Here is a 114,551-nt window from a genome sequence, read left to right on the forward strand (position 1 = left end):
GTATAGATGCCCCCATACAGACAGATGACAAACCTGTGTCAGGGCTAAACCGGTTGGGGGCTAGCAGGTTCGCCGCAATTTAACCCATTGATTATACTATTTGGCGCAGCATGCAGCTGCCCTTACCATGAAACAACGGATCATTTCGTCAACGAACCCATTTTTTACTTCGCCGTCAGCACTTCTGCCCGCTGTTTGGCGGTTTTGCGCGCATAGCGCTGGGCCAGCACGGCGCACACCATCAACTGTACCTGATGGAAAATCATCAGCGGCAACACCATTGCACCCACCGCCGCCGCCGGGAACAGCACGTTAGCCATCGGGATACCGTTCGCCAGGCTCTTTTTCGAACCGCAGAACACTATGGTTATCTCGTCGGCGGTATTGAATCCCAGCCAACGCGCGGCATAGGTGTTGATAACCAGCACCACCGTCAGCAGCACCAAAGACATCACCAGGATGGTCAGCAACGACCAGCCGTCAATCTTGTGCCAAATGCCCTCTACCACCGCGGCGCTAAAGGCGGTATACACCACCAGCAGAATCGATGACCGGTCAGTGAGATTAATCAGCTTGCGGTGGCGATCGACCCATTTGCCGATCAGCGGCCGTGCCAGATGGCCGACCACAAAGGGCACCATCAGTTTCAAAATGATCGAACCGATGGCGTGCAATACGTCAGTATCACCGCCCTGGGTGTGCATCAGTGCGCCCACCAGCAATGGCGAGAGGAAAACGCCGAGGATACTGGATGCCGAAGCGCTGCAGACCGCCGCCGCCACGTTACCGCCCGCCGCCGAGGTGAAAGCAATAGCCGATTGCACCGTAGCCGGCAGCGCACACAGGTAAAGGAAGCCCATATAGACCGTCGGGGTCATCAGCCCCGGCACCATCAAATTCATCGCCAACCCCAGCAGTGGGAACAGCGCAAAGGTGCTGAGGAACACCACCAGATGCAGCTTCCAGTGGCCCATACCGGCGATAATCGCCTCACGCGACAGCTTGGCGCCATGCATAAAAAACAGCAGCGCGATGGCGGCGGTGGTCAGGCGATCAAAGAAGGTTTTCCATATCCCTTCGCAGGGGAAAACCGAGGCGACGATCACCACCAGAATCAAAACCAGCAAAAATTTATCAATGCGCAAACGTTGCAACCAGGACATGGAACCGGACCTTTCGAGGAGTAAGGCGGGTTCGGTCAGCCGAACCCGAATAAGAAAGCGCGGCGGTTAAGCTACCGGCAGCGCTCTTTGCTGTTTTGCCGATTCCAGGCCCAGCTCGATCAATTCCATTACCTGGATGGCATCCGCGGCCGGTACCGGGTTTTCCCCTACACCGTTTATCGCATCACGCACGGCCGCGTAATAGGCTGGATAGTTGCCCGGAATGCTCAGCAGCGGTTTTTCCGCCAGCACGCCATCGCGTGACAACGTCACCACGCCGTCACGCATGTCATAACCCCAGTCTGCCTGCGGCAGGCGCTCACCGGCTTTCAACCGGTCTTCCTGCGGATCCAGGCCAAACTTGATAAAGCTGCCCTGGGTGCCATGCACGATATAACGGGCGGATTCCGCCGCCGCCAGCATCGTAGCGTGCAGGACCACCCGACGTTTGCCGTAATTGAGCACCGCGTGGAAATAGTCCACCGACTGCGCGCCTGGACGCAGTTCGGCCAAATCAACAAACAGCGTTTCCGGCTTGCCGAACAGTTGCAGCGCCTGATCGATCAGATGCGGCCCCAAATCGTACCAAATGCCGCTACCTGCGCCGCCCAACTCACGCCAGCGCTGACGCACTTCTGGCCGGAAGCGATCGAAATGAGATTCGAAATAAACCACCTCGCCGAGCGCGCCTTCTTTCAGCAGCGTCTTAAGCGTCAGAAAATCACTGTCCCAGCGACGGTTGTGGAATACCGACAACAGCTTGCCGCTCTGCTCCGCCTGCTGTTTTAGCTCCTGAGCCTGTGACAACGTCACGGTAAACGGTTTGTCTACCACCACGTGCTTGCCGGCGGCCATGGCCTGCTGCGCCAGCGGGAAGTGGGTATCATTGGGGGTAGGAATGACGATCAGATCGATAGAAGGGTCGTTAAACAGCGCCTGCGGATCGCTGACTACCGTCATCGACGGCCAGTCCGCATGCACTTTACCGGCATCGCTGCTGGACACGGCAGCCAGCTCTACGCCGGGCGTGCCGACGATCAGGGGCGCATGAAAGGTTTTGCTGGCATAGCCGTAACCGACCAGCCCAACCCGAATTTTTTCTGCCATGGTGTTTCCTCTTACTGGCTCGCAATAGACCCATCAGATTTGACACCATGATGCAGGCAGGAACAAGAAGTAAATTTAATGTTAATTCGTGCCCATAGCGAAAGGCTGTTCACGCTGATTTCTGGCCGGATAGTTTATCTCCAGGCTGCGGCGGCGGAAATCGCTCGGGCTAACGCCCACCCGCTTGCGGAATACCCGGGAAAAGTACAGCTGATCGTCATAGCCCACCACCCGACCTATAGTGGCGATCGACTCCTGGGTAGTCTGCAACAGCAGTTTGGCGCGGATCACCCGCTGATCTTCGCGCCAGCGCAGAATATTGATGCCCACCTGCTCGCGGAACAGATGCGCCAACCGCGATGGCGACAGGCAGACATGCCGCGCCACCTCGTCAATCCGCAGCTCGCCAGCCAGGTTGCCGGTGATAAACTGGCAGGCTTCGATCACCCGCGGATCCATAATTTTCTGCGGGCTGAGCGGGTCTTCTTCCATCGCGCGCAACAGCAGGCGCTCCAGCAGGTTCATCCCCAGCTCTTCGGCAAAGCGGCGACCGGAACGCTGAGTCTGTTCGATATTGGCGAATAGCCGATCGAACTCCAACAGCAGGTTATTGTTCGGCAAGGTCAGCCGCCCCACCTCATGGGTTTTGCTGTGCCATTCCAGCCAGTCGGCCCAGTAGGCGCGCGGCCGGAAATACACCCAGCGGTGATACCAGCAGTCGCTGTCCGGCGAACGGCCATAGTAATGCGCCGCCTTGGGCGGGAACAGCAGCAGATCGCCAGGATTACAGTAAAGGGTATCTTCGCCGTCAAACACCTTGCCCTGGCCCTTGATGGTCAGGTTGAGGATATAGCCCTTCATGCCACCGGGGCGGTCGATAAAGAAATCCAGCGGGCCGTCCGCCATAATTGGCGTTAGCCCCGCCACCAGATAGGCGTTAAAGGTGTAACCCGGTAACAGCGGGTTGGGCTGCGGTTCCTGCGCCATGCGATGATACATCTGTCCTCCCGGAACGGCTTTGGTAACAATACTCTAGCTTAGCGGCCCGGCGGATAACTGCCCGGGCCGATAACAGAACTGTGAACAGGGTTGGCAATTTAAACGCTGCGCTTGGCCTGCTGTTTGTAACGGTCGAAAATCACCGCTGCCAGCAGGATCACGCCGCGCACCACATACTGCGAGAACGGCGAGATATTCAGCAGGTTCATGGCATTCTCCACCGTGCCCAGGATCAGAATACCGGCGATAACGTAGGAAATTTTACCGATGCCGCCTTTCAGTGACACGCCACCCAGCACGCAGGCGGAGATCACGATCAGCTCATAGCCAATTGAGGTCATGGGCTGGCCACTGGTCATGCGCGACGCCAGAATGATGCCGGCGGCGGCGGACACCAGTCCGGACAGCATGAAGATCACGATTTTGGTGCGTACGACCGGCACCCCGGCCAGCCGTGCGGCCTCTTCGTTACCACCAATCGCCAGCGTATTGCGGCCAAAGGTGGTCTTGTTGAGCAGGAAGCCAAACAGGATCAGACAGGCGACGGTGATCCAGATCGGTGCCGGCAGGCCCAGCCAGTTGGCGTAACCCAGGGCGAAGAAGCGTTCGTCCTCAATGCCCACCGCTTTACCGTCGGAGATAATGTAGGCCAGCCCGCGGAAAATCTGCATGGTAGCCAGGGTGGTGATCAGCGCGTTGATTTTCAGCCGGGCGATAACGAAACCGTTAATCAGCCCGGAAACCATGCCCAATAACAGACCGGCGGCCACGCCAATCCACAGGCTTTCGGTCATGTTGATCACCACCGCGGTGGTGACCCCGGCGCAGGCAATCACCGAAGCGACCGACAGGTCAAAGTCACCGGAGGCCAGACAGAACAGCATGCCGCAGGCCACCATGCCGGACATCGAAATCGCCAGCCCCAGCCCTTTCATATTGATAAAGGAACCAAAGTTGGGCACAAACAGCGCACAGGCTAAAAATAACACCGCAAACACCACCAGCATGCCGTAGCTGTCCCAAATCCGCGCCAGCCCCAGGCCGTTGCGTTTTTTCACCGAATGGGTCGTTATGGTCGACATCTCTTTCTCCTTCACAATCAGGCCACCGCCGCAGCGGCATCAGGGGCTATATCGGGGGTGCGCAGCATCGCCAGGCTGAGGGCTTTTTCCTCACTGGCCTCGTCATGCAGTAATTCGCCGGACAGCGCGCCTTCACGCATCACCAGGATACGGTCAGCCAGCCCCAGCACCTCTGGCAGGTCACTGGAGGCAAACAGCACCGCAATGCCGCGCTGCGCCAGTTGGTAAATGACGTGGTAGATTTCATGCTTGGCACCGACGTCGATGCCGCGTGTGGGTTCATCGAGCAAAATCACTTTCATCTCCTCCGACAGCCAGCGGCCCAGGATGGCCTTTTGCTGATTGCCGCCGGACAAATTCATAATCAACTGCTCAGGGCCAGGCGTTTTGATATTCAATGCACGAATATGATGATCGGCATTGCTGGCCTCCCACCCTGTGTTGATCAGGCAACCGGCGCGAAGACTGTTGCGTCGTGCGCTGATGTTGATGTTGTCACGCACCGAGTGCACCGGGATGATGCCGTCCGCCTTGCGATCCTCCGGGCACAGCATGATCCCGGCGCGGATCGCGTCAATCGGTGAACGAATGGCGATCGCCTGTCCATCCAGCATCAATTGGCCGGCACTGACCTGCGTGGCACCAAAAATCCCCTTCATCAGTTCACTGCGCCCGGCACCCACCAGGCCGAACAGCCCGACGATTTCCCCGGCCCGCACGTTCAGGTCGATCGCCGTTTTGACGCCCGGCGCTTTCAGCCCCTTGAGCGCCAGCCGCACCGGCCCCAGCTCGCGTGGCTGGTAGCCATAGACGTCGCCCAAATCGCGCCCGACCATCGCCTGCACCAACTGCGCGTTATCCACCTGCTGCATATCGTCAAAGGTGCGCACGTAGCGTCCATCCTTAAACACGGTAATGGCGTCGCTGAGGGCAAAAATTTCTTCCATACGGTGCGAGACGTACAGGATCACCCGCCCTTCGGCACGTAATTCCCGGATCACCCGGAACAGTTGCTCAATTTCTCTGGCCGACAGCGAACTGGTGGGTTCGTCAAAGGCGATCACCTTGGCGTTGCGCGCCAGCGCCTTGGCGATTTCCACCATTTGCCACTGGCCGATCGACAGATATTTCAGCGGCGTATCCGGATCAATATCCAAACCAAGGTGTTCCAGCTGCAAGCGGGATTCGTAGCGCAGCAGTTTTCTGTCCACCAGCCCACGCTTGGTCGGCAACTGGCCGAGATAAATGTTCTCCGCCACCGTCATTTCCGGCACCAGATGCAATTCCTGATAGATAATCGCCACCCCGGCATTTAACGCATCGGTGGTGTTGGCGAACTGCACCGACCGCCCCTGTAACTGAATTTCCCCCTGGCATGGCGCGTAATTGCCACTGAGAATTTTCAGCAGCGTGGATTTCCCGGCGCCGTTTTCCCCCATCAACGCGTGGATCTGTCCGGCCTGACAGCTAAAGCTGATGTCATCCAGCGCCTTCACGCCCGGGAAGGTTTTACCTATGCCTTTAAACGTCAAATACGGCAATGCGGCGGTCATGGTGTGCTCCTCCTGCAGTGAAAAATGCCGCCCGACAGAGTGCCGTGGGCGGCTCGCTTATTACATCAGGCCTTTTTTCTGCAGTTCGGTTTTAAAGTTGTCGCGGGTGATCAGCACCACGTCGGTCACTTCGGTGAACTTTTGCGGCTCGACGCCCTTTTCGACCCAGTCATGCAGCATCTGGATACTCTTGTAACCATGGATATCCGGGCTTGGCAGCAGCGAACCGTAGAAACCGGTGGCCTGTGCCTTGGACAGTTCGCTGACCGCATCCACCCCGTTGATGCCGATGCCGATCACGTTCGGCGCTTTGAAGCCCTGGCCTTCGGTGGCACGTACGCCGCCGAGGACGGTGTTGTCGTTCATGCCGACAATCAGCCAGTTTTTCACTTCAGGATGCTGCACCAACATTGAGTTGGCGGCGTCAAACGCCCCTGGGATATCGTTGGATTTGGTCGGCACGCGATAAATTTGTTTCTCCGGGAAGCCGGCCGCCTTCAGTGCGGCGATCGAGCCACCGGTGCGACGACGTGCGGTGTCCAGCTCATCGGCGGTGATCGCCATTACCGCGGTGTCCGCTAATTTCCAGCCGCGCTTATTCTGCTCTTTCCACAATTCCTGCCCCTGACGCTCACCAATTTTGGTGGCGGCCATCATCACTAACGGCACGCTGTCCATAGGTTTGCCCTTGGCGGTGACAAACTGGTCATCCACCGCAATCACTTTCAGATTGTAACTGCGTGCCTTGGCGACAATCGCCGAGCCGAGTTTCGGATCTGGCGTACAGATAACAAAGCCCTTGGCCCCGCTGGCCGCCAGGCTGTCAATGGCATTGAGGGTTTTCTCCCCGTCCGGCACGGCGATTTTTATCACTTCAAAACCGAGGTCTTTACCGGCCTTGTCGGCAAACTTCCATTCGGTCTGGAACCAGGGTTCCTCCGGCTGCTTGACCAAAAAACCCAGCTTCATGGTCTCGGCGATAGCTGAATGTGACATAACGGCCGCCAGACTCAGTGTCACCAGCGCCTTAGTGAATTTATGCATGATGCTCTCCGCTATTTTGTTCTCTGTGGCGACGAAAGCCGCTCGCCGTGAAAACGTTATCATTAGGGTATCTGCTGTCGGCACATCGCTTATCTCGCGACATTCACCCACAACAGGAGTAAGACGGCTTAAGTTTTAGCGGGTATTTGTTACTGAAATGTAGAGCGCTATCACATCCGTGGAATACAGCAGATATGTGCATATATTTAGCGAATTTCGCCAAGCAATAACTTATGACAGCCGTCACAAAACCACTGCGGGAAGCAGAAAAGTGCATACTTCCAGCTAACGGCTCCTCACCTGCCCAGCGCTTCGGCTCCTATGGTTGTCACAGCGTATTAACACATCAGGAGTCAACATCATGACGGCAGGTGCTATTGCCCTGGGATTGGACTTCGGCAGCGACTCGGTGCGGGTGCTGGCGGTCGACTGCCATAACGGCGCGGAACTGGATACCGAAGTGGTTTATTACCCCCGCTGGCAGCGCGGCGAATTCTGCAACGCGGCGGAGAACCGTTTTCGCCACCATCCGCTCGACTATATAGAAGCCATGGAACAGGCGATTGTCACTCTGGTGCAGCGTCTGTCCCCGCAACAGCGGCTGCAGGTGATTGGCATTGGCGTTGACTCCACCGGTTCCACACCGGCACCGATCGACAGTCAGGGGCAGGTGCTGGCACTGCGTCCGGAGTTTGCCGATAACCCCAACGCCATGTTTGTTTTGTGGAAAGATCACACCGCCATTGAAGAGGCTGACGCCATCAACCGGCTGTGCCGCAGCGGCGAGTTTCCCGATTATTCCCGCTATATCGGCGGCGTTTATTCCTCTGAGTGGTTCTGGGCCAAGATCCTGCATGTCACGCGCCAGGACGCAGAGGTACGCCAGGCCGCCGCCTCCTGGGTTGAACTGTGCGACTGGGTTCCGGCGCTGTTGTCCGCTACCACCGCGCCACATCAGTTAAAACGCGGGCGCTGTAGCGTCGGCCACAAAACGCTGTGGCACCCGGACTGGGGTGGCCTGCCGCCGAAGGCGTTCTTTGCCGCACTCGATCCTCTGCTGGTTGAACACCTGCCCTGGCCGCTGTTTGAAGATTGCCATACCGCCGACCTGCCGGTAGGCACCCTGAGCGCCGAATGGGCGGCACGCCTCGGGCTCCCCACCACGGTGGTGCTTTCCGGTGGGGCCTTCGACTGCCATATGGGGGCCGTCGGTGCCGGTGCCCAGCCTTATACCCTGGTGAAGGTGATCGGCACCTCCACCTGCGACATTCTGATTGCCGATCGTCAGCGAGTCGACGGCCGCGCCATCGAGGGAATTTGCGGTCAGGTCGACGGCAGCGTAGTGCCGGGAATGATTGGCATGGAAGCCGGGCAGTCAGCCTTTGGCGATATGTACGCCTGGTTCAGCCGCCTGCTGAGCTGGCCGCTGCATGCAGCGGCAAAAAACCAGCCTGAACTGCAGCCGCAGCTACAAAAGATTGAAGCCGGTCTGCTGGCGGCACTGACCAATGCCTGGGTGGAAAAACCGTCACTGGATCATTTGCCGGTGGTGCTGGACTGGTTTAACGGTCGCCGGACCCCCTACGCCAACCAGCGGCTGAAAGGCGTGATCGCCGATCTGAACCTCGGCACCGATGCTCCGACGCTGTTCGGCGGTTTTATCGCCGCCACCGCCTTTGGCGCTCGCGCCATTATGGAATGTTTTGAACAGCAGGATATTCCGGTCGATAACGTGCTGGCCCTGGGCGGCATTGCGCGTAAATCGCCGGCGATTATGCAGGCCTGCGCCGACGTAATGAATCGACCGCTGCAAATTGTTGCCTCCGATCAGTGCTGCGCGCTGGGTGCTGCCATCTTCGCCGCCGTGGCCGCCGGCCGTTTCACCAGCGTGCCCGAAGCCCAGCGCCAGATGGCCTGCGGCATCGAACTTACCCTACAGCCCGATCCGCAGCGCGTCGCTCGCTACCAACAACTTTATCAACGCTATCAACAATGGTGCCAGGCCGCCGAGCCGCGCTACGCCCCGACCTCCGGTTCAGCAAATTAAGCCTATACCCAATACAGAGGAGTCTTTTTTAATGAATGCATTCAAGCAGCGCGAAGTCTGGTTCGCCATCGGCAGCCAACATCTGTACGGCCCGCAAACCCTGCAACAGGTCAAGGCACACGCCGAACAGGTGGTGGAAAGTCTCAACCGCGAAGCCGGCCTACCGGTAAAACTGGTGCTGAAACCGCTGGTCACCACGCCGGATGAAATCACCGCCCTGTGTCGTGACGCCAACTATCAACCCCAGTGTATTGGCATCCTGGCCTGGCTACACACCTTCTCACCGGCCAAAATGTGGATCGCAGGGCTGTCGGTGCTGCATAAGCCGCTGTTGCAGTTCCATACCCAGTTCAACGCCCAGGTGCCCTGGGACAGTATGGATATGGACTTTATGAACCTCAACCAAACCGCCCACGGCGGCCGTGAATTCGGCTTTATCGGTGCCCGTATGCGCCAGCAGCACAGCGTGATTGCCGGTCACTGGCAGGATCCCGAAGCACACCGGCGCATTGGCCAGTGGATGCGGGTCGCCAGCGCCAAACAGGCCGGCCAGCAGCTGAAAGTGGCGCGTTTTGGCGACAACATGCGTGAGGTGGCGGTGACCGATGGCGACAAGGTCGGCGCACAGATCCAGTTTGGTTACTCGGTCAATGCCTATGGCATTGGCGATTTGGTCAGCGTCATTAACGACGTCAGCCGTGGCGATGTAGATGCGCTGATTGAAGAGTATGAGGCCAGCTATGTGCTGAGCGATGCGGCCAAACTCAACGGCGCAAAACGCGAGAACCTGACCGACGCGGCGCGCATCGAGCTGGGCATGAAGCGTTTCCTCGAACAGGGCAACTTCCAGGCTTTCACTACCAACTTTGAAGACTTGCACGGCATGAAACAGCTGCCGGGGCTGGCGGTACAGCGCCTGATGCAACAAGGCTACGGCTTTGGCGGCGAAGGCGACTGGAAAACCGCCGCGCTGCTGCGCATCCTGAAAGTGATGGCCGATGGGTTGCACGGCGGCACCTCGTTTATGGAGGATTACACCTATCACTTCCAGCCGGGGAACGATTTGGTGGTCGGCTCGCACATGCTGGAGGTCTGCCCGTCTATCGCCAAAGAACCCAAACCGCTGTTGGATATCCAGCCGCTCGGTATCGGCGGCAAGGCAGATCCGGCGCGGCTGATTTTTTCGACTCCGGCCGGCCCAGCGGTCAACGCCAGCCTGATCGACATGGGCGATCGCTTCCGCCTGCTGGTCAATCAGGTGGACACCGTGGAACAACCGCACCCGCTGCCCAAGCTGCCGGTGGCGCGCGCCATCTGGCGGGCCCAACCCACGCTGGCGACCGCCGCCGAAGCCTGGATCCTGGCGGGGGGCGCCCACCACACGGTGTTCTCCCAGGCGCTGGACGCCGATATGCTGCGGCTGTATGCCGAAATGCATAACATCGAGTTCTTGCTGATTGACCAGGACACCACCCTACCGGCGTTCAAAAACGAGCTGCGCTGGAACGAAGCCTACTATCAACTTAACCGCCGTTAATCGTCCGGCTACCGGTGGCAAAATCGCCTGCCGGTAGCCAAACGTGCTGCCACGCCGCCTTGCTCCCGACCATCCGCTTGATATTGATGACGAAGCCCGCATTACCCGCTAAGCTATGCGGCTGTCACATTGGATCATGTCTTACCCAGGAAGCCGTTTATGTCTCAAGCTGATTACACCCGTATCGGCGGTTGGTTGCTGGCCCCGATGGCCTATCTGATTGTCACCCTGCTTAGCGCCAGTCTGATGCTGCTCCTGTATGGCATGGCGATTTTCGTGCCGGAATCGCGCGAATATCTGCTCACCAACGCCCAAGCGTTTAGCATGCAGTGGTATTTCTCCGTGCTGACCACCCTATTGATGTGGTGCTTTACCCTGTGGCTGCTGTGGCTGTTCTGCCACCGTTCGCAGCGGTTCCCCAAATTGTTCCTGCTGTGGCTGCTGATTACCGTATTGCTGGCGGTGAAAGCCTTTGCCTTTGCACCGGTGCCGGATGAATTGGCAGTACGCAGTCTGGGCTGGCCACTGTTGATGGCCGCGTTGCTGGTGCCCTACATGAAGCGTTCCAAGCGAGTCAAAGGTACATTTACCGAGAACTAAATCACGTTGTACATAAATATGGCCCGTCGCCTTTCAAACCGCAGCGTTGTTACCTGCACTCGCTCACCCCAGTTACTTACTTAAGTAAGCGCCTGGGGATGAGCGAGCTGGGCGCCTAGCTGCGATTTGAAATTCATAGGGCTTGATTGTGTAAATATTCAACAAAAATGGGCAAAAAGTGGCAAAAAGGGCAATAACCCTGCTATCCCTATGTTGTGGTCAGGCCGCCAATTCCCGATAATAGGCGGCTTTTATTTTTTTAGGCATCGCAATGACCGAATACCTGCTCCTGTTTGTCGGCACCGTACTGGTGAATAACTTCGTCCTGGTGAAGTTTCTTGGCCTGTGCCCGTTCCTCGGCGTTTCCAAAAAGCTGGAAAGTGCCATTGGTATGGGAATGGCCACCACTTTTGTTATGACGATGGCCTCGGTCAGCGCCTGGGTGATCAATACCTTTATTCTGGTTCCGTTGGATCTGGTGTATCTGCGCACGCTGTCGTTTATTCTGGTGATCGCCGTGGTGGTGCAATTTACCGAGATGGTGGTACGCAAAACCAGCCCGGCGCTGTATCGCCTGCTGGGCATTTTCCTGCCGCTGATCACCACCAACTGCGCGGTTCTCGGTGTCGCACTGCTGAATGTCAACCTCGGCTACAATTTCCTGCAGTCTGCGGTGTACGGCTTCAGCGCCGCCGCGGGCTTCTCCCTGGTGATGGTGCTGTTTGCCGCCATTCGTGAACGTCTGGCGGTTGCCGATGTGCCTGCGCCCTTCCGGGGCTCTTCCATCGCGTTGATCACCGCCGGGTTGATGTCGCTGGCCTTTATGGGCTTTACCGGGCTGGTGAAATTCTAATGACCGCGTTATGGATTGCGATTGCTGCGTTAAGCGCCCTTGGCCTGCTGTTCGGTCTGGTGCTGGGCTATGCCGCGCGCCGTTTTGAGGTGGAAGAAGATCCGGTCGCCGAACAGGTCGATGAGATTTTGCCACAAAGCCAGTGTGGCCAATGCGGTTACCCCGGCTGTCGTCCTTATGCCGAAGCCGTCGCCAACGGTGAGATGATTAACAAATGCGCGCCGGGTGGCGAGCAGGTGATGCTGAAGTTGGCTGAATTGCTCAACGTCGAACCGCAGCCGCTCGGCAGCGAAGCCGCCGCCGAACCTGTGCGCCAGGTGGCCTACATTGACGAAGCCAACTGCATCGGCTGCACCAAGTGCATTCAGGCCTGCCCGGTGGACGCCATCGTCGGCGCTACCCGCGCCATGCATACCGTCATTACCGATCTTTGTACCGGCTGCGACCTGTGCGTTGCGCCGTGCCCTACCGACTGTATTGAAATGAGACCGGTCGCCACCACTACCGCCAACTGGAAGTGGGACATGAAGACGATACCGGTGCAAGTGATCCACGTGGAGCAACATGCTTAATCTGTTCGCCGCCTTCAAAAAAGACCGGATTTGGGATTTCGATGGCGGGATCCATCCACCGGAAATGAAGACCCAGTCCAGCGGTGTACCGCTGCGTACCGCCCCGCTGCCGGATAAGTTTATTATCCCGTTGCAACAACATCTGGGGCCGGAAGGTGAACTGTGCGTCAAGGTCGGCGACACCGTGCTGAAAGGCCAGCCGCTGACCGTCGGCCGGGGCCGTACCGTACCGGTGCACGCGCCGACCTCCGGCACCGTCAGCGCCATCACACCTCATATCACCGCTCACCCTTCAGGGCTGGCAGAACTGTGCGTGATTATTCAGCCTGACGGCGAAGACCGCTGGGGCGAGCGTGCGCCGGTAGCCGGCTACCGTCAACTGACCGCCAGCGAGTTGATCCAACGTATTCATCAGGCCGGCATCGCCGGGCTGGGCGGCGCCGGTTTCCCGACCGCCAGCAAGCTGCAGGGCGGGATGAACGGGGTAGAAACCCTGATCCTCAACGCCGCAGAGTGCGAACCTTATATCACTGCCGACGACCGCTTGATGCAGGAACATGCCGACCAGGTGATTGAAGGCACGCAGATCCTGCGCCACCTGCTGCAACCCAAGGTCACGCTGATTGGCATCGAGGACAATAAGCCCGAAGCGATTGCCGCGTTGAAACTGGCGCTGCGCGGTCAGCCAGGTATTGCCCTGCGGGTGATCCCAACCAAATACCCTTCTGGCGGCGCCAAACAGCTCACCAAGATCCTGATTGGCAAGGAGGTGCCGCACGGCAAGCACTCTTCCGCGATTGGCGTGCTGATGCAGAACGTCGGTACTGCCTTTGCCATTAAACGTGCGATTGTCGACGGCGAGCCGCTGATCGAACGCGTGGTGACCCTGACCGGTGAGGCCCTCAGCCAACCGGGCAACCTGTGGGCGCGCATAGGCACACCGGTACAGCACCTGTTGAAATTTGCCGGTTTCCAGCCTCAGGCTCAGCAAATGGTCGTGATGGGCGGCCCGCTGATGGGCTTTACCCTGCCCGCGCTCCACGTCCCCATCGTCAAGATCAGCAACTGTATTCTGGCACCCTCGGTCAATGAAATGGCACCGCAGGAACCGGAGCAATCCTGTATTCGCTGCGGCCTGTGCGTTGACGCCTGCCCGGCGGGCCTGTTACCGCAGCAGCTTTACTGGTTCAGCCGCGGCGAAGAACACGAAAAAGCCCGCAATCATAATCTGTTCGACTGCATTGAATGCGGTGCCTGCGCCTTTGTCTGCCCGAGCAATATCCCGCTGGTGCAGTACTACCGCCAGGAAAAGGCCGAGATCAAAGCTATCGATCAGGAAGCGGCACGCACGGCTGAAGCCAAGGCGCGTTACGAAGCCAAATTGGCGCGTCTGGAACGTGAAAAACTGGCGCGCGAAGCACGCCATAAGAAAGCGGCAGTCAAACTGACCGATGGCGACCAGGATGCGGTTCAGGCGGCCCTGGCGCGAGTTCGCAGTAAAAATGCTGCTCCGGCGACAGGCACCATCAGCGGTGACGCACCGGACAACAGTGAAATGATCGCTGCCCGCGAGGCTCGTAAAGCGCAGGCTCGTGAACGCCGCGCCCACCAGGAAACAGCTATAGCACCGGTAGCAGCATCGGCTAGCGAAGATGAAGATCCGCGCAAGGCGGCGGTTGCCGCTGCACTGGCACGAGTCAAAGCCAAGAAAGCGGCGCAGCAGACCGCAGCGGTGGAAACGCCGACCGAACAGCCAGCCGTAGTGACGGAAGAAGACCCGCGCAAGGCCGCGGTTGCCGCCGCACTGGCACGAGTCAAAGCCAAGAAAGCGGCGCAGCAGACCGCAGCGGTGGAAACGCCGACCGAACAGCCAGCCGCAGTGACGGAAGAAGACCCGCGCAAGGCCGCGGTTGCCGCCGCCATTGCCCGCGCCAAAGCCAAGAAAGCGGCACAGCAGGCCGCAGCGGTGGAAACGCCGGTCGAGCCGACAGTGACGGTGACGGAAGAAGATCCACGCAAGGCCGCGGTTGCCGCCGCCATTGCCCGCGCCAAAGCCAAAAAAGCCGCACAGCTGGCGCCGGTGGAGACAAATAAAGAGTAACGGATAAAAGCGCCTTGCAGAACGCAAGGCGCTTTTTAATCGATAGAAATCAGATAGGTATAATCAACGTCAATCTGACGCATCTTCGAGTCCTGAGTCCTTTCCTTGGTTTGAATAATTTCCATCTCCACGCTGCCCTTCACCTCGTGGCGCAACCCTGGCATCACGTGGGTAATCAGATAAGCGAAGAATTTTGTACACTCCATGGCGCTTCCCTGATGGTTGATAGAGATATATTCGCGCCCGGCAATAGGAATATTGTCTATCTGGTAGCCTGACAGAATATCCTTTTTGTTTTCAGGCTCCACCGCCATGATATGAGTAGCCGAACACTCGCTCTCCCCCCGATTACGAACGGAATGGATGCTGTACACCCGATGACAGTCCACACTCAGGCCACGGAAGAAGTCGGTAAAAATTTCATCCTTCATCGCCATACAGGACGAATGTTCGATGCCGTTTTCTCCAGCGAAATCCAGCTGGCGCGAGTACCCCACAAGCTGCATATCCGGCAATGTCAGGCGCTTCACTTCTGGATAAAAGTCGGCCGCAAAGTTGGCATCAAAACTGAAACGTGGCATCAGGTTCTTCACATCCCAGCGTTCCATCGTTCGGTAACGATTGGGCGTGGTTTCGAAGCGCTGTTTGAACATGCGGGTAAAGGTTTGCTGCGAATCGAAGCCCAGCTCGTCTGATATATCGATAATAGAGCGATGGGTAATACGTAAGGCCACTGCGGCACGCGTCAGAATGCGTGAGCGGATATAGGTGGCAAGCTGAATACCGGTGATGCGTTTGAACTTGCGTTGCAGGTGCCATTTGGAGTAGCCGGAAATGCGCGCGACTTCGTCCAGGTTTGGCCGTTTCTCCAGATGTATCTCAACCCACTCAATTAGCTCTTCAATAAAAAATACATCTTCATTTGTCATTAATTTACATTCACTAACTTAATAATACTCGGGATAATAACCCACATAGATTATGTAAAAGTTGTTATTTTGTGCGAAAAAACGAACCAAAAACACCATGCCAATCCAGAGGTTATCGCCTGTCGCCGGCCATTAATGCCGGCAATTTCGTTCTTGCACCACCAATCTAGCCCGATTATATAACCAACAAAAATCCGATCGCGCCATAGGTCGGATAAAATCAGGAGTACATCCAGTGCTAAAAGGCTAATAGCCCTACAATTAACACGTATTACCCTCTGGGTGATTCAGGTAGAATGCAGCGCTATAATTTTTCCTGCGTCTCCGCTGAGAGGCGCGTTGAACCTGCCGATATCCGGCAAAGATAGGTGTAGTTCTCTATGAAGTTCAGGCCGGTACAACCCTCAGCCACCAAAGGCTTGCACATTGCCAGCTCCCCCTTCACCCATAACCAGCAAAGCACCAGCCGTATCATGCTGTGGGTGATGTTGGCCTGCATTCCCGGTATCGCTGCGCAGGTATGGTTTTTTGGCTATGGCACGCTGGTTCAAACCGTACTGGCGATGATCGTCGCCCTGCTGGCGGAAGGGGTCATCCTTTCCCTGCGCAAATTGCCGGTGCGCACCCGGCTGGCCGATAACTCGGCCCTGCTGACGGCCCTGTTGCTGGGCATCAGTCTACCGCCATTGGCCCCCTGGTGGATGATTGTCATCGGCACCTTCTTCGCCATCGTGATTGCCAAACAGCTGTATGGCGGCCTCGGGCAGAACCCGTTCAATCCGGCCATGGTCGGTTATGTGGTGTTGCTGATCGCCTTCCCGGTTCAGATGACCAGTTGGTTACCGCCGGATGAACTGCGGGCTACCGCGCTGTCGTTCCAGGATACCCTGTTGGCTATTTTCAGCGGCCACACGACGCAGGGCGCCACCATTCATGAACTGCAAATGGGTATTGACGGCATCAGCCAGGCCACTCCTCTGGACGGTTTCAAAACCGGCCTGCGCAGCGGTCATAGCGTTGAGCAGGTGCTGCAACAGCCGCTGTTCGGTGGCGCACTGGCCGGTATCGGCTGGCAATGGGTTAATCTCGGTTTTCTGGCCGGTGGCCTGTTTATGCTGGGGCGTCGCCTGATCCACTGGCAGATCCCCTTCAGCATGCTGGCGGCCATCGCCCTGTGTTCCGGTTTGGCCTGGTGGCTTGATCCGGCGCAGCAAGCCTCGCCGCTGATCCACCTATTCTCCGGTGCCAGCATGCTGGGCGCGTTCTTTATTGCTACCGATCCGGTCAGTGCTTCTACCACGCCGAAAGGCCGCCTGATTTACGGCGCATTGGTGGGCGTACTGGTGTGGCTCATTCGCGTTTACGGCGGTTATCCGGACGGCGTCGCCTTTGCGGTGTTGCTGGCCAACATTACCGTCCCGCTGATCGACCACTACACGCAGCCTCGCGTGTACGGCCATCGCTAAGGAGCCATGATGCTAAATTCAATGAGAAAGCATGGCACCACGCTGGCGGTGTTTGCCGCAGTGACCACCGGCCTGACTGCGGTGGTTCATACCCTGACGCAGAGCACCATCGCCCATCAGGCAGCACTGCAGCAAAAGGCGCTGCTTGATCAGGTAGTGCCGCCAGAACATTACGACAACAATATGCAGACCGAGTGTTTCCTGGTCAGCAACCCGGCGTTGGGCAACGATGCACCCCATCGCCTGTATCTGGCGCGTAAAAATGGCCAACCCACCGCCGCAGCATTGGAAACCACCGCGCCGGACGGCTATTCCGGCGCCATTCAACTGCTGGTCGGTGCCGATTTCAACGGTACCGTGCTGGGCACCCGGGTGGTGGCGCACCATGAAACCCCTGGCCTCGGCGATAAAATCGAACTGCGAATTTCAAACTGGATTTCGTTTTTCAGCGGCAAAAAAATCGACGGTCCTGACGATAAACGTTGGGCGGTGAAGAAAGACGGCGGTATGTTCGATCAGTTCACCGGCGCCACCATCACACCGCGTGCGGTGGTCAATGCCGTTCGACGCACGGCGTTGTATATGGAAACGCTGCCGCCTAAACTTGATAGCTTACCTGCCTGTGGAGCCAGCGAATGAGTGAAGCCAAAGATCTGATTGTCCAGGGGCTGTGGAAGAACAACTCCGCACTGGTGCAATTGCTGGGGATGTGCCCGTTGCTGGCCGTGACCTCTACCGTCACCAACGCCCTCGGGCTGGGGCTGGCGACCACGCTGGTGCTGATACTGACCAACACCTCGATATCCGCAGTGCGCCGCTGGGTGCCGAATGAAGTCCGTATCCCGATTTACGTCATGATCATCGCGGCGGCGGTGAGCATTGTACAAATGCTGATCAACGCCTATGCCTTCGGCCTCTACCAGTCGTTGGGGATCTTTATCCCGCTGATCGTCACCAACTGTATCGTGGTCGGCCGCGCCGAAGCGGTAGCCTCTAAAAAACCGGTCGGTCTGTCCGCACTGGACGGGCTGGCGATTGGCCTGGGGGCTACCGGCGTGATGGTGACGCTGGGTGCGATGCGTGAGCTGCTGGGTAACGGTACCTTGTTCGACGGTGCCGATATGCTGCTGGGCAGTTGGGCCAAGGTACTGCGGATTGAGGTGGTTCACTTCGACAGCCCGTTCCTGCTGGCGATGCTGCCACCGGGTGCCTTTATTGGTCTGGGCCTGCTGTTGGCGGTAAAATACCTGATTGATGAAAGAATGAAGGCGCGCACGGCCAGGGCATTATTGACCGAACCGGCGCAGGGACAAGGACAGGCAGAAAAAGCGTAATGAATAAGCAGAAACGGCTGGAAATTCTTACCCGACTACGCGACAACGATCCACACCCGACCACCGAACTGGTGTACACCACGCCGTTTGAGCTGCTGATTGCCGTGCTGCTGTCCGCTCAGGCGACCGACGTCAGCGTTAACAAGGCCACCGCCAAGCTTTATCCGGTTGCCAATACGCCGGCCGCCATGCTGGCTCTGGGCGTCGACGGCGTTAAAGGCTATATCAAGACCATCGGCCTGTTTAACAGCAAGGCCGAAAACGTGATCAAAACCTGCCGCATGCTGCTGGAGTTGCACGCGGGTGAGGTGCCGGAAGACCGTGCGGCGCTGGAGGCCCTGCCCGGCGTCGGCCGCAAAACTGCCAACGTGGTGCTCAATACCGCCTTTGGCTGGCCGACCATTGCGGTCGATACCCATATCTTCCGCGTCTGTAACCGTACTAATTTCGCACCGGGCAAAAATGTCGATCTGGTTGAGGAGAAGCTGCTAAAGGTGGTGCCGGCCGAATTCAAGGTTGATTGCCACCACTGGTTGATCCTGCACGGGCGCTATACCTGCATCGCACGCAAACCCCGCTGCGGCTCCTGCATGATTGAAGACCTGTGCGAGTTTAAAGAGAAAGTTTATCCCGACGCCTGATGATTGGGGCGTAACCTGACGCCCCTCCCTCAGCCCCGCCACTGACCTATTTTTTATCGGAAATGTGATATCAAGCAGCAGTAACCTTGGTGTTTCCGCGGATTTTAGTGAAAAACTCACTTCCCGCTTATTTTCAAGCGGAAAATTAGTCAAAAATTGCGGCAAGTCTCACGTTTTCACGATCACATTGTCGTCACAACCGCCAGTGCCGTTTTCTGAAATTTCTAAAATCTTACAAAACTCACCATATGCACAACATTCCAATGGATTATTCACCCCACCCATTGATATGAACCATCAAAAGCCAATGCAGCAGAATATATCACTGTTTAAATTCCGTATAGCTTTTAATCAAAACAAAAACTCGGCAAAATAAAAAAAGTCGAAAGTTAATGCTGCATAACATTTGTAACATGGTCGTTTCACTTCACGAGCGTTATATGTAACAGGATATGACAAACACCTTGCCTCGTTGACAAAGATAGTGAACATTAACCGCCGTCATCCCATCCTATAACAACGCAGAAGGATGCAGTCCTGCATCACCTTTTGCAATTTCCCGTCTTTCTGAGTCGGGGCAGTGAAAAATCAGAGGTACCAGTGTCAACTGCAAACAACAACAGCGAACATCCTGAAAGCGTGAGTCTCAACGCTTTCAAACAGCCTAAAGCGTTTTACCTGATCTTCTCCATTGAACTCTGGGAACGTTTTGGTTATTACGGCCTGCAAGGCATCATGGCGGTGTATCTGGTCAAGATGCTGGGGCTGAGTGAAGCCGACTCGATTACCCTGTTCTCCTCCTTCAGTGCGCTGGTCTATGGCTTCGTTGCCATCGGCGGCTGGCTTGGGGACAAAGTGCTGGGCTCCAAGCGCGTGATCGTGCTGGGTGCGCTGGTGCTGGCCGTCGGCTATGCCATGGTGGCCTACTCCGGCCATGATATTTTCTGGGTGTACCTGGGTATGGCGACCATCGCCGTAGGTAGCGGCCTGTTCAAAGCCAACCCATCCTCCCTGCTGTCAACCTGCTACGAGAAAGACGATCCGCGTTTGGACGGTGCATTCACCATGTACTATATGTCCGTCAATATCGGTTCTTTCCTGTCCATGCTGGCCACCCCGTGGCTGGCAGTGAAATATGGCTGGAGCGTCGCGTTCTCACTGAGCGTGGTGGGTATGCTGATCACCCTGGTTAACTTTATGGTGTGTCACAAGTGGGTGAAGAATCAGGGTTCCAAACCTGACTTCAAACCACTGCACATGCAGAAACTGCTGATGGTGCTGGTTGGCGTGGTGGCACTGGTCGCCATTTCAAGCTGGCTGCTGCACAACCAGGTGGTTGCTCGCTGGGCGCTGGCGCTGATCTCCATCGGTATCGTGATCGTATTCGCTAAAGAAGCCTTTGCCCTGCACGGTGCCGCACGCCGCAAGATGATCGTTGCCTTCCTGCTGATGCTGGAAGCGGTGGTGTTCTTCGTGCTGTACGCTCAGATGCCTACCTCGTTGAACTTCTTCGCTATCCATAACGTTGAGCACAATATCCTCGGCCTGGCGTTTGAACCTGAGCAGTACCAGGCGTTGAACCCATTCTGGATCATGCTGGCCAGTCCGATTCTGGCGGCACTGTATAACAAGATGGGCGACCGTCTGCCGATGCCGCACAAGTTCGCCTTCGGTATGATCCTGTGTTCCGGTGCCTTCCTGGTGTTGCCGTGGGGTGCCAGCTTCGCCAATGAACAGGGTATCGTTTCGGTTAACTGGCTGATCCTGAGCTATGCGCTGCAGAGTATCGGCGAACTGATGATCTCCGGCCTGGGCCTGGCCATGGTTGCGCAACTGGTACCACAACGCCTGATGGGCTTTATCATGGGCTCCTGGTTCCTGACCACCGCCGCTGCTGCGCTGATTGCCGGTAAGGTCGCAGGCCTGACTGCCGTGCCTGCCAACATCAACGATGCGCACGCTTCTCTGGCTATCTACAGCCACGTGTTTATGCAAATCGGTATCGCCACCGCCGTCATCGCCATTCTGATGATGCTGACCGCGCCGAAGCTGTATCGCATGACGCTGGATACCGCAGAAGATACCGAGAAGAAAGCTCAGGCGGCCGCTATCACCAACTGATTGCTGACAAGGGTTTCAGACTGGTAAAAAAAGCCGGGGCATTAATTTGCCCCGGCTTTTTTATGTCATCGGGCTGTAGATTTAGCGCTCAGATTAACCCACATAAACTCACTGACCAGTGCGCCGTGGAATGCGGCCTGTTTCTTGTCCGCCGCGGCACTGTGCCCGCCTTCGGTATTCTCATAGAAGTAGGCCTGCGGATAACCCATCTGCTGCATGCGTGCCGCCATTTTACGGGCGTGCGACGGGTTGACCCGATCGTCACTGGTGGCGGTGTAAAACAGCACCGGCGGGTAGGACACACCGGCTTTGATATTGTGATACGGCGAGAAGGTTTTGATGTAGGCCCATTCTTCCGCCTTGCTCGGGTCGCCATATTCGGCAATCCAGGAGGCACCAGCGGAAAGCTGGGTATAGCGCTGCATATCCAGCAACGGCACTTCACAGACGATGCAGCCGAACAGCTGCGGATACAGCGTCAGCATGTTGCCCACCAGCAACCCGCCGTTACTGCCACCCCGCGCTCCCAGATGTTGTGACGATGTCACTTTCCGTGCGATCAAATCTTCAGCTACTGCGGCAAAGTCCTCGTAGGCGCGATGCCGGTTTTGCTTTAACGCCGCCTGGTGCCAGGCCGGGCCATACTCGCCGCCGCCACGAATATTCGCCACCACATACACCCCACCGCGTTCCAGCCAGGCCGGTGCTTTAGCCCCCATGTACCCCGGCAATAGCGACACTTCGAACCCGCCATAGCCATACAGCAAGGTTGGGTTACTGCCGTCCAGCTTGATGCCTTTGGCTGAAATTTGGAAATACGGCACGCGCGTGCCGTCTTTAGACAAGGTGAAATGCTGGCTGACCTGATAGCCGCTGGCGTCAAAGTCCTGTGGCCCCTGCTTGAGCAATTCTGCCTCACCGCCGTCGAGATTGCCCAGATACAGTGAAGTCGGTTGCAGGAATCCGCTGATGGTCAGGAAATAGTCGTTGCTTTCGTCATCGACGCCACCGGCGGAAATAGTGCTGATTGCCCCCGGTTTGCCCAGCGGCTTGCGCTGCCAGGTTTTGCCCTGCGGTGTCAGGACTTCCAGCCGGTTGACCACGTTGTCCATGATGCTGAGGATTAGGTGGTCGCGAGTACCACTGTAACCGCTCAGCGCCACCTGCGCGGTCGGGGCAAATAACACCGTCAGCTCACGCTTACCCGCCAGATAATCGTCGAAATGGGCCGCCAACAGCGAACCCGAAGGATAACGCGATCCGCCCACTTCCCAGTCGCTGCTCGGTTTAATCAATATCCACTCGCGGTGCGTACTGAACTCGGCGTCGGCGGGAATGTCGATTTTGATCTGTTGGTCTTGCTCATTGAGCAGATAGGTTTCACGGCGGTAGAAGTCCAGACTGCGGCCCACGTAGTTCCGTTCAAACCCCGGCGTCTGGTCGTGATAAGCAAACACCGTCATATCCTGCGGTTGGGCTTCATACAAGGTCTGGGCGGCGCTCAGTGGCGTCCCCCGCCGCCAGCGTTTGGCAATGCGCGCATAGCCGGACTGAGTCATCGAGCCTGCACCGAAATCAGTGGCGATAAACAGTGTGTCTTTATCAATCCACGAGGCCTGGCTTTTCGCTACCGGCAGCACAAAGCCATCTTTGACAAACTGCTTGCTGACCAGATCAAACTCACGGATTTCGGTGGCATCACCGCCGTCCGGCGACAGTTCCAGCAGGCAATAACGGTATTCCGGTGCCAGCGACTGCGAGCCGTGGAATACCCAGTCTTGGCCCTCCGCCTTGCCCAGAGCGTCAATATCCAGCACCGTTTCCCAAACCGGCTTGGCTTTACGGTATTCCTGCAGGGTAGTGCGTCGCCATAAGCCACGCGGATTGGTTTGATCCTGCCAGAAGTTGTAATAGTAATCGCCGCGCTTGGCGACCCACGGAATTTGGCTCTCTTTATTCAGAATATCCAGCACCTGTTTTTCCACCCGTTGGAAGCCTTCGCCCTGGGCGAAACGCGCGGTGGTACGCTGGTTTTCCTGTTTGATCCACGCCTGTACGGCCTTGCCCTGCAGCTGTTCCAGCCATAAAAATTCATCGGCGGTGCCGGCGCCATTTTCTGCCGCCATCGCCAGGCGGATACTGCTCGGTAATGAAGTCATCGCGAATACGGCTCCTGCAGTTTGTGCGCCGAGTTTAAGAAACTGGCGGCGGTTACTGTGGGTGATAGGCAAAATCAAGCTCCTTTTGACAGTTAATACGAATCATTTTCAATAAAGTAGGCGTTTGGCAAGGCCGAGTCAAAGCCTGCCCCCTGCCATTGAGTCAAAACTTAGGGTAGTGGATCAAATCGTGAATGCGCACAGTCTGTTGACTGTTATTACGGTAGGCATGGGGCCTGTCGGCCTGAAAGCGCATCGCCTCACCGCTGGCCAGATGGTGCCACTGGCCGTCAACCGCCAGTTCCAGTTCACCGCTGATGACAATCACGTGCTCAATTACTCCGGCCTCATGGGCCGAAGACTCGCTGAGCGCGCCTGGCGCCAGATCGATAACGAACATGTCAAAACCCAGTTGACGATCAAACGGAAACAGCGGCACCACCCGCATATCGGCGTTGTATTGATTAAACACCGGAGCATCGCCGTAGCGATGTAACGTGGCTTGCTGTTGCAGCGGCGAGATCTCCAGAAAGGCGGAAAAAGCCACGTTAAAACCGGTAGCGATTTTCCACAAGGTAGCCACCGTCGGGCTGGATTCTCCCCGTTCGATCTGCCCCAGCATCGCCTTGCTGACACCGGTATTTTCAGCCGCCTGCGCCAGACTCCAACCGCGCTGCATACGCAGCGAACGAAGCGTTTGTGCCAGATGACCAGACAGTTCCTGCATGTTTTTCTCCCCTGAGATTGCGGCTGATTATAGCCACTTGTGCGCTATAACGCACGGTGCTATGCTCGCCGCTTATCGTGCGTTATAACGCACAATCGTTGCCGGAGTGTGCCATGCGCCCAGCCATCTCTCTGCGTCATCTGTCTCTGCCTGCCGTAATGGCCGGGTTTGTTGCGGTATTGGTCGGGTACACCAGTTCGGCTGCCATTATCTTCCAGGCGGCTGCAGCTGCCGGAGCTACCCCCTTGCAGATTGGCGGCTGGCTGAGCATGTTGGGGCTGGGGATGGGCATTACCTCGCTTGGGCTTTCGCTGTATTACCGCACGCCGATTCTGACCGCCTGGTCGACCCCCGGCGCAGCGCTGCTGGTCACCAGCCTGCCCGGTACGCCGATTAACGAAGCGATTGGCGTATTTATCTTTGCCTCGGGGCTGATCCTGCTGTGCGGTGTCACCGGGCTGTTCGCCCGGCTGATGGATTATATTCCGCAGGCTATTTCGGCGGCGATGTTGGCGGGGATCTTGCTGCGCTTTGGCCTGGATGCGTTTGCCTCACTACAGGTCAATTTCGCACTCAGCGCCGCAATGGGACTGGTGTATCTGGTGACGCGGCGTTATCTGGCGCGTTATGCCATTGTGCTGACGCTGCTGACCGGGCTGGCGATTGCGGCGCTGCAGGGCAACATTCATCTTTGGCAACAGCCGCTGGCGTTCGCCATGCCGGAATTTATTACGCCGCATTTTAGCTGGTCGACACTGCTGGGGATTGGCGTGCCGTTCTTCGTGGTCACCATGGCGTCACAAAACGCCCCCGGTATTGCCACGCTAAAGGCCTCCGGCTACAGCGTGCCAACTTCGCCGCTGATTAGCTGGACGGCACTGACCGCACTGCTGCTGGCTCCCTTCGGTGGATTCTCGGTGTGTATTGCCGCCATTACTGCCGCCATTTGTATGGGGCCGGACGTACACCCCAATCCACAGCGCCGCTATATGGCCGCCGTCGCCGCCGGGGTGTTTTATCTGCTGGCCGGCCTGTTTGGCGGCGTTATCAGTATGTTGTTCAGCGCCTTGCCCGTGGCCCTGATCCATACCATTGCCGGGCTGGCCCTGCTGGGCACTATCGCCGGCAGTTTGCAACGCGCACTGCAGGATGAAAAGCAACGCGATGCCGCACTGATCGCCTTTTTGATCACCGCGTCCGGCGTGACGCTGCTCGGCGTTGGCTCTGCATTTTGGGGGATTATTGGCGGCGCAATTGCCCATATCATCCTGTCGCTACCGCAACGGCCAGCTAAGTCAACAGATTGAGTTTAGCCGTCAACTTACGCACGGTTTTCTTCTCACCGGCCAACGCGATGCCCAATAGACGCCATTCGGAACTTGGTCGGTTGGCGACGCTGGCGCGGAATTGGGCATAATTGGTGGTTTGCTGGCCATCAACCGGGAACAGGATCCGATCCACTTCCGCTGCACGCGGCTGTTGCAACAGAGCGCCTAGTTGCTCCTCACTGGCAGCCAGCACGCTGATGCCAATGGGGATTAACCCCGGCCAACATTGCCCCAGACTATCGGCCAATACCTCGCCCACCAGCATCGGATGGCGTTGTCCCAGCGTTAGCGCCAGTACCGCGGCCGCATTGGCAATATTACCCAGCGGTAAATCCTGATTAATCACAATCACACAGCGCTCGGCGCTAATCATTCCTGGGGAGAACTCTTCCATCATTGGGCTTCCTGTCGATAAGTATGTCTGCAGGATACCCAGCCGCGACGGCTTAATCTGGAAGGTTTGTGCACAGTTTACGGTAATGCGCCGGGGTCAGGCGATAGGCACGCTGGAACCAGCGGCCCAGATGACTTTGATCGGCAAACCCCAGCTGTGCTGCCACGTCAATGGGCTTTGCCCCTGTGGCTAACAGCCGTCGCGCCTGCGCCAAACGAAGTTGAACCAAATACGCATGGGGTGGCAAACCATAAGTTTGGCGGAACAAGCGGGTCAAACGGAACCGATCCAGCCCGGTTAACGCCGTTAACGTTTCCATACGAATATCCTGATGGCTATTGGCATGCAAATAATCACGGATACGCCGCGCCTGATAGCCGGAGGTTTCATTCGGCAACGATCGCCGCCAATGCACGTGCCGGGTCAGGCCACACAACAGGTTATCCAACGCAAATTGACGTTGTAATTCTCCTTCGGCCTGTTGCTGTAACTGCGAGAAAGCCCGCATCGTCACCTGCGCCAGTAGTCGATCATTAGACAGCGTGGCAGCAAAACTGAGGCAAAAGCTGTCAGGAACCTCGGCAAATAACTGGCGTAGCTGTAGATCCAGCCATTGCGGATTGAGGTACAGCATCTGGTAGGTGAAACCGTCTTCTGCCGGCGCATCACCGTCATGCAACTCCCCAGGCTCCAGCAAAAACACCTGTCCCGGCGTACTGCGATGGCGTTGACTTCGGCAATGGAACTGCTGCACGCCCTGCTCGGTGACACCCACCAGGTAATCATCATGCCAGTGGGGATCATAGGCATGCGCATGCCCGCCAAAATGGGCGCGAATCAACTCTATGCCGGTCGGCCGGTCTTTCTTTAATTCGATCCAGCTGCTCATCTCCGCCCTATTTTCGTTAAGCCCCCCTTTCATATAGCAGATGTCTCCCCAGGCGTCTGGAACAAATGTGCGCGTCGGATAGGCCAGCGCCATTTTCCCCTTTGGCGATCTTCTGCTTAACTGAGTGAGGGGCGAACGTTGCCTTCCAGGGATCGTTAAGGGAGTTTCTATGCCATCTTCTGCGCAGATTGACCTGATTCAACAGATAGACGCCGCGTACCGCCACTGGACAGGTGACGGATTGCCCGGCCCACAGGCCGCAGTCGGCGAACGATTGTCCTGGCTGCATCAACAAGCGCCCTACAGCCTGCTGGCCCACACCGGCGGCGGCGATCCGGTGTTTATTTATGCCAACCAATGCGCACAGCAGTGCTTTGGTTATTCATTCGATGAGTTTATCGCGCTGCCTTCCCGCTTAAGTGCATCCCCTGCGGATCGCGCAGAGCGCCAGCAATTGCTGGATAAGGTCACTGAGCAAGGTATTGCACAGGGATATCGTGGCCTGCGTGTCGACAAATTCGGCGACACCTTCACCATTTATGACTGCGAGGTGTGGCAGATCCCAGACGGAGGCCAGGCCGCACTGTTCTGGCCACAGCCCAAACGCCGACCAGGTTGGTATGGCCATCAGGAACAGGTGAACAATGCAAGACGATAACCGCTGGGCCCGTGTTGACGCTTATATCGTCGACAAACTGGTCATTCAAGATGAAGCATTATTACAGACGCTGAACGCCAACTCTGCGGCAGGCTTGCCTGAACACGACGTGGCACCGAATCAGGGAAAACTGCTGCACCTGTTTGCCCGTATGGTAAATGCCAAGCGCATTCTGGAGATCGGGACGTTAGGCGGTTACAGCACCATTTGGCTGGCCCGTGCGTTACCATCTGAAGGTTCGTTGGTCACTCTGGAAGCCGATGAACGCCACGCTGACATAGCCCGGCAAAATATTGCTCGTGCCGGACTGAGTGAGCAGGTTGAGTTGCGGGTTGGCCCAGCCCTCACCAGCCTGCCACAATTACCGCAAGATGCGCCTTTCGATCTGATATTCATTGATGCCGACAAGCCTAATAATCCGGCGTATCTGCGCTGGGCTCTGGCGTTGTCACGCACCGGTACAGTGATCATCGGCGACAACGTGGTGCGCGATGGTGCGGTCACCGATACCGCCAGCACTGACGATCGGGTTCAGGGCGTACGACGTTTTTTTGACATGATGGCGAATGAACCGCGTCTCAGCGCTACTGCCTTACAAACCGTAGGCAGCAAAGGTTGGGATGGTTTTTCCATCGCCATCGTTAACGATTAAGTGACAATGTCACGAGGATGGACATGAATAACCCTGCCACGCTGTTAGCCCAGCGCCTGATCCGTAATTTCGAACAGGTTGAAAAAATACACGACTCCCGTCCACCGCTGTATGACAGCCTTGGTGCCCGTTTGGGTACCGGCACCGCCGCCGGCAAGCTGGGTGCGTCTATCGATATAGTGGCGCCGGGCATGCGTTCCTGCCCTTATCACTTCCACTATGCGCAGGAAGAAATGTTTATCGTGCTGGAGGGGACCGGTACCTTACGGGTTGCCGGAGAACAACTGCCGATCAAAAGCGGCGACGTAATTTTTATCCCGCCGGGGCCGGAATACCCGCATCAGATCATCAATACGTCAGAAGCGCCGTTGAAATACCTTTCCATCAGTACCCGCGAACAGCCCGAACTGGTGGAATATCCAGACTCCGGCAAGTTTCAGGCGACAGCGCTGCATGAGGGTAAAGCGGTGCATTATGTGCAACGCCCTTCAGCTTCGCTCGATTATTGGCAGGATGAACCCTGAATCCCCTTCCGGTAGCGAAAGCCCCAACGCACGGGCGGCCTGCTCCGCGACGCGAAAATCGATATCCGCCGCCTCGCCGTCTTCCATAAACCAGGCCGCGGACAATCCGGCCCAGGCGAGGATCCACCGCAGCAGCCGCTGGCGATCCAGTCCGGCCAACCGGCAGACCTGTTCGACCCGGCAAAGGAAAATATCAGGATCGGTGGCGATACCGTAGTTGGGGTTGCAGAAGATATTGGCGTAATCGAAAGCACGCTCGCCATACAGACGTTTGGGATCGATCGCCAACCAGCCACGCTCAGCGAAGTCCAACACGTTGTCATGGTGAATATCGCCGTGCAGCACCCTCTGTTCGCGTGGGCTGGTCAGTAGCTCAGCCGCGACGGTGGCACTGAGTCGCAACATACCGCCATGCGCCTGTGCCGCCGGCCACAGTGAGTTGAACCACTGATCCAGGGGAATAAGTTCCGGCAAAGGCTCGGCGCGCGGCGCATGCAGACGGGCAACTACCTGACACAAAATCGCCGTAGCCTGTCGATCTTCGCCATCGCGTACCATCTGCGCCAGCGAAAGGTGGCCTTGGGCACGCTCCAACAAAATGCCGTCTTGGTGCCAGGCCAGCACTCGCGCCGCGCCCTCACCCTGCCACCAGCACATCAATAACCCACCGAACTTTTCTTCCTGTTCGCGGGCAATTTTCAACATGGCGGCGGCCCCCTGATAGCGTACCGGCATCAGAAGACTGCTGTGAGTTTCAAATGCCTGACCGTCGGGCTGCAACTGCCAGCGTTGCATATAGGGAATTAAAGCCTGATTCATTACCCTGAAGCATCCTTCACAGTTAGAAATGAATGTTAGTGATATTATTAGAAAACAATAAATCTCAGCGTACTTCCGATGTTCATCGCTCCATCCTAGCCAAGTTTGTTTACTTTTTTAATTAATCTTTCGGGGTTTTTACCATGACATCATTAAAACGCATTAATTATCCACAGTTGCCCACACCGGGTGGGCCCTATGTCCATGCCGTGTGTCATGGTGATACGCTGTACATTTCCGGCCTGACGGCATTTGCCACCGAGGCGCAAGGGCAAACCACGCAACAACAGACGCAGGCCATTCTTGACCAGTTGGCGACCATCACCGCCGACGAGGGAACAAATTTAAAGGCGCTGATTAAAATCACGGTATTTTTAACCGATATCGGCGATCTAGCGGCCATACGGCCGGTATTGTTTGATTATTTTGATGGGGCGCTGCCGGCCTGTTCCCTGGTTGCGGTCAGCGCACTGTTCTCGCCGCTGGTCAGCGTGGAGATCGAGGCTGTAGTGGCGTTATAAGATTGACGGCTAAATGCTCCCTATAAAAACCGACATGGCGCACGTTTGTCTTTACCACCATCGGGAAACTTCTGCTAATTTACCCCTAAGAAATTTATTACCGACGAGACGTTATGCAGCAAAAGCCGGTTATGCACGAAGCCAGACAGTTAAAGCGCCTCAACGCCGCCACGCGACGACAATCCCATATGTACAAATGGATTGCCTTTATCGCGGCGACGGACGCAGTGCTGGTGTATTTTTATGACCGGGATATGCGCAACATCACCTTTTCAGGCGCCGTCGCGCTGGTATGTGGCTATTTGTGGATCCGCGATCGCAACAAGGCTCGCGGTTACCGACGGGAATACGATCGCAAATTTGGCAAACACAGCGGCCTTTAGCCCTGCATGGCCTCCAGCACTTTTGCACTGTCAACGATTTGCACAAACTTGATGATTTTCCCGGCGCGCAGCTGATAAATATGCGCAAAGGATGCGGTAAATGATTTGCCGGTCGCGCCATAGGTACCATGGTAGAAGCCCTGGGCAATCACGTTTTCACCGGCATCATAAAAGTGGTCGACATCGGCGCGATAGCCCTGCCATTCCGTTCCCAGACGTTGATGAACATTGTTAAATATCGCCTGCGGACCAATATAGGTTCCGGCATAGGGAAAGCCTGCGGCTTCGGTCCACTCTGCGTCGGGCGCTAGTGCCGCCAACAGGTTACGGCCATTCTCTTCGGCACTGCCGCCTTCATAGGTAGCGCGTACAATTTCAAGATTCGTTGGCATGGGGTTTCTCCGGTAGCATGAACGGGATATTCCAGCCATACCCCGCAGACACAGGCTTACACCAAGCGGGGATGACCGGAATGCGACCATTGTAAGTTGCTTATTCCGGCACAAAAACCGTGATTATGGCAATAGTCTGTTGCAGTACAGTAAACAATTTTTTTACCGATCTGTCATAACGGCCTCATCGACGGCTGTTATGGTTTTAGGTTTCCCACCTATAAGGAGCATAGCGTGCATTTTTCAACCCTGGCGCAGGAATTGCTGCAGCCGTTTTCACCGCATCAGGAATTGGCCCAGGCACTGTTGCCACTGACTCTCGACTCCGATGATGGCTCACATGACGTGGCGCATTTACACCGGGTGTGGAAAAATACTCACACTATCAGCCAGCAAGAAGGCGGTAACCGCCGCGTGCTCTGTGCGGCCGTGCTGTTACATGATTGTGTGGCGGTGGAAAAGAACTCGCCACAGCGCCATCTGGCTTCGCGCATGGCGGCGGAAAAAGCCACTCTGATGTTGACGCAACTGGGCTGGGAGCCACAGGAAATCGCCAAAACCGCCCATGCTATCGAGGCCCACAGTTTCTCCGCCGCCATTACCCCGGAAACGCTGGAAGCCAAAATACTTCAGGACGCCGACCGCCTGGACGCCATCGGGATGATTGGCGTGGCGCGCTGTTTCTATATTGGCGGGCGCATGCGCAGCGCGCTGTACGATGCCGCCGACCCATTGGCGCAGCAACGACAATATGACGACAAGCGTTTTTGTCTGGATCACTTCGAAACCAAACTGTTCAAACTGCAGGAAGGCTTTCAAACCGCTACCGGCAAGAAAATGGCGCTGGAACGCACCGAGCGCATGCGGCGTTTTCTCAGCGAGCTGCAGGAAGAAATGTGACAGGCTGGCTCACCCTACCCGGTATTTAGGTTACGGCAGCGGCATCTTCGGCCAGCGAATTGCGGTACACTGGCAAACATCTTCATTGACCAGGCTATAACGATGAAAAAACTGACGCTGAAAGACATGACGGAAAGCGAGCAACGTGAAGTAAAAACCGAGCTGGACAAGGCACGCAAAAACCTCGGCAGAGCCTTGACCAACGCCGAAAATAACAAGATCAAGGACGAAGTAGTGGCGCGGATCACCGCCGCCCGTGCGAAAATTGAAAAAGCCACCCGGGCCGAGCGTAAAGCCAACCGCATTCAACCCACTGGCGAAACCTTCAACTGGACCGCCTCGATCAACAGCACCCGCCGTCCGCGTTAACCCCAGAAAACCCTGCCAAGGCGGGGTTTTTAATTCCCCCATTTTATTAGCCAAACTCATCCGTGCTGCTTAATCATGATTAACCCTGTTATCAAGCGGTTGTAAATTGACAGCCTCATGCAGAATATTCATTATCAGCGCATCGTCTCCTCGCTTGTTTTCTTATCTGGCTTCTTATTGCTCGCACTGAAGGAACTTACTATGGCCTCATTTTCCGGTATTTGGGTGGCGCTGGTTACCCCATTTAATCATCATGCTGTCGACCTGCCGGCCACCCAAAGGCTGGCTCAGCATCTTATTGCCTCCGGCGTCGATGGGTTGGTGGTCTGCGGCACTACCGGTGAGGCAGCCGCGTTAAGCCAGGACGAACAGTTGGCGGTGCTCGACGCGGTGCTGGCCGTCACCCCGGCTCATCAGGTGGTCATGGGCCTGTCCGGCAATAACATGGTCGACACCTTGCAAATGCAGCAAGCCATACAGCTGCGTGATATTGCCGGCGTATTGATCCCGGCCCCCTATTATATTCGCCCGTCACAATGTGGCCTGGTGGACTACTTTACCCAGCTTGCCGATGCCTCGAGCGTGCCGGTGATCCTGTATAACATTCCGCAACGCACCGGTATCACTATCGAACTGGCTACCCTGCGTCAGATCGCGCGTCATCCGCGGATAAAAGCAATAAAGGAGTGCAGCGGTAATCCTGACACCATGATGGCACTGATTAATGACGGTGAAATCGACGTGCTGACCGGTGAGGATAACCTGATCCTGACTACGCTGTGCCTGGGTGGCACCGGTGCAATCTCGGCTTCTGCACACATTCATCCACAGCGCTTTGTACAACTGGTGCAACAGGTCGCAGAAGGCGATTTGATTGCCGCCCGCGCCAACTTCTATGCCCTGCTGCCGATGATCCACCAGATGTTCAGCTTCCCTAACCCGGCGCCGGTAAAAGCCGCACTCGCGCAGCAAGGGCTGATCCGCAACGAACTACGCTCACCAATGCAAGCCGTGCCGCAAGCGTTGCAGCAGCAAATTGCCGACACCCTGGCGCAGTTGCAACCGCAAGCCGCACTGATAAGTTAAATTTGTCGATTAAGGCGCTGTAATTTTGACGTTATAGGACTAGGATCAGAGGTTAAGCATGCCTGTCACTTATCACTATCAAGGAGCTTTCGATGAAACTGTTCTATAAAGCCGGCGCCTGTTCTCTGTCCCCCCATATTGTATTGCGCGAAGCAGGCCTGGACTTCACCGCAGAAAAGGTCGATCTGGCGCTGAAAAAGACCGAAAGCGGTGCGGACTATCTGACCATCAATCCGAAAGGACAGGTCCCGGCGCTGCTGCTGGATGATGGCAGTCTGCTGACCGAAGGCGTGGCAATTGTGCAATATCTGGCGGATCGCGTGCCGGATCGCGGTCTGATCCCCGCTGCGGGTACGCTGTCGCGTTATCATGCAATTGAATGGCTGAACTATATTGCCACTGAGTTGCACAAGGGATTCAGTCCGCTGTTTAACTCGAAAACGCCTGAAGAATATAAAACCATCGCGCGGGAAAAACTGGACAAGCAGTTCGACTATCTGGATTCGGTGCTGGCGAAGCAGCATTTCCTGTTGGGCAACAAGTTCAGCGTGGCGGATGCCTATTTGTTCACCATTCTGCGCTGGGCCATCGCCCTGCAGTTTGATATCAAAAAGCGCAGTCAGCTTTCGGCCTATTTTGATCGCGTGGCCGCACGACCTGCGGTGGACGCGACGTTGAATGCGGAAGGCTTGAAATAATACCTGCGCCCCGGCGGTGAGAATAGCCGGGGCGCTCTGTCGTCAGCGTTACAGTTTTACCGCTTTAAACTCGCAGCCCGGCTGCACAATACGCTCCTGAGCCGCCACCACCTGCAACTCATATTCACCCATTGCCTGGGTCGTCAGCATCACTTCATACACCGCCGCCGTGACGTGCTCGAGTGCTTTGTCCAACGCTACCCCTTTGAGCAAATTAACCAGCAACAGACCACTGGTCAGGTCGCCTACGCCCACCGGTTGACGCTCGCCGAAGTCCACCAGCGGACGGCTGATGTGCCAGGCTTGGCTAGCCGTGACCAGCAGCATTTCGAAACAGTCGATATTATAACCGGCACGGCTCAGATGCTTGACCAGCACCAGCTTCGGCCCTTTGGCAATCAGCTCGCGTGCGGCGCTTACCGCCTGCTCTACGTTGGTCAGGGTACGCCGACTCAGTAATTCCAGTTCCAGCAGGTTGGGCGCAATCATGTCGCTGCACGGCAACGCCTGCTGACAATGAAATTCCGCCACGCCCGGTGCCACAATGCAGCCCTTTTCCGGATGCCCCATTACCGGATCGCAGAAGTACCAGGCGTTGGGATTGGCCTGCTTAACCTGACGCACAATCTCCAGTATATGGCTGCCCTGCTCCGGCGAACCGATATAACCACTCAGCACCGCATCGCAGTGCTTGAGTTGATCTATATCCGCAATGCCCTGGGCAATTTCCGTCAGATGGCTGGCCGGCATCACGCAACCGGTCCACTTGCCGTACTGAGTATGATTGGAAAATTGCACGGTGTTCAGCGACCAGACGTTAACGCCCATGCGGCGCATCGGAAACTCTGCCGCGCTGTTGCCCGCATGACCAAAAACCACATGAGATTGAATAGATAGAATGTTTTTCATCAAAAACCTGCTCTGAGGCCCTAAAAATAAAGGGGCCGCTGAGGGCCCCTTTGCTGCAACTTTGTTTACTGCCAATCGACCAGGCAGTAATGCTTTTTGCCACGACGCAGCAACGTGTAGCGACCAAACAGGCGATCGGCATCGCTGAAACTGTATTCGGCGTTGGACTGTTTTTCACCGTTGATGGTCACCGCATTGGAACCGATCATGGTGCGCGCCTGGCCGCGTGAAGGCACCAGTTCGGCGTTAACCAACGCCTGTTGCAGATCGGCATCACCATCGAGCTTGATGGTCGGCATGCCGTCCTGCGCCAATTGAGCGAAGTCTGCCTCGGTCATTTCGTGCAGCGCGCCGGAGAACAGGCTCTGGGTGATACGCTTGGCGGCAGCCAAACCTTCCGCGCCATGCACCATACCGGTCACCTCTTCCGCCAGCACATACTGGGCACGAGGAGCCTTGCCGCTGTTCTTGTCTTCTTCTTCCAGCGCATTGATCTCGGCCAGATCCATAAAGGTGAAGAACTTCAGGAAGCGGTACACGTCGGCATCGGCGGTATTGATCCAGAACTGGTAGAACTTGTACGGGCTGGTTTTTTCTGGTGCCAGCCAGACTGCACCGCCTTCGGTCTTGCCAAATTTGGTGCCATCAGCCTTGGTGATCAATGGCACTGTCAGGCCGAATACCTGTTGCTGGTGCATGCGGCGGGTCAGATCGATACCAGAGGTGATATTGCCCCACTGGTCGGAACCCCCAATCTGCAGTTCAACCTGATGACGGTTGTACAGCTCGGAGAAGTCGAAGCCCTGCAACAGGTTGTAGGAGAACTCGGTGAAAGAAATACCGGAGTCGTCACGGTTCAGACGCTGCTTCACCGCTTCCTTGTTGATCATCTGGTTGACGGAGAAATGCTTGCCGATGTCACGCAGGAAGGTCAGCACGTTCATGCCGCCAAACCAGTCATAGTTGTTAGCGGCAATCGCGCTATTGCTGCCGCAGTTGAAATCGAGGAACGGAGAAACCTGTTTGCGGATTTTATCCACCCACTCGTTCACCGTTTCGGTGGTATTCAGCTTGCGCTCAGCCGCTTTGAAGCTCGGGTCACCGATAAGCCCGGTGGCACCGCCTACCAAGGCTACCGGCTTGTGGCCTGCGAGCTGGAAGCGCTTCAGGCACAACAGAGGAACCAGATGGCCCAAATGCAAGCTGTCAGCGGTCGGATCGAAACCGCAATACAGTGCAATTGGCCCTTGCGCCAGTCGCTCTGCTAACGCTTCTTCATCCGTAACCTGGGCAACGAGGCCCCGCTCTTGCAGTTGTTTAATCAAGTTGCTGCTTGCCATCAATGACTCCATGTATAAACGAATGCACCTTTGTCGGTACACGACCTTTCGCCCACTGGCGAAATATTAAATTCAGAATGACGACTATACCCAAAATAATTGGGGTTGCATCAAGGCGGCCAGGCCGTAAATCCCCAGGAGCTTAGTCAACTAAGTGACTGGGGGTGCGCGGACGCCGCCAACACAGATGCAGCTTCAAGTATGAAGGGGATATAGAATAAAGCGCCAGCGGCATCAGTACCAGCGCTTAAGGGGGATTTTCACCGATCAGGGTGCCAGTCGGTCAATTTTCCAGTCATTCCCGTCCCGTTGATACAGGAAACGGTCATGCAGACGGTTGGCCCCGCCCTGCCAGAACTCGACGGAGTCGAAATTAACCCGGAATCCTCCCCAGAAACTCGGCAATGGCACCTCGCCCTGTTGGAATTTTTGCTTCAGCTCGAGGAATTTGCTCTCCAGCACGCCGCGCGCAGAAATACGCGATGACTGCTGCGATACCCAGGCACCGATCTGGCTGTCTTTCGGCCGGCTGGCGAAGTACTTCATGACGTCGAACGTGGACAGGCGCTCCGCCTTGCCGAGAAAAATCACCTGACGGTCGAGCATGTGCCACGGAAACAGTAGACTGATGTGCGGGTTATTCGCCAGCTGTTGCGCCTTGCGGCTGCCCAGATTGGTGTAGAACACCAGTCCTTGATCATCAAAATGTTTGAGCAACACAATGCGCTGGTAGGGCTGGCCGTTTTCGTCCACCGTGGCCACACACATGGCGGTCGGATCCGCCAGGCGGGCGTCACAGGCCTGTTTCAGCCAATGTTCGAACAGTTCCAGCGGATTGGCCGTCAGATCGTTACGGCGCAGACCACCACGGGTATATTCGCGGCGCAGGTCCGCAACATCAAATTCATTATTTTCAATCATTCGGTTATCAACCAACTGAAAAATCGTGATTCTATTCTGCGCCAGCGGCGCCAGGATCTCAATCGCTCTGACGCCGCAACTGTCGGATCAATTCGTCAGCGTACAGTCGCTCATAATCACTTTGCCATTACGCTCAAGGTAGGCGTTTTGGCCCTTCGACCAAAAGGTGTACTTATCATCGCTGTATTTTGCACCGGACATGGCCAGTACCTGTTTCAGCTTCAGTTGCTCACCGTCCATCAGCAGGCTGACGGTGCTTTCCTTACCGTCCAGTGACACCGTCAACGGCGTGGTGCCGCACTGGTAATGCAAGGTTTGGCTGTTTTGCGGCAGAACATAACTGCAGCCGGCCAGCACCAATGTGCCGACGGCAATAATGATTTTTTTCATGCTGTTGCTCCTTAGGGAAATCTATCGATTTCTATCCTAACAGAGCTAACGGCTCCCCAAAGGCAAAACCGGATAAATCCCACCCAGCAGGGTTTCACAGCTGGCACCGGTCACCGAAGGCAGATTGCCGGGCTGCCCGGACAAGGTGCGAAACGCCAGCCAGGCAAAGGCCAGCGCCTCCATATCGTCGCCGCTAATGCCGAAATCGTCCGTCAGACAAACCTCGGTTCCTGGCAACAACGCAGACATCCGTGCCATCAGCAACATATTCCGCGCCCCACCGCCGCAGACCAGCAGACGTTCACAGCCACCCGCCAACTGAACCTGTTCGCAAATGGTGACCGCCGTCAGTTCCGTCAACGTGGTTTGCACATCAACCGGGCTGACTGCCGCCAGACCCGCGAGCTGACGCTCCAGCCAGGCCGCGTTAAAATATTCACGCCCGGTGCTTTTCGGTGCAGGTAGCGAGAAATAAGGATCGGCCAGCATCTGTTGCAACAGCGGCAAGCAAACGCGCCCCGCCATCGCCCAGCTACCATCCTTATCGTAAGGCTGTGATTGATGACGCCATATCCAGGCATCCATCAGCATATTGCCCGGCCCGGTATCAAAGCCACGCACCGCCGCCCCCGGCAACAGCATCGACAGATTGGCTATGCCGCCGATATTCAGCACCATACGGCGCTCTACCGGGTGCGACAGCAGTGCCTGATGGAAGGCAGGTACCAACGGAGCTCCCTGACCGCCGTAGGCCATATCACGTCGGCGAAAATCGCCAACGGTGGTGATATTGGTCAGTGCGGCAATGCGATTATTGTCGCCCAACTGCATAGAAAAACGCGCATCCCCCTCGGGTTCATGCCAAACCGTCTGACCATGGCAACCGATGGCGGTGATGTCGTGCGCCGCCACGCCGGTTTGCTTCAGCAAGCCAAGTACCGCCTCGCCAAACAACGTACCAAGCTGTGCATCCAACCGCCCGACCGCAGAAAGCGTGGTCTGCTGGCCCTGGCACATACCGAGAATATCCTGCTTCAGTTGGAGCGGCATCGGATGGCTGTAACTGGCCTGTTGCGCCACCATACGTCCGTCAATCGCAGCAAGCACCACATCGACCCCATCCAGACTGGTGCCAGACATAACACCTATATAGCGGCCTGACTTCATAGCTACATCCTTTACCCTATACGGGGAAGCAAAATTTTGACCTGACAAATAAACCAGAATTGCCACATTAACGCCATGAAATATGTTGTATTTTTTCACCTCTGTGACCAATGTGCCTGTTTTTAGTCAACACCGAATATTGATAAGTACGGCTAAACAGCGCTTCAACACGCAATGGAATTTCTTCCCGTGCTGTTATAAAGCTAAACCACCGTTTATTATTGGTTGAACAGGGCAAAGTTAAGCTGCGTGCAGTAACGAGTCATGGTGATATACGTGCGTTTAAGCCATACTTTGTCTATCATTTTTACTGAATCTGGCCTGGCAAGGTTCCCCAGGTTATGGACTACTACCAACAGGAGTTTTATATGATCAAGCGTCTTCTCGTCGTTGCCATCGCCGCAGTTACGCTGGCAGGGTGCGCCAATGATTCCATGTCCGGCGATGTTTATTCCGCCTCGCAGGCCAAACAGGTGCAAACCGTGACTTACGGCACGCTGGTTTCTGTGCGCCCGGTCAAGATCCAGGGTAGTGAAACATCGAACACCATTGGCGCCATCGGCGGTGCCGTGCTGGGTGGTTTCCTCGGTAACACCGTCGGCGGCGGCACAGGCCGTAGCCTGGCGACTGCAGCCGGCGCTGTAGCAGGTGGCGTAGCCGGTAACAGCATCGGTGAAGCTGCCGGCCGTACTTCAGGCTATGAGCTGGAAATCAAGACCGACCAGAAAGAGAACATCGTGGTGGTTCAGAAGGCGGGCAATACCAAGTTCAGCCCGGGGCAACGCGTTCGTATGGCTCGCACTGGCGACACCATCACCGTATCCCCACTGTAAGCTGAACTTAGCAGGTAAAACCGGAGGCTTTAGGCCTCCGGTTTCATTTCCGATGCTGTGAAATCTAATCGTATAAAAAAGAAGTTCTTATTGTTTATTTTGCAGTTCAGTAATGTTTTGTTCCAACTTGCCAATCAGACCTACCAACAATTGCACTTCGTCAGTGGTAATCCCACTTAAAATTTCACCCCGCGTCGAACTGATCACACTGTCCACCTCCCGGATAATGGGATCGGCAGCTTCAGTCAGCTTGATACGCTTCGCACGCCGGTCGTTGGCGCAGGTGTGGCGAGTAATCAGCCCCTTTTCTTCTAACTGGTCCAGAGTGCGAACCAATGACGGTTGCTCAATACCGATCGCCTTGGCCAGCTGGATCTGCGACTGCTCCGGCGGTAAGCGATTGATACTGTGCAGGGTTACCCAATGTGTTTGCGTCAGCGCCAGCGGCTTGAGCCGATGATCGATCAGCGCGCGCCAAACACGAACTAATCGTGCTAAATCGGAACCTAATGTTGACTCCACTTACCCCTCCTTATAATTAGCATGCTAACATACCCTCCCAGAGCTTAGACTATTTTGAGTAACTAACATTAAAAACACAAATGTATATAATGTATATTGTGGAAATAGCCACCATTTGGCCAGTTATTGTTTATTCTCTATGCAAAGACTCAACATATTCACTCATCGGGATTGTTAATGTGAATACTTCATGGCTTCATGCCTCGTCCCCGCTACCCGATTTGGTGCTGGGCGCCTCGCTTTATTTTCCGCCGATATTTAAGGCTGTGTTGCTTGGCCTGGTTTTATGGCTACTGGTACACCACCTGCTGCGAGACTGGATTTATTCCGGCGAAATTTGGCATCCCATGCTGATGGATTTGTCTATTTTCGTCATTGCAGTCAGCGGCTCCCTGTGGATTTTAGCGAGTTGGTAACCGATGACACATAAAACATTAAAATATTTTTCTACGGTAATCGTCTGCGCCATTGCCATCTGCGCCGGTTGGTGGTTGTGGAATTATTATATGCAATCCCCGTGGACCCGTGATGGAAAGGTACGCGCCGAACTCGTCAATATCACACCAGAAGTTTCTGGAAGATTAGAGAAAATAACCGTTCATGACAATCAGTTCATACCTGCGGGAAGTCTGATTTTTGCGATCGACCCCGTGCCATACCAGATTGCGCTCGACAATGCTGAGGCCGCGCTGGCAAAAGCGCAGTCCGATATGGCCAAGACCGACCATGAAGCGGCTCGCCGTCGCAGCCTGCCAAAAAATGTTATTTCTGCAGAAGACATGGATGAGTCAAATTTAGCGGCCCAGGCAATGAAAGCTGCTTATAAAGCCGCTCAAGCCAATCTGGAACAGGCCAAGTGGAATTTAAGTAAAACTAAAATTTATGCCCCTACCGATGGCTATATCACCAATTTACAAGCCCGGGTTGGAAACTATGCCAGCGTCGGTACGCCACTGGTCGCACTGGTTGACGTACACTCTTTTTATGTCCTCGGCTATTTTGAAGAAACCAAGCTAAGGCATATAAAAGAAGGCAATAAAGCGGATATCGTTTTATATAATGGCAACACTCAGCTCCGGGGCGAAGTAGAAAGCATTGGCCGTGCCATTTACGATCAGAGCGTTGAAAGCAGCAGTGATTTATTAATGGACGTGAAGCCCAACGTGCCTTGGGTACGGCTGGCACAGCGCGTACCGGTGCGGATAAAACTGCTGAATGTGCCCGCTGATTTACCCTTGGTGGCCGGCACCACCTGCACCATTTCCATTCATCAGTAAGGCTAACCAGTGAACCTGCCTTTTTTGGAATGGAGCCGTACGCCCTGGGGGAAAGCCAGCGGTGGGCAATGGCGTTATGCGCTGCGTAATTCGCTGGCGATGTGCCTTTCGTTATGGGTAGCGTTCGTCCTCAATCTTGACGAGCCTTACTGGGCGCTCACCTCTGCGGCGGTGGTTAGTTTCCCCACCGTCGGTGGCGTGATCAGTAAAAGCATCGGGCGCGTTTTCGGTAGCCTGGTCGGTGCTGCCGCGTCAATGGCCATTGCCGGTCATTGCCTCAACGATCCCTGGCTGTTCACGCTGTTCATTGCCGCCTGGATCGGCCTGTGCACTTACATTTCCAATCATTATCAAAACAACGTCTCGTACGCCTTTGCGTTGGCGGGCTATACCGCTGCCATCATCGCCTTTAGTACGGTCAACGTCACCGACACCCAGCAAATTTTTGATATCGCCCAGGCGCGCGTGTGCGAGGTGATTACCGGTATTCTGTGCGGCGGGCTGATGATGATGATCCTGCCCAGCACTTCGGACGGTGAAGCGCTGTTGACCTCCCTGCGGCGCATGCACCTGCGGTTGCTGGAGCACGCCGCGATGCTGTGGCAACCAGAGATTACCGTACAGATGCGCACGTCACATGAAGGGGTCATCGGCCAGATCCTGACCATGAACCTGTTGCGTATTCAAGCCTTCTGGAGCCACTACCGGCTGCGTCGGCAGAATAACCTGCTCAACTATATGCTGCATCAGCAACTGCGCATTACCAGCGTAATCTCCAGCCTGCGCCGCATGCTGCTGAACTGGCCGGAACGTCCGGCCAACCTGGCGACCGTTTTGGATCAACTGCTGAACGAACTGCGCAATCCCGATACCGATAAATACCGGCTGGCCCGCATCCTGCAGCAGATCGCCCCACAGGATCCTGCCGATTACCGCCACCGCGCCTTTTGGCTACGCCTACGCCATTTCTGTTGGTTGTACCTTAACTGCAGCCGCTGGTTGCAACGGCTGGAGAACGCCACCCCGATCAGCGAAATACAACCGCCGCGGGTGACGTCTCTGGCACGTCATACCGACAGTTACGAGGCCGCCTATAACGGCCTGCGCACTTTTCTGTGCATTATCCTCGGCTGTGCTTACTGGATTAACACCCAGTGGGATGCCGGCAGTTCGGCCCTGACGCTGGTTGCCATCAGCTGTGTGCTCTATTCCTCCACCGCGTCCCCTATCAACAGCATCACCACCCTGCTGAAGGCAGTGACACTGCTTTCGATCGTCTGTTTCTTGGTGAAGTTTGGGCTGATGATTCAGATAGATGATTTGTGGTTGTTTTGTGCCTTCCTGTTCCCAGTGCTGGTCACCATGCAGATGCTCAAGCTGCAGAATCCCTCCTATGCTGCACTCTGGGGGCAACTGATCGTGTTTATGGGCTCGTTTTTGTCCGTCACCAACCCGCCGAGCTACGATTATCAGTCGTTTATCAATGACAGTATCGGCAAAATTGTCGGCGTGCTGTTGGCCGGTCTGGCGTTCCAGATCTTGCGGCCGAGCTCAGACAAGCGCAAAAGCCGGCGCATTATCCGCGCTCTGCGGCGAGACTTTATCGATCAATTGAGTAAAAAACCGCAGCAAAGTGAGAGCCAGTTTGAATCGCTGATTTATCATCGCATCAGCCAATTGAATCAAAGCCAGGATCAAGAGGCACGCAGTTGGTTATTACGCTGGGGAGTCGTGCTACTCAACTGTAGCCATATCGTCTGGCAACTGCGTGACTGGCAGACCCGCTCCGACCCGCTCTCGGCGGTGCGTGACGTCTGTATTCACTGTTTGCGGGGCATTATGACGGAAAAAGGCGTACAGCACAGTTCGCTGGACGCCAGCTTGCAAGAGCTGCAACGCATGAGTAATGCACTGGCGCACCACCCAGAACAGGCAGCGCGCGATCTTGCCGGTTTAATTTGGCGGCTGTATTGTTCGTTGCAACAATTACAACAGGCTATCACCCCGCCTGACAGTGCAGCGGCAACCGCAGGCTAAGCGTCTTTATCACTTAATGACGCCACAGGCGAAACGCTCTCCACCCCCCCCCAGAGGTTTCGGATGATCGGAGTGGTTATCGCCACCAGCATGTACCATCAGCGCCCTGCCGGTTATTTCACTGATTTTTTTCAGCCTTGGAGCCAATACTGGATCGCTGGCCATGCCATCGCCCGTAACGTAAATCGCCGGCAGGTCACCCAAATGGCCATCGGCATAGGGACCAAGGTGTTTACCGGTTTTTTGCGGATCAAAATGCCCACCCGCCGCCAGTGCAGCAACCGCTTTGCCCTCTTTCATCCCCGGCTCGCAACTGCCGTTCTCATGAACGTGAAAACCGTGCACGCCAGCCGGTAACGCTTTGAGTTGTGGGGTAAACAACAGGCCATAAGGCGTTTCGCTGATCGTCACTTTACCTATTTCCTGACCAATTCCCTGTCCGGTCACCAGATTCATGTCAACATCCACCGTCGCAGCCTGAGCGGCTCCGCAAGCCATCAGACCGAAGGCCGCATACCAATAATGTTTCATCAATCAATCTCCTTGGAATACCTGTGAATGTTCAAGTATAGGGGAATCTGTGACGCAACCGTCCATAATGCGCACAATTTTGCCGATCAAATTCGCATTCTGAATAATTCATACTAATAATAATTCTACCAACATCGGTCCTCTGACCAGTAGTCGTTCGGTATATCCTCTCTACCAGCACAAGCTGCAATAGCTATTCAAAGATCACCCCGGCACTGCAGCTAATTCATAAGGAACTGATATGGGAATCTTTAATTATCAAGAGCTCGACGAGGTTAAATCCAAGGTGTTATTCACTGACGCCCTGGCGATTTCTACCTACGCCTATCACAATATCGACAATGGCTTTGATGAGGGCTACCACAATACCGGTTTTGGATTGGGTTTACCCTTAACCCTGGTGACGGCGTTAATTGGCAGCACACAATCACAGGGTGGGTTACCCGGTATTCCCTGGAACCCCGACTCTGAAAAAGCGGCGCTGGAAGCGGTAAATAACGCCGGGTGGTCAGTGATCGGTGCCGACCAATTGGGTTATAGCGGCAAAACCGATGCGCGTGGTACCTATTACGGTGAAACACCGGGTTACACCACCGCACAGGCCGAAGTCTTGGGGAAATATGACAGCGAAGGTAATCTCACCTCCATTGGTATTGCTTTTCGTGGCACCAGCGGCCCGCGAGAATCCCTAATTACCGATAGCATTGGAGATTTGATTAATGACTTGCTGGCGGGTTTTGGCCCTGCCGGTTATGCCGACAATTACAGCCTGAAGGCCTTCGGAACCCTGTTGGGGGATGTCGCCAAATTCGCCCAGGCACACGGCCTGAGCGGTGATGATGTGACCATCAGCGGCCACAGTCTGGGTGGGCTGGCGGTAAATAGCATGGCGGCACTCAGCGACGATAATTGGGGTGGCTTCTACGCGCCATCGAACTATGTGGCGTTCGCCTCGCCAACGCAATATGAGACTGGCGGCAAGGTGATTAATATCGGTTATGAAAATGACCCGGTTTTCCGCGCACTGGACGGCACCAACCTGACATTATCCTCATTGGGCGTCCATGACAGTCCACAGGACTCCGCCACCAATAATATCGTTAATTTCAACGATCATTATGCTTCTGACGCCTGGAATATTCTGCCCTTCTCAATCCTGAATATTCCAACCTGGCTATCCCATCTGCCATTCTTTTATCAGGACGGCTTGATGAGGGTACTAAATTCAGAGTTTTATTCACTGACCGGCAAAGACTCGACGGTGATTGTTTCCAACCTCTCGGATATCACCCGTGGTACTACCTGGGTTGAGGATCTCAATCGCAACGCTGAAAAACACAGCGGCCCGACCTTTATTGTTGGCAGTGACAGCAATGATTTAATCAAGGGCGGCGCAGGGAACGATTATCTTGAGGGCCGCGCCGGTAATGACACTTTCCGCGACAACGGTGGTTTTAATATTATTTCCGGCGGCGAAGGCAATAACACTCTGGATCTGCAGCATGCATTGAAAAATAGCGAGGTCGCCTACGACGGCAATACGCTCTACCTGCGTGATGCCAAAGGCGGCATCACCCTGGCCGAGGATATTGGCACGCTGCGCACTAAAGAAACTTCTTGGGTCATATTCAACAAAGAGCTGGATCATCAGGTTACCCGCGCCGGATTAAAATCGAGCGAAGGGCTAAAAGCCTATGCTTCGTCGCTCAACGGCGGTGCCGGCGATGACAGCTTACAGGCGCGCGCCAATGATAAATGGCTGTTCGGTAACGATGGCAACGACACCCTGCTCGGCCATGCCGGCGGCAATTTAACCTTCGTCGGCGGCACCGGTAACGACGTCATACACAGTCAGGGCGGCAGCAACACCTTCCTGTTCAGTGGTGACTTTGGTCAGGACCAGATTTACGGCTATCAGACGCAGGACAAACTGGTCTTTATGGGGACCGATGGCAGCAGCGCGGGCGGTAACTTCCGCGATTTTGTTTCTGAAGTGAACGACAATCTGGTGTTTAACTTTGGCGGCAATACGGTCACGCTGGTCGGACTGGGGCTTAACAGCCTATCGGACGGCCAGGTGGTACTGGCCTGATGCCCTGAAGAATCAAAAAGTAAAACCGGGCAACCACGGTTGCCCGGCTTCTTATGACGATGGTGATTTAAGGTACGTCGTAACCCAGGGCCGCCTTGCGAATACGGAACCACTGCTGACGACTCAACGTCAACTGCTGTGCCTGCAGCGCCGAACGCACGCGCTCAATCTTGCCGGAGCCAATAATTGGCAAAGGTGACGATGGCAACCGCATCACCCAGGCATAGACCACCTGTTCGATAGTCTCGGCGCCAATCTCCTGTGCCACCGCCTGCAGCTCATCACGCAGCGGCTGGAATTCGGCATCGCTGAACAGACGGCCGCCGCCCAAACAAGACCAGGCCATCGGCTTGATGCGCAATTGCTGGCACTGATCCAGGGTGCCATCCAGAATAGCCGGCTGATGGATCGGTGAAATTTCCAGTTGATTGGTCACCAGTGAGAACGGCAGACGCGACTGCAGCAGTGTGAACTGCGTCGTGGTGAAGTTGGATACGCCGAAATGGCGTACCTTGCCACTTTTATGCAGCGCCACAAAGGCTTCGGCCACCTCATCGGCATCCATTAACGGATCCGGACGGTGGATCAGCAGCAGGTCAAGATAATCGGTATGCAAATGCGCCAGCGAACGTTCCGCACTGTAAACGATATGCTCACGGTCAGTAATGTAGTGGCCAATCGGGTTACCCGGCTTGGCGGTGGTGGCGATGCCGCATTTGGACACCAGTTCCATCGACTGGCGCAGTGAAGGCTTCAGGCGCATCGCTTCACCAAAGGCTTGTTCGCAGGCATAGCCGCCGTAAATGTCCGCATGGTCAGCGGTAGTGACACCCAGCTCAATATGCTGCTCAATAAACGCCAGCAACTGCTGCGGTGACATGCCCCACTCCATCAAACGCCAGTATCCGCAAATCATGCGGGAAAATTCAGGCCCCTGCGGCGCGAGTTGTACACGGTTTACCATTGTTGAAACCTCATGACATTGTTTAATGCCAGCATACACAAGCGGATAACTCGGTGGGAAGCGGAAAGCCGCGCTTACGTGCGGCAGATCAGAAATGACTTAGAACAGCGAAGGTTGTTCCGGCAAAGGCTCATCCGGTTGTTTACTGGCTCGCTGCAGGCGCAGCAAGCGTTGGTGGCACAGACGCAGCACGTCGCGTTTTTGTGCATCGCTCATTTGCATCCAGCCAAAGCGTTCCTCGCGGCTACGCAGGCAACCACGGCAAAAGCCGCGATCGTCGGCCTGACAAATGCCGCGACACGGGCTGGGGATATCAAAAAACTCGAGCTGCTGCGCCACACGTCCTCCTGCGTTCTCTTGCTAATTGAAGACGCCATCGGCGCCGCTGGCAAGTGACTTTTCGGCATGTCGGTGAAAATAGTCACGTAAATAACGCAGTGCCTGACGATTTTTCTCCGGCATTGCCCGTTCTAGCGTCAGCGCGTGCAGCCGCAGCGGGGCCGGTCGCCATTCAGGCATCAGTTGGATCAGTTCACCGCGTTGCAATTCATCTTCTATTTCATACAGCGGTTGAATCGAGATCCCCAGGCCGCTGCGGGTGAAGGCACGCATCACGTTCATGCTGTCGCTGACGATCTGCCCTTCCGCCAGACGCAATTTTAGCTGTTGCCCACCCTGATGATGCAAATCCAGATGAGCGCCGCTGAAAGCGCCGGAGATCCAGCGATGCTGCACCAGGTCCTGCGGCATCTCGGGTACCCCGTGCTGGCTAAGGTAGCGCGGAGCGGCACACAGCACCATCGGCCATTCCGCCAGCGGGTGGGCAATCATATTGGCATCCGCCAGTTGACGATTGACCCGCAGTGCAATGTCGATCCGTTGTTCGATCATGTCGACGATTCGATCGTCCGCCAACACCCGCAATGTCAGTTTGGGATGCGCCTGTAGCAGCGGTGCCAACGCCTCTGCGAGCGGACGGCCACCGATGCCAATGGTAGTAGCGATACGCAGCTCCCCCACCAGAGTGTCACGCAACTCGGCCAGCCGTTGTTCAGCCTGCTGCGCCTGAAACAGCATTGCCTCGCAGCCGGGGTGAAATGCTGCCCCTGCTTCGGTAAGCGCCAGCCGTCGTGTAGAACGATGTAACAACGGCACACCGAGCGCTTTTTCCAACGAACGCATATGCTGGCTGACCGCCGATGGCGTCATGCCCAGCCGCCGGGCCGCACCGGCAAAGGATCCTTCCGCCACCACGGTAGCGAAAACCGCCATTCGATTCAGTTTATCCACGATTATGAAGTTTTACTTACTCAAGAAAGCATGAATATGGCACTAATCAACCCTATTGTTAAGTACTACATTGTAGATACGCGCTCAGGTGAGTCTGAGCTGATAAACGACAGGAGCAAACAGATGAAAGTAGCCATTATTGGAGCAACGGGTTTTGTTGGCCGCCGCGTGGTGGATGAAGCACTGACTCGCGGTTTGCAGGTCACGGCGATTGCACGTCAGCAAAAAGACTTGCCCGACAACGCAAACCTGACCATCGCATTGGGCGACGTCGCCGACACCGAATGGCTGGCGAAACAGCTAGCCGGCCAGGACGCGGTAATCAGCGCCTTTAACCCTGGTTGGGCGGAAGAAAATCTGTACGAGAAAACCACCAGGGGCTCACAACAGATCCTGGACGCGGTGAAAAAATCCGGCGTCAAACGCCTGTTGGTGGTTGGCGGTGCCGGCAGCCTGGAAGTGGCTCCGGGCGTTGAACTGGTCGATACCCCGCAGTTCCCGGAAAACATCCGCCCGGGTGCTCAGGCCGTGCGTGATTTACGCAACAAACTGCGCAATGACTCCCAACTCGACTGGACCTATTTGTCTCCAGCGGCACTGCTGGAACCCGGCAAGCGTACCGGTCAGTTCCGCCTGGGGACCACCAAACTGCTGATGAACGGCCAGGCACCGGCGGGTATCTCGGTGGAAGACCTGGCGGTAGCGATTATCGATGAGATCGAAAAACCGCAGTTTATCAAAGCGCAATTTACCGCCGCCTATTAATCATTCTTGCCTTCATCCCCCTCGCCAGACCGCCCGGTCTGGCGTCTCTCAAGCTAAACCAAAAGTAAACGCCCACGTAACCATGACAAATCTCTAAGGTTTTCTTAAGTTTCATCCTGTAAATTTCAGCGCATTACTCAATATCAGGATTCAGATTTGGCAATGTCGTTACGTCAACGCTTACAGTGCAACAGCCTGGGTTTTATCCTCACCAGCGCCTTATTCTTCACTCTGTTCCAGAATGCGTTATTCCTTCATAAGGCCTGGTCGTATATCACCTTCGATAACGTCCATAGCGTGATTTTCGCCGCTACTATGCCAGTGGTGATTTTCTGTGCGCTGAATATTATCTTCAGCGTGCTGACCGTGCCGTTTTTACGTAAGCCACTGATGATTTTCTTCCTGCTCGGCAGCGCGGCCGCCAACTACTTTATGTTCAGTTACGGCGTGGTGATCGACGGCAATATGATGCAGAACGCCTTCGAAACCAATCCCCAGGAAGCAACGGCGTTGCTGACGCCACGCATGGGCCTGTGGCTGTTGCTGCTGGGTATTCTACCGGCGGTATTGGTTTGCTTTATCGAAATCCGTAAAACTCGCCCGTGGTGGTACATGGTCGGGCTGCGTGCCGCTAACGTGATGCTCTCGGTAGTGGTGATCCTGATTATCGCCGCCCTGTTTTATAAAGATTACGCCTCGCTGATCCGTAATAACAAAAGCGTGGTGAAAATGCTGACGCCGTCGAACTTCGTTTCCGGCACCATCAAATTTACCCAGCAACGTTACTTCACCCGCAATTTGCCGCTGGTGAAAATCGGTGAAGATGCACGTAAAGGGCCAGCGATCACTGCACAGCAAAAGAAAACTCTGGTGATCCTGGTGGTCGGGGAAACGGCGCGTGCCGAGAACTTCTCATTAGGCGGCTACGGGCGTGAAACCAACCCACGTCTGAAGCAGGACAACGTGGTGTATTTTAAAAACGCCAGTTCCTGCGGTACCGAAACGGCGATCTCCGTGCCTTGCATGTTCTCCAACATGCCACGCAAGGATTATGACGCCACCCAGGCTACCCATCAGGAAGGCATGCTTGACGTACTGGCGCATGCCGGTGTCAATGTGTTGTGGCGTGAAAACGACGGCGGGTGCAAAGGCGCTTGCGATCGCGTGCCGCATATTGACATGACCAAGTTGAAACTGCCGCAGGATTGCGACGGTGACGTCTGTATGGATAACGTGCTGCTGTATAAACTGAACGACTACATCAACAGCCTGAAAGACGACGGCGTGATAGTGTTGCACCAGATGGGCAGCCACGGGCCGGCCTATTACCGCCGCAGCACGCCAGAGTTCCAGACGTTCTCGCCCACCTGCAACAGCAATCAAATCCAGGATTGCAGCCACGAGCAGTTGGTGAATACCTATGACAACTCACTGCTGTATACCGACGCCATGCTGGACGACACCATCAAACTGTTGCAACAGCACAGCGACAAGTTCAACACCGCGCTGGTATATCTCTCTGACCACGGTGAATCACTGGGCGAAAACGGCATGTATCTGCACGGTACACCTTATGTGTTTGCCCCAAGCCAGCAGACCCATGTCCCCTTCCTGATGTGGGTGTCTGCGGACTATGAGCGCAATTTCAAGGTTGATCGTCAGTGCCTGAGTACCATGGCAGAAAAGGATGATATCTCGCAAGATAACCTGTTCCACACCATGCTCGGCATGCTGAACGTGCAAACCCGTGAATATCAACCGCAGCTCGATATTCTGCAGCGCTGCCGGGGAGCCGCCTAAGGGCTTAACTTCCGCGCTTTATTCAGGCAAAGTATCACTCATCGTAACCGGCATTTTTATGCCGGTTTTTTTATTGTTATTGACCTAGACCAATCGGTCTATTATGCTGACCCCCATTATGACTAAACATGCGCACTGCCCTACAGATACCCGTGAACATTTGCTCGCTACCGGCGAGACCCTCAGCCTGCGCCTCGGTTTTACCGGCATGGGACTGAGCGAGCTGCTGAGCACGGCGGGCGTGCCAAAAGGCTCGTTCTACCACTACTTCCGATCGAAGGAAGTGTTTGGCGAAGCGATGCTGCAGCGTTATTTCGAACACTATGATGCGGCAATGCAGCAGCTGTTTGCCGACGATAAAGGCGATGCACGCCACCAATTGTTAAGCTATTACGCTCAGGCGATCAGCTACCACTGCCGCAGCGAATGCCATAACGCCTGCCTGGCGGTGAAATTGTCTGCCGAGGTGAGCGACCTGTCAGAGCCTATGCGTCATGCGCTGGAAACCGGCAGTGCCCGGGTGATTGGTCACCTGCAGGATGCGATTGAACGCGGGATCCGCGAAGGTTCATTGTCGCTGGCCATGAGCCCGGCGGCCACGGCGGAAACGCTGTATTCCCTGTGGCTTGGCGCTTCTTTGCGCGCCAAAATCCGCCACTCGGTCGCCCCGCTGACCAGCGCACTGGAAAGTATTGAACTGTTGTTGCGTCCGGCGCAGCGCTAAAAAAATGCCCTGATTTATCATGAATTACCGCCTTAGGCGGTTTTACATTCGTTACTAGTCGACCGGTCTATTAATATAGGATGCACTATGAAGATTGAAAAGTTGTTCTCCCCGCTGAAGGTTGGCGCTGTAACCCTGCCGAACCGCGTGTTTATGGCCCCGCTGACGCGCCTGCGCAGCATTGAGCCTGGTGATATCCCGACGCCGCTGATGGGGGAATATTATGCCCAACGCGCCAGCGCGGGTCTGATTGTCACCGAAGCCACCCAGATTTCTTTCCAGGCGAAAGGCTATGCCGGCGCGCCGGGGCTGCATACCCCAGAGCAGATCGCCGCGTGGAAAAAGATCACCCAGGCGGTGCATGACAAAAACGGCCATATCGCCGTTCAGCTGTGGCACGTGGGCCGTATTTCCCATAACAGCCTGCAGCCAGGCCAACAGGCTCCGGTCGCCCCTTCTGCGATCAATGCCGACACCCGCACTACCGTGCGTGACGAAACCGGTGCCTGGGTGCGAGTACCTACCTCTACCCCACGCGCCCTGGAAACTGAAGAGATCCCGGGCATCATTAACGATTTCCGCCAGGCGACTGCCAATGCACGTGAGGCCGGTTTCGACTTTATCGAACTGCATGCGGCGCACGGCTATCTGCTGCACCAGTTTATGGCTCCGGCATCTAACCAGCGTACCGATCAGTATGGCGGCAGCATCGAAAACCGCACGCGCCTGACACTGGAAGTGGTTGACGCCAGCATCGCTGAATGGGGTTCAGAGCACATTGGTATCCGTATTTCACCGTTGGGTCCGTTCAACGGCCTGGACAACGGTGAAGATCAGGAAGATGCAGCCCTGTATCTGGTGGAAGAGCTGAACAAGCGTAACATCGCTTATCTGCACATTTCCGAGCCTGACTGGGCGGGTGGCAAGCCTTATTCCGACGCCTTCCGTGACTCGGTACGCGCCCACTTTAAAGGGGTGATTGTCGGGGCCGGCGCCTATACCGCCGAGAAAGCAGAAGAGCTGATCAATAAAGGCTTTATCGATGCCGTGGCCTTTGGCCGTAGCTATATCGCCAACCCGGACCTGGTTGAGCGCTTCAAACTGAGCGCGGAACTGAACGAACCTAAACCGGAAACTTTCTACGGTGGTGGTGCTGAAGGCTACACCGACTACCCGACACTGTAAGTAAAACAGAAAAGCCCGCCGGCATTGACCTACCGGCGGGCTTTTTGCCCTTTAAGGGGAAATCTGTCAGTTAACTCGCAGCCAACCTCGCCCAACGTTCCATTTCATTGGTTCCAAGATCCTTCATTATTGTAAGAAACCAAACGGTAAACTTTTCAGGATTGCGCGTTGTTTCATCCGTTAATTGCTGAATATCAGTCCACGACCAGCTATGGGCCTCTTCAGGTGCCCCCTGCGGCTTGCCGTCAAATAAACCGACGTAGATATGATCGAATTCGTGCTCAATTAAATCGCCGGGTACCGCAGCCTGATAGGTAAAGCTGGAAACTTGTTGTAGCTCAGTGCTGAACCCCATCTCTTCCTGCAGGCGGCGCTGAGCCGCGGCCAGCGTTGGCTCACCCCAGCGCGGGTGGCCACAGCAACTGTTGGTCCATAGCCCGGCCGAGTGATACTTACTGAATGCCCGCTGTTGCAACAGCAGGCGGCCCTGGCTATCAAAGATAAAAATTGAAAATGCCCGGTGCAGTAACCCCTGTTGGTGTACCCGCGTTTTGCTTTGGGAGCCAATCGGATTATCATCAGCATCAACCAGAATTAGCATTTCATCCATTAAGTGGCTCCCTCGGCAAACGCGATGTTGCTGTTATGAAAATATAAACCGTCATTATTAATCCGATCCAAATTTATAAATTAGCCCCGTCCAATCCGGGCCCTACACCATTATCGTGACGCGCTGTTCCTTGCAGCGGTTATAGTACCTATTTCCATGTTATGCACGGCGACAAAGTGTGCGGTTGTGTTACCCTGCCTAACTACCGAGTGACAACGTCACTGATGTCGTAGTGCTCCCTGCCATGGCATACATTGAAATCCCTTATGCGGCAACGCTATACTGGATTCGCTTCAATCCATCCGCCATTGGCAACGGCACATCCAATCAGAGGAATTATGCGCTTACTCCATACCATGATCCGCGTCGGTGACCTGCAACGCGCCATCGACTTCTATACCAAGGTATTAGGCATGCGCTTGCTGCGTACCAGCGAGAACCCGGAATACAAGTACTCACTGGCGTTTGTAGGCTATACCGATGAAAGCGAAGGTGCGGTGATTGAACTGACCTATAACTGGGGCACCGACAGCTACGAAATGGGCACCGCATTCGGCCACCTGGCACTGGGTGTGGACGATGTCGCCGCAACCTGTGACAGCATTCGTAATGCCGGCGGCAAAGTCACCCGCGAAGCCGGCCCGGTCAAGGGCGGCACCACGGTTATTGCCTTTGTTGAGGATCCGGACGGTTATAAAATCGAACTGATCGAGAACAAACATGCCGGCCATGGCCTCGGCCACTGAGGTCAACCAGGGGCGCTTTCTGCGCCCTTATTTTTTTCCGCGTGATAACCGCCTGCAACCGGGCGCAAAATTTGCCATAATGCGCGCTGCATTCGATGAAGATAAGAAACTGATGGCCGAAAAAAGTGATCTTAACGCCCTGAGTGGCCGTTTTCGTGGGTTTTACCCCGTAGTGATAGATATAGAAACTGCCGGATTTAATGCCAAAACTGACGCGCTGCTGGAGATTGCCGCCGTTACGTTAAAAATGGATGAAGACGGCTGGTTGCAGCAGGACGAAACCCTGCACTTTCACGTGGAGCCTTTTGAAGGCGCCAACCTGCAACCCGAAGCGCTGGCTTTTAACGGCATAGATCCGAGTAATCCCCTGCGCGGTGCGGTCAGTGAATACGATGCACTGCACGCTATTTTTAAAGCGGTGCGCAAGGGCATTAAGGATCGCGGTTGTAACCGGGCGATAATTGTGGCGCATAACGCCAATTTTGATCACAGCTTCCTGATGGCGGCCGCCGAGCGCGCCAGCCTGAAACGCAATCCTTTCCATCCTTTCGCCACCTTTGACACCGCGGCGTTAAGCGGACTGGTGTTGGGACAAACGGTACTGGCCAAAGCCTGCATTGCCGCCGATATTCCCTTCGATAGTGCCCAGGCCCATTCAGCGCTGTATGACACCGAGCAAACCGCTCAGCTGTTCTGCGAGCTGGTTAACCGCTGGAAACGCCTTGGCGGTTGGCCGCTGGCGGTCACGAATACCGACTAAGACAAAAAATCGGGCGGCCCAGTATTAGCTGGCACCGCCCGATGACTTACAACAATAAAACCGAGCCGATTATGGCTGCTGGTCTTCCTGCTGTTTGTACTTCTCTGCCGTTTCTTTGATCAGCTGCTGCAATTCGCCGCGCTGATACATTTCCATGATGATATCACAGCCGCCGACCAGCTCACCGTCAACCCACAGCTGTGGGAAGGTCGGCCAGTTGGCGTATTTCGGCAACTCGGAACGGATGTCCGGGTTCTGCAGAATATCAACGTAAGCAAAGCGTTCGCCACAGGCAGACAGTGCCTGCACGGCTTGCGCCGAGAAACCGCAGTTTGGCAATTTCGGTGAACCTTTCATGTACAGCAGAATTGGGTTCTCAGTGATCTGGTGCTGAATTTTTTCAATCGTCGTCGTCATTATATTGCTTCCTCAAGCCAAATTTCATGGCTACAACATGCATCACACTGGCTATTGTAGCGGCTGGAACAGTTGCAAGAAAACGCCATCTTTTGCAAGGGCATTCCCCCGTTGTCAGTCGCGTCTCACCGGCAGGGCCTTTCCGGTCAAAACATATGCGCAGAATAACATTTTTAATCCGGCCATTTCACTAATATATTTCTTGTCAAAAAACGCCACTTAATAAGTTTCCTGGCGGTCTCTGTTGGTTTTTTATACATCAACAGTTTGATTTTTCGGCAAAAAAAATGCTATTAACGTTTTCTCACAATATGGATTATCATTTATGAGTTCTTCGCTGTTTTATATGGCGAAATTCGGGAATACTGTCACTCATTCGATATCTGTTCCGGGGCCAAGGTTGGTAACGTCGACATGCGTTTAATTCTTACGCTTTTTGTGCTGTTGTTTACACAGCTATTCTTTAATCTGGCGCACGCAGCGCCACAGGCACGTGTTGCCGCTGAGCAGCGCAAGAGCCACGTAAACGAAGCCCGGCCGGATGACCGCAAGAAAAAGAAAGCGGTTAAGGCCAGCAGCAAAAAAGTGAAAGTCACCACTCCGCAGAAAACAGCCAAGGTCTCCAAAGCCAAAACAGAAAAAACCGCTAAAAAGATCGTCAGCGCAAAATCGAAAAACAAAACGCATAAAATAGCCAAAATTAAAGTGACCCCGCCGAAGAAGGGCTATAAAAAAGGCTATGGGCGCCATCGCGAAAGCGGTATGGCAACCGCCAAATTGGTGGGTGATGAAAAGCCACTGAAGCTCAGCCCGGCGCACAAAAAACGCTACCAGCATGCCAAGCAAACCGCGATGGCCAAGCTGATGGACCAAATGGGCAAACCTTATCGCTGGGGTGGCACCTCGCCAAGAACCGGCTTTGACTGCAGCGGTCTTATTTATTACGCCTATAAAGACATCGTTAAAATTAAAATGCCGCGTACTGCCAACGAGATGTACCACCTGCGTGACGCAGCGCCGATCAAGAAAAGTGAACTGGAAAGCGGCGACCTGGTGTTCTTCCGCATTAACAACCGCGGCGTGGCAGACCATGTGGGGGTTTATTTGGGTAACGGTAAATTCATTCAGTCACCGCGTACCGGCGAAGAAATCCGCATCAGCCAACTCGACAATGACTACTGGCAAAACCACTACATCGGCGCACGCCGGGTAGTTACGCCAAAAACCATTCGATAATCTTCTTTGCGGCTGGCGCTGCCAGCCGCTCTCCCCTGATAGTTCCCGCATCCCTCATTGTTGTACTCAATCCCTTGCCCGTTCCCCCTGTATTTCATCGCGAAAATTGTTAAGCTAAATACCCACAATAAAAACAGGTCAACCTATCGCCCATGATTACGTCGGTGGACTGGCACTGTACAAGGAGAAAGCAATGTCGTTTGAACTTCCTGCATTACCTTATGAAAAAAACGCCCTCGAGCCGCACATTTCCGCAGAAACCCTGGAATACCATTATGGCAAGCATCACAACGCCTACGTGGTGAACCTGAACAATCTGCTGAAAGGCAGCAAGTTTGAAGGATCGTCACTGGAGGAGATCGTTAAGGCATCTGACGGCGGTATCTTCAACAATGCGGCTCAGGTATGGAACCACACTTTCTATTGGCACTGTCTGTCGCCACAGGGCGGCGGTGAGCCAGAAGGTAAACTGGCTGAGATGATTAATCAGGCATTTGGTTCTTTCGCCGCCTTTAAGCAGCAATTTAGCGACGCCGCAGTGAAAAACTTTGGCGCAGGCTGGACCTGGTTGGTGCAAAAACCAGAGGGTTCGCTGGCCATTGTTAACACTTCGAACGCGGCGACACCGCTGACCGGTGATGATAAACCGCTGCTGACCGTCGACGTTTGGGAACACGCCTACTATATCGATTACCGCAATGCGCGACCTGCCTACCTGGAAAACTTCTGGGCACTGGTTAACTGGGCATTTGTGGAAAAGAACCTGGCGTAACGCGGGGAAAAACAATCAGGCGCAGCGGGCTGCGCCTGTTTTACTTGAGGGGATCAGTTCAAAGCAGCGGTGAAGCTGAAAGCAATAATCACGGCCAGCGCACAAACGGTGGTGAACAGTGACATTTTCAGATCGGTATCCATTACAACTCCTTTTCAGATTGGGTTTCCCAAGGGTAAAAGGCACACAATTAATGCGTCAAACCATTTTCACACAGTTGAACAATAAAATCTTGTTATCATTTCCCGGTTTATTATACCGATTACCTCTTCCACTTTGGCTCAATATGGGACAAAATTCGCAGTTCACAACTGTGTACCGGCAAAATGCCCCTCCTGACCAAGCGCTGACGACTTCAACACACTAAAAACTCAGTTTTCGCTTCTTTGGAGATGGATCTACGCAGGCAAACGATTAACATCACACTTACATACTGCAACATGTGAGTTCAGGAGTCATTCTTTACATGGCAACGATTAAAGATGTGGCCAAACGCGCTGGCGTTTCCACCACCACCGTTTCGCACGTCATCAATAAGACTCGTTTCGTCGCCGAAGAGACTAAAGCGGCCGTTGGCGCTGCGATTAAAGAGCTGCATTATTCACCCAGCGCCGTAGCGCGCAGCCTGAAGGTCAATCACACCAAATCGATTGGCCTGCTGGCCACCTCCAGCGAAGCTCCCTACTTTGCCGAAGTGATCGAGGCGGTAGAAAACAGCTGCTACAGCAAAGGCTATACGCTGATTTTGTGCAACTCGCACAACAATCTGGACAAACAGCGGGCCTATTTGGCAATGCTGGCGCAAAAGCGTGTCGATGGCCTGTTGGTGATGTGTTCGGAATACCCAGACCAATTGCTGGGAATGCTTGAAGACTATCGCAACATCCCCATGGTCGTGATGGACTGGGGCGCAGCCCGCGGTGACTTTACCGATAGCATCATTGATAACGCCTTCGCTGGCGGCTATCTGGCCGGGCGCTATCTGATTGAACGCGGCCACCGCGATATCGGTGCCATTCCAGGCCAACTATCGCGCAATACCGGTGGCGGCCGCCATCAAGGCTTTTTAAAAGCCTTGGAAGAAGCCAATATCGAAGTACGCGACGAGTGGATTGTTCAGGGTGACTTTGAGCCGGAATCCGGCTACAAGGCCATGCACCAGATTTTGTCGCAAAAACATCGCCCGACCGCGGTATTCTGTGGCGGCGACATCATGGCGATGGGCGCGATCTGCGCTGCCGACGAACTTGGGCTGCGGGTGCCGCAAGATATTTCGGTGATTGGCTACGATAACGTGCGTAACGCCCGCTATTTCACCCCGGCCCTGACTACCATTCATCAACCCAAAGAGCGTTTGGGTGAGATGGCGTTCACCATGTTGCTGGACCGTATTATCAGCAAGCGCGAAGAGTCGCAGGTGATTGAAGTGCATCCGAAGCTGATTGAGCGCCGTTCGGTCGCTGACGGCCCATTTATCGATTACCGCCGCTAATGGCTAACGCCGGAAGCCGCTGTGGTTTCCGGCACCACTTCACTTAGCCATTCCTGATTCAGCGTTTCACTGTCCCCCAGGTAGTCCAACAGCCAGGCCATCGCCGGTGATGGCGTATTTTGCTGCCAGGTCAGGCAACAGGGGCTGGCCGGAAACGGCTGCTGCAACTGCAACGCTACCAGTTCCCCACGCAGTACCAATGGCAATGCCTGATGCGCCGGCATCATGCCAACACACAGGCCGGCACACAGACAATCCAGCGCCGAGGCCCAGTCCGGCACCACCAACCGCCGTTGGTTATCCAGCGTCCAGGTGACCCGCTTGGGCAGGTTGCGCGAGGTATCTTCCAGACACAGCGACGGGAAAGGCCGCAGTTGCTCATCATTCAACAGGCCATCCAGCGCCACCAGCGGATGCTGTGGACTGACCACGCACAACCAGCGCATGTCGCCCATATCACGAAAGGCAAACCCGCCGCCGACCGGCACCGCACGCGTCGCCCCAATCGCCATATCAGCACGTCCGTCCACCAGCGCATCCCATACGCCGTTAAACACCTCAGGTTGAACCAAGAGTTCTACGTCAGGGAAATGGCGATAAAAATCCAGCACCAGTTGGCGACAACGCTGGGGTTTAACAATGATGTCCACCGCAATTTTCAGTTGGCCACGCCAGCCATTAGCCACCTGCTGACACTGGCGGCGGGTGTCGAGCATTTTTTTGATGACACTGCGCGCTTCCTGCACAAACACCACGCCGGCCGGGGTCAGTTCCACGTCACGATGACGCCGTTCAAACAGCGGAACCGCCAGCCATTGTTCCAATTGTCGCACGGTATAACTGACCGCCGAGGGCACTCGGTGCAGCTCCTGCGCCGCTGCGCTGAAGCTGCCGGTGCGGGCGACCGCGTCTACCACATCGAGAGAATATTCAGACCACATAACCTTGCCTTCAATTTTTTTAACAGCACCTCGCAAATATTACCGTTTCACAAGCAGAGATCCAGCCGGATACACTTGCCGGCGCTAAAAACCTGCGACATTAAAATATTAACGAGAAATACCATGCGAAATTCCTTTGGTTTTATGTTCTACCTTGCCGGCCTGAGTATGCTGGGTTACCTGGCCACCGACATGTACCTGCCCGCCTTTGGTGTGATGCAGCAGGACCTGCAAATTTCCGCCGGGGCGATCAGTGCCAGCCTCAGTATCTTCCTGGCCGGCTTTGCCTTTGCTCAACTGCTCTGGGGGCCGCTTTCCGACCGTCTCGGCCGTAAACCGGTGTTGCTGATTGGCCTGGCGCTGTTTGCTCTGGGATGCCTGGGTATGCTGTGGGTACAAAATGCCGTTCAACTGTGGTCACTGCGGTTTATCCAGGCAATTGGCGTCTGTTCCGCCGCCGTCACCTGGCAGGCACTGGTTATCGACCGCTACCGCGAAGGCAAGGCAAACCGCGTATTCGCCACCATTATGCCACTGGTAGCCCTCTCACCGGCGCTGGCGCCACTGGTCGGCGCCTGGTTGCTGAACCACATGGGCTGGCGTGCCATTTTCGCCGTGCTGCTGGGCATTACCCTGGTTCTCCTGCTGCCGACTCTGCTGTTGAAAGAAAATGCCAAAACGCTGCCTTCCGCGGAAAATAAAAACGGCCTGACCTTCTGGCAACTGCTGAAATCGCCAGTGTTCAGCGGCAGCGTTACCATCTTTGCCGCCTGCTCCGCCGGCTTCTTCGCCTGGCTGACCGGTTCACCCTTTATACTTGGCGATATGGGGTACAGCCCAAATGATATCGGCCTGAGCTATGTGCCACAGACCCTGGCCTTCCTGTTAGGGGGTTATGGCTGCCGCACCGCGTTAAATCGCATTAATGGCAACACCTTACTGCCGTGGCTGCTGGTAGCTTATGGCATCAGCATGGTGGCGTTATACCTGGTTGCCACGCTGACCGAGCCCACGCTCACCACGCTGCTGATCCCATTCTGCGTGATGGCGCTGGTCAACGGTGCCACCTACCCCATCGTGGTGGCAAATGCGTTAACCCCGTTCCCGGAAGGCACAGGCAAAGCCGCAGCGCTGCAAAATACCCTGCAGTTGGGCCTGTGTTTTGTCGCCAGCATGCTGGTATCAGCCTTTATCAGCCAGCCGCTGTTGGCAACGGTGACGGTGATGGTTTCTACGGTAGTATTAGCTGCATTGGGCTATGTGCTGCAACGGGGAAAAGTAATAGATTTACAACGGCCAACGCGGCAGGAACATGCTAACTCAGCGTCATAATTATATGTATTAATAATCACTTAAAGAATATTTTTGCCGAGTGCGATTTGCAGTTGAGTAAGCGCCTCGGCAAGCCTATACTCAAAACGACCTTTGAAAATAACACTTTTATAATTTCTTTATCACTAATTGCTGTTGTGTACGCGTATGGCGTCACACTTTTTTAAGGATTGTCTTTCCCGCGTTTCTTGCGCAGGAACCTTCTTAAAATTTTCCTCTGTTCATAGTCGGATATCAGACGCCACGGGACTTTTTACCGTAGGTAAACGTATGCACCCGCAGAATTTGTCTAAGCTATTTTTTGGCGGGTCATAAGTCAGAAGAAGGTGATGGAGAAGCTATGAGTTCATCGTGTATAGAAGATGTGAGCATCCAGGACAACCAATGGTACCGTATCGCTCATGAAATGCTCAGCATGGCCGGTATTGAAATAAACGGCTCACGCCCTTTCGATATTCAGGTTAAAAATCCCAATTTTTTTAAACGCGTTCTGCAAGAAGGCTCTCTTGGCCTGGGTGAAAGCTATATGGACGGCTGGTGGGAATGTGAACGGCTGGATATATTCTTTCAACACGTGGTCCGTGCCGGTCTGGAAAAGAAACTCCCCCGCCACCTTAAAGATACTTTGCGTATTGCCGCCGCGCGACTCACCAATTTGCAATCGAAGAAACGCGCCTGGATAGTCGGTAAAGAACATTACGATCTGGGGAACGATCTGTTTACGCTGATGCTCGATCCGCATATGCAATATTCCTGCGCCTACTGGAAAGAAGCCACTACGCTAGAGGAAGCGCAAGAAGCCAAGCTGCGGATGATTTGCGAAAAGCTGCAGCTGCAGCCGGGTATGAACCTGCTGGATATTGGCTGCGGCTGGGGCGGACTTTCCGCCTATGCGGCGAAAAACTATGGTGTTTCAGTGGTGGGAGTAACCATTTCCGCCGAACAGCAAAAACTGGCACAGGAGCACTGTGCCGGGCTGGACGTCGAAATCCGCTTGCAAGACTACCGCGATTTACATCTGCAGTTTGACCGTATTGTTTCTGTCGGCATGTTCGAACACGTCGGTCCGAAAAATTACCACACCTATTTTAAAGTGGTGGAACGTAATTTAAAACCGGACGGCCTGTTCCTGCTGCACACCATTGGCTCGAATCGGACAGATATGAATGTTGACCCGTGGATCAACAAATATATCTTCCCGAATGGCTGTTTGCCGTCGGTCTCGCATATTGCCGAGGCCAGTGAGGGGCATTTCGTGATGGAAGATTGGCATAATATTGGCGCCGATTATGATCGCACCCTAATGGCCTGGTACGAACGCTTCAAACAGGCGTGGCCACAGCTTGCCCAGCGTTATTCCGATCGTTTCGAACGCATGTTCAGCTATTATCTGAACGCCTGCGCCGGCGCCTTCCGCGCACGTGATATTCAACTGTGGCAAGTGGTATTCAGCCCGAAAGGGGTTGAAGGCGGTATTCGCGTCACGCGATAATCGCGACACCACGCAATAAAAGAACCCCGGCTAGCTTGCACTGACCGGGGTTCTTTTTATGTATTGACCAGCGCGGGTATATCAGCCGCAATACACCCGGATGATCTTATCATCGCTATCGCCGAGGAAGTTCAGCCGGCGCAGGTTAAAGTCCATCGTGACCGCAGAGTTATACGGTATAGCGCGCACTTGCGACTCAATCTGCACGCCTTCCAGCGCTGACATCGGTTTGCCGACATAGTTCTGATATTGCGCCGCGCCGCAGGTATCGTTCTCTGCATCCGCCGCCGTGTTGGCGGTATCCTGTTCCGGTGAGCTGCTACAAGCACTCAGCGCCAACAGCGCCGTTAACATCAACGTTTTCCCATAAAACTTCACGCGATAGCTCCTCTCTGGTTTGTCGTTCGTCAGATTTTCTGCGCCAGCGCACTCGCCGCCGCCATTGCCGCTTCACGGCTCGCCAACACCCGCTCGACAGTGTCAACCACCGCCTGCGTTTGTGGATCGATCTCAATATTCACCTTATCACCCAGGCGTTTTTTGCCCAGCGTGGTGCGATCCAGGGTTTCCGGGATCAAATGTACGCAAAAACGGTTATTCACGACCTCACCGATAGTCAGACTAATACCATCGATGCCAATGAAGCCTTTGTGCAGAACGTATTTCATCAGTTCCGCGTCCGGCATGCGCAGCCATATCTGACGATTATTCTCAGAGGTATAAATCTTGGCAACCTCTGCCGTGCAGATAATATGGCCGGACATCAGGTGACCGCCAATTTCATCATTAAATTTGGCCGCTCTTTCGATGTTGACCACGTCACCCAATGCCAACTCACCGAGATTGGTCAGGCGCAGCGTTTCTTTGATCAAATCAAAACTGACGCGGTTGCCCTCTACCGCAGTGACGGTCAGACAGCAACCGTTATGAGACACCGACGCGCCAAGCTCCAGCCCGGGCAGCAGTTCAGTGGGCATCTCGATGACGTGAGTACGGAAGTTGGATTTTTCATCAATGGCGACCAGCGGCGCGGTGCCTTGTACGATACCGGTAAACATGTGGGCCTCTTCTTTCTAAAAATGTTTAAAGCGCTTGGGGCAGTTTGCCCCAGTTGACGAGGAAAACCAAACCCGAGGCGACAAAAAATCTGCAGCTGCGCATTTAATAACTATTTCATCACAGCATTTGCTTAACCACGCCGAGCGGGTACAATCTTTTTGAGAAAATTCCGCTATTTTTAATTGTTGTCCTTTCACGACGACCCTTCCCTCCAACATAAATAAATAGAAAAGGTGTATGCGTGCAGAAGTACTTAATTGAAGCGCGTAGCTTATTGGCCCTCGCTATCCCGGTGATCATCGCGCAAATATCACAAACCGCAATGGGCGTGGTTGATACCATTATGGCCGGTGCCTACAGCGCCACAGATATGGCGGCGGTTGCCGTGGGTACCTCAATCTGGCTACCGGCCATCCTGTTCGGCCACGGCCTGCTGCTGGCGCTAACGCCGGTGATTGCACAGCTGAACGGCGCCGGCCGACGCGATCGCATCGCTCATCAGGTGCGTCAGGGCTTTTGGCTGGCAGCCGCCGTCTCACTGCTGGTGATTATCGTGCTGTATAACAGCAAATTTGTCATCGACATGATGCACAACATCGACCCGCAGTTGGCGGATAAAGCGGTGGGCTATCTGCATGCCATCATGTGGGGCGCACCGGGTTATCTGTTCTTCCAGGTGCTGCGTGGCCAATGCGAAGGCCTGTCGAAAACCAAACCGGGCATGGTGATTGGTTTTCTCGGCCTGCTGGTGAATATCCCGATTAACTATATTTTCATCTACGGTAAATTCGGCATGCCGGAGCTGGGCGGCGTCGGCTGCGGCGTGGCAACCGGCAGCGTCTACTGGTTTATGTTCCTGGCGATGCGCTGGTACGTGAAACGCGCGCCTTCACAGCGTGACATTCTGCCGCACGAAGGCAGCAGCATGCGGCCGGACTGGTCGGCGATGAAACGCCTGTTCGGCATTGGTCTGCCGGTAGCGCTGGCGCTGTTCTTTGAGGTCACGCTGTTCGCTATCGTCGCCCTGCTGGTGTCGCCGCTGGGTATTGTTTCCGTGGCCGGGCACCAGATTGCACTTAACTTCAGCGCACTGATGTTTGTGTTGCCATTGTCACTGGGGGTCAGTGCGACTATCCGCGTCGGCTATCGGTTGGGTGAAGGCTCGGTTGAAGGTGCGCGAATTGCCGCCTACGCGGCTATTGCCGTAGGTATCGCCATGGCCTGCTGTACCGCGCTGTTTACCGCAACCTTCCGTGAGCAAATTGCCCTGCTGTATAACGACAGTCCGGCGGTGGTTGCCATGGCCTCGCACCTGATGCTGCTGGCGGCCATTTACCAGATTTCCGACTCTATTCAGGTGATCGGCAGCGGCATTCTGCGTGGCTATAAAGATACCCGTTCAATCTTCTTCATCACCTTTATAGCCTATTGGATCCTGGGGCTGCCGAGCGGTTATGTGCTGGCGCTGACCGATATCCTGGTACCGGCAATGGGGCCAAGCGGATTCTGGATTGGCTTTATCATTGGCTTGACCTTCGCCGCCATCATGATGGCCATGCGTATGCGCTGGCTGCAAAAACAACCGGCGGCGCTGATCCTGCAGCGCTCCACCCGCTAAGGGTCGCTGTCGGCCGGCAAGTGAAACCGGTCGACAGCTTCTCCCCCTGGTTTGCGGAAAAAATCACCGCACTGCACACAAGCGCAGCAATCGCGTGAAATACCGGATAAAATTACGCTTTTCTCCTTGCCAGCACGCAGGTTGCTCGTTAATATTCGTCCCCGCTGTCAGCCATGACAGACAGGAAAAGATGCGTCCGTAGCTCAGTTGGTTAGAGCACCACCTTGACATGGTGGGGGTCGGTGGTTCGAGTCCACTCGGACGCACCAAATTCCTAAAAACAGTACAGTGCGTCCGTAGCTCAGTTGGTTAGAGCACCACCTTGACATGGTGGGGGTCGGTGGTTCGAGTCCACTCGGACGCACCAAATATCTAAAAGCAGTGCAGTGCGTCCGTAGCTCAGTTGGTTAGAGCACCACCTTGACATGGTGGGGGTCGGTGGTTCGAGTCCACTCGGACGCACCAAATCATTGTTTCCTCAGTTCCACCCTATCGACTCGCGCTTCCTCTACCGTCACTCGCCAGTACGATCCCGTAGCTTTGCTCCTGTCACCGCAAGCCGTATCAGGTATCATCAAGGCGAATACCTTATCAGGACCGAATCCATGCTGACATTTACCGCCCAGACCCCGTTCGAGAAACTCGACAACGGCCTCATCCGCCGACAAGGCATCATGAGCAACGGCGCCCGTGCCACCGAAGTGAAATTCGACGCTGGTACCTTTGGCCAGTTGCAAAAGCGCGATTTTTCTCTGCAAACGCAGGTGGTTTCCGGTGAGTTTGAATTTACCCTGGGTAATGACATTCAGGTGGTGGTAGCCGGTGAAAGCATCATTATTCCTGCCAACACCGCCAGCGGCTGTTTCTGTCTGACGGCAGGTACCCTGTGGGAAATCACCACCACAGGCTGATCGACAATACTCACACCAATGCAGTGGTTATTTGCGCAACAAACACCGGCTAAGGGTTTGCATTTGCGCCATATTTACTGCTGATTTGACGGAACCGAGGTTTTGCATCGGTTTTTTATTTTGTTTCCCGCCGCTTAGCCTTTATAATGCGCAACGTCTTTCAGTTGAATGGTTTCAGCCCTTGATCTGCGAAAACGCAATAACAACACATTTTCATCTCATCACGTTGCGCAGCATCCCCGCATCCCGGCGCGGGCTGAATTTTTCCGCCCCATTTCGACTCTGGTCACCTATCCTTAACTGTGTTTTGCACCACCAGGCACGACTCAAATCCCTTATCAGTGGCCTGACCGCTGGTTTTATTCGTTTTATTATCCATCACAACTTGTAGAAAACTCCGTCATGAAAAAGACCAAAATTGTTTGTACCATCGGTCCAAAAACCGAATCGGAAGAAATGCTGACCAACCTGCTTAATGCAGGCATGAACGTAATGCGCCTTAACTTCTCCCACGGCGATTATGAAGAGCACGGCAACCGCATCAAGAACATGCGTGCCGTGATGGCGAAAACCGGTCAGAACGCCGGCATCCTGTTGGATACCAAAGGCCCGGAAATTCGCACCATGAAACTGGAAGGCGGCAAAGACGCGGCGCTGGTTGCCGGCCAGACCTTCACTTTCACTACCGATCAGAGCGTTATCGGCAACAACGAACGCGTTGCGGTCACCTACGCCGGCTTTAGCGCTGACCTGAAAATCGGCAACACCGTATTGGTGGATGACGGCCTGATCGGCATGGAAGTCACCAACGTGACCGAAAGCGAAGTTGTCTGTAAGGTGCTCAACAGCGGCGATCTGGGCGAAAACAAAGGCGTTAACCTGCCGGGCGTTTCCATCCAACTGCCTGCACTGGCCGAAAAAGACAAACGCGACCTGATTTTCGGCTGCGAACAGGGCGTGGACTTTGTTGCCGCGTCCTTCATCCGCAAGCGTTCTGACGTGCTGGAAATTCGTGAGCACCTGAAAGCGCACGGCGGCTCGCAGATCCAAATCATCTCCAAAATCGAAAACCAGGAAGGCTTGAACAACTTCGACGAAATCCTCGAAGCTTCTGACGGCATCATGGTTGCTCGTGGCGATCTGGGCGTTGAAATCCCGGTAGAAGAAGTTATCTTCGCTCAGAAGATGATGATCGAAAAATGTAACCGTGCACGTAAAGTGGTGATCACCGCCACCCAAATGCTCGATTCCATGATCAAGAACCCGCGCCCTACCCGCGCTGAAGCCGGCGACGTTGCTAACGCCATTCTGGACGGTACCGACGCCGTGATGCTGTCTGGCGAGAGCGCCAAGGGCAAGTACCCGCTGGAAGCCGTTACCATCATGGCGACCATCTGTGAGCGCACCGATCGCGTGATGCCAAGCCGTATCGACAGCCTGCATGACAACCGCAAGCTGCGCATCACCGAAGCCGTATGCCGCGGCGCCGTTGAAACCGCAGAGAAACTGGATGCACCACTGATCGTGGTTGCCACCAGCGGCGGTAAATCAGCCAAGTCCGTGCGTAAATACTTCCCTAACGCCGTGATCCTGGCGCTGACCACCAACGAAACCACCGCTCATCAGCTTATTCTGACCAAGGGCGTGATCCCACAGATGGTCAAGGAAATCGCCTCTACCGACGACTTCTATCGCATCGGTAAAGAAGCGGCACTGGCCAGCGGTTTGGCACAGAAAGGCGACGTTGTGGTGATGGTTTCTGGTGCTCTGGTACCAAGCGGCACTACCAATACTGCCTCGGTTCACGTGCTTTAATATAAAACGTGACATAATTATTTTGACAAAAACGCCGCTTAGCGGCGTTTTTTTTAGCACTGGTAAACCCTTTTCTCAAAAACGCAACCGTGGATTGCTCATTATTTAGCTAATTATAAATCGGAGTTGTCCCATGGAATCCAGCTGTTTTCCCTACATTTTTTAACTATTTTTCAAAAGAAGATGCAAGTTTGAGCGAACGATCAAAATAAAGCACTCCAATCCAAAAAAATTATTCTCTTTCGAAAAAAGTTTGTGTAATACTTGTAACGCTACATGGAGATTAACTCAATCTAGAGGGTGTTATAATGAATCGTACTAAACTGGTACTGGGCGCGGTAATCCTGGCTTCCACTATGCTGGCTGGCTGTTCAAGCAATGCTAAAATCGATCAACTGTCTTCTGACGTTCAGACTCTGAACGCTAAAGTTGACCAGCTGAGCAACGACGTGAACGCAATCCGTTCTGACGTTCAAGCAGCTAAAGACGACGCAGCACGTGCTAACCAGCGTCTGGACAACCAAGCACACGCTTACAAAAAGTAAGATAGCTTCGGTTATTGAAAACGGCGCACAATGTGCGCCGTTTTTTTGTCTGCAAGTTCCTCCTCTGTCCCCCCTGCCACCAAGCGCAAAAAAAGGGCTCAGCACGCTGAACCCCTCGGAAATACCCATTAAGACCGCGTTTTAATTCACCGAACTGATGGGTGCGCTCTTGAATAGGCCTTTATTCGCTTCCTGTGAGGCTACAGGCGTTAAACTGACCTCGGATGGGCTCTGCCCCAGGTTAACCAGTACCGGCATGCCAGAGCGGCGTACAACCGCGCTGTCGAACACCGCCTTATCGGTCTGCGCATCCCCGACAAAAGCTTTCTCGGTTTTCGACAATGTGATCGGCATGGTCTGCGGATCATCGCTTTCAACTCTCGACAGTGGCTGATGCACTTCTACGTAGCGTTTACCGTCGGGCTCAACGGAGATTTTCACCGGATCGTTGATTACCTGCACGCGTGTGCCACGCGGAACCATATTAAACAATGCTTCGATATCCGTTGGGCGCAGGCGGATACAGCCGGAGCTGACGCGCATGCCGATACCAAAATTGGCGTTGGTACCGTGGATCAGGTATTCACCGTGTCCCATTGCCAGACGCATGGCAAACAGACCCATTGGGTTTTCAGGCCCAGCCGGCACCACTCCTGGCAGTTTCACCCCTTTTTCCAGGTAGCGTTTACGGATATTGGCCGTTGGCGTCCAGGTCGGGTTCGGGATTTTTTGGCTGACAGAGGTCACCTGCAGCGGCGTATGCATCCCCGTCTGGCCAATACCGATAGGATAAACAATCACTTTGTTCTCACCTTTCGGGTAGTAGTACAGACGCAGTTCGGCCAGGTTGACCACGATCCCCTCTCGTTTGGTATCCGGCAGCAGCATCTGGGTCGGGATAGTTAATACCGAACCCGGCTTGGGCAGGAAGGGATCGGTGCCCGGATTGGCCTCCAGCATACCCAGCAAACCAATTTTATAGTCAGCGGCAATCGCCTCCAACGGGCGGCCATCATTGGGTACGGTATAGGTGGTGTTCTCGCCAATCAGACGGCTGTCCGGCGGCGGCAGCGGATATTCGCTCGCACTGGCGGCCTGGGTGCCAGTCAGTACGGTGGCAAATAGCATGCCCATTAAACTCAACGCACGTTTCATTATCATCCCTATTATGCTTATTACGGTTCGGCCACAAGGCTAACGGGCACTTGGCGGCGGGTAAATCAGACAAGACCTGATTAATACTAGCAATGCTGCAGTTAAAGGCAATAAGTCCTCTAAAAATCAACATGTTATAACGTAATCGCTTTATGGATTTGTCAATGTAACGTCAAGGGGTAAGCTGCTGATATGTCACTGTTTTGCGGGGCGAACGAACGGAGTGTTTGGGGTTTGTAAAGACTCATTGACACACGAAACACCAGTAACGCATCAATGAGTCTCACCGCTATGTCAGAATTTGGCAGCCTGACTGCGGATAGCGCGGATCATCGCCTCTAACCCTTGCGAGCGTGACGGCGTCAGGTGCTGGCTCAATGCCAATTCGGCGAAGAAGGGGCGAACATCCAGTTCGACAATCTGCTGCGGCGTCATTTGGTGATAAAGAATAAACACTACGGCCAACAACCCTTTGACGATGGCCGCATCACTGTCACCATGGAATTCAACACGCCCTTGATCATCAAGCTGCATCACAATCCATACCTGGCTCTGACAGCCGGAAATCAGATTGCCCGCCTGACGTTCAGTATCGTCAAGTGCCGGCAGCTTGGCGCCCAGCTCAATGACATACAGGTACTTATCTTCCCAATTCAGGCAGCGGGAGAAATTACGCACTAACTTATCTTTGTCCGGCAAGTTCGCCATGAGGATCCTTTCAATCATTCAGGGGCCGGCATGCCGACCCCATGTCACTGACTACAGACATTGATTCATCCGGAGGGATTAAGCTCCGGTCTGTCCTATCCCAGCAGTTTTTGGATACGCTGTAACCCAGCCACCAGCCGGTCTACTTCATCGCGCGTATTATATAACGCCAACGAAGCGCGGCACATGCTCGGCACATTATAGAACGCCATCAGCGGCATCGCGCAGTGGTGTCCGGTACGAATGGCAATGCCGTACTGGTCCAGGAAGCTGCCGACATCATAGGCGTGGTGCTCACCCAGGTTAAAGGCGATCACTCCGGCACGCTCTGCCGGGCCGTAGATTTTAAGCCGGGGTACCTGTTGCAGGGCCTCCAGCGCGTAATGCATCAGTGACTGCTCGTAGTCACCAATCGCCTCCAGCCCCAGCGCATTCACATAATCAATCGCCGCACCTAACCCCATCATGCCGGCGGTGTTGGGTGAACCGGCCTCAAAGCGCCACGGTGGCTCGGCGTAGGTGGTCCCTTCCGTCAGGCTGACCTGTTGGATCATCGACCCGCCCCCTTCCCAGGGTGGCATTTGCTGCAACAGCGCCTGACGACCGTAAAGAATACCGATGCCGGAAGGCCCATACAGCTTATGCCCGGAGAACACGTAGAAATCGCAATCCAGCGCCTGAACATCCACCCGCTGGTGCATCACTGCCTGCGCACCGTCAATCAGTACCTTCAGGCCCGCAGCCTTCGCCTGAGCCGTAATTTCCTGTACCGGGTTCACCGTGCCCAACACGTTAGACACCTGGGTCAATGCCAGCAGTTTGGTGGTAGCGTCGATCAACCCCGGCAACAGAGCCAAATCCAGGGTACCATCTGGCTGTAGCGGCCAGACGCGCAGGTTCAATCCGCGTTCCTGCGCCAGCATCTGCCAGGGTACGATGTTGGCGTGGTGCTCCATCTCGGTGATAATAATGCTGTCACCGGGCTGCAAAAAGTGGCGACCAAAGCTGTTGGCTACCAGATTGATGCCTTCGGTAGTGCCCTTGACGAATACAATCTCTTCCGCCGAGCCGGCATTGATAAACGCCGCCACCTTGTCACGCACCGCTTCCATTTCCTGCGTCGCTTCGGCGCTTAACGTGTGGATGCCCCGGTGTACTGCCGCGTAGCCATGACGGTAAAAATCCAGCTCGCGATCGATCACTACCTGCGGTTTCTGCGCGCTGGCGGCGCTGTCGAGGTAAGCCAGCGGCTGACCATTGACCTCGCGCGCCAACAGGGGAAATTCACTGCGTACCCGTTCAATAGGAAAACTCATGCAACCTCCCCCGGCAGGCGCTGCGCAATCCGCGCCAGCACCGATTCACGGAGGGTGTCGTTGCCAATCCCCTCGGTCAGCTCCGCAGCAAAGGCAAAGATGATCATCTGCTGCGCCGCATGCTTGTCGATACCGCGTGATTGCAGATAAAACAGCTGCTCTTCATCGATGCGCCCAACGGTAGCACCGTGACTGCACTTTACGTCGTCTGCGTAGATTTCCAGTTGCGGCTTGGTATCCACCTCCGCCACCTTGCCCAGCAGCAGGTTGTGGTTGGTCATCTGACCATCGGTTTTAATCGCGTGTTTAGCCACTTTGATCATGCCGTTAAACACCGCTTTGGCACGATCGCTGACCACTATTTTGTGCAGTTGGCGACTCTCGCAATACCCCTTGTTATGCTCCAGGTAAGTACGGGTATCGCAGACCTCTTTACCGACCGGCAGCACCAGGCTGTTGATCGCCAGGTGGGAGCCTTCACCGTTGAGCTGTGCGCTGGTGTTATGCCGCGTCAGCCCCGCCCCAAGCAGGAAACTGTCGCTCTTCACCCGCGCGTCGCGGCCAATCACCAGATCGTTATGGGCGAAGTGGTAGCTCGGCTGGCTTTCAAATGCCAGTTTGCAGTGCTGCAGTTGAGCATTGTCACCCACGTTAGCGGTCAGGCGTGCGCCGGTGAAATGCGCGGCGTCGTTAAGGCTGACGTAATGCTCGATCACCTCAGCCTGCGCATTACGCGCAATCTCAAGATGATGGCGGTGATGGACGGTATTCACTTCACCTTCAGCGCCGCGTCCGCTGCTGATATGCAGCAGATATAACGGCCGCTTTGCAATTTTGCCGGCCGCCACGCGGACAATGCTGGTTTCCTGCGCCAGACTTTCGGTCAGATGCAGGAATATTTCGGCCTGGATCGGCTCCGGCAACGCCTGTAGCGTCCCGTAGGGGGCCACGTCAAACTGGTAATCGCCCAGTTCGCTGTCACTCAATGCCGCGCTGAAACGCCCGTCGATAAACACCAGGCGGTAGGCGTCGATATCCAGCGCCAGTGCATCCCGCTGAGCGGCGGTGACCGGCTCGAGCGGCGGTTCCAGAAACTGTTGCTCCAGCAAACCTTCAAGCGGGGTATATTTCCAGTTTTCGTGCTTGCGGGTCGGCCAACCCAGGCGCAAAGCCTGTTGCCAGTGTGCCAAAGCATGGGCGGAATGCTCGCCGCCACGGGCTTCAAACAGACTGTAGAGTTGCTGCAGCGCGCGCGAATTATTGTTCGTCGGTAAGCCAGCCATAGCCCTGCTCCTCCAACTGTTTCACCAGGGTGAAATCGCCGGATTTGACGATGCGCCCCTGGGAAAGAACATGAACGTAATCCGGTTTGATGTAGTCCAGAATGCGCTGGTAATGCGTGACGATAATGAACGAACGCTTGCCGTCCCGCAGTGAGTTAACGCCGTTGGCGACAATTTTCAGCGCATCGATATCCAAACCGGAGTCGGTTTCATCCAAAATGCACAGATCCGGTTCCAGCGCTGCCATCTGCAGGATGTCATTGCGCTTTTTCTCGCCGCCGGAGAAGCCAACGTTAACCGAACGCGTCAGCAGATCGGGCGGCATATTCAACAGCTCAATTTTTTCTTCGATAAAATCAGCGAAATCGAAGCGATCGAGCGGTTCCTGATCGCGATATTTACGCACCGCATTAACCGAGGTTTGCAGGAAGAAATGGTTGCTGACGCCGGGGATCTCCACCGGATACTGGAACGCCAGGAACACCCCTTCACCGGCACGGTCTTCCGGTGCCAGTTCAAGCAGATCCTTGCCTTTGAAGGTCACTTCACCCGCGGTCACTTCGTACTCTTCGCGCCCGGCCAGGGTCGCAGAAAGCGTGCTTTTGCCCGAGCCGTTCGGCCCCATGATGGCATGCACTTCACCCGGTTTGATTTCCAGATCCAAGCCCTTGAGGATCTCGTTGCCTTCCGCGCTGACTTTTAAATTCTTGATACTTAACATGCAGTGTCCTTAGGTCGCGCTTTCGCGCTGTAAATCCGGCGGTTAGCCCACGCTGTGTTCCAGGCTGATGGCCAATAGCTTCTGTGCCTCAACGGCGAACTCCAGCGGCAGCTCAGAGAACACGTCCTTACAGAACCCGTTGACGATCATCGAAATGGCATTGTCTTCGCTGATGCCACGCTGCAGACAATAGAACAGCTGGTCATCACCAATTTTTGAGGTCGTCGCCTCGTGTTCCAGCTGCGCACTGTTGTTGCGTGCTTCAACATACGGGAAGGTATGAGCGCCGCTATCCGGCCCGATCAGCATCGAGTCACACTGGGTAAAGTTACGCGCGTTTTCTGCCCCCGGCAGGATCTTCACCAGCCCGCGGTAGGTATTCTCGCTGTGCCCGGCGGAGATGCCTTTGGCGATGATTGTCGAACGGGTGTTCTTGCCGATGTGGATCATCTTGGTGCCGGTGTCCGCCTGCTGATGGCCGCTGGTCAGCGCCACCGAGAAAAATTCACCGATAGAGTTATCCCCCTGCAGGATCACACTTGGGTATTTCCAGGTGATTGCCGAACCGGTTTCCGACTGGGTCCACGACATTTTCGAACCCGCGCCCTCACACAGCGCACGCTTGGTCACAAAGTTGAGGATGCCGCCCTTGCTGTCACCTCCAGAGAACCAGTTCTGCACCGTCGAATATTTCACTTCCGCGTCTTTGTGCAGGATCACTTCCACTACTGCCGCATGCAGCTGGTAGCTGTCGCGCACCGGGGCCGAACAGCCTTCGATGTAGCTGACATAGCTACCTTCATCGGCGATCAGGATGGTGCGTTCGAACTGGCCGGTTTTGGCGGCATTGATACGGAAATAGGTCGACAGCTCCATCGGACAACGCACGCCCTTCGGCACGTAGACAAAGGTACCGTCGGAGGCCACCGCCGCATTCAAGGCGGCAAAGAAGTTATCGTTGGAAGGCACTACGCGACCGAGATATTTGCGCACCAGATCCGGGTATTCATGGATGGCTTCACCGAACGAGCAAAAAATCACCCCGCTCTCCGCCAACTTTTCACGATAGGTGGTCGAAACCGAAACTGAATCGAAGATAGCATCCACCGCCACTTCGCTGCCTTCACGCACTGGCACGCCAAGCTGGTTAAACGCCAGTTCAACCTCGCTGGTCAGGTAATTGTTGTCCGTCGGCGCGCCAGGTTGCTGCTCCGCGCCGGGCTGCGAGCCACAGGCATCATCACAGCTGCCGCAGGACGGTGCCGAGTAATAGCTGTAATCCTGATAGTTCAGGCGCTCGTAGTTCGCTTTCAGCCAGTGCGGCTCTTCCATTTGCAGCCAGGCACGGTAGGCTTCCAGGCGGAACTCCAGCATCCACTCAGGTTCGTTACGCTTGGCCGAGATCGCGCGCACCACGTCTTCGTTGATGCCCATCGCCAACTCATCGGTGGCCAACTGGGTAAAAAAACCTTCTTTGTAGCGACCTTCGCTGACCCAAGCCTGCACTTCATTAGGCATTTCTACATTGCTTCGTGTCATGTTGATTGCATCGCTCAAACGCCAAAACTCTCGCCGCACCCGCAGGCATGCTGAGCTTTAGGGTTATTAAATTTGAATATCTGATTCAGCCCTTCACGGACAAAATCTACCGTGGTGCCATCGATAAACGGCATGGCTTTCAACGGCACATACAGCTTGGCGCCATCACGCTCAAACAGCAGGTCGTCGTCAGCAGGAGCACGGGTGAGATCCAGCACATAGGCAAACCCGGCGCAGCCTGACTGCTTCACCCCGAGTTGCAGCCCCTTCACCTGCGAGTCCTGCTGCATTAGTTTTGTAATTTGTTGTACGGCATTGTCACTGAGCAAAATGCCTTGCCAGACATTTTCGTCCAGAGAAAAAGTGCCGACATTTTCCGTTTGCATATGGCCTACCTCACACTCGTGTTTTACCACAGCCAATCTGGGTTGCTACTATGTTAGTGATAACGATTATCACTTCAACCGTTTGTTTTACAGGGGTATCCGCTAAAAGCCCGGATTTTCACTTCGGCATGCGGCAAGCGCGCGGGACAGTCAGTGCACCAGGCGCTGCCGGTCAGAAATGGAATCATTTTATCCTTATGAATTTACTGCACATCCTGTATCACCATGGCGCTTGCCCATTGGCTCGAACGCTTTACAGGGCCGGGCTTTTTATGTCGATTTAAACATTCATAGAAAATACCTATTTCTGAATTTTGTCTGTCTTAAAAATGCGTTTATCGACAATAAGGCGCATTTTACGCCATTCCACTCACCCAACTTAGCCAGCAGAAGCGGCAACCTCTGATTAAAGTTTAGTCGTTACTGGCTATATTGGGTTGCGGCTGCCCCTATGCATCCCCTGTTGACGATAAATATTTCAACAGAATGATTGATCACCAACGCGCCAGTAAATATGATAATGATTATCATTCAATTTGAATTGGGCGTGGGCACATGAATATCTCGATGAGTGCGTGGCTGTTGGGTAAAATTGATGACTACAAATTCAGCGTGCGCGACGCCACGGTTGATTTCTATATGGCGGAGGCGTCACTTCGGCGGCCTGAGTGCAACATCAACCACCTGAAACGCTATAACAACGTCAGTCTTAACATGGCGAATCTGTGTCTGGAGAATGGCGATGATGAAAGCTACCTGCATGCGTTGAGCAAACTGCATAATCGGCTGATCGTGGAAATCAATAATCCGCAGCGCTGTCAGCTGTTCCGGGTTCAGAGCTATCATTTTGCCCGTCATACCCTGACCCTGATCTGCCAGAAGTATTCGATGGAAGGCACCTGGGAGAAGGCTAACGCCTTCCAGAAGGATTTCGTCAAGCGGGTCCCCTTCCAGCTGTAAACCGGCTGAACGAAGAAATACCCGCAGACAGGGCTGCCTGCGGGGTAAAACGCTTAATCTATAACTGCGGTAGTCAGACGCGAGGTGCAGCACAGGCGATCGCGCGAATCGAAGATTTCGATTTGCCACACCTGATGACGACGGCCAACGTGCAGCGCACGGCACACGCCGCGGACTTCGCCTTCAAATGCTGCACGCAAATGGTTGGCGTTGATTTCCAACCCCACCACCTTCTGCTCGCCTTCGCAGCACAGGTAACCGGCCATCGACCCCATCGACTCTGCCAGCACGACCGATGCCCCGCCGTGCAACAGGCCAAACGGCTGCCGGGTGCGCTGGTCTACCGGCATGGTGGCCTCGAGGTAGTCCTCCTCCAGCCGGGTAAACCGGATGCCGACATGACTGACCATGCAGCCTTCACCAGCATGGTTTAGTTGTTCCAGCGTCGTTTCTCTTTTCCACAGTTTCACTCAATCATCTCCAGAAGTGCCTGTAATGGGTGTCGTACCGCGTTACCCTCAATGCGTTTGACCTGGCTGCGGCAGGAATAGCCGGTCGCCAGGCAACGCTGCCGTGGCAAACGTTGCAGCGCCTGGTGCCATGATAGCTCATAAATGCCGAGTGAATTCTGCAAGTTATTGACTTCATGTCCGTAGGTACCCGCCATACCACAACAGCCAACGCTGACATTTTCCAGCCTGGCGCCAAAGCGCGCAAAAATCGACGTCCAATGTTGGCCACTGGTCGGCAATGCCGTGGTCTCGGTGCAGTGGCCGAACAGATACCAGGCTTCACCGGTTGCAGGCTGCTCGGCACGCTCGGCCAGCAACTGTTGCAGCCATTCGTGCACCAATTGCACCCGGAAGTCACCACGAGCTTCCCCAAGGATCTCGTTATATTCGTCGCGGTAACACAGCACCAACGCCGGATCGACCCCTACCAGCGGCATGCCGAGCTTTGCCACCCGGTTGAGAAAATCGGCGGTCTTGCGCGCGGTACGGGCGAAGCGCATCAGGAAGCCTTTGATATGCTGCGCCTTGCCATTGGGTGAGAACGGCAACAGCACCGGCCGATAGCCGAGTTTTTCCACCAGCCGCACAAAATCGGCCACCACTTTGGCATCGTAATAACTGGTAAACGGATCCTGCACGATCAATACGTGCTGTTCGCGTTGTTGCGGATTCAGCGCTTCAAGCTGTTCCAGCGTCATGGTGAGCGCGCCGTGGCCGGAGAGCTGTTGGCGGAGCGTCGGGCTGGAAAGCAGCGGCAAATCAACCATGCCGATACTGTTGCGGCTCAGCTCACGCACCCAAGGCTGCCTGAAGAAGAAGTTGAACACTTTTGGCGCTTTCGCCATCAGCGGGGTGTAACTTTCTACTCCGGCGACCATATAGTCACGCGCCGGTCGCAGATAGCGGGTGTGATAAAGCTGCAGGAAACGTGAACGGAAGCCGGGTACGTCAATTTTGATCGGACACTGCGTTGAACAGGCCTTACAGGCCAGACAGCCGGACATCGCCTCTTTCACCTCATGCGAGAAATCGTACTCCCCTTTGCCGGCGTACCAACTGTTGCGGGTTTTCTCGATCAGGGCCCTGAAGCTGACACGTTGCTGCGGCAGTTGCTTTTCCAGTGCCAGCGGGTCGACGCCCTGTTCGGACAGCAGACGCAGCCATTCACGCACCAGCGCCGCCCGCCCTTTTGGCGAGTGAATGCGGCTGCCGGTGATCTTCATCGACGGACACATTGGGCTGCGGACGTCAAAATTGAAACATAAACCGTTGCCATTACACTCCATGGCACCACGGAACGAGGTGCGAACCTCGACCGGAATGCGACGATCGAGGGTACCGCGTTTGGCGGCGTCCACTTTCATCATCGGCGCATCGACGCCCAACGGCGGACAGATTTTGCCGGGGTTTAGCCGGTTGTCCGGGTCGAAAGCGGCCTTGATTCGGCGCAGCTCCAGATACAGTTCGTCGCCAAAGAACGCCGGGCTGTATTCGGCGCGGAACCCTTTGCCATGTTCGCCCCACAGCAAGCCGCCATACTTGGCGGTCAACACCACCACCTGGTCGGAAAGCTGCTTCATCAGCACTTCCTGCTGAGGGTCGCACATGTCGAGAGCCGGACGCACATGCAACACACCGGCATCCACATGACCAAACATGCCGTAGCTCAGATTATGACTATCGAGCAACTGACGGAATTCAACGATGTAGTCTGCCAGATGCTGCGGCGGCACACAGGTATCCTCGGCAAACGGGATTGGTTTGGCACGCCCTTTGGCATTGCCCAATAGCCCAACCGCCTTTTTACGCATGTTGTAAATGCGCTCGATACCGTCCAGATCGCCACAGATCTGATAGCCAATCACTCCGCCCTGCCGCTCGGCGATTAGCTCATCCAGCCGCAGGCACAAAGCCTCCATTTGCCGGTCGATCAGTGCCTTGTCATCGCCGGCAAACTCAACGATGTTCAGACCCAGCATCTCTTTATCCGGCACGTTGGTGATTAGCTCATTGACCGAATGCCAAACAATATCTTCGCGTGCCAGGTTCAGCACCTTGGAGTCGATAGTCTCGACCGACAGCGCCTTGGCTTCCACCATAAAGGGCGCGTTGCGCAGTGCGGAATCAAAGGAGTCGTATTTAACATTCACCAACCGGCGCACCTTCGGCAGCGGCGTAATATCCAGCCGCGCCTCGGTGATAAACGCCAGCGTCCCTTCGGCACCGGTCAGAATGCGCGTCAGATCGAAGGTTTGCAGATCATCGCTGAACACATGGCGCAGATCGTAACCGGTCAGAAAGCGGTTAAGCTTGGGGAACTTTTCCAGGATCAACGCCCGTTGAGCGCGGCAGCTGTTGAGCACCCGGTCATAAATGCGGCCTTCAACCGTATCTTCGTTGGCAATCGTTTCCGCCAACGGCGTCGGCATGGCTCGGGTGTCAATCATATCGCCACCCAGGAGTACCGCCCGCAAGCCCAATACGTGGTCGGAAGTTTTTCCGTAAACCAGCGATCCCTGACCGGAGGCGTCAGTGTTAATCATGCCGCCGAGCGTGGCGCGATTACTGGTGGAAAGCTCCGGTGAGAAGAAATAACCGAACGGCCGCAGATACTGGTTGAGTTGATCCTTGATAACCCCGGCCTCAACCTTGACCCAGCCCTGCTCGACGTTGATTTCAAGAATGCGGTTCATGTGGCGCGACATATCCACCACAATACCGCTGTTGAGCGACTGCCCGTTGGTGCCGGTCCCGCCACCTCGTGGGCTGAAGGTCAGCGCAGTGAAGCGCTCTTCGGCCGCCAGACGTGCAATAAGTGCCACATCCGCAGTGGAACGGGGAAACACTACCGCATCTGGCAGCAACTGATAGATACTGTTATCGGTCGCCATCGTTAGCCGGTCGGCATAGCTGGTAGCGATATCGCCGTTAAACCCGTTTTGCTTCAACGCTTCCAAAAAATCGAGCACCCGTTGAACGAGGCCGGGCGCCTGAGAAATCTGTGGGATCATTCGCTTTTTGACCCTGTCTGTCTAATTTTTATGCGTCATTATGCACGCTGAATCAGGCCTTTATTCAGACCCACCCTGTTTTTTATTAGAGATACAAACTATGTATTGAAATGGATGTATGTGATTAATAAGCAATTTATATCCATTTCAATGCGTTGCATCCCTATCGTTTTACCACTACCACCTGAGATCTACAAATTTCGTGCCCCTTTCTCTGCCCTTTCCGACGGAGAATGCCCCTGGAATGCCCCTTAGAATGCACCTATTTTTCACTCAAAATGATGAATAAAAATGCACGTTATTCACATAAAATACAAACCAAAAAGGTTAGTAAATGAAATCAACAATCTTTACGGTATGCCTCATCATGGCTGGTGTTTTTGTCCTTGTACACCCCATTTTTAGCACCCCATTTTTTATTACCGCATACCTACTCGCTGGAAAAGGCCGCATGGATTTGGACAGTAACACCAGCATAATTTTGGGCATTATTGGCGTCTTTGTTTTGCTGTTTATATTTGCTGCTGGCAGGCAACTGATGAAATAAAGCCCGCTTACGCGGGCCGCACAAATCACTTATTGAAATATGGATTCACCCTTTCAACAGCCTGCTGTACCAGCTTATTGCGCTGGGCCATAAAGCGATCAATCCTCTCCCTCTTCTGCTCTGCCGTCAGAATACGATCAATGCGCACCAGCTCAATCCGGTTATTCAACTGGCGGAGTTCTGTCTGCGTTGCCGTTAACCCCTTCCGCTGTGACAACTTATCCCTGTTTTCCGCCCGCAGCTCTTGGGCATCTTCAATTCTCCCTTGCTTCCGGTAAGAATTGATAGTGCTGTTGATCTGGTTCACCTGCGTCATCATTCGGTAGAAGTCCTCGCTGAACTGAGTAGACTTCGCCGGATCATCACCATAGCCGCGCAGCAGTGATTTAATAACCGGCATTTCGTCCAATCGCATAGACGCGGTTTCGCCATTATCCTGCATGCAACGCATCAGAATATTGGTCGCGCCCATAACATAGGCTCCCAAGCTGCCGGTATACCCCTGAATGATGTGATCCAGCATCTTCGGGGACAGGTTAGTAGCCTCCCCGACTTCACGCATCAGCAGGCTGGTTTGGTCGTTATATCTGGCGCCGGCAATCAAATTGCTGTCCGCCATGTTTTCGATCGGGCCACCTTTGAAGAAGTCGTAATTCACATACGCCTCAGCGATCGGCATTGCTACCTGCGGGATTGGGTTAAAGGCCATTGTCTCCATGAAGTTGTGGGCCACCAGCTTGCCAAATTTACCAGCGGAATCTTGACCACCCATGGTGCGTACAAAACGCTCAGGCAATGTCCCAAACATCAGGCCGATTTCGAACGGCTTCGGCAAACGGATGTGAATACCGCCGGGCAGCCAGGCATGCCAATAGGTGTCTTTATCCCAGTCTGGCAATTCCTCATAGCGTTTGTCGTCCCAGTTAAGCGCCAGCAGTGCTAAAGAGGCAGCGGTAATCATGCCGCCTCGCTTGAGAACCGATTTCGGATCTTCTTTAATCGCCCTGCCCAACTTACTCAGTCCCTGCATACGGGCGTTAAAGAACGGCAACATGTCACTAAGGTTAATCATGATCTTGCTGGCACCCATCATGCTGAAGTCCATCAGATCACGCGATTCAAACGCAGCCTGCGCCTTACCCTTACCTGATTTAATTGCCGCCTCATATGTGGCCAGTCGGTTGGCATTCTCTGCCGCTTCACTGAGGTGACGGTACTTCTCAAGCCCGGATCCCAATTTATCCATGACATCCTTGCCACTTTTAACGATGGACGACTCGAATTCTTTGATCTGGCTGTCTGTATACCCTTTTCGGCGCAGCACGCCACGGATTGAACGCGCAGTCGATGCCGGATCATAAACGTTGGAGTGCCCACCGCCAAACGTGGCGCCGGCGAACATCATGTCGATTAGGCTGTCATCAGTTTTAAGGGCTTTTTTAAACCCCGCGAAGGAATCAATACCGGCCTTAAACCCGTCTTTATTGATAGCCCACGAATGGAGCGAGTCACGTAGGAAGTTGCGGATGATGAAGTCCGGCATGCTGGTTGTACCGATCGTCAGCACCTTTTTTGCCTGCCGGGCTGATTTCATAAATGCGGAGTTACTGCGCTCCAGGTCGATCATGGTAAATGCACGGTAAAGCTCCGGGTCATTGACCTGTACCAGTTGCTCTTTGCCATCGGTAAAAACTTTCACCACATCCTTGCCGATCCGCTCGAAGTCCATTTTATTCGGTGAGTCGATCACCTCTAACATGCCAGTGTCAGCCAGGTTAACCACGGCACGACGCATCGCCTCGTTCTTCATCGAGGCATCCACTGACTTGGCCACGTAATTGAACAGATTCTCAATCGGATCCTTGATCGTCAGGTCGCTACCTTTAAGTTTGCGGACAGTACTGCTTTGGTTGGCGATGCCACGCGTACTCCATGGCCCTTTCACATCACCATTTTCCGCTTCACGGTAATAAGGCAAATACCAGGCGCTTTCCCAGTTAGCTCGACTGTCCGGATCAATAAGGCCCATATCCTGCTGCAGATCCAAAATCGACTTAATGAAGGCGTCGTATTTCTTCTTCTGGGCGTCGAACAGTGCTTCATTGCCCTTGTTCAAACCTTTCATGTAGGCGATCTCATCAACCGTAAAGTTGTTTTCTTTCCCTTGAGCCATCAGGCGTTCTGAACGGTGACCGGCAATCCACTTGAGGAAGTTTTCGCGATGATTACCCAGGGCATCCAGAATGCCCATCAGCGCATCCTCTTTACCCGTTCCCGCCTGCCGCTCTACAACACCATCGGCTTTATTATATTTGGGCAGGCCGTGCTCCAGAGTGGCCGCAGTGACTGAGCCAGCACCGGCAGCCATACGCGCCCCAATGTATGCCGATGATCGGGCATCTGATTTACCAGCAGCGTCTTCCGCATACTTTAACGGTGCCATACCGTCGAAGGTCTTGGTGTTTAATTTGCGGCCCATCTCCTGCAGCCAGCTTTTCAGCTCCGTTCTGTCCTTCGATTTCACCATGCCGTAAAAGTCTTTGGCCTTTTCGACCTTCCCTTTTTCGACATTGAACCCCATTTTTCTGTTGGTGATTTCATCCATGGTGGCTTCACCAGTACGGGAGTAAAGCGCGGTGTTCTTGCGGATATCATCGGGAGAGAGTATATTTTTACTTGAGCCGCTAAGGGTGTTCGCCTCGGGCAATTGGAGCCCGACTGCATGAAGCCACTTAGCGGCTTTTCCTTTGTTCAGATACAGCAAATTATTATCAAGCTGGCTCTGAAGGGCTGCGCTGTTATCCTTCCCGTATACACTCGCAATCTTGTTGATCTCGGCAAAACCAGCCCCTTTCCCGTTCAGGTGAATTGCCGCAATGACTGGGTTGCCATAAACATCCTTAGCCTCCACCAAAGCAACAAGTGCGTCCCCTTCCGTGGCTGAGCGCATTACCGCAACAGGATCTGCAATCAGTTCCGGCAACCGCTGCATGTCTTCCAGCCGCACCTGATGCGCACGCACTGTCGGGTCGGTCGCTTTATGTACGACAGATGCAGGCATGACCATTTCCAGATTGCGTGCACCGAGCGCGCGGTACACCGCAGGAGTATCGCCAAGGCGAACCATGCCGCGCGGTGCCTTATCCATTCCGGCAATGTTATCGACCTCATCCGCAAAGCTCTTGGCGTCATAGCTGTCTGGCTTAAACGGATCCTTCCGACCAGATGCTGAGTAAAGCGCATCAGTGCGGCTAAACGTATCGTCAAACTCCCTGCTGCCAGGCTGCTCCCCTTCATACATCGCGGTGCGTTTAAACCTGCCAGCAATGGAGCGCAAGATATTGCGAATTTCCGCCGGCGTTATATCACTCGGGTTGAAGAAGTTGGCTTTGCGTAGCGCGTTGGTGATGATGGAGACGAACCGATCCCAAACAGCACCCAATCCAGTAAGTTCAGACCGTTCGGCCATGTGGGCCAGAAACTCATTCGCCTGCACTTCTGGCGACTCATTACCGTAAGCCTTTTGCACCTGACGCCATACCGACTGAATCTCCGGGTTCTTGCTATCACGTGTCTGGTGAAGCACACGGATAATACGGTCATATTCCACATCACCGATCACTGAAGCCAAGCCATGGTGTGCCAAAACTTCGTGGCGTAGCTTGGCACGAAGCTGCTTTCCGTCCGCAATATTATCGGCAACCACAATCACGCGGCTGAGCTCTGGTTGATAAATGGCGTGTACGGTACCGAACTCTTTAGGAATGCCATTCGGCATCATAGCCGCGGCGTCGGACTGAGACTGAACAACCTGAACTTTGATTTTTGCTGCGCCATTGAAGCGACGAACCCACTGGTCAGCGATGTGCTGAGCCTGCTTGTCCCCCATTCCTTTCTCCGGCCTCACCCCGGACGTATCAAAATCCCCCTCAGAAAGAATATTACCACCACCATTATCGAGGCCATCTTTGGAGTAAAAGGCCACACCGCGATCCGTAGGTTTAGTTTTCAGCGTTTTGAACAGGGTGTCGAAAGCATCGCGAACGCCATTATTCAGCTCCGCCTCTGTTGGATAGGCATAGGTAGCAGGGTTACCATGTTCGTCCGCTTTTTTGATGTTGACCAAGTAGTCATTACTGATGCCTTTGGCTTCGGCCCGATCGAGGATATAGCGCTCATACGAACGAGCAGCCATTTCAACATTGGTTGCCCAATAGGGTTTGCTGCGCAGCTCGTCCAGCTTCTGTGCGCGGGCCACCATGCCGCTATCGCCGACGGCTTTCATCACCCCTTTCCATGCATTCCAGACTTCTTGGCGCACAGGGAAATCAGCCGGTACCATCTTCCCGTCCTGGAACTTCATGGTCTGCCGGCGGCGTGTTGTCGCATAATTAATGCCACGACCACCGCCTACATCAGCTTGGCCGAAATAGTTGTCTAACGCATGGAACCACTCATGAGCCAGCGAACCGGCACCTTTATTTTTCGTCAGGTTGATCACAACTTCACCCGGCTCGTAATGCGCCTTAACTGCATTCGCGCCGCCGCGACCGCGCGCGCCGAACGCAAGACCGAGCTCTCCATTAAGAGAAATGGCTTTTGCCGGAACACCGATGATGTCAGCCATGTCCTGCAGGCTGTCAAAAGCATCGTTCAATTCCGCCTGGCGGCGGCCCGACTCCACATAGTTTCCGAACTGCACCCCACGGAAACCAAACTCCTTATCGAACTGCGCAGTGGTAACATCGGCGGATCGTCGTGCAGCACCTGCACGCTGGGCGTTGGTATCCCGGCGTTGTTCGGCGCGCGCCTGATCACGCTGCCGGGAGATTTTGCTTTCCAGTTCAGGACGGTTCTCATTAAGGTAATCGCGGGCCGCGCGAGGATCCTTGAACCCTTCCTTTACCCTGGCTACCCCGCTAGCACCTTTGTAGCCGATGAAAATATCACGGGTTTGGCGATCAACATGAATAGTGAAATTGGTTTGTTTCGATGCTGGAGCGCCACCACTTTGTTGATCAATGAAGGCCCGCGCCTTATCCATAAAGTTAGCTTTATCCGTATCAGCAACTCCGCTGATCGCCATCCCATTGGCTCTTTCCAGCTCGTAGACCGATTTTCCCGGATCCGGGTATTGCTTGCCCTCATACATAGAGTAATGCGAATGACGCACGCGATACTTTGATGCTGCAGCCATTTGCTCTGGCGGCAATGAGGAAATCAGATCGTGCGTATCCAACATGCCACGCAAATTCTTGCTATTGAGAATCTTTTCACGAACATCAGCGACACTGACTTTTCCATTAAGCAGATCAGCAGAAAGCCCCTTCATCGTCTGGGCAGATTCAACCCAGCGCGACAGTAAACGTTTCGGTTTAGTCGATGGGATTTGAGCCCGTAGCATTGAGATTAACGCCAGCTTATCGTGGCCCACGCCGCCATCAGACATTTTGCTGTAATCAGGTTGAGGGAACAGTTTGGACAAGGGTTCAGTTCGATAATGCTCATCCGTAGCATCGCGCTCCATTGCCTCCGAGAACTTGCCCCACTTATGCTTCGCTGCCCCTTCCAGCTTTTGGCCGAAATCGTCAATCTGGTCTTCATGACGAGTAGAACCATGGTCATTCCCCGTATCATCAAACTCTGAGTTTCCGCGCCAGTGTGGCCTTTTGGCGCGATGTTCGTTGAGAACTGGACGATATTGAGCACCATACATTCTCCGTTCCTCAGGCGTGCCATGGGCAGCCCTGAAGATGCTCATCACATGGCCGCCGGCACTATCATCAGCAAGCATCTGCTGTATCAGCTCTGCAGACTCGTCCTTTGTCAGCCCATTTTCTGTGGCCACTGCCTGTGGTACTGCAACCTGCGCTTTTTCTACCGGCATGCGTATCGCATACCCACCCTCAACAGCCTCGATCTTGGCTCCGGGTGTTTTACCCGAGCGAGATGCCTGAGCCATACGTAATGTGGCGAAAGGTTTATCTCCAAAGAACCGGAGTTCCCCGACTGGCTCGCCCTTGGCATAGGCCTCAGTCTGTGCATCAATGGGAACACCACCAGCGCGCTGCCGATTGTCTGGCAATCCTTGAGGCTGGTTATTGGCACCTATGCCCTGGGAGTATTCACGCAGGTTACGCTGATCGCGCGTTTCGCCACGGGTGAATGCTGGCGCTGACCCGGCCTGCACATCGTCAGCATTGGGTACTGGCCCATCGGCGAAAATGATGTTTTTGTCCGTGATCGCATTGCCTGGAACTGTCTCGCCGTCATAGGTCTGAGATGCTCGGCCAACTTCATTCGCACGCGGTTCCGCATCGCGCGGTATGAATTGCTGTCCCCGTACCGGCTCCCCGGCGCGGAACTGTGGTCCAGCGCCAACCTGCGGATCGTCGGCATTCACATTAGCCACTTCACCCGGCATGGCGATAACTGACGTTTTACCCGGAGGCGGCAACCGCGGCATAAGCGCTTCACGGATTTGATCTGCCCGTTCCTGCGCAGCCAACTCCTCTGGTGAATAACCCTGATCACCCGATTCCATTTGCTGCTGGATTAGTTCGTCCGGCGTCGGTGATGGCTGCTGTTCGGCCAAAGCACGCTGCACGTCGTTATCTTCGGCAAAGCCCTGAATGCGCGGATCTTGGCGCAAATACGCTGGGGTGTCTCTGAACTCATCGGCCCGCGTTGGCGCGGCGCCAGCAACCTCTTCAGCGGCAAACTGCCCAGGAGCTGCTGGTGCCGGTTGTGCTGGCATTGCATCTGGATTATTGCCGCTGACCGGCTGCTGCTCATCAGTGGTATTTTCTCCGTTAACTGGTTGATTTTGTTGTTCACTACCCTGCTGCTCAGGTGCTGACCGGCTACCACGAAAACCACCGACCGCACCAATAGAGCCACCAAGACCAGCACCAAGAACCGCATTGCTTGCACCGGTGGTCACCACATCCTTCATAGGGTCGATTTTTTGCCCGGCAGTATCAATAAGCTGCTGGTTCTGAACATATCGCTGCCCAGCTCCCTGAGCAAATTCAGTAGTCCCTTCAGCAGTACCCCCCGTCAATGCACCGGAAAGCACACCGGACGCGGCACCTTTCTTTGTGAGTAAACTGAGTAGTGTGTGATCGCCCAGCGTTGATGCGGCGATATTGATAGCCAGCATTTTAGGATCGGCAGTTACTGCGCTCGCGGCTTGATCTGCAACCTGATTCCTTGCCAGGGTGAGTTTTTCAGTATCAGAAAGAGTTGAGTTTACTTGGTTTAAATCGACATCATCGAAGGCTTTTTGAAAGGATGTACTTTTCATCAAGTCAGTAAAAGACAAGGCATTAATCTGGTCACGCATGTCAGCACCACCGCCACCTTGAGCGGTAGCTACCATGGTACCAACAAAAGCAGTTTTACCCGCAACTGAAGCAGCTCTTTCAGCAGTTTCTTTCGCAACCTGACGTGCCGCTTCCTCCGGGAGCTTTTTGCTAAGCTTATTAAAAATTGAGTTTTCGACAGCGTTTCTTGTCGCGACTGCGCCGAGCTTTGATACTGCCCCGCCAGCAAGTAATTGCGACACCGTAGGGATCGCATTCATCATCCAAGCATCTTTGTCAAAAAAGCCAGATCCTAAGCGATAATTCCCTTTTTCATCTTGCTCAATGAAAGGCATCGCGGCGGCTTGTTTTGCACCCTCACTATACCCACCAGTAATTGCATCAGACATCGAACCCGCAAGTTTTCCAGCGGAATTTATCGCTGCAGAACCAGCATCAGATAATGGATTTCCCTCATTATCACGCATCACTTTTAGCATTGCAGGGTCAATGCCTAAATCAATCAGCGGTTTGCTCTCTCCAGAACGATATCCGGTGGCTTTACGGTCAAGCATTTCATTGCCTGCATCAAAAATCTGAGCACCAGACCGAACCATATCTAAAGGTGCTGAAGCAGCAGAGCGAGCAATATCACCGAGGCCAATACCCGGATCGGGAACTACCGATTTTCGGCCGGCGGCCTCGCGCGCCTTACGAACCTGCTCCCAGTCGAAACCAGTGCTACCACTTTCACTTGGCTGCCGGATGTTCAGCGATTCACGATTTTTGTTTAATGATTGCTCTTCAGGTCGCTGTTGTTGCGGATCATAGGCCATTTGAGGCTCCAGAATTTAGGCATAAAAAAAGCCCCGCTGGTTAGAGCGAGGCTTGGCATCATTGGGGATATTAGCGCATAATATTTACGAACAAAAGGCTAATGATTAGTATGCTTGCGAAGCTACTAATAAACATCTAAATATAATAGTTACTCTGGGTGACATATGGATACTCCTGAAAAAATAGAAGCAAAACTCTACCGCTCAATAATGAATAAAAAATATCAATTTGAGTTCACTGAGAATGAAGGTCATGCAATTAAATGTGCCCATTGCATGAGAACTTTAGCGAATGCAGATTGGGGGAATAGCCTAAAAGAAGAAACAATAGAATCGATTAATGATCGGAAGCATCCAGAGTGGGAACCAGAGTGGATTCGATATTCATATACTCTCCCTTATAAATGTGTTGCTTGCAAAGGAACAACATATTCGATTGGTGAAGCAGAACATTATTATCACTCCTATTACGACGAAGAAACTGGAGATCATGAACATGATGAAGGTGACTTATATCGACCTAAGTATTTTACTCCTACTTTATCTATTTTTGAAATGCCGTTCAATTGTCCACCAGAAATAAAGAAAGGGTTGATGAAGTCATTCCAGCTAGCCTATTGTGATATATCTGCCGCAGCTAACAGAATAAGGGCCACGCTAGAAATTCTAATAAGGTTGCATTTTACAGAAGCTGAGATAGGTGAACGAAAACTTCATGACCAAATTCCACTTCTAACCAATAGATTCACAGAAATTGGTGACCTATCCCTTGCAATCAAATGGATAGGAAATGAAGGAAGCCATGGCGACGGTGAAGTACAAGAGTTTGCGTTGGCATTTGCCTACGAAGCTTTTGCAAAGATATTAAATATAATTTATGGAAGAAAAGAGGCAACTTTAGAAGAGGTTGCTTCTTTAATTGTTAAAGTCAAAGGAAAGCTCTAAATCTTTCAACTAATATAGGTAAGGCCATAGCAATATGACCTTACCTAAGACTAACAAAAAATAAATAATTTCATTCTTGCTGAAAATCATAACAAATTTCCAATTTTCTGCCCCTTGAAGATATTACCTACTATGAGATAGGTGCTGATTTTTGATCTTCACTTCTTTCAGTAGCCTCCACCCAAGCAAGGCGGTCGTCTGCACGGTTTCAATTTTGGTATCCTCATCACAGTGTGTCAGTAACTCCAACAGTGCCGCCACGCTGGCTAAAATATCCTCATCGCCCAGTGTCACGAAATTCTCCCCAGCGGAAACCCGAACATATCAACATGATTTAAAATAGTTTTTATTAAATAACTGTATGTATACACAGTAATGTTTTATTACCTCCCTGTCAACGAAGGCACTGAGCCTTGTGTTGTGCTGGCAATAGCCAATAACCTGTATTATGGATGATGCATTAATCACCGGTTAAATTTATTGCAGTAAAACAATCTGATAGATTCAAATAAATCAACGGGGTGCAATAGCGCAATGGCTGATTGCGCTTTTGCATTACTCGCCGTTTACTGTTGTTGCCGCTGTGCCTGCTGACGCATCTCTCTCAGATACCCTGCAGCATACGAGTTATCTGGCAGTTGTGACGGTGCCTGGCCTTGCGAGGTTGTGGAAGCTGGTGCCGACGGCGGAGAACCGCCTTGCCTTTGTGATTTCCATTGTTGGTAGAACTGAGTGTCTTGTGCATTCTTAGGATCCGGTGGCACGCCATTTTCCTTTTGGTACTCAACCGCGAAATCCTCAAAGGAGTCGGCAGGCTTACCGGGCTGTCCATAGGTTTGCAGTACCTGGTTTTGTAACTGATCATATTGAGAATTGATTTCAGCCATTGCATCTTTATCCGTCGCACCAGCCAATGCCTTGGCGCGGACCTTACCCACATCGAGCAGGTCACGGCGTAATCCTTTGGCCTCTTCACGGCTAGCAGTCTTATCAGGCGGATTAACCATGTTGTTGAGAAAGGCGGTGCGATCCGGCTGGTTAAGCTGGCCGACCATCTGACCGTAGCCGCGGATCTTGTCCATAACGTTGGCTATAGGGATATGGGCAAGCTGGTTATCACGCTCATCTGAAGAGCCATGCTCGGTCATTGGTTTTAGGGCGGTGGTTCCATCATCATATTTTACCGTGATGCCTGGGATGATAAATTTTCCATCTTCGCTAACGCCAATGTGGCCCAGTTCTTTACTGACAATTTTCTTACCCGTTTGCGGATCGACTTCACCTTCTCCTCGTTTGATGTCAGGCGACAGCACCGTATTCATCAGCTTGATGACCTTCGGATCGTTGTAGTTCATCTCGCCGGAAAGCACCTTCGGCATGGCGCGGTTCACTTCCATAACGTTGTTGATGGCTTCCTGCCCAAAGAAACGCCCAGGGTTAAGCGGGTTGTCTTTCGAAATCTGCGAGTACAGTTGCGGATCAAATTTTCCAGTCTCTTCCATCTGCTTATACAGGGTCTGAACAACCGGCATTTCGTTCTGTAGTCGCTGGCTGCGCTCTTCCTGAGCCATGCGGTAGTTGTATTCCTTCTGCCGCATGCCCAGCTCCTGCGCGCGCATACCAAGGCCGGCGCGACTGATACCTACCTGCTGCTCATCAAGTGCGTGGCGTAAGCCCCATTGCTTATCACCCACCTGGTCGCGTTCTTTTTGATAACCAAAATTGCGCTGATCGCGATCTTTGCCGTAATTAAAATCGGCCTCACGCAAGCTGTAATTGCGATCGGAATCCTTCACTTGCTGCTGCAGGGCCGCATCGCGCTGCTGCATTTCTTTGTTACGCGTAATAGCAGCATCGGCAGTATTGAAGCCTGCCAGAAAGCCATCCGCTAAACCTTGAACACCCATGATTTACTCCTTAGAAAAGTTGGCTTGCCAGCAGACCGACCGCCGCGCCGATCCCCATACCGATTGGGCCACCCCATGCACCGACTGTCGCACCCGTTGCAGCCGCAGTACCTGCGCCGGCGGCTACACCGGTTGCTGTTCCTGCGGCAGCTGCGCCACCTGCAGCTGCTGCCGTTCCTGCTGCTGCGGTACCAGCGGCGGCAGTACCTGCGGCTGCTGTTCCGGCTGCCGCGCCTGCAGCTCCAGCCCCTGCGGCTCCCGCAGCACCGGCACCAGCCGCTGAACCTGCAGCAGTACCCGCACCACCGCCAAGCAAAGAACTACCGGATCCCATCGCCAGCCCCATGCCTGCGCCAGTACCCGTCATCTGCATTTTCATTTGCTTCTCAGCATCCTTCAGTTGCTGATTTGCCACCTCTCGCTGAGTTTCACGCGATGATGCTTCACCAAAGCCCTGAAGCGCTTGCTGGCGCGTCTGGTTCGCGATATCCACTAACCCGTATCCCATTAGCTGCTACTCCCGCCGCCGATGTTCATTTGCTGGCGAAGGCTGGCGCTCCCCCCCGTCAGAATATTCATTTGCCGATCCGCTTCACCTTCGCGGATCCCGTTTTTGGCCCCGGCAGTTGCCAACGCGGAGCGGAGCCCAAGACTGTTGTCTCCGGCTGTAGGCGCTTGCGCCACCCCATAGCGCGCCATCTGGTTCTGCTGCCCTACCTGTGCCGTGTTCAGCGTCTGCTGAGTATTGGCATCAGCGCGCGCGAGCTGGTCGTTCATCAACTGGCCGCTGGTCGCTAAACCCATCAACTCTTTCTGTTTCGGATAAAATCGGTTTTGCCAGTCCGCGTACTGCTCCCGGATCAATCGGGCATATGTGTCTGCCGCCTGTCCCATAATTGGCCCCTGTTAGTTAAAGGTCGATTTACCGAATGGCGTATTGGACACGCCGTATTGACCGCCGCTGTTACTCCCGCCGAATACACCAGTTGAACCGGCGTTTGAGGCCGGAGCCGCTGCATCCTGTAACCCATAGGTGCGCACAGCAGCGCCTCCCAATGCTCCAGCCACTCCCGCCGTCGCCTGTCGGTTGCTCATCGAGCGCTGCGCATCAGACTGTGCTTTCTGCATGCTGGTATTGGCGATGCTATTGAACCCTGACAGGGCATCAGCTTTCTGGCCCGCCCCCATAGCAACGACATCCTGCAGTCCACCAACGTACTTATCAGCCTGCGTACTCTGTGCACGGTTAGTCGTGTCAATCTGGCCGGCAACCTGATCTGACGTGATATTGTCGAGCGTTCCCTGAAATTTGCCGCTACTTGGATCCACGCCGCTGGCCGCCAACTGCGTAGCGGTATCCTGCCGCGCCTTGCCGAACTCAGCCTGGTAGCCAAGATTGGTATCATTGGCAATGTCGGCATACTTCTGTTCGTTGTTCAGCGCATCGACCTTATCCATGAACAAGTTCTCATAGGGCCGGAGCTCGTTCTGATAGAGATCCCATTGCTGCGAAGCTACTTGCGCTGCTGCTTTCTCGTTCTCTGTTTCTTTGATTTCGTTACTGCCGCCTTTGCCCATACCACCCTCACACCGGGATCCGGAATTTCATTAATCCATCTTCATCAGGCAGGCGCACAAAACCGAGCCGCCTGGCTACCCTGATGAACCCTTTTCTGTCTGTGTAAAACTCGGCCCATCTGCCGCCTATCATTCGCGTCAGCTCTTTAACCCGTGGGGTATATCGAACCAAGCCATCGTTCGCGGTGCTCACCCCGAGCCAGACCACCACATACGGAACACCGTTTTGCATACGGGGCCGCAGGACGATCCGCGCATCATCAGCACCAAAGCAAAACGCCTGCTTTTCACGGCAGGCGTCTTGGATATCTGTTATCAAGTTTTTGTCGGCGCTTCGCCTGGCAAGGGCATTCACCTTTTCTTCAAGCGTCATCATTGCGGGCCGCTCGTGGCTATCTGGCGCCCTGATTTGTAAACACCAATTACCGGCTTCGCTCTCACTTCAGGACTACCGGTACTGCCGCCGCCACTGATCACTGGGGTTGTAATTGCCACTGTGCTACCCCGGTTCTCTCCAATTCGGATGATTAATTGTTGCTGTTTATCACGCCCGACAGCGGGGAGCTTAATGCCCTCGAGCAAATAACTTAACGATCCGTTTTCCCCGTTATTTCCTGTGTCCTTGTATGTGATTTGGATATCATCATGACCCGGGCTTCGCAAAATAACCGTGAAGTACTGCCTATCAGCGCTTGCTGCCACAATAGTGACGTTCGTGTCCATTACACGCTCGAAATCCTCACCCACGATATTCCAAATGACATGCTCTCCAGCCTGACTCGACCACGTAAAACCATAGCGCACACCCTGGGTAATGGGTGGCAGATAGATCCCACCAGACTGCGCGTTATACACGTCGCCAACGAGCTTATTGGCGTAGATAGTGCCCCGAACATCGCAGTCTTCCAGTATCTGACAGTTCCTGAATGTGGCCCGCTCGGCGTACACGTCATAGAACCAGCCGCCATTGGCTGTCATGAAGTTCATGCTGGCGTTGATGGCCGTCATATTGCCATTCTCATCAACCGTGAACCGACCGTTCTCAATTCGAGCAGAACGCAACAGCGGAGTGATCATCTCAATACCGGCAATAACACGATCAGCGATAAGGTTCTGTGCTGCATCCGGATCCGTTTTCGCAAACGTGCCGGCGGTGTCATTGAATGGGCCCGGCACTCCGTTGGCATTAACGTGACGGATCCAGTAATAAGCGCCGGGTGTACCGGTGTTTTGCGGATCGCTGAAGACTCCGGCGGCTTCTGTGCCCACGATAACCGCGTCCGCCAGATTATCCTCGCTGTTACGATAGACTTCCGTTAGTGAGTGACCGCCGTACTTCGGCATATCCCACACCAAAGCAATAAACGAGAATGCGCCATAGGCAGTGAAGCCCGTTGGTTTAGTCGGGAACTGCGTCGGCTTATTTGCTCCCGGCCCACCCCAGTCCGGCGGCGGCGTCCATCCGGGTATCAAAGACACGCCACCGTTACCCGCTTTCTTGGTCGAGAAGCCAAGTCGAGCCAAATCACGCACTGTGACCGCGCGGTCAAGCCCATCGCCGCGTTGCCCTGTCAGTGTCTGAATGTTTTCTGCCACCGTCGGCAGATCCGTACCTGCACGGAATTTTCCTTTGTTGCTCACGCGGGCATCTCCATCATTGAGGTGGATAGCGTGATCCGGTCAACCTGTCCCCGCCCCCACGTTTCGATCATCCACTTTCGGCCTGAGATTGGCGGCAACTTAAGCATGTTTTCCCGCATCGTACCCGGCGGCAAAGTGATCACCTGCGCGCCATCGACAATGATGTTGATACCGACGAAGAACAACTGATCGCTCATGACGCGCAAGCAGGAAAAGGAGGTGTCATAGGGCGCCAGAAACGGTTTCGAGCGCCAGCGCATGCTAACCGGCATATCTCCCCCCTGCAGGGTATAGAGCTGGGCACCTTTAACGATGTAAAGCGTGTCGCTCTTCTCATCGTTAAAACCGGCATCGAACGAAGTTGTTATGTGCCTGATGTCCATCATTTGAGGATTGAAGATAAAACCTGCGGTGCCATCGGCCGTGTCGTATAGCGCCAGATATTCGTTCTCAACCCGCCAGGCGCGGATCGATGAAGGGTTAAACACCCTCCGCCACTGCTTTTGTTCAATAATTTTCTCAGTGGCCACCAGCGCATTACCTGATGCGTCCACAGTAACAATGCCGTTAGGCGAGGCGTAAATAGCAAACCCATCCATCGCCACCATTGAGCGGCGTGAGACGCAGGCAAGTGTGATGTTCGGCTCTGTGCTACTGATGTTTGATGGCGTGATACCGCTGAACAAATATGGGTCGCCCTCAGTACCGACCACCAGCGAAGTACCGACTGGTGCGATGGCGACAATCTTGCTCATGGTAGTCTGCCGGTTAGTCGCCTTCCAGGCATACGGCAGATAGGCTTCAGAGAACATTACCTCGTTGCCTTTAAACCCGGCGCAAATACCGTTCTTCATGGCACATAAACCGATCATCCCTTCCGGCGGCATCATGTAGTCGTAGGTTTCAAGCGTCGCGCTTAGCTCTGCACCAGACAATGAATCATCAAAGGAACCAATGGCAATCCCCAGCTCGACCACCAACAGAAAATCAGCCGTGCTGTCGCTGGTTGCCGAGCGATAAATACGGCGCCGCGTGATATTGCTGTTCTGGGTACCTGGCGGCTGGAGTTGCAATGCAACCGTGCTACCGGGGTAAACAATAGTGACCTCTGCAGATGCAGGGCCCGGCGGCCCCTCTTCGCCGTATTCAGTCACATAGGTTTCAACATAGAAACGCGATTCATCGTCAGTGGGGTCATCTTCTCCCGGGTCTGCCGGCGGCGTTACGCCACCAATTGCAATGGCATGTTCTGGTGCAGGAATGCCCAACCGAAAGTAAGCCGCTGGATAATTCCCCTGGCCTTGCGTTGCAATGCGGTTGCTGGTCACTTTCGGATAGGTACCGTCGGTAAAATACACCCGGTCATAGTCGTCGTTGGCAACCGGACTGCGGATAGCGTCAACAATACCGTTCCACGCAAACCAGACATCATCGTGATAGTTGAAGATAGTCCCCGGCGAGATGCTGAACACTTTGCTTTGCTTGGCATCAACGTTATTCGGAGTGATCACGCCGTGGCGAAAGTGGCAGTTCTTAGCGATCGTCGCAGAGGATTGCGGCAACAGGTGTGCGACCATGCGCGGCATCTCGCCGCCCATAGTTGTGATGTCGATATCAGGCATATGGGGTCACAAATTGAGGGAATAAAAAAACCGACCTTGCTGTTAAGCATAGATCGGCATCTTTGGGGAATTTAGCGCGTATATATGTATAAAGCAATAATCTCAATATTAATCTGGCTCTTGTGAGTCGCAGAAAAAAATTAATGAACCGAGGCGGAAAGCTACCATGATGAAGCAAAAAGAAAATCAATGCCGGGAGTTGTGCCCCGGTATGACCAATGCCTGACTCAAAGAGGAAGGTGGAGCGACCGTAGAATTGCCCCTGTGATGGCGTAACCACCGGTTTCAGGATCAGGATGCAAGCCGTCGCCAACCATCCATGGTCGGGCGCTTCCAAACGCGTAGTCACTTGGTTTTTCGCCAAATGATTGCTGCAGGTTCAGGAATGCAACATCCTGCTCAAGCGCCAAATCGTACATCTGCCGCGCATAGTTCGACATTGCAATGGTATTACCACCTGGCCTGTTATTTTCTGCAGGGCAAATCAGCAGGATATCCGCCGTGGGCGTTGCCAATCTGACGCGATTGATCATCGTCAGTATGTTTGCCTTAAACGTCGCAGGAGTCAAGTTGGCGCCCTGGTCATTGGTTCCCAGCATGATTGTGACCAGGTTTGCTTTCAGTGTCGTGAACGCCGTTTGCCAGCGAGTAGCATTAGCGTTGACCCACTGCATCGAATACGAACCTGAACCGCCAAGTTTATGCACCACAACACCGGATTGTGAGGCATTCATGACGTTCACGCCGTACAAAACCGCAGTGCCAGAGACTAGCGTTATCGTGACTGTTCCGCTGCCACTGATTGGTATTGATGACAAGGGTATCATTTGCATGCCAGCAGCATACGTCGTTAAATCTATCTGTACCGGAGCGGGCATTCCGGGTGCGTTGTAACTGACTATGCCACCCCCGCCCTCAACATAAAGCGTGTATTCAAACCCCAAAGCGAGGTTGTCAGTCCACGTCAATGTCGATCCGACGGTTGAGCTTGCTACAGACGAGATATCTAGCCCATTGCCAGTATTATAAGAGCAGATAAACCCGGTCTGTGTTATCGGTGTGCCTACAATATCCGTATTGTCACTGCTGCTATCATAACCAAAAGAACGATAGCCAAACCCGATCGGTGGTACCGTCGCAGTCACCCCAGCACCATTGTAAAGGTGCCATAATTTTTGCGCACATTTCAGCGCATAACGTTCCTGCCAGCGTGTATAGCTGTCCCCGATCATCGCCCACGAGAATTGCACACTCCCGCCATATGAAAGCTTATTAAGGCACATATGCGTTTCTCGCAGACGTTCAAGCCCATAAGAATCGGGTATAATGCCATAATTTTGGGATGTACCTCCGTTCACTGGCGTGCCGTCAGGTAACTCTGATATCAGCGAATAAGCGAAAGACTCAAACCCCGTTGATGTGGTGCCCGCTTCAACCTGCAGATCAGTGCTACGCGCGGTCTGTATCGTGACCCTGATATAAAAACAATCACTATCGGCTATGATCGATACGATGTTATTAAATGAGTCGGCGATGGTTCTTATAAACGCCTTATTTTTGGCGTAAAGAGTGACGAACCGTGCACCGAGGTTTAATGAGTAAACATTGCCAGGTGTTACGGGTATGAAGTCGGAATATTTATACGTCGTTCCGCCTGGGTGAATAACACCACTTTCATCAATATAACCTGACTGAATAGTGTTAATGTTGTATAAGTTTTTCCCTGATACAAGCAGTCCCTGCTGCACGAAATCAAGGGATAGGCTGTCCGTCAGAATAATATCACCAGGCACGCGTACAGGCGTTGCATCAGGAAGCGTGGGTGCAATCACGTGCGTGTAATCCTGCCGTGTTGGTAAATACGCCCCGCGTACAAGCTGCAAATTATTAACGAACCCCTGAGAAACTGTAACTCGCATAAATGCAGCGCCAGCAGGCACAACAAACGACGTAGTGACGTTCGTTATTGCGCTGATGAACGATTTACTTGCGCCATAGAACGCAACGAATCGTAGCGTATTACCTGCTCTTAGGGTGTCCCCTGGAGTGACAGGAATATAATCGGAGTAATTATAGTCCGTACTACTCGGGCCCTGTATCGGGAACACAGAGCCATATTCGTTGATGTATCCATATTTAACTGTATTTTTGTTAAACAGGTTTTCACCCGACACGAACAGCCCCGAATTTTCAATCCCTACAGGTACATCACCAAACTGCACTGCCGACCCATTTGCCACATCCGGAGATTCCAGAGTGAAAGGCTCAAATTCTGTCGCTACAGTCACTCCCTGCTCAATTTGAGTCGTCGGGACTACAGCAGTTGGTAATTCAACTCGCAGATAGGCAGCCGTTGGCGGGACCACAATAACGATAATCGCCTTTGTGGCAAAATCCGTATCGCGCTGGCGGCTAATGAATGCACCACTGGCATCGTAGTACGCAAAACACTGCCATTGCTGGTTGCACGCATACGATTTGCTCGGATCAATAGCGATATAATCCGAAACGGACAGTGTGGTAGTTGCGTCAGAGAAAATCGTACCCACTGACGAAAGATGTACGCCATTAACGACTGCGTCAGGGTCAAAAAGGTTTTTCCCTGCGGCAAATCCTATCGCAGGATAAAGATTAACCCCTGGTTTAATGACGTCCTGATAGTTCTCATAGTCCGAGTAGCCTATGCCTAGGGACAACTGGTAGGCATCCAGATCTGTAAGCAGAATAGATACGCGTACAAAAGCCGTGCCATCAGGCGCAATGAAATTATCAACGGAACTGATATCGCTCAAATAGCCGTGATTTTCATCATAGAATGTAGTTACACGGGCCGGTGAAGTCGGTAACTGCGGAGGGGTGGAGCTATAGACACTACCGGCAATAACGGGAATAAAATCTGAGTAGCAATAGTTAGAGTTAGTGGTCGGTTTACCGGTTCCCTCGTAGAGGTAGTAACCACGAGCAACCTGATTTTTGTCAAATTTATTCTTTCCAGAGCTGACAATATCTAACATTGCTCCAGGAATAGGTCTTTTAAAATAATCAGCGCCTGGCGATTCGCTGATCTCCAACGCCACTCCGTTGTTATTAACATAATATTTGAATCCCTGACCAGCCCCCAACCCAACTCGAAATGACTTCCCGTTCGGTGTGCCAGAAATTCCTGCTATAGTCCCATCTGGATCTGATGGTGTGATGTGATAAGTGTTGGCATCTGCAATATTCTGAACATACTTTGCATCAGCCTTTGCAGAGTCACTTGCTAATATAGCCTCATCTCTAGCAACTATTGTTATATCCTTTGAGGATGTGGTTATCTCTACTGCTTCGTCAATTTTACTAAAACTAGTAAATAGTATCCCCGTCTGCGCTTGAAAATATGACCAGTAGTCCACAGGGATTTCTGCCAGCATTGCATCCTGCAATATAAGCGCATTCAGAGACTTTGGCATGGTAACGTCAGTGACTGTAACCATCCCTGAAAACCAATTATTACCCCCTTTGGATACTGCCACGGCGAAATTCCCATTATTCAGAGTGAAAGAATAACGCCCGTCAGGATCGGTCTGTGCTGACATCGGTGTGCCGCTGAGAACGACTAAGTTCGTGGATATGGAAGTAAGCACAATGTCAGCATTGCCGATAATATCTCCAGCAGGTGATAGCAAAGTACCTTCAACGAGGATACTCATAGTTGGGTGCTCCCATTATATTGTTCGCGTTTTCTATTACCTACAGCCATCTCTGCCTGAGTTTTAACACCCAACTGATCGTTAAAGGCCTGGTAATGTTGTTGGGCTAACTGAGCGTTGGAACCATTCTGGGAGTCTTTGGAAAAGCAGCGATAAAGCATCCATTCAATGATCGGGTTGGTATAGAGCTCATCCAGTGAAACAGGCGCTCCGCCATCAAGCTGCTGAATAGTGACAGCCTCAGGGATCCGCGATACCACCGTGTCCAGTTGCACACCCGTCCCGGCTCCGGGAAACACATAGAAGGTTCTTGGTGTTTGCTCGTCGTAGCAATAACCCTCAATGGCGCCAGTACTGAAATGCCAGTCAGGGAATTGCGTATCCAGAGCCTCACGAGGTACTGGACGGATTACGTGGCCACCAGCCACCCGGGTGATGTCCAACAACCGATTGGCACCCTCAGGTAATTGCTGCTTGGTGCCGGCAACACAGGTCAGGATCTCTGAACTCTCCCCCGCATCGGGCCGAACAATAATCACAGCGCGGATCGCGTCGTTGTAATAATCAAGGAGCTCCGCCTTGGGCCAGCGCATCCATGCGACATCAACGAGCTGCGTGTTTACGCGCCCGATAATCTCAGCAACTTTTTGCATCAGTAAAACTCATGCTTACGAATAGGGTTATAAAAGGAGGTGATCGGCGAATTATCCAGGGCATCGCGGAATGCACGGCGGTACCCCTCGACAAATTGAGCATTGAAATACCCTGCTCGCTGTGGATCCGACCACGGCTTACCAGGCATCATGAACAGGTCGTTCAATGCGCCGGCGGCAATAACATCCAGATAGTCGTCGGCGAGTGCATCAGGAACATCCGTAACACTTCGGCGCGGCTCAATAGCGAACAGAACTGCGACCTTTTCGAACGGACGAACAAAGGCGATATGGTTCGCAGACATGACGTTAAAGTCGATCCCCGCCACCAAGACTGGAGCTGGTGCATCAGCCCGCCGTAATTGCTCAGAAAGGTCGGTAACACGTAAACGCTTAACGCATTTCACCAGTGAGCTATCGGTCAGTGCATACGTCGCTCCCGGCGCAACGTTGGTCAATGTCAGCTCTTCGCGGCAGAACATGGACTCGCGGCAAAAGGCAATTGCCGCCTCGAGTACCGACTGCCGCATCATGATTTCCAGCGGCCCGCTGATGTGGCGGCGGATCGCAGGTAGAAATACGTCAAGCGCTGCCATTACTCGCCGTCTCCGCCAGCCTGCTTACCGTTGATTGCATCACGAACACGGACGCGGAAATCACCAACCTTTTCCTGCGGATCCTGTTTCAGTTCCAGCTCTTCGGCTTCAACCAGTGTTGCTAACTGCACGGCGGTAAGCTTGGCGAGATCAACCTCATCGTTACCGATTTTCACGACAAAGCTATTTTCTGCTGCCAATGCGGCCAAGCGCTCATGTTCCAAGCGTTCAGCTTCAGCCTGTTCTGATGCCGAATCCGCATTTGCTTTCAACACGCTTTCAAGCCGATCCGCTTTTATGAATACCGTCGGGTAATCAAGCAACCGATGTGCAATAGCTGACTCGACATCAACAGGGGCAAAACGCGGGAACACCAGACGGCTGCCGGTGATCGTGTCGCGCTTTTTGTCTTTTGGGCCAATATAGGCAACTGCGATAGTTTGGGTCATTGGAGTACTCCAATAAAAAAGGCCCGCACTTGGCGAGCCTCTTGGGGTTACGGGGATTAGCGGATCAGTAACCAGTCGCTACATATTTAACATTGACCACCAGGCGGCCAGCGGCATCACCGCCAGCAAGCGTTGCGATAATCTTCTCGCCACTAGCAACCGTGCTGTACGGCACAATCGGTACCACTTTCGCTACTGCAGCAGCGTGACTGCCTGCAGCTACCAGCGTGGTGGTGCCGGACTTAATCGCCACAGTTACACCGGCCCCCAAAGCTTCACTGACGATATCGAGTGAATAGATGCGCATGCCGATTGGCATTTCCAGCAGTTCTACAACATCACCTGATTTTGCTGCCGACAAAATGATCTGGCCTTCTGCAATAGACAGGTTACCTTGCGGGCCCTGATACACCGCGTCTCGCATAGATGGTGCGATAATCGTTGCCATAGTTTTATTCTCCACAAATAAGCAGGCAGAAGCCTGCTTGTTGAATTAACGGCCCAGCGTGATCGCCGAGTCCACTACCATGATGCCGTGGTCGTTTACACGCCCGTCTTTCTGTTGGAAACGGATTTTCTTCAAACCGTTAATCCAGCCCACTGAGATTTCAGCACCATTGCCATGGTCAACTTTCTCTTCGTGATAACCGAAGTGGCCGCCACCTTCACCCGCACCGTAGGCATTACCCAGCGCCTGGCCGCCCAGCAACAGTGCGCGGTCAATGGTGGTACCGGCAGTTTTGTTGGAAACGCTAGCCACGTTGTCGTTGTTTGATACAGCGACGGTCGAACCTGTGTTAAAGCGGATCGGCATACCGGAGTATTTGCGGATCAGGATGTTGCGCCACATCGCGCACTCACCTTTAAACAGCGGATGATCGAAGCCCTTCGAGCGGTTCACCGCGCGCACCATCATTGCCTGCCAGTCCTTGCCAGATGTCGAGGTATACCAGTCGTTCCACTGACGCGGGGTGACGTAGAGAACAAAGTAAGGATCTTCGTCCTTCAATTCGTCTTTGGACATTTTGACCGGTTGCAGCGGGTGCGCCATTTCGTCCAGGAACAACGCGATGTTATCGACGGTGCCCAGGCTGAACAGATCGGCGGCATCCAGTTGCTCAAATGACGTCGCATCCCCGGCATAGAAATGACGGTCATACGTCGGTGGCATCACGTCATTGATCATGATCTTGCCGAACTCGCCATGCCCTGCCAGTGGCAGAATGGTGTCATCAGCAATGAAATCGCCGCGAGCACCAGCCAGATGGACAGTTGCGCACTGATCCTGCAGGTCATTGAAGTAGGTACCCAGCAAGACACGCGCAGTTTTGTTCAGGTTGTGCTTGAAACGCTGCTGCGACATCTTGCCGCCAGCATCGACCAGGTGACGCCCTTGGTTAATCTTCAATGAGAAGTCAGCGAACCCGAGGTTTTCACCACGGCCTGCCAGCTTTTCATCGCCCATGGTCGGGCGCTTGCTCAGCTTGTGGACGATCTGCATATCAACTTCATCACCTTTCTGCTTCTGCAGATCGGTAATGCGGACGACGGGTGCAGTAAAACTGGTCTGCATGGTGCCTTTTTTGTCCGGGTTAACGGCCTTCGGCGCTTCCTGCTGTTCAGTCAGCACGTTTACGAATGAGCGGTTGCGGTTCGCTGCAGTAAACAGCGCGACCTGCTGGAGCTTATTCGCCTGGGCAGAGGTAATAGTGGTCATGGATAACTCCCAAAAGAAAAACCCGCACGAGGCGGGCTATAGATAAATGATATTGACTGTCAGATCAGAGCGACTGTTCTAATAGCGCGTCGATTTGCGCTTCACTCATGCCGGAGAACATTGCCGTCAACTGCTGATGATCAGCACCAGCGGCTTGCTCCAATAGCGTGGGTTGATGCGTACTCGGCGAACCCAGATCAGACGGTGATGTCGGGATTGCGACAGAAGCTTTAGCCGCGGCTAACTTGTCATCTGCCAATTTTTGGAGCTCTTCAGCGGTAGGCTGAGCGGTTTGTGCAGCGACAGGAGGTTGAGGCGCCTCAACACTCTCGCCGTAAGCCGCTTTGGTGCGCTTAACCACCTCGTTGAATCGCTCAGTTAACGGCTTATCTTTCCATGCAGGGTCGGCTTGCAGCTTCTCATCGAGATGAACCGCCAGACTAAAACGATCCGGATCCGCAGATTGCCACCCTTCAAGCTCTGGAGTAGCTTTCAACGCATCGGTGACCGGATTGCCTGTTGACTCAACCGGAGCAGGCTGCGTGCTTGGATTCGCCTTTTGCAGATAATCGATTTTCTGCACCAAAGTTTCGAACACACCGGATAGATCCGGGAATTCATCACGAATTTTAGCCAGTTGCTCGGGAGTGATTTGTGATTCTTCAGGTAATTTCGCTGGGGTCAATCCTGCCTGGTTAACCTGCTGCGTAAGCATCTGAAGCTGGCGCTTGGTTTGCTCCAGTTCAATACTCGCGCGTTGCTGGCTTTCAGCATTCCGACGGCTTTCGGCCCGCGCAGCTTCCAATACGGCATAGGGGATGACATGCTTGCCGTCCTGAGTAACGACACCTTTCGGCTGCTCTTCAGTTGCAGCACCACCTGTAGTGCTGGTTCCGGTCTGTTCAACAGTTACACCCGGCGGCGGTGTGACTCCAGTATCGCCCGTCTTAATCTGATCAACTGCCGCGGCAACTTGTACCACTGGCTTTTCAGTAACGACAGGAACCACAGTCGCGTCTGAAATCTCCACCTCACCCATACTTTCCAGCAGGGCTTCAATTTCCTCTGCTGTCTCATTACCCGTTAAATTATCAATATCCACGTCCCTACTCCTGCATGTCTATTTGTCGGATAGATCCGAAATGGAAAGGCGTATCGCTGCCCGTGCGAATAAGCGCTCTGTTGCCAAAGTGCTTAGCGGCACAAACAAAAATGCCCGCACGAGGCGGGCAAATACTCAAAAGAAAATCACAACAACACTGACCTTGACCGAGGGAAATAAAAAAGCCCCGCTTTTTAGGGCGAGGCTTGATATCATTCCGAAATCTAGCGCGTATTAATTCTTTGTTCAAGAGAAAGATAGAGGCTCATGATGAATAAATTAAGATTCACATTATTCAACTTAACACTATTACTTGTTACAGCAGTTACGCGTCCAAATAAAACATCAGTTAGGCTGGCTATGCTTGGCTGCTCTATAGCAGCAGCAATCGCTGGGCACTTTTTGTTAACGCTCGGGTCATCATGGAGAGAAATCCTCGCCTATATGTTGTCAGGCGAAATGAGCATTATACAAATCACTGTAATGTCACTCATTGTGTTCCAGATTCTTTTCATCAAACTATACTTTGTCTTCGCTGGGTATATGCTGACGATTGTGCGCAAAGAACGATTTGGTATCTGGCCACCGCTTTCGAGCCTTTTTGGTGTTAAGTCATAGCGGTAAAGCATCAATTTCCCCCTGAATGGTCTGCAACATCTGATCATTCAGGGCGTTGATTTCCGCTGATACATTCTCCATCTGTTGCAGGATTTGCCCTGTCTGGGCTTGAGTATGGGCATCATTGAAGCGCTGCCCATTAGCTAATGCGTCATCCCGCTTCGCCTGTGCAGCAATGCGTTGGCTTTCCGCTTCAAGTTTGGCAACCTTCCCTGCAATCTCCCGCATCGCGAGCTCTTGCTGGGCCTGTTGCATCTGTTGCTCTTGCTGGGCGGCCTGCTGCTCTTCTGGCGTCATTTCGTCCGGTGCTTTCGGCGTGCCAAGTGCGCTGCGGATCCGCTCAATAAACTCCTGCTTGTTCGGCACATCCAGCAGTTCCACCCACATATCCAGCACCGTCGCCTGCACCTCTGGCGGCAAGCCGGTGATCACTTGAGACATGCGTTCTGCCAGTTGCGATTTATAAGCCGGCGTCTGCTGAATAGGTGCCAGGGCAATATGCGCACGCAGGCGGGAGACATCGTTATTCATCGGGCCTTGTTCTTCTTCGGCATTCAGCATGACCTCTTTGCGACGACGCTTATCATCGCGGTTGATGACCACTTTGTAATTGCGCCGGCGGCTCAAGTCCTCCAAAAGGTACGATAACAACAGTTGCCCGACCTGCTGACAGGCAAATTGGTAGTTGTCGTTGATTTCTGCCAGCGTAGTGGCACCTTGCTCTACCAGATTGCTTATAGCGATGCCGCTCGATGCGCTTGAATCCTGACCGAGGAATGCTGAGTACACGCCCATGCCATCTTGGATCAGCTTCATCGATTCCTGCATGACTGTAAACTGCTGCTGAGCCACCTGGAAATCCTGTTGCACCGTCAGCGCTTCCGCTATGGTCTTTTTGTTCTTGCGATCCGGGTTAAGGTTAACCACACCGTCTGGCCGTTCGAGCTCTTCCGCCAGTTGCTTATCCGTCATGTTGGTAGCGTCGGCATCTTTAATCACACGCTTGGCCTGTAACAGCCAAGTGAGCTTAATACGACGGAAATTTACTTCATCCTGTGCCGGAATAGCACGACAGGCCAGCCCATAGGGCGCGCCGGTTTTGTCTTTGCGGTAACCCCAGAATGGGATTAGCGGGAACATACCCTGCGGCGCGGAGCATGGACGGTCAGTGATGAAGTGCGGGCCAACAAACCACGCTTCACGGATCCGGCTGACGCGGGCCATAGTGACCGATACGCGGCCGGTGGCCAGCGCCACAGCGTGCATAACGTTGTTCTTGTCGTATTCGATAACACGCCCGTTGGATAGCTCCATCACCGGCATCTGTTGATAGGTGCGGTAATAGATAACCTGCAGCATAACTCGCTTGCGGTTTGAGGTGATCCACTCGGCCTGGTCGCGGCTATACGAGTTATATTCCTCATAACCGTTAATCAGGTTGGACTCATCACCTTCGGCCAGATCGGTTTCAACAAAACCTTTCCATTCACGCACTGAATAATCGATAACATCAGCATGCCCGGGGAACGAGCCTTTCACCTCGTCAACATCCAGCCAGCGCTTACGCATCAGCCAACGGCAATCACTCAGATCAGCTTCTCGGCTGAACCAATCCCAGAAGACTTCATTGCGGTGCACGGTACCGGCTTTGTACTTATTGCCAAACGGATCGCTATTGCGACGCACTTCAACCCAGCTTAGTCCGGCCTTGATTTGCTCAGCGTATGCATCGGAACGTGCCTTGTTCAGATTGCTTAGCCGGCAGGCGTCGGAGTATTCAGCGTTGACCGCTTCCGCCATCTGCTCCATCTCTTCGCTTGGGTCATCAGCAATGACCATCAGATCGGTACGTGTCTTGGCCTCCATCCCGAGCACACCGTCGATAGTCGGAGCGATCAGGTTGTGCATGGTTAATGGCTGCCCACGCTCTTTTAGCTTGGAAACAACCTCCGGAGGTAGCTGATCGCCATCGTAATAGGCACAGGCCGTATTGGCTGTGGTTCGCCACTCAGGCTGAGAATCAATGTCAGCAGAGATATTCAGCAGTTGTTGCAGCGTAAAGCGGTCGCGGTTGTCAGGCTGAGACTGCGCGTCTTCAGCGTCAAGCATGGCTGTATTCATCAGTGAGACATCCAGTGTGTGGGTTTAGATCTGTCGATAGGTGTGACCTTCGGACGGGCTGGCATACGGGCACGCATCTCTTGGGCAATGGCATAACTCATCACCTGGTCGTCGTAACAACCGGATTGCGCCCCCATGGCCCCCTTAGGGTCATACACGTAGGTGTTCGCTTCATTGACGGTGCCAATCCAGCGGATACCGCTGACACCGTTGCGTAGTAGGGTCTTCAGACCTTCAGTGATAACTGGCTTGCTTTGCTTGGTTGTCAGCCAGCCGAGCTTTGGCGTCTCGTCGTCATCCTCGCGATCGAGATACTGCTCAGCGTAGATAGCGCGTAGCGGGTAGATATCACGAAGCTTTTGCAGCACCGCGTGACCGTGGTTGTTACGCTCTGGCCCGATATAGGCGGTGTTGTACCATTTTCCGACGTGTGCCAGCAGTTGCGCGAATAGTTCTGCATCGAGGTAGCCGAACCAATGCCCCACTTGCTCGCCGCTGCTCTTCTTGATGACGTCAAACGATGATCGGTCGCCGTTTTCTAACCCTTCCGCGATATCAGCGCCGATTGCATAGTCTTCTTCCGGATCTGGAAGCTCCCAGACCAGCAGATGATTTAACAAGGTGCGGACAAGCTCTTTTGTTTCACCGCTTCGCAACCCCTGAGCTTTGGTCTTAGTGCCGGTTACCGGATCCATGTCGTACACCAGCAATGGCGGCTTACAATGGCCTTGCGCTTTCATCGTGCTAATAGCATCGAATACCCGGCGGCCAGAAGTCAGGAACGCCTCCAGCGGTGTGCTGGGGAACTCCTGCTTCATTTCATCGCGCTGCTCGATTTCTTTGTTGATGTACCACTGCCGTTGCTCAGCACTGAGCGTGATCTGCATCGCCAGTTCAACCCCAGCAAAATATTCCCTGTGGTATTTACTGAGACGTAGGCCAGCAGCCGGAACCTGCGCCACATACTTCGGATCCTGCCACCAGGCGAAGAAATGGAACTTCCAATCCTGCGTGGTCAGCTCGATGCCAGACTGCCCCAGCTCCATTGAGCGGGTACTCATTTCGTGAAAGTCGCCGCCGACGCCCTCTGCCGTGCTTTCGATGAAGGCGATACAGCCATCGTGAATGGCGTTTAGCGTACCGGTTCGCACCTCTTTAGCCTTGGCTGGATACTTGGCGCAGATCTTCCCATGCTCGGAAATATGCAGGCGCTGGACGGTACCGGATCGGAATGAAGTCGCCACCTGAATACTGCTGCCATTGGAAAACAAAATGTAACCGCCATTCGCCCCGCTGCGCCGCTCAGTGATTTTGAAGTCCGCCCTCAACCACCCAGGCAGGTTGTCGAAAGGTATCGCTATCTTGGTACGGAAAATTTCGCCGGCCGCTGACTTGTCCTGCGCAATGATCCCGCACTTCAGGTTCTTGTTGAACAACGCCTGATCCAGCAGGTAAATGTCGATTGCGGTTGAGAAGCCGAGCTGTCGTGCCTTCAGGATAATGTTGCGGTAATGCATCGATTCGAACAACGCGCGCTGCGCCGGCCGTAAACGGAACGTGACCAACTCGCCCTTTTCATTCTCGATCTTGTAGAGGTTGTTTAACCGCCACCATGGATTTGAGAGCTTGGTTACGATGAACAGGCGCTGCTGCGCCGCTGTCATTCCGCTCATCTCATCGTCAACATTTGCCGAATCGTAGTGTGACGCCGTCATTTGGACATCAACCCGTTATCGGTCATACCCTGAATATCAGAGACGATGCCAGACAGTGGCGTGGTGACGTCTTTGTTTTCGGCAGTCAGCTTTTGCGTCTCAGCTTTCAACTTGGCAGTGGCCGCAATAATGCGCAGAGTGTCTTCACTTAGCCGCGGGATGTTGACGGCATTCAATTGCAGGCCGCTGAGCGTGCGTTCAATGGACTCAATGCGTCCGATATTCCTGTCGAGCCCCTGTTCAGCCTTGAGAAACTTGTCATATAGCTCAATACGCGTTTCAACACACTCGGCCTTCTGCAAATCCTCCATGATCTGCTTCATTGTCTTGGTTACAGACAACGCACGAGCGCGGGTGAATATCAGCTCGTCGCGCAGATCGGAATCAGCAACAGCATCGAACAGCTCATCAGCATCCAGATACTTCGAATAAGCGGAGTGTTTTCGCGCTGCCTGATTGCGGTGCTTGTACATTGTGACCGGCGCAGAATTGCCACGGTTGCCAGCAGCGCTTCTGTTGCCAGCAGTAAATCTGCCGCCGCCATCGCGCCCGGAGTTTGGTTTCGCATCAGGATCCGGAGCTGAATCAGTCTCTTCACTTGCGTCTGCTGATACATGTTCATCGTCATCTACTGAATCATCACTACCTGCGCAGTTTTGCGCATTCTCATTGCGCTGCGCACTGTGCGCAGTATTGCGCTGTTTGTTTTGCTCAGATTGCGCAGCACGAGGTTTGATGTAGCGCCGGGCCGACTGGTAGTTCAACCCACGGTTCTCACACCACTGCTGAGCTGTTATCCCTGTAGCTGCATTGTCCCTGAGGAATTCAGCCTGCAGCGCTTTCCAGTCATGCTTTGCCATGTGATGTGTTTACTGCTCTCTTCCATTGACCATTAGAAAGCCCACCCTGGTGGATGAGCTGTGTGATGGCTTATGCAACGGGCTGTGTTGAGTTGGTGTAAGTGGCGACTGTCTTGCCAGCCGCGTTCGTCACATAGACGTCGTCGCCGGGCAACAGGTGAAACTTCTCATCGCCGTCGTTACCGCTAACTACGAGGGTTTTACTTCCGCCATTCCAAAAGACTTCATTACCGCCGATTAAGCGCTCTTGCTTGGTGGCGTACTTCAACTTGATGGTGAACATATTGTTTCTCCTGCCTCTGTTAGTAAAAAGCCCCGGTAATTACCGAGGCTCTGTTGGTTGTTGGTGTGGGAGGCTTCGAATACTCGCGCGATCGTTGTTCGCCCTGTCCAGCAAGGTGAGTAACGGGTCAATCCAAAGAACCGCCTGGCGGTATGTCAGTCTGCCGGCGGTAGCGGAATCAATAGCGGCTCCGTCAGGTTTGCCGGTATCACGCATTGCGATGGCACGTAGACCGTTCGTGTACGTGTGCAGGCGCTGAGCAGTAGCGTCAGGGATATAGCGATCAGCGCATTCCTCAGTTTTAAGGTCGTTGCGGTTTTCATTTTGCCGTTCCTCACTCTTGGCTGAGATGGTGACGTTGTACTTACCGGCGGCGGCTGAAATCTCATTGGCGCGCTGGAACTGGAATGCTTGCTGGGCATTCGTCGCGGTGGCCACATCCAGATCGCTTCTCGCCTGGCTCAACTCACCATTCTTCGCAACGGATACGCCGTAGAAATGGAATGCCATCCAGCCAAGTGCAAGGATCACCGCCAGCAATACACCGGCAATGGTGAGCAGTATTTTGTTGGTCATATCAGGATCCGGGCTTAACGCCGTTTGCTATGAAAAATGTGCGGGCAACGACAATCACCGTGATTTTAGATTTCACGTAGCGTTACCGATTCGGGGGTATTCAGGCTGATATCGGCCAGAATCGGCCTGTTTTCAGTGAGCCAGACAGAGTGCCTTCTCTTTGTCGCGTCGAATCACCAGCCCCTTAAGGGCCGTTTTCCCGGAATAAATCCATCGCGGCAACTGCTCACAGGCTGCGATTGTTTTGCCGGCCAGCAGATAGCGATACATGGTGGAGCTGGTGAACTGACCGCAGCCGACATTAAAAATAAAACTCCCGACTCCATCGAATACACCCTGGGGGAGTTGTTTCCCCAGCTTGCGTTCGACATTCACTTCTATGCAGTTCTGCGCGTCCAGTTGGTCTTCGGCAAACCACTGGGCGATCTGCTGGTCATTAGCTTTACTGACAGCGGCGACGCCTTTACCGGTATGGCCGATGCCCTGTGTTGTGATTTTGGCGGGGCATAGATACGGATCCCGGCGGCAACTCTCAGCATTCCCCATAACCTCCATCGCCGCTTTGGAGAATCGGAGGGGATTACCATTTACTGATTTGAAATCACCTGCCTGGTTCAATACCAGCCCGATAATCACGGACACAGAGCAAACGACAGCGGTAACCTTCTTTTTTATCGTCATTTGGCACGCCCCGGATTGATAATTGTGGCACCGGCGCGTGAGGCGCGTTCAATAGCTCGTGTCTGACGATTCTGGAAATAAAGGTTTGCGGCAAACGTCGCGATACCGATGATGATACCGATGACAATCGCCCAATCGTTCAGCGTCAGATCGTTAAGTAATTTCCCCACCTTCCCCACCAGCACAAGAAACCCCGAAGAGAGGTAGGCCGCGAGGCTTGCTTTCTCCTGCATTTTCATACTCCACCTCCCCTGCTTGGGGGAATAAAAAAAGCCTGCTGGGCGAACCATGCAGGCTTAGGACTGACCAATAAAAAAGCCGAAGTAGCTTTAAGCATACTCCGGCATCTTTCGGAAATTTAGCGCGTTTTTTTGGCTCGGTCAATCAATCTAGTGTTTCATTTCTAGACGGTTGGATATTGATGTTCGGTAAGGTGATTTCTCCGCGATATGCAGCCTCTATGACCTTGGCAAAGAATAATTTCTTTCTGAAATCAAACTCACCTTCTTCCCGCATTTTTACGATACATTCATTTTCTGGAATATCTTTTAATAGATGCGGATATTTTAACCCAAACCAACTCCAATAAATCACCGTCTCCACGGCCCATTCTTTTTTCAGCGAATTATATATACATATTGCATCTAAAATAGCAAAATCATTAGTATCTACATTGAACTCATGCAGTTCTTTTAGATCCTTATCGGCGTGTTTGAAAAAATTCCGTGAAGCAAAAACTGCAGTAATCCATTGTTTTTGATACTCTGGGTAAATTCTATCCAGATCTCGTACCAACCCTTTAATACCCTCTTTTTTTCCAATATCAGCGAATACTTGACCTGCAGCCTCTGCCAGCGTTCGAATAGAAACGGGATCCTCTTCGCGAAAAAACAGCCTAATAGCTTGCTTAAGCTGGCGTTCTGCAACATCTATCTTTGAGAGAATCAACACTTCATTACGATTCGTATTCATTGAAATTTCTTAAACTCCCTTCTCATTTACCATTCTCTCGGCCAGAAGAATAGACGCGTTGGATTCCTCGACATACAGCCAGTCCATGCACCGCTTAACCAGATCCGAATACTGGCATACCCAGTCACCCGGCTCAACCGCAGCCCCTATGATACGCATCGATTTACGCAGATGCTCCATATTGGCGGGTATCTTACCTTTACCGCCACACTCTTCACACTCTACCGGGTGCGGCCTAACAGTGCGTCCTGTACCGGAACAACGTGGGCAAATATTGGTTGTGGTTGCGTGGCGCTCAGACCAGGCGCGCAATGCTGCACGTTCCCGCTCAATCCGCGTATTTAAATCGGCAATTTCTAACCCAGCCTCAACGTAAACAGCATCGCTGATCTGCGCCTGGCTACGTTGCTTGTCCAAAACCTTTATCTCGGCCTGCAGCGCCTCAATATTCTTGCGAGATTGAGCAGTTCGTGGCCCATATCTGCGGAATAATGATGCGAGGTGCGCCACCTGTGCCGGCAGGTTACGCTCAAGCACAATACTGAGGGCTAACTGACATGCTGGAGCCGCGCGGTCGGGATGCGGGCGCTGATGTACCCATTCATTAATCGCTGCTCGTAGCCGCTGCTCTGCCTTGAAGTCCTTGCGGTACTTCGCCATCAGCAGATCAAAGCCAACGGAATGCTGGTGTTGCGCGGATGCGAATGCTCCGAGAATTTGCTCCCTGGTCAGGGAAGCGCGTCCACGGCCTACATTCATTGACTCCGCGCTTACACAGCGTGGATCGTGCATTTTTATGAGTTGTTCTATTGCGTTGGTCATTTTGGTCAGTCCTGATATTATGATGCATAGTCGATTGTATAGTTCATTGCACTAAACGCAATATCTACCCGATGCATTGCTATAAATGAAACAACGACTCTTCTATTAAAAAATCAAGGGCTGTTAAATGGAATCGATTAGCAGTGAAATATTTGACATATTGAAGTTTTTACTTCCTGGATTTCTTACTGCTTGGATTTTTCATGCCCTCACATCGCACCCTAAGCAAGCACAGTTTGAACGAATAGTTCAAGCCTTAATATTTACTGTAATAGCCCAAGGTTTATCAACTTTTGTTAAACCTGTTTTACTGTGGTTGGGTAAATTTCATTCCTTTGGCATATGGACAAATACAACCCAGCTAGTATGGTCTTATATTGCAGCCATCATAGTTGGCCTTGTTTTCAGTGCATTTGCTAACAATGATTTACTTCATAAACTATTTCGACTTCTCAGAATAACAAAAGAAACATCTTATCCAAGCGAATGGTTTGGAACATTTCACTGCAATGAATGGTTTGTAATAGTTCATTTGAATGATGAACGCAGAGTATTTGGTTGGCCTCACGAATGGTCATCTGACCCAACCAAGGGGCATGTAGTCCTAATGAACCCTAGCTGGGTTACTGAGGATGGATATGTTGACATGAATACAGTTGGGCTTATGCTACTCAACGTCACTGACATTAAATGGGTTGAATTCTTACAAGAGACTCCTGGAGTAGATTATGTCGAGGAAAGCACCGACACCACCACCTTACCAACAAATTGATAAGGGCAAAAATCCTTTACCTCCACAGCAAAGAAGGCCGCCACCGCCGCCTATGCCACCGCCACCCAAAAAACCTATTGAGGAATAGATAATGGCGAATACCCCTTCAAAACCAACACTCATTACCCCCTCAAGGGATGGATTACCCAATGGTGGTCGAAACCCATCGCCACCCCCATCAAAAATCAGACCTACACCACCACCGCCTCCTCCGGCAAAAAAATAATAAAGGTGACTCAATGACGGTTGAAAAACATACTTTTGTTGTTCCAAATAACGTCAAAAGTGACATTTTTGGAATAAACCCACCGCCTCCATCTAATCAGGCACGACCAGCGCCGCCACCGCCACCACCAAAAAAACAAGGTAACTAATCCCCGTTATCGAGAGGTAAAGTGTGTCCAATAACAAATCAAGACCAGACTGGCAAACCAACGGTCGGAATCCACCGCCACCAACAAATCAGGCAAAACCGGCCCCACCACCACCTCCTCCATCTCCAAGAGATAAAAAATAAAGAGGTTGCTATGTCTAATAACTCAGAATCGAATATCAAGCCACATCAGTCAATACCATTAAACGAGGGGAGAAATCCACCTCCTCCATCTAACCAGGCACGTCCAGCCCCTCCTCCACCACCTCCATCTTCAACGAAGAAAAGCTGAGTCAGAATATTGTTAAAATTTATGAGGTCAATTATGTCTAAAAAAACAGATCCTTTTTTAAATCAAATTATTGGCGCTGAAGGCAGAAATCCCCCGCCACCTATTAAGGCAAAGAAACCAGCACCGCCGCCACCACCGCCATCAA

General features: G+C 53.8%; 111 protein-coding genes and 3 tRNA genes (1 of these 114 running past the window's edge). 50 read left to right on the plus strand and 64 right to left on the minus strand.

Features of this window, described 5'->3' with window-relative positions; genetic code table 11:
- Positions 1–164: 164 nt before the first annotated feature.
- The 6 genes from OCH02_RS06370 to OCH02_RS06395 form a co-directional block, all read right to left on the minus strand.
- The gene (locus tag OCH02_RS06370) at positions 165–1,163 is read right to left on the minus strand and encodes a bile acid:sodium symporter family protein (RefSeq protein WP_218217712.1); all 999 of its coding nucleotides are present in this window, start codon (positions 1,161–1,163) and stop codon (positions 165–167) included.
- A gap of 66 nt (positions 1,164–1,229) precedes the next feature.
- Complete coding sequence (locus tag OCH02_RS06375; RefSeq protein WP_261430444.1) at positions 1,230–2,270, minus strand: oxidoreductase; 1,041 nt, start codon at positions 2,268–2,270, stop codon at positions 1,230–1,232.
- 81 nt (positions 2,271–2,351) lie between these two features.
- A complete protein-coding gene (gene araC, locus OCH02_RS06380; protein WP_135316396.1) occupies positions 2,352–3,269 on the minus strand; it encodes an arabinose operon transcriptional regulator AraC in 918 nt (305 codons plus the stop codon).
- Positions 3,270–3,367: 98 nt separating this feature from the next.
- Positions 3,368–4,351 carry an L-arabinose ABC transporter permease AraH gene (araH, locus tag OCH02_RS06385; RefSeq protein ID WP_012144977.1) on the minus strand — a complete coding sequence of 328 codons (984 nt, stop codon included), beginning with the start codon at positions 4,349–4,351 and terminating at the stop codon, positions 3,368–3,370.
- A gap of 17 nt (positions 4,352–4,368) precedes the next feature.
- The gene (gene araG, locus OCH02_RS06390; protein ID WP_261430445.1) at positions 4,369–5,904 is read right to left on the minus strand and encodes an L-arabinose ABC transporter ATP-binding protein AraG; all 1,536 of its coding nucleotides are present in this window, start codon (positions 5,902–5,904) and stop codon (positions 4,369–4,371) included.
- A 60-nt stretch (positions 5,905–5,964) separates the two neighbouring features.
- Positions 5,965–6,948: an arabinose ABC transporter substrate-binding protein gene (locus OCH02_RS06395; RefSeq protein ID WP_261430446.1), complete on the minus strand. Its 984-nt coding sequence runs from the start codon at positions 6,946–6,948 to the stop codon at positions 5,965–5,967.
- A 361-nt stretch (positions 6,949–7,309) separates the two neighbouring features.
- Between OCH02_RS06395 and OCH02_RS06400 the strand changes: the two genes are divergently transcribed.
- The 6 genes from OCH02_RS06400 to rsxC all read left to right on the plus strand — a co-directional run bounded on the left by OCH02_RS06400 (position 7,310) and on the right by rsxC (position 14,658).
- Entirely contained in the window at positions 7,310–8,995 is a 1,686-nt protein-coding gene (locus OCH02_RS06400) for a ribulokinase (protein WP_261430447.1), read from the plus strand.
- A 31-nt stretch (positions 8,996–9,026) separates the two neighbouring features.
- Positions 9,027–10,532 carry an L-arabinose isomerase gene (gene araA / locus OCH02_RS06405; protein ID WP_261430448.1) on the plus strand — a complete coding sequence of 502 codons (1,506 nt, stop codon included), beginning with the start codon at positions 9,027–9,029 and terminating at the stop codon, positions 10,530–10,532.
- Between the two features lie 159 nt (positions 10,533–10,691).
- Positions 10,692–11,132: a DUF2569 domain-containing protein gene (locus tag OCH02_RS06410; protein ID WP_261430449.1), complete on the plus strand. Its 441-nt coding sequence runs from the start codon at positions 10,692–10,694 to the stop codon at positions 11,130–11,132.
- A gap of 271 nt (positions 11,133–11,403) precedes the next feature.
- On the plus strand, positions 11,404–11,985 hold the full coding sequence (rsxA, locus tag OCH02_RS06415) for an electron transport complex subunit RsxA (RefSeq protein ID WP_085116624.1): 582 nt from the start codon (positions 11,404–11,406) through the stop codon (positions 11,983–11,985).
- A complete protein-coding gene (rsxB, locus tag OCH02_RS06420; RefSeq protein ID WP_012144971.1) occupies positions 11,985–12,557 on the plus strand; it encodes an electron transport complex subunit RsxB in 573 nt (190 codons plus the stop codon). Before rsxA ends, rsxB begins: the two co-directional genes overlap by 1 nt.
- Positions 12,550–14,658 carry an electron transport complex subunit RsxC gene (gene rsxC / locus OCH02_RS06425; RefSeq protein WP_261430450.1) on the plus strand — a complete coding sequence of 703 codons (2,109 nt, stop codon included), beginning with the start codon at positions 12,550–12,552 and terminating at the stop codon, positions 14,656–14,658. Before rsxB ends, rsxC begins: the two co-directional genes overlap by 8 nt.
- Positions 14,659–14,693: 35 nt before the next feature.
- Here the strand turns inward: rsxC and OCH02_RS06430 are convergent, their stop codons facing one another.
- Complete coding sequence (locus OCH02_RS06430; protein WP_261430451.1) at positions 14,694–15,587, minus strand: helix-turn-helix domain-containing protein; 894 nt, start codon at positions 15,585–15,587, stop codon at positions 14,694–14,696.
- 380 nt (positions 15,588–15,967) lie between these two features.
- Here OCH02_RS06430 and rsxD point away from each other — a divergent pair, with 380 nt between their 5' ends.
- From rsxD to dtpA, 5 genes are all read left to right on the plus strand, one after another.
- Positions 15,968–17,053, plus strand: coding sequence for an electron transport complex subunit RsxD (gene rsxD, locus OCH02_RS06435; RefSeq protein WP_261430452.1), 1,086 nt, complete (start codon positions 15,968–15,970; stop codon positions 17,051–17,053).
- Between the two features lie 9 nt (positions 17,054–17,062).
- Positions 17,063–17,692, plus strand: coding sequence for an electron transport complex subunit RsxG (rsxG, locus tag OCH02_RS06440; RefSeq protein ID WP_261430810.1), 630 nt, complete (start codon positions 17,063–17,065; stop codon positions 17,690–17,692).
- Positions 17,689–18,387, plus strand: coding sequence for an electron transport complex subunit E (locus tag OCH02_RS06445; RefSeq protein WP_261430453.1), 699 nt, complete (start codon positions 17,689–17,691; stop codon positions 18,385–18,387). The genes rsxG and OCH02_RS06445 overlap by 4 nt, the downstream gene beginning before the upstream one ends.
- Positions 18,387–19,028 (plus strand): endonuclease III, encoded by a 642-nt coding sequence (gene nth, locus OCH02_RS06450; protein ID WP_261430454.1) that lies wholly within the window; start codon positions 18,387–18,389, stop codon positions 19,026–19,028. Before OCH02_RS06445 ends, nth begins: the two co-directional genes overlap by 1 nt.
- 600 nt (positions 19,029–19,628) lie before the next feature.
- Positions 19,629–21,149: a dipeptide/tripeptide permease DtpA gene (gene dtpA, locus OCH02_RS06455; RefSeq protein WP_261430455.1), complete on the plus strand. Its 1,521-nt coding sequence runs from the start codon at positions 19,629–19,631 to the stop codon at positions 21,147–21,149.
- A gap of 65 nt (positions 21,150–21,214) precedes the next feature.
- Here the strand turns inward: dtpA and OCH02_RS06460 are convergent, their stop codons facing one another.
- Positions 21,215–23,308, minus strand: coding sequence for a prolyl oligopeptidase family serine peptidase (locus OCH02_RS06460; protein ID WP_261430456.1), 2,094 nt, complete (start codon positions 23,306–23,308; stop codon positions 21,215–21,217).
- A gap of 163 nt (positions 23,309–23,471) precedes the next feature.
- Positions 23,472–24,035: a helix-turn-helix domain-containing protein gene (locus OCH02_RS06465; RefSeq protein ID WP_261430457.1), complete on the minus strand. Its 564-nt coding sequence runs from the start codon at positions 24,033–24,035 to the stop codon at positions 23,472–23,474.
- A 113-nt stretch (positions 24,036–24,148) separates the two neighbouring features.
- Between OCH02_RS06465 and OCH02_RS06470 the strand changes: the two genes are divergently transcribed.
- On the plus strand, positions 24,149–25,342 hold the full coding sequence (locus tag OCH02_RS06470) for a benzoate/H(+) symporter BenE family transporter (RefSeq protein ID WP_261430458.1): 1,194 nt from the start codon (positions 24,149–24,151) through the stop codon (positions 25,340–25,342).
- On the opposite strand, the gene OCH02_RS06475 is transcribed toward OCH02_RS06470, so the two are convergent.
- Positions 25,326–25,760 (minus strand): DUF2000 domain-containing protein, encoded by a 435-nt coding sequence (locus tag OCH02_RS06475; RefSeq protein ID WP_261430459.1) that lies wholly within the window; start codon positions 25,758–25,760, stop codon positions 25,326–25,328. The two genes, OCH02_RS06470 and OCH02_RS06475, sit on opposite strands and share 17 nt — an antisense overlap.
- Positions 25,761–25,809: 49 nt before the next feature.
- Positions 25,810–26,646, minus strand: coding sequence for an AraC family transcriptional regulator (locus OCH02_RS06480; protein WP_261430812.1), 837 nt, complete (start codon positions 26,644–26,646; stop codon positions 25,810–25,812).
- Positions 26,647–26,815: 169 nt separating this feature from the next.
- Here OCH02_RS06480 and OCH02_RS06485 point away from each other — a divergent pair, with 169 nt between their 5' ends.
- Genes OCH02_RS06485 through OCH02_RS06495 form a run of 3 tightly spaced genes read left to right on the plus strand, consistent with a single transcriptional unit; the run spans position 26,816 to position 28,480 of the window.
- Complete coding sequence (locus OCH02_RS06485; protein WP_261430460.1) at positions 26,816–27,304, plus strand: MEKHLA domain-containing protein; 489 nt, start codon at positions 26,816–26,818, stop codon at positions 27,302–27,304.
- Positions 27,291–27,956 carry an O-methyltransferase gene (locus OCH02_RS06490; RefSeq protein WP_261430461.1) on the plus strand — a complete coding sequence of 222 codons (666 nt, stop codon included), beginning with the start codon at positions 27,291–27,293 and terminating at the stop codon, positions 27,954–27,956. The genes OCH02_RS06485 and OCH02_RS06490 overlap by 14 nt, the downstream gene beginning before the upstream one ends.
- A gap of 23 nt (positions 27,957–27,979) precedes the next feature.
- Positions 27,980–28,480, plus strand: a complete 501-nt coding sequence (locus OCH02_RS06495; RefSeq protein ID WP_261430462.1) for a cupin domain-containing protein — start codon at positions 27,980–27,982, stop codon at positions 28,478–28,480.
- On the opposite strand, the gene OCH02_RS06500 is transcribed toward OCH02_RS06495, so the two are convergent.
- Positions 28,445–29,299, minus strand: coding sequence for an aminoglycoside phosphotransferase family protein (locus tag OCH02_RS06500; protein WP_261430463.1), 855 nt, complete (start codon positions 29,297–29,299; stop codon positions 28,445–28,447). The genes OCH02_RS06495 and OCH02_RS06500 overlap by 36 nt on opposite strands.
- Before the next feature lie 143 nt (positions 29,300–29,442).
- On the opposite strand from OCH02_RS06500, the gene OCH02_RS06505 reads away from it, so the two are divergent.
- Both OCH02_RS06505 and OCH02_RS06510 read left to right on the plus strand, forming a co-directional pair.
- The gene (locus tag OCH02_RS06505) at positions 29,443–29,820 is read left to right on the plus strand and encodes a RidA family protein (RefSeq protein WP_261430464.1); all 378 of its coding nucleotides are present in this window, start codon (positions 29,443–29,445) and stop codon (positions 29,818–29,820) included.
- 113 nt (positions 29,821–29,933) lie between these two features.
- A complete protein-coding gene (locus OCH02_RS06510) occupies positions 29,934–30,203 on the plus strand; it encodes a hypothetical protein (protein WP_026142356.1) in 270 nt (89 codons plus the stop codon).
- Here the strand turns inward: OCH02_RS06510 and OCH02_RS06515 are convergent.
- Positions 30,200–30,595, minus strand: coding sequence for a nuclear transport factor 2 family protein (locus tag OCH02_RS06515; RefSeq protein WP_261430465.1), 396 nt, complete (start codon positions 30,593–30,595; stop codon positions 30,200–30,202). The genes OCH02_RS06510 and OCH02_RS06515 overlap by 4 nt on opposite strands.
- 234 nt (positions 30,596–30,829) lie before the next feature.
- On the opposite strand from OCH02_RS06515, the gene OCH02_RS06520 reads away from it, so the two are divergent.
- The 4 genes from OCH02_RS06520 to gstA all read left to right on the plus strand — a co-directional run bounded on the left by OCH02_RS06520 (position 30,830) and on the right by gstA (position 33,648).
- Complete coding sequence (locus OCH02_RS06520) at positions 30,830–31,495, plus strand: HD domain-containing protein (protein WP_099061835.1); 666 nt, start codon at positions 30,830–30,832, stop codon at positions 31,493–31,495.
- A gap of 102 nt (positions 31,496–31,597) precedes the next feature.
- Positions 31,598–31,864: a DUF3811 domain-containing protein gene (locus tag OCH02_RS06525; RefSeq protein WP_012144954.1), complete on the plus strand. Its 267-nt coding sequence runs from the start codon at positions 31,598–31,600 to the stop codon at positions 31,862–31,864.
- Between the two features lie 201 nt (positions 31,865–32,065).
- Positions 32,066–32,950 (plus strand): 4-hydroxy-tetrahydrodipicolinate synthase, encoded by an 885-nt coding sequence (gene dapA, locus OCH02_RS06530; protein WP_261430466.1) that lies wholly within the window; start codon positions 32,066–32,068, stop codon positions 32,948–32,950.
- 92 nt (positions 32,951–33,042) lie between these two features.
- Complete coding sequence (gene gstA, locus OCH02_RS06535) at positions 33,043–33,648, plus strand: glutathione transferase GstA (protein WP_261430467.1); 606 nt, start codon at positions 33,043–33,045, stop codon at positions 33,646–33,648.
- Positions 33,649–33,696: 48 nt separating this feature from the next.
- On the opposite strand, the gene pdxY is transcribed toward gstA, so the two are convergent.
- The 5 genes from pdxY to anmK form a co-directional block, all read right to left on the minus strand.
- Positions 33,697–34,557, minus strand: coding sequence for a pyridoxal kinase PdxY (gene pdxY / locus OCH02_RS06540; RefSeq protein WP_261430468.1), 861 nt, complete (start codon positions 34,555–34,557; stop codon positions 33,697–33,699).
- Positions 34,558–34,622: 65 nt separating this feature from the next.
- The gene (gene tyrS, locus OCH02_RS06545) at positions 34,623–35,897 is read right to left on the minus strand and encodes a tyrosine--tRNA ligase (RefSeq protein WP_261430469.1); all 1,275 of its coding nucleotides are present in this window, start codon (positions 35,895–35,897) and stop codon (positions 34,623–34,625) included.
- A gap of 267 nt (positions 35,898–36,164) precedes the next feature.
- Entirely contained in the window at positions 36,165–36,818 is a 654-nt protein-coding gene (pdxH, locus tag OCH02_RS06550) for a pyridoxamine 5'-phosphate oxidase (RefSeq protein ID WP_261430470.1), read from the minus strand.
- An 87-nt stretch (positions 36,819–36,905) separates the two neighbouring features.
- The gene (locus OCH02_RS06555) at positions 36,906–37,208 is read right to left on the minus strand and encodes an MliC family protein (RefSeq protein ID WP_261430471.1); all 303 of its coding nucleotides are present in this window, start codon (positions 37,206–37,208) and stop codon (positions 36,906–36,908) included.
- Between the two features lie 45 nt (positions 37,209–37,253).
- Positions 37,254–38,375, minus strand: a complete 1,122-nt coding sequence (gene anmK, locus OCH02_RS06560; RefSeq protein ID WP_261430472.1) for an anhydro-N-acetylmuramic acid kinase — start codon at positions 38,373–38,375, stop codon at positions 37,254–37,256.
- Between the two features lie 368 nt (positions 38,376–38,743).
- On the opposite strand from anmK, the gene OCH02_RS06565 reads away from it, so the two are divergent.
- Positions 38,744–39,208, plus strand: coding sequence for a glycine zipper 2TM domain-containing protein (locus OCH02_RS06565; RefSeq protein ID WP_261430473.1), 465 nt, complete (start codon positions 38,744–38,746; stop codon positions 39,206–39,208).
- A gap of 87 nt (positions 39,209–39,295) precedes the next feature.
- Here the strand turns inward: OCH02_RS06565 and slyA are convergent, their stop codons facing one another.
- Positions 39,296–39,730, minus strand: a complete 435-nt coding sequence (gene slyA, locus OCH02_RS06570) for a transcriptional regulator SlyA (protein ID WP_012144945.1) — start codon at positions 39,728–39,730, stop codon at positions 39,296–39,298.
- A 179-nt stretch (positions 39,731–39,909) separates the two neighbouring features.
- On the opposite strand from slyA, the gene OCH02_RS06575 reads away from it, so the two are divergent.
- Genes OCH02_RS06575 through OCH02_RS06585 form a run of 3 tightly spaced genes read left to right on the plus strand, consistent with a single transcriptional unit; the run spans position 39,910 to position 43,044 of the window.
- Positions 39,910–40,146 (plus strand): DUF1656 domain-containing protein, encoded by a 237-nt coding sequence (locus OCH02_RS06575; RefSeq protein ID WP_261430474.1) that lies wholly within the window; start codon positions 39,910–39,912, stop codon positions 40,144–40,146.
- A 3-nt stretch (positions 40,147–40,149) separates the two neighbouring features.
- Complete coding sequence (locus OCH02_RS06580) at positions 40,150–41,007, plus strand: HlyD family secretion protein (protein WP_261430475.1); 858 nt, start codon at positions 40,150–40,152, stop codon at positions 41,005–41,007.
- Between the two features lie 9 nt (positions 41,008–41,016).
- Entirely contained in the window at positions 41,017–43,044 is a 2,028-nt protein-coding gene (locus OCH02_RS06585) for an FUSC family protein (protein WP_261430476.1), read from the plus strand.
- Positions 43,045–43,053: 9 nt separating this feature from the next.
- Here the strand turns inward: OCH02_RS06585 and sodC are convergent, their stop codons facing one another.
- Positions 43,054–43,575 carry a superoxide dismutase [Cu-Zn] SodC gene (gene sodC, locus OCH02_RS06590; protein WP_261430477.1) on the minus strand — a complete coding sequence of 174 codons (522 nt, stop codon included), beginning with the start codon at positions 43,573–43,575 and terminating at the stop codon, positions 43,054–43,056.
- Positions 43,576–43,816: 241 nt separating this feature from the next.
- Between sodC and OCH02_RS06595 the strand changes: the two genes are divergently transcribed.
- Entirely contained in the window at positions 43,817–45,667 is a 1,851-nt protein-coding gene (locus OCH02_RS06595; protein ID WP_261430478.1) for a polyurethanase, read from the plus strand.
- A 67-nt stretch (positions 45,668–45,734) separates the two neighbouring features.
- Here the strand turns inward: OCH02_RS06595 and OCH02_RS06600 are convergent, their stop codons facing one another.
- The 3 genes from OCH02_RS06600 to OCH02_RS06610 form a co-directional block, all read right to left on the minus strand.
- Positions 45,735–46,631: an aldo/keto reductase family oxidoreductase gene (locus OCH02_RS06600; protein ID WP_261430479.1), complete on the minus strand. Its 897-nt coding sequence runs from the start codon at positions 46,629–46,631 to the stop codon at positions 45,735–45,737.
- 99 nt (positions 46,632–46,730) lie between these two features.
- Positions 46,731–46,970, minus strand: coding sequence for a DUF1289 domain-containing protein (locus tag OCH02_RS06605; protein WP_012144938.1), 240 nt, complete (start codon positions 46,968–46,970; stop codon positions 46,731–46,733).
- A 21-nt stretch (positions 46,971–46,991) separates the two neighbouring features.
- A complete protein-coding gene (locus OCH02_RS06610; protein ID WP_261430480.1) occupies positions 46,992–47,921 on the minus strand; it encodes a LysR substrate-binding domain-containing protein in 930 nt (309 codons plus the stop codon).
- A 123-nt stretch (positions 47,922–48,044) separates the two neighbouring features.
- On the opposite strand from OCH02_RS06610, the gene OCH02_RS06615 reads away from it, so the two are divergent.
- The 4 genes from OCH02_RS06615 (at position 48,045) to OCH02_RS06630 (ending at position 52,395) form a co-directional block, all read left to right on the plus strand.
- Entirely contained in the window at positions 48,045–48,686 is a 642-nt protein-coding gene (locus tag OCH02_RS06615) for an NAD(P)-dependent oxidoreductase (protein ID WP_261430481.1), read from the plus strand.
- A 162-nt stretch (positions 48,687–48,848) separates the two neighbouring features.
- Positions 48,849–50,486, plus strand: a complete 1,638-nt coding sequence (gene eptA, locus OCH02_RS06620) for a phosphoethanolamine transferase EptA (protein ID WP_261430482.1) — start codon at positions 48,849–48,851, stop codon at positions 50,484–50,486.
- A gap of 103 nt (positions 50,487–50,589) precedes the next feature.
- Positions 50,590–51,210 carry a TetR/AcrR family transcriptional regulator gene (locus OCH02_RS06625; RefSeq protein WP_261430483.1) on the plus strand — a complete coding sequence of 207 codons (621 nt, stop codon included), beginning with the start codon at positions 50,590–50,592 and terminating at the stop codon, positions 51,208–51,210.
- An 87-nt stretch (positions 51,211–51,297) separates the two neighbouring features.
- Entirely contained in the window at positions 51,298–52,395 is a 1,098-nt protein-coding gene (locus tag OCH02_RS06630) for an alkene reductase (RefSeq protein ID WP_261430484.1), read from the plus strand.
- Positions 52,396–52,465: 70 nt separating this feature from the next.
- On the opposite strand, the gene idi is transcribed toward OCH02_RS06630, so the two are convergent.
- Positions 52,466–53,005, minus strand: a complete 540-nt coding sequence (gene idi / locus OCH02_RS06635; protein ID WP_261430485.1) for an isopentenyl-diphosphate Delta-isomerase — start codon at positions 53,003–53,005, stop codon at positions 52,466–52,468.
- A gap of 338 nt (positions 53,006–53,343) precedes the next feature.
- On the opposite strand from idi, the gene gloA reads away from it, so the two are divergent.
- Together gloA and rnt are read left to right on the plus strand one after the other, a co-directional pair.
- The gene (gene gloA, locus OCH02_RS06640; RefSeq protein WP_261430486.1) at positions 53,344–53,751 is read left to right on the plus strand and encodes a lactoylglutathione lyase; all 408 of its coding nucleotides are present in this window, start codon (positions 53,344–53,346) and stop codon (positions 53,749–53,751) included.
- Positions 53,752–53,830: 79 nt separating this feature from the next.
- Positions 53,831–54,511 carry a ribonuclease T gene (rnt, locus tag OCH02_RS06645; protein ID WP_012144930.1) on the plus strand — a complete coding sequence of 227 codons (681 nt, stop codon included), beginning with the start codon at positions 53,831–53,833 and terminating at the stop codon, positions 54,509–54,511.
- A 69-nt stretch (positions 54,512–54,580) separates the two neighbouring features.
- Here the strand turns inward: rnt and OCH02_RS06650 are convergent, their stop codons facing one another.
- Complete coding sequence (locus OCH02_RS06650; protein ID WP_012144929.1) at positions 54,581–54,928, minus strand: Grx4 family monothiol glutaredoxin; 348 nt, start codon at positions 54,926–54,928, stop codon at positions 54,581–54,583.
- Positions 54,929–55,342: 414 nt separating this feature from the next.
- Between OCH02_RS06650 and OCH02_RS06655 the strand changes: the two genes are divergently transcribed.
- Together OCH02_RS06655 and sodB are read left to right on the plus strand one after the other, a co-directional pair.
- Positions 55,343–56,164 carry a C40 family peptidase gene (locus tag OCH02_RS06655; RefSeq protein ID WP_261430487.1) on the plus strand — a complete coding sequence of 274 codons (822 nt, stop codon included), beginning with the start codon at positions 55,343–55,345 and terminating at the stop codon, positions 56,162–56,164.
- A gap of 193 nt (positions 56,165–56,357) precedes the next feature.
- Positions 56,358–56,936, plus strand: coding sequence for a superoxide dismutase [Fe] (sodB, locus tag OCH02_RS06660; protein ID WP_261430488.1), 579 nt, complete (start codon positions 56,358–56,360; stop codon positions 56,934–56,936).
- A 53-nt stretch (positions 56,937–56,989) separates the two neighbouring features.
- On the opposite strand, the gene OCH02_RS06665 is transcribed toward sodB, so the two are convergent.
- Positions 56,990–57,079 (minus strand): YnhF family membrane protein, encoded by a 90-nt coding sequence (locus OCH02_RS06665; protein WP_004943739.1) that lies wholly within the window; start codon positions 57,077–57,079, stop codon positions 56,990–56,992.
- Between the two features lie 323 nt (positions 57,080–57,402).
- On the opposite strand from OCH02_RS06665, the gene purR reads away from it, so the two are divergent.
- A complete protein-coding gene (gene purR / locus OCH02_RS06670; RefSeq protein WP_261430489.1) occupies positions 57,403–58,428 on the plus strand; it encodes an HTH-type transcriptional repressor PurR in 1,026 nt (341 codons plus the stop codon).
- Here the strand turns inward: purR and punR are convergent.
- Complete coding sequence (punR, locus tag OCH02_RS06675; RefSeq protein ID WP_261430490.1) at positions 58,425–59,369, minus strand: DNA-binding transcriptional activator PunR; 945 nt, start codon at positions 59,367–59,369, stop codon at positions 58,425–58,427. The genes purR and punR overlap by 4 nt on opposite strands.
- Before the next feature lie 123 nt (positions 59,370–59,492).
- Between punR and punC the strand changes: the two genes are divergently transcribed.
- A complete protein-coding gene (gene punC, locus OCH02_RS06680) occupies positions 59,493–60,701 on the plus strand; it encodes a purine nucleoside transporter PunC (protein ID WP_261430491.1) in 1,209 nt (402 codons plus the stop codon).
- A 340-nt stretch (positions 60,702–61,041) separates the two neighbouring features.
- The gene (gene cfa, locus OCH02_RS06685; protein WP_261430492.1) at positions 61,042–62,193 is read left to right on the plus strand and encodes a cyclopropane fatty acyl phospholipid synthase; all 1,152 of its coding nucleotides are present in this window, start codon (positions 61,042–61,044) and stop codon (positions 62,191–62,193) included.
- 81 nt (positions 62,194–62,274) lie between these two features.
- On the opposite strand, the gene OCH02_RS06690 is transcribed toward cfa, so the two are convergent.
- Both OCH02_RS06690 and OCH02_RS06695 read right to left on the minus strand, forming a co-directional pair.
- The gene (locus tag OCH02_RS06690; RefSeq protein ID WP_261430493.1) at positions 62,275–62,571 is read right to left on the minus strand and encodes an I78 family peptidase inhibitor; all 297 of its coding nucleotides are present in this window, start codon (positions 62,569–62,571) and stop codon (positions 62,275–62,277) included.
- Between the two features lie 29 nt (positions 62,572–62,600).
- Positions 62,601–63,251, minus strand: a complete 651-nt coding sequence (locus OCH02_RS06695) for a riboflavin synthase subunit alpha (RefSeq protein ID WP_261430494.1) — start codon at positions 63,249–63,251, stop codon at positions 62,601–62,603.
- A gap of 242 nt (positions 63,252–63,493) precedes the next feature.
- Between OCH02_RS06695 and OCH02_RS06700 the strand changes: the two genes are divergently transcribed.
- The 7 genes from OCH02_RS06700 to OCH02_RS06730 all read left to right on the plus strand — a co-directional run bounded on the left by OCH02_RS06700 (position 63,494) and on the right by OCH02_RS06730 (position 68,141).
- Positions 63,494–64,870 carry an MATE family efflux transporter gene (locus OCH02_RS06700; protein ID WP_261430495.1) on the plus strand — a complete coding sequence of 459 codons (1,377 nt, stop codon included), beginning with the start codon at positions 63,494–63,496 and terminating at the stop codon, positions 64,868–64,870.
- A gap of 192 nt (positions 64,871–65,062) precedes the next feature.
- Positions 65,063–65,139, plus strand: a tRNA-Val gene (locus tag OCH02_RS06705).
- A gap of 21 nt (positions 65,140–65,160) precedes the next feature.
- A tRNA-Val gene (locus tag OCH02_RS06710) sits at positions 65,161–65,237 on the plus strand.
- A gap of 21 nt (positions 65,238–65,258) precedes the next feature.
- A tRNA-Val gene (locus OCH02_RS06715) sits at positions 65,259–65,335 on the plus strand.
- Between the two features lie 140 nt (positions 65,336–65,475).
- On the plus strand, positions 65,476–65,781 hold the full coding sequence (locus OCH02_RS06720) for a cupin (RefSeq protein ID WP_261430496.1): 306 nt from the start codon (positions 65,476–65,478) through the stop codon (positions 65,779–65,781).
- A 402-nt stretch (positions 65,782–66,183) separates the two neighbouring features.
- The gene (gene pykF, locus OCH02_RS06725) at positions 66,184–67,596 is read left to right on the plus strand and encodes a pyruvate kinase PykF (RefSeq protein WP_261430497.1); all 1,413 of its coding nucleotides are present in this window, start codon (positions 66,184–66,186) and stop codon (positions 67,594–67,596) included.
- Between the two features lie 308 nt (positions 67,597–67,904).
- The gene (locus tag OCH02_RS06730; RefSeq protein ID WP_005165631.1) at positions 67,905–68,141 is read left to right on the plus strand and encodes a major outer membrane lipoprotein; all 237 of its coding nucleotides are present in this window, start codon (positions 67,905–67,907) and stop codon (positions 68,139–68,141) included.
- Between the two features lie 141 nt (positions 68,142–68,282).
- On the opposite strand, the gene OCH02_RS06735 is transcribed toward OCH02_RS06730, so the two are convergent.
- From OCH02_RS06735 to sufA, 7 genes are all read right to left on the minus strand, one after another.
- Complete coding sequence (locus OCH02_RS06735) at positions 68,283–69,296, minus strand: L,D-transpeptidase family protein (RefSeq protein WP_017892655.1); 1,014 nt, start codon at positions 69,294–69,296, stop codon at positions 68,283–68,285.
- Positions 69,297–69,590: 294 nt separating this feature from the next.
- The gene (gene sufE, locus OCH02_RS06740) at positions 69,591–70,004 is read right to left on the minus strand and encodes a cysteine desulfuration protein SufE (protein WP_012144916.1); all 414 of its coding nucleotides are present in this window, start codon (positions 70,002–70,004) and stop codon (positions 69,591–69,593) included.
- Positions 70,005–70,099: 95 nt separating this feature from the next.
- Entirely contained in the window at positions 70,100–71,320 is a 1,221-nt protein-coding gene (gene sufS, locus OCH02_RS06745; protein WP_261430498.1) for a cysteine desulfurase SufS, read from the minus strand.
- Positions 71,317–72,603: a Fe-S cluster assembly protein SufD gene (gene sufD / locus OCH02_RS06750; protein ID WP_261430499.1), complete on the minus strand. Its 1,287-nt coding sequence runs from the start codon at positions 72,601–72,603 to the stop codon at positions 71,317–71,319. The genes sufS and sufD overlap by 4 nt, the downstream gene beginning before the upstream one ends.
- The gene (sufC, locus tag OCH02_RS06755; protein ID WP_012144913.1) at positions 72,578–73,324 is read right to left on the minus strand and encodes a Fe-S cluster assembly ATPase SufC; all 747 of its coding nucleotides are present in this window, start codon (positions 73,322–73,324) and stop codon (positions 72,578–72,580) included. The genes sufD and sufC overlap by 26 nt, the downstream gene beginning before the upstream one ends.
- Before the next feature lie 42 nt (positions 73,325–73,366).
- Positions 73,367–74,863, minus strand: a complete 1,497-nt coding sequence (gene sufB / locus OCH02_RS06760; protein WP_026142350.1) for a Fe-S cluster assembly protein SufB — start codon at positions 74,861–74,863, stop codon at positions 73,367–73,369.
- Between the two features lie 14 nt (positions 74,864–74,877).
- The gene (gene sufA, locus OCH02_RS06765; protein WP_174352502.1) at positions 74,878–75,249 is read right to left on the minus strand and encodes a Fe-S cluster assembly scaffold SufA; all 372 of its coding nucleotides are present in this window, start codon (positions 75,247–75,249) and stop codon (positions 74,878–74,880) included.
- A 555-nt stretch (positions 75,250–75,804) separates the two neighbouring features.
- Here sufA and OCH02_RS06770 point away from each other — a divergent pair.
- On the plus strand, positions 75,805–76,209 hold the full coding sequence (locus OCH02_RS06770) for a hypothetical protein (protein WP_261430500.1): 405 nt from the start codon (positions 75,805–75,807) through the stop codon (positions 76,207–76,209).
- A 53-nt stretch (positions 76,210–76,262) separates the two neighbouring features.
- Here OCH02_RS06770 and menI read toward each other — a convergent pair whose 3' ends face one another.
- Positions 76,263–76,679, minus strand: coding sequence for a 1,4-dihydroxy-2-naphthoyl-CoA hydrolase (gene menI, locus OCH02_RS06775; RefSeq protein WP_261430501.1), 417 nt, complete (start codon positions 76,677–76,679; stop codon positions 76,263–76,265).
- The gene (locus tag OCH02_RS06780; protein WP_261430502.1) at positions 76,676–79,732 is read right to left on the minus strand and encodes an FAD-binding and (Fe-S)-binding domain-containing protein; all 3,057 of its coding nucleotides are present in this window, start codon (positions 79,730–79,732) and stop codon (positions 76,676–76,678) included. The genes menI and OCH02_RS06780 overlap by 4 nt, the downstream gene beginning before the upstream one ends.
- A 334-nt stretch (positions 79,733–80,066) precedes the next feature.
- Here OCH02_RS06780 and OCH02_RS06785 point away from each other — a divergent pair, with 334 nt between their 5' ends.
- Positions 80,067–80,279, plus strand: coding sequence for a hypothetical protein (locus OCH02_RS06785; RefSeq protein WP_261430503.1), 213 nt, complete (start codon positions 80,067–80,069; stop codon positions 80,277–80,279).
- Between the two features lie 25 nt (positions 80,280–80,304).
- On the opposite strand, the gene OCH02_RS06790 is transcribed toward OCH02_RS06785, so the two are convergent.
- Complete coding sequence (locus OCH02_RS06790) at positions 80,305–88,419, minus strand: LPD38 domain-containing protein (protein ID WP_261430504.1); 8,115 nt, start codon at positions 88,417–88,419, stop codon at positions 80,305–80,307.
- Between the two features lie 165 nt (positions 88,420–88,584).
- On the opposite strand from OCH02_RS06790, the gene OCH02_RS06795 reads away from it, so the two are divergent.
- Positions 88,585–89,364 (plus strand): DUF4145 domain-containing protein, encoded by a 780-nt coding sequence (locus OCH02_RS06795; RefSeq protein ID WP_261430505.1) that lies wholly within the window; start codon positions 88,585–88,587, stop codon positions 89,362–89,364.
- A gap of 123 nt (positions 89,365–89,487) precedes the next feature.
- Here OCH02_RS06795 and OCH02_RS06800 read toward each other — a convergent pair whose 3' ends face one another.
- The 15 genes from OCH02_RS06800 to OCH02_RS06870 form a co-directional block, all read right to left on the minus strand.
- A complete protein-coding gene (locus OCH02_RS06800; RefSeq protein ID WP_261430506.1) occupies positions 89,488–89,658 on the minus strand; it encodes a hypothetical protein in 171 nt (56 codons plus the stop codon).
- Between the two features lie 272 nt (positions 89,659–89,930).
- Positions 89,931–91,271 (minus strand): hypothetical protein, encoded by a 1,341-nt coding sequence (locus tag OCH02_RS06805; RefSeq protein WP_261430507.1) that lies wholly within the window; start codon positions 91,269–91,271, stop codon positions 89,931–89,933.
- A 123-nt stretch (positions 91,272–91,394) separates the two neighbouring features.
- A complete protein-coding gene (locus OCH02_RS06810; protein ID WP_261430508.1) occupies positions 91,395–91,583 on the minus strand; it encodes a hypothetical protein in 189 nt (62 codons plus the stop codon).
- A 195-nt stretch (positions 91,584–91,778) separates the two neighbouring features.
- Entirely contained in the window at positions 91,779–92,165 is a 387-nt protein-coding gene (locus OCH02_RS06815; protein WP_261430509.1) for a hypothetical protein, read from the minus strand.
- Between the two features lie 12 nt (positions 92,166–92,177).
- Complete coding sequence (locus tag OCH02_RS06820; RefSeq protein ID WP_261430510.1) at positions 92,178–92,849, minus strand: hypothetical protein; 672 nt, start codon at positions 92,847–92,849, stop codon at positions 92,178–92,180.
- A gap of 7 nt (positions 92,850–92,856) precedes the next feature.
- Positions 92,857–93,222, minus strand: coding sequence for a hypothetical protein (locus tag OCH02_RS06825; protein ID WP_410001244.1), 366 nt, complete (start codon positions 93,220–93,222; stop codon positions 92,857–92,859).
- On the minus strand, positions 93,222–94,490 hold the full coding sequence (locus OCH02_RS06830) for a hypothetical protein (protein ID WP_261430512.1): 1,269 nt from the start codon (positions 94,488–94,490) through the stop codon (positions 93,222–93,224). Before OCH02_RS06830 ends, OCH02_RS06825 begins: the two co-directional genes overlap by 1 nt.
- On the minus strand, positions 94,487–96,112 hold the full coding sequence (locus tag OCH02_RS06835) for a hypothetical protein (protein WP_261430513.1): 1,626 nt from the start codon (positions 96,110–96,112) through the stop codon (positions 94,487–94,489). Before OCH02_RS06835 ends, OCH02_RS06830 begins: the two co-directional genes overlap by 4 nt.
- Positions 96,113–96,339: 227 nt before the next feature.
- Positions 96,340–99,804, minus strand: coding sequence for a GDSL-type esterase/lipase family protein (locus OCH02_RS06840; RefSeq protein ID WP_261430514.1), 3,465 nt, complete (start codon positions 99,802–99,804; stop codon positions 96,340–96,342).
- The gene (locus tag OCH02_RS06845; RefSeq protein ID WP_261430515.1) at positions 99,801–100,457 is read right to left on the minus strand and encodes a DUF6682 family protein; all 657 of its coding nucleotides are present in this window, start codon (positions 100,455–100,457) and stop codon (positions 99,801–99,803) included. The genes OCH02_RS06840 and OCH02_RS06845 overlap by 4 nt, the downstream gene beginning before the upstream one ends.
- Entirely contained in the window at positions 100,457–101,053 is a 597-nt protein-coding gene (locus tag OCH02_RS06850; RefSeq protein ID WP_261430516.1) for a hypothetical protein, read from the minus strand. The genes OCH02_RS06845 and OCH02_RS06850 overlap by 1 nt, the downstream gene beginning before the upstream one ends.
- Complete coding sequence (locus OCH02_RS06855) at positions 101,053–101,502, minus strand: hypothetical protein (RefSeq protein WP_261430517.1); 450 nt, start codon at positions 101,500–101,502, stop codon at positions 101,053–101,055. The genes OCH02_RS06850 and OCH02_RS06855 overlap by 1 nt, the downstream gene beginning before the upstream one ends.
- 64 nt (positions 101,503–101,566) lie before the next feature.
- Entirely contained in the window at positions 101,567–101,950 is a 384-nt protein-coding gene (locus OCH02_RS06860) for a hypothetical protein (RefSeq protein WP_261430518.1), read from the minus strand.
- A gap of 45 nt (positions 101,951–101,995) precedes the next feature.
- A complete protein-coding gene (locus OCH02_RS06865) occupies positions 101,996–103,219 on the minus strand; it encodes a N4-gp56 family major capsid protein (RefSeq protein ID WP_176979145.1) in 1,224 nt (407 codons plus the stop codon).
- Between the two features lie 64 nt (positions 103,220–103,283).
- A complete protein-coding gene (locus OCH02_RS06870) occupies positions 103,284–104,321 on the minus strand; it encodes a hypothetical protein (RefSeq protein ID WP_261430519.1) in 1,038 nt (345 codons plus the stop codon).
- A 267-nt stretch (positions 104,322–104,588) separates the two neighbouring features.
- On the opposite strand from OCH02_RS06870, the gene OCH02_RS06875 reads away from it, so the two are divergent.
- On the plus strand, positions 104,589–104,939 hold the full coding sequence (locus OCH02_RS06875; RefSeq protein ID WP_261430520.1) for a hypothetical protein: 351 nt from the start codon (positions 104,589–104,591) through the stop codon (positions 104,937–104,939).
- Here OCH02_RS06875 and OCH02_RS06880 read toward each other — a convergent pair.
- From OCH02_RS06880 to OCH02_RS06920, 9 genes are all read right to left on the minus strand, one after another.
- Entirely contained in the window at positions 104,934–107,060 is a 2,127-nt protein-coding gene (locus OCH02_RS06880) for a portal protein (protein ID WP_261430521.1), read from the minus strand. The genes OCH02_RS06875 and OCH02_RS06880 overlap by 6 nt on opposite strands.
- Positions 107,060–108,724 carry a terminase gene (locus tag OCH02_RS06885; RefSeq protein ID WP_261430814.1) on the minus strand — a complete coding sequence of 555 codons (1,665 nt, stop codon included), beginning with the start codon at positions 108,722–108,724 and terminating at the stop codon, positions 107,060–107,062. The genes OCH02_RS06880 and OCH02_RS06885 overlap by 1 nt, the downstream gene beginning before the upstream one ends.
- 47 nt (positions 108,725–108,771) lie before the next feature.
- Positions 108,772–109,635, minus strand: coding sequence for a terminase (locus OCH02_RS06890; RefSeq protein ID WP_261430522.1), 864 nt, complete (start codon positions 109,633–109,635; stop codon positions 108,772–108,774).
- Positions 109,636–109,705: 70 nt separating this feature from the next.
- Positions 109,706–109,918 carry a hypothetical protein gene (locus OCH02_RS06895; protein WP_261430523.1) on the minus strand — a complete coding sequence of 71 codons (213 nt, stop codon included), beginning with the start codon at positions 109,916–109,918 and terminating at the stop codon, positions 109,706–109,708.
- A gap of 39 nt (positions 109,919–109,957) precedes the next feature.
- On the minus strand, positions 109,958–110,494 hold the full coding sequence (locus OCH02_RS06900; RefSeq protein WP_261430524.1) for a DUF2570 domain-containing protein: 537 nt from the start codon (positions 110,492–110,494) through the stop codon (positions 109,958–109,960).
- A 132-nt stretch (positions 110,495–110,626) separates the two neighbouring features.
- Entirely contained in the window at positions 110,627–111,175 is a 549-nt protein-coding gene (locus OCH02_RS06905) for a lysozyme (RefSeq protein ID WP_261430525.1), read from the minus strand.
- Positions 111,172–111,414: a phage holin gene (locus OCH02_RS06910; protein WP_232241070.1), complete on the minus strand. Its 243-nt coding sequence runs from the start codon at positions 111,412–111,414 to the stop codon at positions 111,172–111,174. Before OCH02_RS06910 ends, OCH02_RS06905 begins: the two co-directional genes overlap by 4 nt.
- Before the next feature lie 145 nt (positions 111,415–111,559).
- The gene (locus OCH02_RS06915; protein WP_261430526.1) at positions 111,560–112,147 is read right to left on the minus strand and encodes a hypothetical protein; all 588 of its coding nucleotides are present in this window, start codon (positions 112,145–112,147) and stop codon (positions 111,560–111,562) included.
- 9 nt (positions 112,148–112,156) lie between these two features.
- Entirely contained in the window at positions 112,157–112,969 is an 813-nt protein-coding gene (locus OCH02_RS06920; RefSeq protein WP_261430527.1) for a TIGR02642 family protein, read from the minus strand.
- Between the two features lie 127 nt (positions 112,970–113,096).
- Between OCH02_RS06920 and OCH02_RS06925 the strand changes: the two genes are divergently transcribed.
- The gene (locus OCH02_RS06925) at positions 113,097–113,741 is read left to right on the plus strand and encodes a DUF6338 family protein (protein ID WP_261430528.1); all 645 of its coding nucleotides are present in this window, start codon (positions 113,097–113,099) and stop codon (positions 113,739–113,741) included.
- Here the strand turns inward: OCH02_RS06925 and OCH02_RS06930 are convergent.
- On the minus strand, positions 113,727–114,014 hold the full coding sequence (locus OCH02_RS06930) for a hypothetical protein (protein WP_261430529.1): 288 nt from the start codon (positions 114,012–114,014) through the stop codon (positions 113,727–113,729). The two genes, OCH02_RS06925 and OCH02_RS06930, sit on opposite strands and share 15 nt — an antisense overlap.
- 425 nt (positions 114,015–114,439) lie before the next feature.
- Between OCH02_RS06930 and OCH02_RS06935 the strand changes: the two genes are divergently transcribed.
- Positions 114,440–114,551, plus strand: partial view of a hypothetical protein gene (locus OCH02_RS06935; RefSeq protein ID WP_261430530.1) — the 5' portion only. Its footprint extends 14 nt past the window's final position; the window shows 112 of its 126 coding nt (coding positions 1–112); the start codon lies at positions 114,440–114,442; its stop codon lies off the right edge, out of view.

It is taken from the genome of Serratia quinivorans (assembly GCF_946227985.1).
GTDB classification, from domain to species: domain Bacteria; phylum Pseudomonadota; class Gammaproteobacteria; order Enterobacterales; family Enterobacteriaceae; genus Serratia; species Serratia quinivorans_A.

What these genes read in the sequence shown, in the direction of transcription:
- OCH02_RS06370 (WP_218217712.1), bottom strand. Translation starts at nt 1,163, where the DNA reads ATGTCCTGGTTGCAACGTTTGCGCATTGATAAATTTTTGCTGGTTTTG.
- OCH02_RS06375 (WP_261430444.1), bottom strand. Translation starts at nt 2,270, where the DNA reads ATGGCAGAAAAAATTCGGGTTGGGCTGGTCGGTTACGGCTATGCCAGC.
- araC (WP_135316396.1), bottom strand. Translation starts at nt 3,269, where the DNA reads ATGTATCATCGCATGGCGCAGGAACCGCAGCCCAACCCGCTGTTACCG.
- araH (WP_012144977.1), bottom strand. Translation starts at nt 4,351, where the DNA reads ATGTCGACCATAACGACCCATTCGGTGAAAAAACGCAACGGCCTGGGG.
- araG (WP_261430445.1), bottom strand. Translation starts at nt 5,904, where the DNA reads ATGACCGCCGCATTGCCGTATTTGACGTTTAAAGGCATAGGTAAAACC.
- OCH02_RS06395 (WP_261430446.1), bottom strand. Translation starts at nt 6,948, where the DNA reads ATGCATAAATTCACTAAGGCGCTGGTGACACTGAGTCTGGCGGCCGTT.
- OCH02_RS06400 (WP_261430447.1), top strand. Translation starts at nt 7,310, where the DNA reads ATGACGGCAGGTGCTATTGCCCTGGGATTGGACTTCGGCAGCGACTCG.
- araA (WP_261430448.1), top strand. Translation starts at nt 9,027, where the DNA reads ATGAATGCATTCAAGCAGCGCGAAGTCTGGTTCGCCATCGGCAGCCAA.
- OCH02_RS06410 (WP_261430449.1), top strand. Translation starts at nt 10,692, where the DNA reads ATGTCTCAAGCTGATTACACCCGTATCGGCGGTTGGTTGCTGGCCCCG.
- rsxA (WP_085116624.1), top strand. Translation starts at nt 11,404, where the DNA reads ATGACCGAATACCTGCTCCTGTTTGTCGGCACCGTACTGGTGAATAAC.
- rsxB (WP_012144971.1), top strand. Translation starts at nt 11,985, where the DNA reads ATGACCGCGTTATGGATTGCGATTGCTGCGTTAAGCGCCCTTGGCCTG.
- rsxC (WP_261430450.1), top strand. Translation starts at nt 12,550, where the DNA reads ATGCTTAATCTGTTCGCCGCCTTCAAAAAAGACCGGATTTGGGATTTC.
- OCH02_RS06430 (WP_261430451.1), bottom strand. Translation starts at nt 15,587, where the DNA reads ATGACAAATGAAGATGTATTTTTTATTGAAGAGCTAATTGAGTGGGTT.
- rsxD (WP_261430452.1), top strand. Translation starts at nt 15,968, where the DNA reads ATGAAGTTCAGGCCGGTACAACCCTCAGCCACCAAAGGCTTGCACATT.
- rsxG (WP_261430810.1), top strand. Translation starts at nt 17,063, where the DNA reads ATGCTAAATTCAATGAGAAAGCATGGCACCACGCTGGCGGTGTTTGCC.
- OCH02_RS06445 (WP_261430453.1), top strand. Translation starts at nt 17,689, where the DNA reads ATGAGTGAAGCCAAAGATCTGATTGTCCAGGGGCTGTGGAAGAACAAC.
- nth (WP_261430454.1), top strand. Translation starts at nt 18,387, where the DNA reads ATGAATAAGCAGAAACGGCTGGAAATTCTTACCCGACTACGCGACAAC.
- OCH02_RS06460 (WP_261430456.1), bottom strand. Translation starts at nt 23,308, where the DNA reads ATGACTTCATTACCGAGCAGTATCCGCCTGGCGATGGCGGCAGAAAAT.
- OCH02_RS06465 (WP_261430457.1), bottom strand. Translation starts at nt 24,035, where the DNA reads ATGCAGGAACTGTCTGGTCATCTGGCACAAACGCTTCGTTCGCTGCGT.
- OCH02_RS06470 (WP_261430458.1), top strand. Translation starts at nt 24,149, where the DNA reads ATGCGCCCAGCCATCTCTCTGCGTCATCTGTCTCTGCCTGCCGTAATG.
- OCH02_RS06475 (WP_261430459.1), bottom strand. Translation starts at nt 25,760, where the DNA reads ATGATGGAAGAGTTCTCCCCAGGAATGATTAGCGCCGAGCGCTGTGTG.
- OCH02_RS06480 (WP_261430812.1), bottom strand. Translation starts at nt 26,646, where the DNA reads ATGAGCAGCTGGATCGAATTAAAGAAAGACCGGCCGACCGGCATAGAG.
- OCH02_RS06485 (WP_261430460.1), top strand. Translation starts at nt 26,816, where the DNA reads ATGCCATCTTCTGCGCAGATTGACCTGATTCAACAGATAGACGCCGCG.
- OCH02_RS06490 (WP_261430461.1), top strand. Translation starts at nt 27,291, where the DNA reads ATGCAAGACGATAACCGCTGGGCCCGTGTTGACGCTTATATCGTCGAC.
- OCH02_RS06495 (WP_261430462.1), top strand. Translation starts at nt 27,980, where the DNA reads ATGAATAACCCTGCCACGCTGTTAGCCCAGCGCCTGATCCGTAATTTC.
- OCH02_RS06500 (WP_261430463.1), bottom strand. Translation starts at nt 29,299, where the DNA reads ATGAATCAGGCTTTAATTCCCTATATGCAACGCTGGCAGTTGCAGCCC.
- OCH02_RS06505 (WP_261430464.1), top strand. Translation starts at nt 29,443, where the DNA reads ATGACATCATTAAAACGCATTAATTATCCACAGTTGCCCACACCGGGT.
- OCH02_RS06510 (WP_026142356.1), top strand. Translation starts at nt 29,934, where the DNA reads ATGCAGCAAAAGCCGGTTATGCACGAAGCCAGACAGTTAAAGCGCCTC.
- OCH02_RS06515 (WP_261430465.1), bottom strand. Translation starts at nt 30,595, where the DNA reads ATGCCAACGAATCTTGAAATTGTACGCGCTACCTATGAAGGCGGCAGT.
- OCH02_RS06525 (WP_012144954.1), top strand. Translation starts at nt 31,598, where the DNA reads ATGAAAAAACTGACGCTGAAAGACATGACGGAAAGCGAGCAACGTGAA.
- dapA (WP_261430466.1), top strand. Translation starts at nt 32,066, where the DNA reads ATGGCCTCATTTTCCGGTATTTGGGTGGCGCTGGTTACCCCATTTAAT.
- gstA (WP_261430467.1), top strand. Translation starts at nt 33,043, where the DNA reads ATGAAACTGTTCTATAAAGCCGGCGCCTGTTCTCTGTCCCCCCATATT.
- pdxY (WP_261430468.1), bottom strand. Translation starts at nt 34,557, where the DNA reads ATGAAAAACATTCTATCTATTCAATCTCATGTGGTTTTTGGTCATGCG.
- tyrS (WP_261430469.1), bottom strand. Translation starts at nt 35,897, where the DNA reads ATGGCAAGCAGCAACTTGATTAAACAACTGCAAGAGCGGGGCCTCGTT.
- pdxH (WP_261430470.1), bottom strand. Translation starts at nt 36,818, where the DNA reads ATGATTGAAAATAATGAATTTGATGTTGCGGACCTGCGCCGCGAATAT.
- OCH02_RS06555 (WP_261430471.1), bottom strand. Translation starts at nt 37,208, where the DNA reads ATGAAAAAAATCATTATTGCCGTCGGCACATTGGTGCTGGCCGGCTGC.
- anmK (WP_261430472.1), bottom strand. Translation starts at nt 38,375, where the DNA reads ATGAAGTCAGGCCGCTATATAGGTGTTATGTCTGGCACCAGTCTGGAT.
- OCH02_RS06565 (WP_261430473.1), top strand. Translation starts at nt 38,744, where the DNA reads ATGATCAAGCGTCTTCTCGTCGTTGCCATCGCCGCAGTTACGCTGGCA.
- OCH02_RS06580 (WP_261430475.1), top strand. Translation starts at nt 40,150, where the DNA reads ATGACACATAAAACATTAAAATATTTTTCTACGGTAATCGTCTGCGCC.
- sodC (WP_261430477.1), bottom strand. Translation starts at nt 43,575, where the DNA reads ATGAAACATTATTGGTATGCGGCCTTCGGTCTGATGGCTTGCGGAGCC.
- OCH02_RS06595 (WP_261430478.1), top strand. Translation starts at nt 43,817, where the DNA reads ATGGGAATCTTTAATTATCAAGAGCTCGACGAGGTTAAATCCAAGGTG.
- OCH02_RS06600 (WP_261430479.1), bottom strand. Translation starts at nt 46,631, where the DNA reads ATGGTAAACCGTGTACAACTCGCGCCGCAGGGGCCTGAATTTTCCCGC.
- OCH02_RS06615 (WP_261430481.1), top strand. Translation starts at nt 48,045, where the DNA reads ATGAAAGTAGCCATTATTGGAGCAACGGGTTTTGTTGGCCGCCGCGTG.
- eptA (WP_261430482.1), top strand. Translation starts at nt 48,849, where the DNA reads ATGTCGTTACGTCAACGCTTACAGTGCAACAGCCTGGGTTTTATCCTC.
- OCH02_RS06625 (WP_261430483.1), top strand. Translation starts at nt 50,590, where the DNA reads ATGCTGACCCCCATTATGACTAAACATGCGCACTGCCCTACAGATACC.
- OCH02_RS06630 (WP_261430484.1), top strand. Translation starts at nt 51,298, where the DNA reads ATGAAGATTGAAAAGTTGTTCTCCCCGCTGAAGGTTGGCGCTGTAACC.
- idi (WP_261430485.1), bottom strand. Translation starts at nt 53,005, where the DNA reads ATGGATGAAATGCTAATTCTGGTTGATGCTGATGATAATCCGATTGGC.
- gloA (WP_261430486.1), top strand. Translation starts at nt 53,344, where the DNA reads ATGCGCTTACTCCATACCATGATCCGCGTCGGTGACCTGCAACGCGCC.
- rnt (WP_012144930.1), top strand. Translation starts at nt 53,831, where the DNA reads ATGCGCGCTGCATTCGATGAAGATAAGAAACTGATGGCCGAAAAAAGT.
- OCH02_RS06650 (WP_012144929.1), bottom strand. Translation starts at nt 54,928, where the DNA reads ATGACGACGACGATTGAAAAAATTCAGCACCAGATCACTGAGAACCCA.
- OCH02_RS06655 (WP_261430487.1), top strand. Translation starts at nt 55,343, where the DNA reads ATGCGTTTAATTCTTACGCTTTTTGTGCTGTTGTTTACACAGCTATTC.
- sodB (WP_261430488.1), top strand. Translation starts at nt 56,358, where the DNA reads ATGTCGTTTGAACTTCCTGCATTACCTTATGAAAAAAACGCCCTCGAG.
- OCH02_RS06665 (WP_004943739.1), bottom strand. Translation starts at nt 57,079, where the DNA reads ATGGATACCGATCTGAAAATGTCACTGTTCACCACCGTTTGTGCGCTG.
- purR (WP_261430489.1), top strand. Translation starts at nt 57,403, where the DNA reads ATGGCAACGATTAAAGATGTGGCCAAACGCGCTGGCGTTTCCACCACC.
- punR (WP_261430490.1), bottom strand. Translation starts at nt 59,369, where the DNA reads ATGTGGTCTGAATATTCTCTCGATGTGGTAGACGCGGTCGCCCGCACC.
- punC (WP_261430491.1), top strand. Translation starts at nt 59,493, where the DNA reads ATGCGAAATTCCTTTGGTTTTATGTTCTACCTTGCCGGCCTGAGTATG.
- cfa (WP_261430492.1), top strand. Translation starts at nt 61,042, where the DNA reads ATGAGTTCATCGTGTATAGAAGATGTGAGCATCCAGGACAACCAATGG.
- OCH02_RS06695 (WP_261430494.1), bottom strand. Translation starts at nt 63,251, where the DNA reads ATGTTTACCGGTATCGTACAAGGCACCGCGCCGCTGGTCGCCATTGAT.
- OCH02_RS06720 (WP_261430496.1), top strand. Translation starts at nt 65,476, where the DNA reads ATGCTGACATTTACCGCCCAGACCCCGTTCGAGAAACTCGACAACGGC.
- pykF (WP_261430497.1), top strand. Translation starts at nt 66,184, where the DNA reads ATGAAAAAGACCAAAATTGTTTGTACCATCGGTCCAAAAACCGAATCG.
- OCH02_RS06730 (WP_005165631.1), top strand. Translation starts at nt 67,905, where the DNA reads ATGAATCGTACTAAACTGGTACTGGGCGCGGTAATCCTGGCTTCCACT.
- OCH02_RS06735 (WP_017892655.1), bottom strand. Translation starts at nt 69,296, where the DNA reads ATGAAACGTGCGTTGAGTTTAATGGGCATGCTATTTGCCACCGTACTG.
- sufE (WP_012144916.1), bottom strand. Translation starts at nt 70,004, where the DNA reads ATGGCGAACTTGCCGGACAAAGATAAGTTAGTGCGTAATTTCTCCCGC.
- sufS (WP_261430498.1), bottom strand. Translation starts at nt 71,320, where the DNA reads ATGAGTTTTCCTATTGAACGGGTACGCAGTGAATTTCCCCTGTTGGCG.
- sufD (WP_261430499.1), bottom strand. Translation starts at nt 72,603, where the DNA reads ATGGCTGGCTTACCGACGAACAATAATTCGCGCGCGCTGCAGCAACTC.
- sufC (WP_012144913.1), bottom strand. Translation starts at nt 73,324, where the DNA reads ATGTTAAGTATCAAGAATTTAAAAGTCAGCGCGGAAGGCAACGAGATC.
- sufB (WP_026142350.1), bottom strand. Translation starts at nt 74,863, where the DNA reads ATGACACGAAGCAATGTAGAAATGCCTAATGAAGTGCAGGCTTGGGTC.
- sufA (WP_174352502.1), bottom strand. Translation starts at nt 75,249, where the DNA reads ATGCAAACGGAAAATGTCGGCACTTTTTCTCTGGACGAAAATGTCTGG.
- OCH02_RS06770 (WP_261430500.1), top strand. Translation starts at nt 75,805, where the DNA reads ATGAATATCTCGATGAGTGCGTGGCTGTTGGGTAAAATTGATGACTAC.
- OCH02_RS06780 (WP_261430502.1), bottom strand. Translation starts at nt 79,732, where the DNA reads ATGATCCCACAGATTTCTCAGGCGCCCGGCCTCGTTCAACGGGTGCTC.
- OCH02_RS06785 (WP_261430503.1), top strand. Translation starts at nt 80,067, where the DNA reads ATGAAATCAACAATCTTTACGGTATGCCTCATCATGGCTGGTGTTTTT.
- OCH02_RS06790 (WP_261430504.1), bottom strand. Translation starts at nt 88,419, where the DNA reads ATGGCCTATGATCCGCAACAACAGCGACCTGAAGAGCAATCATTAAAC.
- OCH02_RS06795 (WP_261430505.1), top strand. Translation starts at nt 88,585, where the DNA reads ATGGATACTCCTGAAAAAATAGAAGCAAAACTCTACCGCTCAATAATG.
- OCH02_RS06805 (WP_261430507.1), bottom strand. Translation starts at nt 91,271, where the DNA reads ATGGGTGTTCAAGGTTTAGCGGATGGCTTTCTGGCAGGCTTCAATACT.
- OCH02_RS06815 (WP_261430509.1), bottom strand. Translation starts at nt 92,165, where the DNA reads ATGGGACAGGCGGCAGACACATATGCCCGATTGATCCGGGAGCAGTAC.
- OCH02_RS06820 (WP_261430510.1), bottom strand. Translation starts at nt 92,849, where the DNA reads ATGGGCAAAGGCGGCAGTAACGAAATCAAAGAAACAGAGAACGAGAAA.
- OCH02_RS06825 (WP_410001244.1), bottom strand. Translation starts at nt 93,222, where the DNA reads ATGACGCTTGAAGAAAAGGTGAATGCCCTTGCCAGGCGAAGCGCCGAC.
- OCH02_RS06835 (WP_261430513.1), bottom strand. Translation starts at nt 96,112, where the DNA reads ATGCCTGATATCGACATCACAACTATGGGCGGCGAGATGCCGCGCATG.
- OCH02_RS06840 (WP_261430514.1), bottom strand. Translation starts at nt 99,804, where the DNA reads ATGAGTATCCTCGTTGAAGGTACTTTGCTATCACCTGCTGGAGATATT.
- OCH02_RS06845 (WP_261430515.1), bottom strand. Translation starts at nt 100,457, where the DNA reads ATGCAAAAAGTTGCTGAGATTATCGGGCGCGTAAACACGCAGCTCGTT.
- OCH02_RS06850 (WP_261430516.1), bottom strand. Translation starts at nt 101,053, where the DNA reads ATGGCAGCGCTTGACGTATTTCTACCTGCGATCCGCCGCCACATCAGC.
- OCH02_RS06855 (WP_261430517.1), bottom strand. Translation starts at nt 101,502, where the DNA reads ATGACCCAAACTATCGCAGTTGCCTATATTGGCCCAAAAGACAAAAAG.
- OCH02_RS06860 (WP_261430518.1), bottom strand. Translation starts at nt 101,950, where the DNA reads ATGGCAACGATTATCGCACCATCTATGCGAGACGCGGTGTATCAGGGC.
- OCH02_RS06865 (WP_176979145.1), bottom strand. Translation starts at nt 103,219, where the DNA reads ATGACCACTATTACCTCTGCCCAGGCGAATAAGCTCCAGCAGGTCGCG.
- OCH02_RS06875 (WP_261430520.1), top strand. Translation starts at nt 104,589, where the DNA reads ATGATGAATAAATTAAGATTCACATTATTCAACTTAACACTATTACTT.
- OCH02_RS06880 (WP_261430521.1), bottom strand. Translation starts at nt 107,060, where the DNA reads ATGAATACAGCCATGCTTGACGCTGAAGACGCGCAGTCTCAGCCTGAC.
- OCH02_RS06885 (WP_261430814.1), bottom strand. Translation starts at nt 108,724, where the DNA reads ATGACAGCGGCGCAGCAGCGCCTGTTCATCGTAACCAAGCTCTCAAAT.
- OCH02_RS06890 (WP_261430522.1), bottom strand. Translation starts at nt 109,635, where the DNA reads ATGGCAAAGCATGACTGGAAAGCGCTGCAGGCTGAATTCCTCAGGGAC.
- OCH02_RS06895 (WP_261430523.1), bottom strand. Translation starts at nt 109,918, where the DNA reads ATGTTCACCATCAAGTTGAAGTACGCCACCAAGCAAGAGCGCTTAATC.
- OCH02_RS06900 (WP_261430524.1), bottom strand. Translation starts at nt 110,494, where the DNA reads ATGACCAACAAAATACTGCTCACCATTGCCGGTGTATTGCTGGCGGTG.
- OCH02_RS06905 (WP_261430525.1), bottom strand. Translation starts at nt 111,175, where the DNA reads ATGACGATAAAAAAGAAGGTTACCGCTGTCGTTTGCTCTGTGTCCGTG.
- OCH02_RS06910 (WP_232241070.1), bottom strand. Translation starts at nt 111,414, where the DNA reads ATGAAAATGCAGGAGAAAGCAAGCCTCGCGGCCTACCTCTCTTCGGGG.
- OCH02_RS06915 (WP_261430526.1), bottom strand. Translation starts at nt 112,147, where the DNA reads ATGAATACGAATCGTAATGAAGTGTTGATTCTCTCAAAGATAGATGTT.
- OCH02_RS06920 (WP_261430527.1), bottom strand. Translation starts at nt 112,969, where the DNA reads ATGACCAACGCAATAGAACAACTCATAAAAATGCACGATCCACGCTGT.
- OCH02_RS06925 (WP_261430528.1), top strand. Translation starts at nt 113,097, where the DNA reads ATGGAATCGATTAGCAGTGAAATATTTGACATATTGAAGTTTTTACTT.